Annotated in this window: 98 protein-coding genes, 1 tRNA gene, 1 pseudogene and 1 riboswitch (1 of these 101 running past the window's edge); of the genes and pseudogenes, 41 read left to right on the top strand and 59 right to left on the bottom strand. The window is 57.9% G+C overall.

Going from position 1 to position 115,343, the window contains the following annotated elements; all coding sequences use genetic code 11:
• Both VEG30_03020 and VEG30_03015 read left to right on the top strand, forming a co-directional pair.
• Positions 1–751, top strand: the 3' portion of a protein-coding gene (locus tag VEG30_03020) for a thioredoxin domain-containing protein (GenBank protein HXZ78872.1). 200 nt of this gene lie to the left of the window's left edge; the window shows 751 of its 951 coding nt (coding positions 201–951); its start codon lies beyond the left edge, outside the window; the stop codon is at positions 749–751.
• A gap of 62 nt (positions 752–813) precedes the next feature.
• Positions 814–1,887: a SurA N-terminal domain-containing protein gene (locus tag VEG30_03015; GenBank protein ID HXZ78871.1), complete on the top strand. Its 1,074-nt coding sequence runs from the start codon at positions 814–816 to the stop codon at positions 1,885–1,887.
• A 573-nt stretch (positions 1,888–2,460) separates the two neighbouring features.
• On the opposite strand, the pseudogene VEG30_03010 reads toward VEG30_03015, so the two are convergent.
• Positions 2,461–2,745, bottom strand: a pseudogene (locus VEG30_03010) (HU family DNA-binding protein).
• Positions 2,746–3,140: 395 nt separating this feature from the next.
• Between VEG30_03010 and VEG30_03005 the strand changes: the two are divergent.
• Both VEG30_03005 and VEG30_03000 read left to right on the top strand, forming a co-directional pair.
• Positions 3,141–3,962 carry an ATP-binding protein gene (locus VEG30_03005; GenBank protein HXZ78870.1) on the top strand — a complete coding sequence of 274 codons (822 nt, stop codon included), beginning with the start codon at positions 3,141–3,143 and terminating at the stop codon, positions 3,960–3,962.
• 122 nt (positions 3,963–4,084) lie between these two features.
• The gene (locus VEG30_03000) at positions 4,085–5,278 is read left to right on the top strand and encodes a hypothetical protein (GenBank protein HXZ78869.1); all 1,194 of its coding nucleotides are present in this window, start codon (positions 4,085–4,087) and stop codon (positions 5,276–5,278) included.
• A gap of 34 nt (positions 5,279–5,312) precedes the next feature.
• Here VEG30_03000 and VEG30_02995 read toward each other — a convergent pair whose 3' ends face one another.
• The 12 genes from VEG30_02995 to VEG30_02940 form a co-directional block, all read right to left on the bottom strand.
• On the bottom strand, positions 5,313–5,837 hold the full coding sequence (locus tag VEG30_02995; GenBank protein HXZ78868.1) for an inorganic diphosphatase: 525 nt from the start codon (positions 5,835–5,837) through the stop codon (positions 5,313–5,315).
• A gap of 172 nt (positions 5,838–6,009) precedes the next feature.
• Positions 6,010–7,539 carry a hypothetical protein gene (locus VEG30_02990; GenBank protein HXZ78867.1) on the bottom strand — a complete coding sequence of 510 codons (1,530 nt, stop codon included), beginning with the start codon at positions 7,537–7,539 and terminating at the stop codon, positions 6,010–6,012.
• A gap of 79 nt (positions 7,540–7,618) precedes the next feature.
• Positions 7,619–9,658 carry a M13 family metallopeptidase gene (locus tag VEG30_02985; protein HXZ78866.1) on the bottom strand — a complete coding sequence of 680 codons (2,040 nt, stop codon included), beginning with the start codon at positions 9,656–9,658 and terminating at the stop codon, positions 7,619–7,621.
• A 192-nt stretch (positions 9,659–9,850) separates the two neighbouring features.
• Positions 9,851–10,924 carry an MlaD family protein gene (locus VEG30_02980; GenBank protein ID HXZ78865.1) on the bottom strand — a complete coding sequence of 358 codons (1,074 nt, stop codon included), beginning with the start codon at positions 10,922–10,924 and terminating at the stop codon, positions 9,851–9,853.
• Positions 10,925–11,077: 153 nt separating this feature from the next.
• A complete protein-coding gene (locus tag VEG30_02975) occupies positions 11,078–13,495 on the bottom strand; it encodes a hypothetical protein (GenBank protein ID HXZ78864.1) in 2,418 nt (805 codons plus the stop codon).
• 27 nt (positions 13,496–13,522) lie between these two features.
• Positions 13,523–13,900 (bottom strand): holo-[acyl-carrier-protein] synthase, encoded by a 378-nt coding sequence (locus VEG30_02970; GenBank protein ID HXZ78863.1) that lies wholly within the window; start codon positions 13,898–13,900, stop codon positions 13,523–13,525.
• Positions 13,901–14,104: 204 nt separating this feature from the next.
• Positions 14,105–14,644 (bottom strand): DinB family protein, encoded by a 540-nt coding sequence (locus VEG30_02965; GenBank protein HXZ78862.1) that lies wholly within the window; start codon positions 14,642–14,644, stop codon positions 14,105–14,107.
• A gap of 56 nt (positions 14,645–14,700) precedes the next feature.
• Positions 14,701–15,075 (bottom strand): PPOX class F420-dependent oxidoreductase, encoded by a 375-nt coding sequence (locus tag VEG30_02960; protein HXZ78861.1) that lies wholly within the window; start codon positions 15,073–15,075, stop codon positions 14,701–14,703.
• A gap of 18 nt (positions 15,076–15,093) precedes the next feature.
• Positions 15,094–15,447: a phage holin family protein gene (locus VEG30_02955; protein ID HXZ78860.1), complete on the bottom strand. Its 354-nt coding sequence runs from the start codon at positions 15,445–15,447 to the stop codon at positions 15,094–15,096.
• Positions 15,448–15,528: 81 nt separating this feature from the next.
• Entirely contained in the window at positions 15,529–15,903 is a 375-nt protein-coding gene (locus tag VEG30_02950; GenBank protein HXZ78859.1) for a carboxypeptidase-like regulatory domain-containing protein, read from the bottom strand.
• Between the two features lie 76 nt (positions 15,904–15,979).
• Positions 15,980–16,279 carry a carboxypeptidase-like regulatory domain-containing protein gene (locus tag VEG30_02945; GenBank protein ID HXZ78858.1) on the bottom strand — a complete coding sequence of 100 codons (300 nt, stop codon included), beginning with the start codon at positions 16,277–16,279 and terminating at the stop codon, positions 15,980–15,982.
• 127 nt (positions 16,280–16,406) lie between these two features.
• The gene (locus tag VEG30_02940) at positions 16,407–16,604 is read right to left on the bottom strand and encodes a hypothetical protein (GenBank protein HXZ78857.1); all 198 of its coding nucleotides are present in this window, start codon (positions 16,602–16,604) and stop codon (positions 16,407–16,409) included.
• 160 nt (positions 16,605–16,764) lie between these two features.
• On the opposite strand from VEG30_02940, the gene VEG30_02935 reads away from it, so the two are divergent.
• Positions 16,765–18,186, top strand: a complete 1,422-nt coding sequence (locus VEG30_02935) for a M20/M25/M40 family metallo-hydrolase (GenBank protein ID HXZ78856.1) — start codon at positions 16,765–16,767, stop codon at positions 18,184–18,186.
• A gap of 21 nt (positions 18,187–18,207) precedes the next feature.
• Positions 18,208–19,053, top strand: a complete 846-nt coding sequence (locus tag VEG30_02930) for a rhomboid family intramembrane serine protease (GenBank protein HXZ78855.1) — start codon at positions 18,208–18,210, stop codon at positions 19,051–19,053.
• Between the two features lie 45 nt (positions 19,054–19,098).
• On the opposite strand, the gene VEG30_02925 is transcribed toward VEG30_02930, so the two are convergent.
• From VEG30_02925 to rpsL, 19 genes are all read right to left on the bottom strand, one after another.
• The gene (locus VEG30_02925; protein ID HXZ78854.1) at positions 19,099–19,398 is read right to left on the bottom strand and encodes a hypothetical protein; all 300 of its coding nucleotides are present in this window, start codon (positions 19,396–19,398) and stop codon (positions 19,099–19,101) included.
• A gap of 16 nt (positions 19,399–19,414) precedes the next feature.
• Entirely contained in the window at positions 19,415–20,974 is a 1,560-nt protein-coding gene (gene pyk, locus VEG30_02920) for a pyruvate kinase (GenBank protein HXZ78853.1), read from the bottom strand.
• Positions 20,975–21,048: 74 nt separating this feature from the next.
• On the bottom strand, positions 21,049–21,951 hold the full coding sequence (locus tag VEG30_02915) for a YihY/virulence factor BrkB family protein (GenBank protein HXZ78852.1): 903 nt from the start codon (positions 21,949–21,951) through the stop codon (positions 21,049–21,051).
• A 160-nt stretch (positions 21,952–22,111) separates the two neighbouring features.
• Positions 22,112–26,308, bottom strand: coding sequence for a DNA-directed RNA polymerase subunit beta' (rpoC, locus tag VEG30_02910; protein ID HXZ78851.1), 4,197 nt, complete (start codon positions 26,306–26,308; stop codon positions 22,112–22,114).
• 160 nt (positions 26,309–26,468) lie between these two features.
• Positions 26,469–30,941: a DNA-directed RNA polymerase subunit beta gene (gene rpoB, locus VEG30_02905; GenBank protein HXZ78850.1), complete on the bottom strand. Its 4,473-nt coding sequence runs from the start codon at positions 30,939–30,941 to the stop codon at positions 26,469–26,471.
• A 474-nt stretch (positions 30,942–31,415) separates the two neighbouring features.
• The gene (gene rplL, locus VEG30_02900; protein HXZ78849.1) at positions 31,416–31,805 is read right to left on the bottom strand and encodes a 50S ribosomal protein L7/L12; all 390 of its coding nucleotides are present in this window, start codon (positions 31,803–31,805) and stop codon (positions 31,416–31,418) included.
• 170 nt (positions 31,806–31,975) lie between these two features.
• Positions 31,976–32,575: a 50S ribosomal protein L10 gene (rplJ, locus tag VEG30_02895; GenBank protein ID HXZ78848.1), complete on the bottom strand. Its 600-nt coding sequence runs from the start codon at positions 32,573–32,575 to the stop codon at positions 31,976–31,978.
• Between the two features lie 23 nt (positions 32,576–32,598).
• On the bottom strand, positions 32,599–33,309 hold the full coding sequence (gene rplA, locus VEG30_02890; protein ID HXZ78847.1) for a 50S ribosomal protein L1: 711 nt from the start codon (positions 33,307–33,309) through the stop codon (positions 32,599–32,601).
• A gap of 110 nt (positions 33,310–33,419) precedes the next feature.
• Entirely contained in the window at positions 33,420–33,848 is a 429-nt protein-coding gene (gene rplK / locus VEG30_02885; protein HXZ78846.1) for a 50S ribosomal protein L11, read from the bottom strand.
• A gap of 58 nt (positions 33,849–33,906) precedes the next feature.
• A complete protein-coding gene (nusG, locus tag VEG30_02880; protein HXZ78845.1) occupies positions 33,907–34,551 on the bottom strand; it encodes a transcription termination/antitermination protein NusG in 645 nt (214 codons plus the stop codon).
• A gap of 11 nt (positions 34,552–34,562) precedes the next feature.
• The gene (secE, locus tag VEG30_02875) at positions 34,563–34,823 is read right to left on the bottom strand and encodes a preprotein translocase subunit SecE (protein ID HXZ78844.1); all 261 of its coding nucleotides are present in this window, start codon (positions 34,821–34,823) and stop codon (positions 34,563–34,565) included.
• Positions 34,824–34,922: 99 nt separating this feature from the next.
• A tRNA-Trp gene (locus VEG30_02870) sits at positions 34,923–34,998 on the bottom strand.
• Positions 34,999–35,188: 190 nt separating this feature from the next.
• Positions 35,189–35,341, bottom strand: coding sequence for a 50S ribosomal protein L33 (gene rpmG, locus VEG30_02865; GenBank protein ID HXZ78843.1), 153 nt, complete (start codon positions 35,339–35,341; stop codon positions 35,189–35,191).
• Between the two features lie 10 nt (positions 35,342–35,351).
• Complete coding sequence (gene tuf / locus VEG30_02860; GenBank protein ID HXZ78842.1) at positions 35,352–36,539, bottom strand: elongation factor Tu; 1,188 nt, start codon at positions 36,537–36,539, stop codon at positions 35,352–35,354.
• A gap of 36 nt (positions 36,540–36,575) precedes the next feature.
• The gene (locus tag VEG30_02855; protein ID HXZ78841.1) at positions 36,576–36,857 is read right to left on the bottom strand and encodes a hypothetical protein; all 282 of its coding nucleotides are present in this window, start codon (positions 36,855–36,857) and stop codon (positions 36,576–36,578) included.
• Positions 36,857–37,267, bottom strand: coding sequence for a hypothetical protein (locus tag VEG30_02850; protein HXZ78840.1), 411 nt, complete (start codon positions 37,265–37,267; stop codon positions 36,857–36,859). The genes VEG30_02855 and VEG30_02850 overlap by 1 nt, the downstream gene beginning before the upstream one ends.
• Entirely contained in the window at positions 37,264–39,354 is a 2,091-nt protein-coding gene (gene fusA / locus VEG30_02845; protein HXZ78839.1) for an elongation factor G, read from the bottom strand. Before fusA ends, VEG30_02850 begins: the two co-directional genes overlap by 4 nt.
• Before the next feature lie 160 nt (positions 39,355–39,514).
• Entirely contained in the window at positions 39,515–39,985 is a 471-nt protein-coding gene (gene rpsG, locus VEG30_02840) for a 30S ribosomal protein S7 (protein HXZ78838.1), read from the bottom strand.
• A gap of 20 nt (positions 39,986–40,005) precedes the next feature.
• Positions 40,006–40,380, bottom strand: a complete 375-nt coding sequence (gene rpsL / locus VEG30_02835) for a 30S ribosomal protein S12 (protein ID HXZ78837.1) — start codon at positions 40,378–40,380, stop codon at positions 40,006–40,008.
• 867 nt (positions 40,381–41,247) lie between these two features.
• On the opposite strand from rpsL, the gene VEG30_02830 reads away from it, so the two are divergent.
• The 5 genes from VEG30_02830 (at position 41,248) to VEG30_02810 (ending at position 49,647) form a co-directional block, all read left to right on the top strand.
• Positions 41,248–43,056: a hypothetical protein gene (locus tag VEG30_02830; GenBank protein ID HXZ78836.1), complete on the top strand. Its 1,809-nt coding sequence runs from the start codon at positions 41,248–41,250 to the stop codon at positions 43,054–43,056.
• Positions 43,057–43,080: 24 nt separating this feature from the next.
• Positions 43,081–44,865 carry a hypothetical protein gene (locus tag VEG30_02825; GenBank protein ID HXZ78835.1) on the top strand — a complete coding sequence of 595 codons (1,785 nt, stop codon included), beginning with the start codon at positions 43,081–43,083 and terminating at the stop codon, positions 44,863–44,865.
• A gap of 224 nt (positions 44,866–45,089) precedes the next feature.
• Entirely contained in the window at positions 45,090–47,549 is a 2,460-nt protein-coding gene (locus VEG30_02820) for a UvrD-helicase domain-containing protein (protein ID HXZ78834.1), read from the top strand.
• Positions 47,550–47,670: 121 nt separating this feature from the next.
• Complete coding sequence (locus VEG30_02815; GenBank protein HXZ78833.1) at positions 47,671–47,832, top strand: hypothetical protein; 162 nt, start codon at positions 47,671–47,673, stop codon at positions 47,830–47,832.
• Positions 47,833–48,084: 252 nt separating this feature from the next.
• A complete protein-coding gene (locus VEG30_02810; GenBank protein ID HXZ78832.1) occupies positions 48,085–49,647 on the top strand; it encodes an amino acid permease in 1,563 nt (520 codons plus the stop codon).
• A gap of 249 nt (positions 49,648–49,896) precedes the next feature.
• On the opposite strand, the gene VEG30_02805 is transcribed toward VEG30_02810, so the two are convergent.
• Positions 49,897–51,342, bottom strand: a complete 1,446-nt coding sequence (locus VEG30_02805) for an amidohydrolase family protein (protein HXZ78831.1) — start codon at positions 51,340–51,342, stop codon at positions 49,897–49,899.
• A gap of 50 nt (positions 51,343–51,392) precedes the next feature.
• Between VEG30_02805 and VEG30_02800 the strand changes: the two genes are divergently transcribed.
• The 3 genes from VEG30_02800 (at position 51,393) to VEG30_02790 (ending at position 54,171) form a co-directional block, all read left to right on the top strand.
• Positions 51,393–52,076, top strand: coding sequence for an ATP-binding cassette domain-containing protein (locus VEG30_02800; protein ID HXZ78830.1), 684 nt, complete (start codon positions 51,393–51,395; stop codon positions 52,074–52,076).
• The gene (locus VEG30_02795; GenBank protein HXZ78829.1) at positions 52,069–52,866 is read left to right on the top strand and encodes an ABC transporter permease; all 798 of its coding nucleotides are present in this window, start codon (positions 52,069–52,071) and stop codon (positions 52,864–52,866) included. Before VEG30_02800 ends, VEG30_02795 begins: the two co-directional genes overlap by 8 nt.
• A gap of 159 nt (positions 52,867–53,025) precedes the next feature.
• Positions 53,026–54,171: a patatin-like phospholipase family protein gene (locus tag VEG30_02790; GenBank protein ID HXZ78828.1), complete on the top strand. Its 1,146-nt coding sequence runs from the start codon at positions 53,026–53,028 to the stop codon at positions 54,169–54,171.
• 308 nt (positions 54,172–54,479) lie between these two features.
• Here VEG30_02790 and VEG30_02785 read toward each other — a convergent pair whose 3' ends face one another.
• On the bottom strand, positions 54,480–55,076 hold the full coding sequence (locus tag VEG30_02785; protein HXZ78827.1) for a hypothetical protein: 597 nt from the start codon (positions 55,074–55,076) through the stop codon (positions 54,480–54,482).
• Positions 55,077–55,387: 311 nt separating this feature from the next.
• On the opposite strand from VEG30_02785, the gene VEG30_02780 reads away from it, so the two are divergent.
• Positions 55,388–55,555, top strand: a complete 168-nt coding sequence (locus VEG30_02780) for a hypothetical protein (GenBank protein HXZ78826.1) — start codon at positions 55,388–55,390, stop codon at positions 55,553–55,555.
• Positions 55,556–55,918: an antibiotic biosynthesis monooxygenase gene (locus tag VEG30_02775; GenBank protein ID HXZ78825.1), complete on the top strand. Its 363-nt coding sequence runs from the start codon at positions 55,556–55,558 to the stop codon at positions 55,916–55,918. It abuts the gene before it with no gap.
• 205 nt (positions 55,919–56,123) lie between these two features.
• Here the strand turns inward: VEG30_02775 and VEG30_02770 are convergent, their stop codons facing one another.
• On the bottom strand, positions 56,124–56,561 hold the full coding sequence (locus tag VEG30_02770; protein ID HXZ78824.1) for a hypothetical protein: 438 nt from the start codon (positions 56,559–56,561) through the stop codon (positions 56,124–56,126).
• 476 nt (positions 56,562–57,037) lie between these two features.
• Positions 57,038–57,250, top strand: a riboswitch (cobalamin riboswitch).
• 27 nt (positions 57,251–57,277) lie between these two features.
• Between VEG30_02770 and VEG30_02765 the strand changes: the two genes are divergently transcribed.
• The 6 genes from VEG30_02765 to mnmE all read left to right on the top strand — a co-directional run bounded on the left by VEG30_02765 (position 57,278) and on the right by mnmE (position 64,852).
• A complete protein-coding gene (locus VEG30_02765; GenBank protein ID HXZ78823.1) occupies positions 57,278–59,476 on the top strand; it encodes a TonB-dependent receptor in 2,199 nt (732 codons plus the stop codon).
• A 224-nt stretch (positions 59,477–59,700) separates the two neighbouring features.
• Positions 59,701–60,591, top strand: a complete 891-nt coding sequence (locus tag VEG30_02760) for a 2-dehydropantoate 2-reductase (GenBank protein ID HXZ78822.1) — start codon at positions 59,701–59,703, stop codon at positions 60,589–60,591.
• A gap of 87 nt (positions 60,592–60,678) precedes the next feature.
• A complete protein-coding gene (locus VEG30_02755; protein HXZ78821.1) occupies positions 60,679–61,218 on the top strand; it encodes a R3H domain-containing nucleic acid-binding protein in 540 nt (179 codons plus the stop codon).
• Positions 61,219–61,709: 491 nt separating this feature from the next.
• Positions 61,710–62,633 (top strand): trypsin-like peptidase domain-containing protein, encoded by a 924-nt coding sequence (locus tag VEG30_02750; GenBank protein ID HXZ78820.1) that lies wholly within the window; start codon positions 61,710–61,712, stop codon positions 62,631–62,633.
• A gap of 7 nt (positions 62,634–62,640) precedes the next feature.
• Positions 62,641–63,354, top strand: coding sequence for a response regulator transcription factor (locus VEG30_02745; GenBank protein ID HXZ78819.1), 714 nt, complete (start codon positions 62,641–62,643; stop codon positions 63,352–63,354).
• A gap of 130 nt (positions 63,355–63,484) precedes the next feature.
• Positions 63,485–64,852: a tRNA uridine-5-carboxymethylaminomethyl(34) synthesis GTPase MnmE gene (mnmE, locus tag VEG30_02740; protein HXZ78818.1), complete on the top strand. Its 1,368-nt coding sequence runs from the start codon at positions 63,485–63,487 to the stop codon at positions 64,850–64,852.
• 16 nt (positions 64,853–64,868) lie between these two features.
• On the opposite strand, the gene VEG30_02735 is transcribed toward mnmE, so the two are convergent.
• Complete coding sequence (locus VEG30_02735) at positions 64,869–67,049, bottom strand: winged helix-turn-helix domain-containing protein (GenBank protein HXZ78817.1); 2,181 nt, start codon at positions 67,047–67,049, stop codon at positions 64,869–64,871.
• Positions 67,050–67,262: 213 nt separating this feature from the next.
• Between VEG30_02735 and VEG30_02730 the strand changes: the two genes are divergently transcribed.
• Positions 67,263–67,664, top strand: a complete 402-nt coding sequence (locus VEG30_02730; GenBank protein HXZ78816.1) for a hypothetical protein — start codon at positions 67,263–67,265, stop codon at positions 67,662–67,664.
• 59 nt (positions 67,665–67,723) lie between these two features.
• On the opposite strand, the gene VEG30_02725 is transcribed toward VEG30_02730, so the two are convergent.
• The 3 genes from VEG30_02725 to VEG30_02715 all read right to left on the bottom strand — a co-directional run bounded on the left by VEG30_02725 (position 67,724) and on the right by VEG30_02715 (position 72,191).
• Positions 67,724–70,777, bottom strand: coding sequence for a sialidase family protein (locus VEG30_02725; protein HXZ78815.1), 3,054 nt, complete (start codon positions 70,775–70,777; stop codon positions 67,724–67,726).
• 375 nt (positions 70,778–71,152) lie between these two features.
• Positions 71,153–71,431 carry a DUF4242 domain-containing protein gene (locus tag VEG30_02720; protein ID HXZ78814.1) on the bottom strand — a complete coding sequence of 93 codons (279 nt, stop codon included), beginning with the start codon at positions 71,429–71,431 and terminating at the stop codon, positions 71,153–71,155.
• A gap of 55 nt (positions 71,432–71,486) precedes the next feature.
• Complete coding sequence (locus tag VEG30_02715) at positions 71,487–72,191, bottom strand: hypothetical protein (GenBank protein HXZ78813.1); 705 nt, start codon at positions 72,189–72,191, stop codon at positions 71,487–71,489.
• A gap of 96 nt (positions 72,192–72,287) precedes the next feature.
• Here VEG30_02715 and VEG30_02710 point away from each other — a divergent pair, with 96 nt between their 5' ends.
• Positions 72,288–72,644, top strand: a complete 357-nt coding sequence (locus tag VEG30_02710) for a cupin domain-containing protein (protein HXZ78812.1) — start codon at positions 72,288–72,290, stop codon at positions 72,642–72,644.
• Between the two features lie 226 nt (positions 72,645–72,870).
• Positions 72,871–73,416 (top strand): response regulator, encoded by a 546-nt coding sequence (locus tag VEG30_02705; GenBank protein HXZ78811.1) that lies wholly within the window; start codon positions 72,871–72,873, stop codon positions 73,414–73,416.
• 31 nt (positions 73,417–73,447) lie between these two features.
• Here VEG30_02705 and VEG30_02700 read toward each other — a convergent pair whose 3' ends face one another.
• On the bottom strand, positions 73,448–75,271 hold the full coding sequence (locus VEG30_02700; protein ID HXZ78810.1) for a mechanosensitive ion channel domain-containing protein: 1,824 nt from the start codon (positions 75,269–75,271) through the stop codon (positions 73,448–73,450).
• A 30-nt stretch (positions 75,272–75,301) separates the two neighbouring features.
• The gene (locus VEG30_02695; protein HXZ78809.1) at positions 75,302–78,049 is read right to left on the bottom strand and encodes a glucosidase; all 2,748 of its coding nucleotides are present in this window, start codon (positions 78,047–78,049) and stop codon (positions 75,302–75,304) included.
• Between the two features lie 343 nt (positions 78,050–78,392).
• Between VEG30_02695 and aqpZ the strand changes: the two genes are divergently transcribed.
• Positions 78,393–79,085, top strand: coding sequence for an aquaporin Z (gene aqpZ, locus VEG30_02690; protein HXZ78808.1), 693 nt, complete (start codon positions 78,393–78,395; stop codon positions 79,083–79,085).
• A gap of 83 nt (positions 79,086–79,168) precedes the next feature.
• Positions 79,169–79,945 (top strand): hypothetical protein, encoded by a 777-nt coding sequence (locus tag VEG30_02685; GenBank protein HXZ78807.1) that lies wholly within the window; start codon positions 79,169–79,171, stop codon positions 79,943–79,945.
• Between the two features lie 56 nt (positions 79,946–80,001).
• Here VEG30_02685 and VEG30_02680 read toward each other — a convergent pair whose 3' ends face one another.
• Complete coding sequence (locus VEG30_02680) at positions 80,002–81,474, bottom strand: CHAD domain-containing protein (GenBank protein HXZ78806.1); 1,473 nt, start codon at positions 81,472–81,474, stop codon at positions 80,002–80,004.
• Positions 81,475–81,673: 199 nt separating this feature from the next.
• Here VEG30_02680 and VEG30_02675 point away from each other — a divergent pair, with 199 nt between their 5' ends.
• On the top strand, positions 81,674–82,588 hold the full coding sequence (locus VEG30_02675; GenBank protein HXZ78805.1) for a LysR family transcriptional regulator: 915 nt from the start codon (positions 81,674–81,676) through the stop codon (positions 82,586–82,588).
• A 386-nt stretch (positions 82,589–82,974) separates the two neighbouring features.
• Here the strand turns inward: VEG30_02675 and VEG30_02670 are convergent, their stop codons facing one another.
• The 3 genes from VEG30_02670 to VEG30_02660 all read right to left on the bottom strand — a co-directional run bounded on the left by VEG30_02670 (position 82,975) and on the right by VEG30_02660 (position 86,929).
• Entirely contained in the window at positions 82,975–84,396 is a 1,422-nt protein-coding gene (locus VEG30_02670) for an NAD(P)/FAD-dependent oxidoreductase (GenBank protein HXZ78804.1), read from the bottom strand.
• Between the two features lie 92 nt (positions 84,397–84,488).
• Positions 84,489–84,980, bottom strand: a complete 492-nt coding sequence (locus VEG30_02665; GenBank protein ID HXZ78803.1) for a hypothetical protein — start codon at positions 84,978–84,980, stop codon at positions 84,489–84,491.
• Positions 84,981–85,054: 74 nt separating this feature from the next.
• Entirely contained in the window at positions 85,055–86,929 is a 1,875-nt protein-coding gene (locus tag VEG30_02660) for a 30S ribosomal protein S1 (GenBank protein HXZ78802.1), read from the bottom strand.
• 327 nt (positions 86,930–87,256) lie between these two features.
• Here VEG30_02660 and VEG30_02655 point away from each other — a divergent pair, with 327 nt between their 5' ends.
• Positions 87,257–87,745 carry an HIT domain-containing protein gene (locus VEG30_02655; GenBank protein HXZ78801.1) on the top strand — a complete coding sequence of 163 codons (489 nt, stop codon included), beginning with the start codon at positions 87,257–87,259 and terminating at the stop codon, positions 87,743–87,745.
• 160 nt (positions 87,746–87,905) lie between these two features.
• Here the strand turns inward: VEG30_02655 and VEG30_02650 are convergent, their stop codons facing one another.
• Positions 87,906–88,880: a cation diffusion facilitator family transporter gene (locus VEG30_02650; GenBank protein ID HXZ78800.1), complete on the bottom strand. Its 975-nt coding sequence runs from the start codon at positions 88,878–88,880 to the stop codon at positions 87,906–87,908.
• A 140-nt stretch (positions 88,881–89,020) separates the two neighbouring features.
• Here VEG30_02650 and VEG30_02645 point away from each other — a divergent pair, with 140 nt between their 5' ends.
• Positions 89,021–90,013, top strand: coding sequence for an MBL fold metallo-hydrolase (locus VEG30_02645; GenBank protein ID HXZ78799.1), 993 nt, complete (start codon positions 89,021–89,023; stop codon positions 90,011–90,013).
• A 20-nt stretch (positions 90,014–90,033) separates the two neighbouring features.
• Here VEG30_02645 and VEG30_02640 read toward each other — a convergent pair whose 3' ends face one another.
• The 3 genes from VEG30_02640 to VEG30_02630 all read right to left on the bottom strand — a co-directional run bounded on the left by VEG30_02640 (position 90,034) and on the right by VEG30_02630 (position 92,657).
• Positions 90,034–90,606 carry a DNA-3-methyladenine glycosylase I gene (locus VEG30_02640; GenBank protein ID HXZ78798.1) on the bottom strand — a complete coding sequence of 191 codons (573 nt, stop codon included), beginning with the start codon at positions 90,604–90,606 and terminating at the stop codon, positions 90,034–90,036.
• 138 nt (positions 90,607–90,744) lie between these two features.
• Entirely contained in the window at positions 90,745–91,323 is a 579-nt protein-coding gene (locus VEG30_02635; protein HXZ78797.1) for a methylated-DNA--[protein]-cysteine S-methyltransferase, read from the bottom strand.
• 320 nt (positions 91,324–91,643) lie between these two features.
• Positions 91,644–92,657 carry an OmpA family protein gene (locus tag VEG30_02630; GenBank protein ID HXZ78796.1) on the bottom strand — a complete coding sequence of 338 codons (1,014 nt, stop codon included), beginning with the start codon at positions 92,655–92,657 and terminating at the stop codon, positions 91,644–91,646.
• A gap of 467 nt (positions 92,658–93,124) precedes the next feature.
• Here VEG30_02630 and VEG30_02625 point away from each other — a divergent pair, with 467 nt between their 5' ends.
• Both VEG30_02625 and VEG30_02620 read left to right on the top strand, forming a co-directional pair.
• Positions 93,125–94,429, top strand: a complete 1,305-nt coding sequence (locus tag VEG30_02625) for a M20/M25/M40 family metallo-hydrolase (GenBank protein ID HXZ78795.1) — start codon at positions 93,125–93,127, stop codon at positions 94,427–94,429.
• Positions 94,430–94,629: 200 nt separating this feature from the next.
• Positions 94,630–95,187, top strand: a complete 558-nt coding sequence (locus VEG30_02620; protein ID HXZ78794.1) for a DUF308 domain-containing protein — start codon at positions 94,630–94,632, stop codon at positions 95,185–95,187.
• Between the two features lie 65 nt (positions 95,188–95,252).
• Here the strand turns inward: VEG30_02620 and VEG30_02615 are convergent, their stop codons facing one another.
• On the bottom strand, positions 95,253–95,717 hold the full coding sequence (locus VEG30_02615) for a hypothetical protein (protein ID HXZ78793.1): 465 nt from the start codon (positions 95,715–95,717) through the stop codon (positions 95,253–95,255).
• Positions 95,718–96,020: 303 nt separating this feature from the next.
• Between VEG30_02615 and VEG30_02610 the strand changes: the two genes are divergently transcribed.
• The 4 genes from VEG30_02610 to moeB all read left to right on the top strand — a co-directional run bounded on the left by VEG30_02610 (position 96,021) and on the right by moeB (position 99,255).
• Positions 96,021–97,040: a cysteine synthase family protein gene (locus VEG30_02610; protein ID HXZ78792.1), complete on the top strand. Its 1,020-nt coding sequence runs from the start codon at positions 96,021–96,023 to the stop codon at positions 97,038–97,040.
• Positions 97,041–97,526: a M67 family metallopeptidase gene (locus VEG30_02605; protein HXZ78791.1), complete on the top strand. Its 486-nt coding sequence runs from the start codon at positions 97,041–97,043 to the stop codon at positions 97,524–97,526.
• Between the two features lie 199 nt (positions 97,527–97,725).
• On the top strand, positions 97,726–98,043 hold the full coding sequence (locus tag VEG30_02600; GenBank protein ID HXZ78790.1) for a ubiquitin-like small modifier protein 1: 318 nt from the start codon (positions 97,726–97,728) through the stop codon (positions 98,041–98,043).
• 45 nt (positions 98,044–98,088) lie between these two features.
• On the top strand, positions 98,089–99,255 hold the full coding sequence (gene moeB, locus VEG30_02595) for a molybdopterin-synthase adenylyltransferase MoeB (GenBank protein HXZ78789.1): 1,167 nt from the start codon (positions 98,089–98,091) through the stop codon (positions 99,253–99,255).
• Positions 99,256–99,546: 291 nt separating this feature from the next.
• Here moeB and VEG30_02590 read toward each other — a convergent pair whose 3' ends face one another.
• The 6 genes from VEG30_02590 to VEG30_02565 form a co-directional block, all read right to left on the bottom strand.
• The gene (locus VEG30_02590) at positions 99,547–99,912 is read right to left on the bottom strand and encodes a hypothetical protein (protein HXZ78788.1); all 366 of its coding nucleotides are present in this window, start codon (positions 99,910–99,912) and stop codon (positions 99,547–99,549) included.
• Between the two features lie 799 nt (positions 99,913–100,711).
• Positions 100,712–101,290, bottom strand: coding sequence for a hypothetical protein (locus VEG30_02585; protein ID HXZ78787.1), 579 nt, complete (start codon positions 101,288–101,290; stop codon positions 100,712–100,714).
• Positions 101,291–101,558: 268 nt separating this feature from the next.
• Positions 101,559–102,638 (bottom strand): hypothetical protein, encoded by a 1,080-nt coding sequence (locus VEG30_02580; GenBank protein ID HXZ78786.1) that lies wholly within the window; start codon positions 102,636–102,638, stop codon positions 101,559–101,561.
• Positions 102,639–102,642: 4 nt separating this feature from the next.
• A complete protein-coding gene (locus VEG30_02575; GenBank protein HXZ78785.1) occupies positions 102,643–103,266 on the bottom strand; it encodes a sigma-70 family RNA polymerase sigma factor in 624 nt (207 codons plus the stop codon).
• A gap of 19 nt (positions 103,267–103,285) precedes the next feature.
• Positions 103,286–103,486: a hypothetical protein gene (locus tag VEG30_02570; protein HXZ78784.1), complete on the bottom strand. Its 201-nt coding sequence runs from the start codon at positions 103,484–103,486 to the stop codon at positions 103,286–103,288.
• Positions 103,487–103,801: 315 nt separating this feature from the next.
• Positions 103,802–106,429, bottom strand: a complete 2,628-nt coding sequence (locus VEG30_02565; GenBank protein HXZ78783.1) for a PAS domain S-box protein — start codon at positions 106,427–106,429, stop codon at positions 103,802–103,804.
• Positions 106,430–106,788: 359 nt separating this feature from the next.
• On the opposite strand from VEG30_02565, the gene VEG30_02560 reads away from it, so the two are divergent.
• A complete protein-coding gene (locus VEG30_02560; GenBank protein ID HXZ78782.1) occupies positions 106,789–107,199 on the top strand; it encodes a hypothetical protein in 411 nt (136 codons plus the stop codon).
• A 23-nt stretch (positions 107,200–107,222) separates the two neighbouring features.
• Complete coding sequence (locus VEG30_02555) at positions 107,223–107,699, top strand: OsmC family protein (GenBank protein ID HXZ78781.1); 477 nt, start codon at positions 107,223–107,225, stop codon at positions 107,697–107,699.
• Between the two features lie 103 nt (positions 107,700–107,802).
• Here VEG30_02555 and VEG30_02550 read toward each other — a convergent pair whose 3' ends face one another.
• On the bottom strand, positions 107,803–108,207 hold the full coding sequence (locus VEG30_02550) for a DUF1801 domain-containing protein (protein ID HXZ78780.1): 405 nt from the start codon (positions 108,205–108,207) through the stop codon (positions 107,803–107,805).
• 95 nt (positions 108,208–108,302) lie between these two features.
• Positions 108,303–109,280 (bottom strand): NADPH:quinone oxidoreductase family protein, encoded by a 978-nt coding sequence (locus VEG30_02545; protein ID HXZ78779.1) that lies wholly within the window; start codon positions 109,278–109,280, stop codon positions 108,303–108,305.
• A gap of 796 nt (positions 109,281–110,076) precedes the next feature.
• On the opposite strand from VEG30_02545, the gene VEG30_02540 reads away from it, so the two are divergent.
• From VEG30_02540 to VEG30_02530, 3 genes are all read left to right on the top strand, one after another.
• On the top strand, positions 110,077–111,171 hold the full coding sequence (locus VEG30_02540) for a PIN domain-containing protein (protein ID HXZ78778.1): 1,095 nt from the start codon (positions 110,077–110,079) through the stop codon (positions 111,169–111,171).
• Positions 111,172–111,297: 126 nt separating this feature from the next.
• Positions 111,298–112,572 carry an ABC transporter permease gene (locus tag VEG30_02535; protein HXZ78777.1) on the top strand — a complete coding sequence of 425 codons (1,275 nt, stop codon included), beginning with the start codon at positions 111,298–111,300 and terminating at the stop codon, positions 112,570–112,572.
• Between the two features lie 492 nt (positions 112,573–113,064).
• Positions 113,065–114,027, top strand: coding sequence for a hypothetical protein (locus VEG30_02530; protein HXZ78776.1), 963 nt, complete (start codon positions 113,065–113,067; stop codon positions 114,025–114,027).
• Between the two features lie 223 nt (positions 114,028–114,250).
• Here VEG30_02530 and VEG30_02525 read toward each other — a convergent pair whose 3' ends face one another.
• Entirely contained in the window at positions 114,251–114,874 is a 624-nt protein-coding gene (locus VEG30_02525; protein HXZ78775.1) for a hypothetical protein, read from the bottom strand.
• Positions 114,875–115,343: the final 469 nt, after the last annotated feature.

Here is a 115,343-nt window from a genome sequence, read left to right as displayed (position 1 = left end):
CGTCGTGGTCACCTTCGACGCGGGGCAACACAAGCAGGACCGTGAATTCCTGCTTTCCAAGGATGGCCGGACACTGATACGGATGACGACATTCGATTTGAGCAAAGATCCGTACGCCAAGAATATGGAGAAGATTGACGTGTCGGGACGGCCGGTTCGCGGCAACAAGGCTGCGTCGGTCACCATCGTCAACTACGACGATTTTCAGTGCCCCTATTGCGCCCGCATGCACGAAACCCTGACCAATGACATCCTGAAGACCTATGGCGATCGCGTGAAGATTGTCTATAAGGATTTTCCGCTATCGGAAATCCACCAGTGGGCTGAGCATGCTGCCAATGACGCGAACTGTCTGGCGGCGCAGAGCAACGATGCCTATTGGGGCTTTGCCGACTTCGTGCACGCCAATCAAAAGACAATCACGGAACCTCGATCCCTTGAAGTGCAGCGTCAGCTTCTGGATCGAATTACGCTGGAACAGGGGAAGAAATTCAATCTGCAGTCTGCGCCTCTGGAGGCCTGCATCAAGGAACAATCGGGCAAGGCGCTGCGCGCTTCGGTATTGGAAGCTTCGTCGCTTGGCGTTGACGCTACCCCCACGCTATTTGTGAACGGCTTTAAGGTGGACGGCATACTGCCGTCGGCCGAGTTGCACGCCATTATTGATCAGGCGCTTCACGATGCCGGCCAGAACGTGGGGCTGGTTGGCGGAGCCGATCTGAATTCCAAATCCGCGGCGGCCGCGCACTGATGCAGCAGATCTCCAACTTGATCCGGGGCTCGCGTTCGTTACGAGATATCCGGGAGGAAAAATTGAACTTCACCAAACTCCGGCCTTCTCCGGCCGTTTTCGCGCCTGCAATCATGGCGCTCATCCTCTGCTGGACGATAGGGTGCAACCGCACCCAGGCCAGTGGAGACGTCATGGCGAAGGTCAATGGCCGCAAGATTCTGGGCTCGGAAGTTGAAAAATACTTTCGCAATCAGACGGCCGGTTCTCCCCAGCCGCCCGCCGGCGAACAGGCGAAAAGCCTGCGCCTCAGCATCCTCAAGGAACTTATCGATAACGAGATTCTCATGCAACGGGCGGAGAAACTGGGTCTCCTGGCCACCGATGAAGAAGTAGAAAGCAAACTGAACGAGATTAAGGCTCCCTATACCCCGGAAGACTTCAACAAACGCCTGCTGGAGCGAAAAATCACCCTGGATGATTTCAAACGCGATCTTCGCCGCAGCATCACTGTGGAGAAGGTCCTGAACAAGGAACTTACTTCCAAGATCAACGTGACTGATGCTGACGTACAAGCCTATTACAACGCCCACCGGTCTGAGTTCAACCTGATCGAGCCGCAGTACCACCTGGCGCAAATTTTTGTCAGTCCCCAACCTAATCCGCAGGTTCGCAACCTGAAAAACGACAAAGCGCAGAACGATCCAGACGCGCGAAAGAAGATTCAGGAGATTCTGAACCGGCTGGACAGCGGCGAGGATTTTGCCACCGTCGCCATGAATTACTCTGAGGATCCGGATTCGGCGGGTAACGGTGGGGACCTGGGTTTCACTCCGCAATCGGGGTTGCAGCGCACCGATGCTGGAACGCGCGACATTGTAGCCAAGCTCAAGCCAGGGCAGTACAGCGGCATCATCGCAGTGATCAATCCGCAAACCAAGCAACTGTTCGGCTACCGCATCGTCAAGCTAATTGCAAAAGAACCCGCGGGGCAACGTGAACTGTCCGATCCCAGGGTTCAGCAAGCGGTGCGCGATCAACTGCGCGAACGACGCGAACAGTTGCTCAAGGCGGCTTACTACGACGTCATCCGAGACCAGGCTAAAGTGGAGAATTACTTCGCTGAGCAGATTTTGAAGGAGACGGGAAGCAAGTAGCGGGCTCTTGCAGTCTCTGGAACGAATTGTGTCCTGCCTGACGGCACTTACGATCCCGTTTCACTTTTTCCCGGGCTGACGAGCACCAGAGCGCAAGCCAAAGCCGGGCGTGCTGGGGGCACCTGACCTCCCCGAGCCATGCTGTGCCGACCCTGCGGGGCTCTATCAGGAACCAAGAAGAACTCAGCCCTGGGCAGTGACCACGCGGACACGTCCCGAAGGCCGATCATTCTTGTGGAAAAATCTGTGGATTATAGTGATGGCCTGCCACGCAAGCGCGCGGAATTCGCATTAGTCCCAGTATTGGCCACTCAGTTGTAGTTCCTGCAACGTTAGCTGGGCAAAAGATTTACGTAGCGCATCTGACCGAGGCCGTCCTCCTTCCTTACAGTCCGGTTACAGCCCCAGTTTCAAAGGGATTTTCACATTTTCAGGGATTGGAGGGGGTTCCAGTTCCTGCTCCCAGTGCACATAAATCGGTGCTTTCAGGGAGGTCAGAAATTGGTCGGAAATTCAACAAATCAGGGGCGTGAAACACGTTCGCACGCCCCGGCAAGAAGATGTACGGGGAGTTCACTTGCTCTTGTTCACCGCCTTCTTGAGATCGACGCCTGGGGTGAATTTCGCAACCCGGCGTGATGCGATTTTGATGACCGAGCCGGTCTGCGGATTTCTCCCGCTGCGGGCCTTGCGCTGATAGGTAGAGAAGGTTCCGAATCCTGAGAGCGTTACTCGGTCACCCTTCTTAAGAGCCCCGGTCACGGAGTCGATGAACGTCTCTACCGTCGTGGCAGCCTGCGTCTTGCTGATCGTGGCAGCCGATGCGAGTCTTTCGACAAGATGCCCCTTGTTCATTTTCGCCTCCCGGAGAGGTGACGGATTCTGGCCGGGACATTTAGCTCCTGTCGACTTGGCTTGTCAAGTTATACGGCGGCCGAACAGGGGCAAACCCGCCGCCAGGCTGGGTTTTCTGACCACTGCGAGGGTTGCCAGCCTTGCGCCTCCGGCGATGGCAGGTTTTTTCTTTTACGTTTGTTGTCCGTTAGTCTTTCTGTTGCTTAGTGAACCTCGCGCCATTTGTGGTATTCGGTTTTTTTTATGCCGAGGCTAGAGTCTCCTGCAGCCATTTTTCCTCTGCTCTCCACAAAGAAATAGCGAAGTTCACAGTGGCAGTGACTTCTGAGATCACCTCGGGCTTGCGCACCCGCTCGAGATAGTGCAACTTGGAACCAGAGTGAGTGGGTGAAGGGCCCGTGGTCAAAATTGCTTCCGATGTGACGAGCTGTCTGCTATGCGGGGATACTGGCTGGAAGCCGCTGGGCAACGGCCGCGAACGGCGCGTCACCCGCTGTGATTGCCGTCTGCAGGCTCGCAGCGGCAGTCTGCTGGAAAGCGCACGCATACCCAAGCGCTATGAAAGTTGCGAGCTATCCAATTTCATCACCGAGTTTCCCGATCTTCCTGCTGGCGACCAGCATGACACCTCGCTGGTCAAGGCGCGCTTTCTCGCCGGCCGGTTCGTGGAGGAGTACACTCCCGGCTGCCGGGGACTGATTTTCCTGGGCGGCAACGGGACCGGCAAGACCCATCTCGCTGTGGGCATTGTTCATGAACTCATGCGTAGCAAAGGGGTGCCCTGCCTCTTCGTGGATTTCCGCGAACTGCTGCGCGAGATTCGCCATTCCTACGACCCTTCCACTCAAACCACGGAGTTCGATGTCCTGAGCCCGGTGTTTGAAATTCCGGTTCTGCTCCTGGACGACCTGGGGGCATTCACCACGACAGCGTGGGAACGCGATACTATCTCCTACATTTTCAACAAGCGCTATAGCGATGAGCGCACGACTATCGTGACTACCTATCTTTCGGACAAGCCAAGCCCCATCGGCGAAACCTCCGATTCGCCAACCCCCTTTTCCAGGAGCGGCCGTACGCTTGATGAAGCGCGGGCCGCGCTCCGCGAACGGACTCTGGGTGAACGCATCGGCGACCAGATGCGAGCCCGCTTGCATGAAATGTGCCGGAGGATCGAAATCCAGGCGGGAGACTATCGGGAAAGACCGCGGGGGCGCTGATCAGAAGGGCTTAGCTTTCATCGCCGCCGTGAACATCATCAATCAGTGAAGACCTTTACTGTTGCATCACGAGGCCGCCGCAGGCGGCCGAGGGATCTGCTTTTCGCGGATACAATGGTCAAGTGCTTCCGCATCGCCTCGAGTTCTGTGCTGATCACGACTCGGAATTTTTCGCTGCCATTCCGGCGAAGCCGGCGGTATTTTTGCTTCAGGGAGATACCGGCAGCCAGCCTTATGTGTCGAAAACCAGCAACCTGCGCCGACGCCTGACCCGGTTACTGAGCGAGCCGGAGCAGCACACCCGGCGTCTTAACCTGCGTAGCCAGGTGCGAACCGTCGAATACGGGCTCACAGGTTCTGACTTCGAATCCACTCTGCTGCTGTATCAGGTCCTGCGCGCCAGCTTCCCCAAGAATTATCTCGACCGTCTGAAGCTCCGGTTTGCTCCGTTGGTGCGGCTGCACCTCGACAATCCCTACCCTCGGGCTTCGGTCACCGTGCGTATCAGCCGATTGAAAGGGGACGCGGTGTACTACGGCCCGTTTCCCTCGCGGGTGGCGGCTGAGAAGTTTGCCAATGATTCGCTGGACTTCTTCAAGATGCGGCGCTGCGTTGATGATCTCAATCCCGATCCCGCCTTCCCCGGCTGTATTTACTCGGAAATGAAGATGTGCCTGGCACCCTGCTTCAAAGGCTGCAGGGACGAGGAATACGCCGCGGAGGTGGCTGAAGTGCGAGCCTACTTCGATAGCAGAGGCCAGTCTTTGCTGCGGCAGCTGGGCGCCGCGCGCGACCGCGCCTCAGCCGAGCTGGACTTTGAGAACGCGGCCGCCATTCACGCCCGCATGGAAAAGCTCACTCCTGTGCTGGGGCAACTGCCGGAAATTGTCCACCGCATCGATCAACTGTCGGCGTTGATGATCCAGCCCTCGGCGGAGCCAGAGTCGGTCACCCTGTTTCGCATCGATGCCGGCAGATTTTCCGCGCCCATTCCATTCGGCCTGAGACAGGAGAGCGGGCAACCACATTCTATGGAAGGACGCCTTCAGCAGATCCTCAGCGGGGTATCCTCGCCTCCAGCGGCCACCGCGCTAGAGATCATGGAACAGCTGGCGATTCTCCGACGTTGGTACTACCGTACAAACAAGACCGGAGAGATCTTTTTCGCCGACGATCGTGGGGAGTTTCCCTGGCGCCGAATCGTGCGCGCTGTGTCACGAGTATTTCGTGGGGAGAAGCCCGCACCTGACCTGAGTGAATCCGCACGAGATTACTGGATCAATCGAGGGCGCGAGGCTGATCGAGCAGAGCCATAAGAAACCCCACAACAGGCTGGCGGCGGCAGCGAAATTATTGCCTTCCGGATTTCACCAACTTGCGCACCCGATCCGGACCTTTCAGGCCGAGCACTCGATATTGCTTACCTGAGAGCTTGTGATAATTCACAAAGAATTCTTCCAGTTCCTCCGTAAATTTCTTGCCTAAATCCTCGACCGTTCTTATGTCCGCCCAACTGTGGGCATCCTTTTGTACGGCCACAATGCGATCATTACGTTCTTTGTTCTTCTTATCCCCTTCTTCGCCTTCGATCACCCCAATGGGCCGGCACATAAGTACACATCCGGGAAACGCAGGCTCATCCATCAGCACCAGAACATCTATCGGATCGCCATCATCGGCTTCCGTGGATGGCACAAATCCGAAATCGTAAGGAAATTCCATTCCCGCGGGCAAAACCTTCTTGAGTTCGAAGACCTCCATCTTGGGATTGAACGCGAACTTGTTGCGGCTTCCCTTCGGCGTTTCGATCACCACCCGGAGCAAGCCCTTATTGCCCGAATCAAAGGGTTTGAGGCGGGTGGTCTGCGAGTCCATTTTTCTTTGCCATTTCAGCGCCCTATCTGCTTCAACGTGGATGCAGCCATCCAGAGAAGGGTTTGTTGTGGCAATCACGGGATGGCGTTCCTCGAAAGGACCTTCCGCGGCCGAGGGCTTTAGGGGTAAATGCGGAGGCTCCCGGTTTAGTGGGGATATCCCCGGAACAGAACTAGCGCCTGCGTTTACGAAATACCACCTTCAGCCCTTCTCTCCAGCGTTCATCAATCGCAACCAACTCCCAGCTGATTTCCGGGGACACGTACCGCAGCAGGATGTCGGTTGCCGGGTGGATGCGCAGGGCGGGTGCAATCAGCAGGAGCAGGGGTGATTCCCGCTGTAATTCGATCCCGGGAAAGTATCCGAATTTCTGAAACTCGTCTCGTTCCTGATGCCAGCACACGCGGGCCCAGTAATCGAGCCCCTGGAGCGGCAGGTGTATATCCTCATCGGCTTTCAATTCCAACACGGCCAGACGGTGCTCTCGTGTAACCGTAAGAACATCGATCATGGCCCGATCCGCGGCCGAGAATGCCGGCACCTGGGAATAGACAAATTGACGGTCCAGCCGGTGGTCGACGGCCCGAACATCGCACACCACCAGGGACTCCAGCCAGCGCTCTGGAGCCAGTCGCCAAAGTACTTCATCACCGGGCGGCCGTTTCGGTTGACGGGCATCCACCAGGCGCTGGACGATTTCCGCAAACAATGGCTCGGTCTGATCGCTCAGAACCGTCTCTGAGGGGCCGAGGCCGAACACGATCTCCTGACCGTGGCGCAAGGATGCCGGTTCCGCCGACAGGCGGGCTCGCGCAAATTCAAGCCCGTGCATGCGAAAAGAAATTTCCGCAGCGGAAAATACGCTGTTGTGAAATTCTTTGATGAATTTTCGAATCCTGGCAATCGAAGGCTCGAATCGCCTCTGGGCCTCCTCCAAATTGGGACAAAAGATCAGGCGGGTGGCGATGTTGCCGCGATCGCTGGCATCCTGCTGCTCCAACTCCAGGGTGCGCTCATCCAGCTCAAGAACCGTAAAGGCCGCTGCCTCGCGGTTGAGACAAGCCACTCTTTCCCTCACAATCGCCGACTTGCCCTGAGGCACCACTAACCGTAGCCCGGCGACGAGCAGACGGCCCGCCTCCCGTTCGCGCAGGTGATCCAGCCATAGAATGCCGAAGGTGAGGGAAGCGTCGATCGACGCCTGCATCTCTTCAGAGTTCACCCCCAGGACCGCAAAGGCGGTATTCCCTTTGCGCATCCAACCGCGGGCGTAGATAGGACTGAAAGAGCGCTCCAGGTCGATGGTCGAACTCAGCGCCTCCATCATGAAGTCGGGAGATCGATGCTCGAAAGCCCGCCGCAGGCGATGAAGGTAGCTGGATCGTTGCGCCCGTTTGGCCGAGGGAGTCCGCTGATCGCGCTCCCGGCAGATCTCGAGCTGGGTTGGCCTGGATTTTCCGAAGCGCTGTACCGAAAGCGCAAGAATATCTTTGCGGACCTCCGCATCGAGAACGCGGCGCACGGCATTGCGTTCCGGAGACCAGAAATGCAGCACGCACTTATCGTGCTCGGTGGCGAGCGAGTACCTGGCTTCGCTCAAGTCGAAGATCACCGAACCTTCTTCCACCACAACTGCACCGCGCGATGCGGCAACGAATTCCTGGATGGTTCGGGCTAGCGATTCCGCGGCGATGGCCGGCATTGACTCTCCGCAGTGAAGACCCGCAGCAAGCGGGTTCCGGCGTCGAGTGTGCGGTAATTTGCTTCTCGACCGCTGTGATCTACCACACGCGGCAGGCGTTTTGGCGGACCATAGGTTGTCCCACTTTGCAGCCGAATGCCTTTTGGAATTCCGGCATATTCGAGATCACGCCGTTCACGCGGTACTGGCCCGGCGAATGGGGATCGGTGTAGACACGCACGCGGGCCGCTTCGGGCGTGATGTTCTGGCACCAGATCCGAGCGTACCCCAGGAAGAATCGTTGCTGCGGCGTGAATCCGTCCATCTTTGGCACATCTTTGTCTTTGAGCTGATCTTCGAGTGCGAGATAAGCAATACGAAGCCCGCCGTTATCGGCGGTGTTCTCGCCCAGGGTGAGTTTGCCCCGCAGGTGCAGATCGCCGACCGTAAATCCTTCATATTCTTTTACGATACAGTCAGTGCGGTTCTCGAACTCCTTGCGATCCTCGGGCGTCCACCAGGATTTGAAATTACCCTGCGCATCGAATTGACTCCCCTGGTCGTCGAAACCATGGGTCAACTCGTGACCGATTACCGCCCCAATGCCGCCGTAGTTCATCGCGTCATCGAGTTTCGCATCGTAGAAGGGGGGTTGCAGGATCCCGGCGGGAAAGGTGATGTCGTTGAACGCCGACCGATAGTATGCGTTCACCGTCGGTGGCGACATGTTCCAGTCCGTGCGGTCAACCGCTCTGCCGATCTTGTCCAGTTGCCGGTTAAACTCGAAGTGATTGGCGCGTAATGTGTCTTCCGCAAACTCACCGCGGACAATCTTCAGGTTGCTGTAGTCGCGCCATTTGTCCGGATATCCGATGTTGTTGCGAATTGCATCCAGCTTGATCTGCGCTTGCTTCTTCGTGGTATCGCTCATCCAGGACAGGCTCTTAATATCCCCAGCCAGCGCGGTCTCAATCATCTGGACCATCTGCAGCGTGCGCTCTTTGTTTTGCGGGCCGAAATACTCATCTACGTAAGGGCGGCCGAGCAGCTGACCAACCTGGCGGTCGGTGCGCTCCACGCATTGTTTCCATCGCAGCTGCATTTCTTTCTGTCCCTGGAGATACTGGCGTTCAAAGCGAAAATCCTCTTCCACAAAGCGCTTGGACAGCAGCGGTGCGGCTGTTCGTGCCACATGCCAGCGAAGGTAGGCTTTCCACTGCTCGAGCGGGACGGAGTCGATGAGGGGACTTATGGTTCGGAAAAAATCCGGATTAACGACATTGAGAGAGGAAAACTCCGGGGCAGCGGTGTCCTGAAAGTAAGTGAGCAACTCAAAATTGGGCGCTGCCGAGCTGATCTCCTCCACTTTCATCCAGTGATCGCGCTTTTCCGGGTCGCGCCGCTCAGCACGGTCCATGGAAGCGTTGGCCAGGCTGGTTTCAATTTCCATCACCGTCTTGGAATTGGCCGAAGCAGCTTGCGGTGTCTCTCCGAGGAGCTCAAACATCTTTTGCATGTGCTCCAGGTAGCGTTGTCTGGTTTCGACGGACTTGGCGTCGTTATTTCGGTAGTAGTCGCGGTCGGGAAGCCCCAGACCACCCTGATCGAGGTTGGCAACGCTGCGGGTAGCATCGTGCAAATCAGGTGCCTGAGCGAAAACGAACAGGGCTGCGACACCATTGGTGTGGAGCAGCGCCACCGTGCGCAGCAGATCTTTTTTGTTGCTGATCTTGTCCACCGCCTTCAGCAGAGGCTCGATCGGCTTGGTGCCCTGGCTTTCGATACGAGCTTCATCCATGCAGGAGGCGTAGTAGTCGCCCAGCTTCTGCGTGGTCTCGCTGCGTGCAGGGTCGGGAGCCGAGGCCTGCTCCAGAATTCCCCGCAGCGCTTTGAAGTTGTTCTCCTGCAGTTCATTAAACCGGCCCCATCGCGACTGATCGGGAGGAATGGGATTGCGTGACATCCAACCGCCGCAGGCGTACCGGTAAAAATCCACGCAGGGATCGACGCTCGGATCCATGTCGCTGAGTTCAAGCGCGCGAGGCGTGCCGGCCGGGGCGAGGTTGCCGGCGGCTTGCGACCAAACCAGATTGCTCAGATTGCAGACCAGAATCAGCCATCCCAACCCCTGCCAGCGCATAACCCTCCTTTTCGTTCAACAAATTCGTTCAACAAAAGCTCATAGTCTAAACCAAGGAGAGAGCGTTGACGCATAGGTGCACTTCAGCCGCCGCTTGGGATCGTGACCAGTAGTGGGTCAGCAGGGATAGACGGGCCCGCTCACAAACATTCGCGAGAAGGGAGTCTTGGCGCAGCCGGCTTTGACAGGTTTCTAAAAGACTTTGAAGTGAATGGTCAGGTACTTCTTGGGGTTTTCACGGATGGCCTGCACCAGGCCCCTTGTCTCGATCAGCATTTGATCGGCATTTACGAACAGCGAGGGATCTCTCAGCAGCTTGCCGGCGGTTCCTTCTCCTGCTTCCAGGCGGTCCATGATGGTAGATAGCTTGGTGACGGTATTATCCAGCTTGTTGGCAAAAGCCTGGTCACGGGTAAATTTGCCGAGAGCACCTTTGCCTTCGTTCACGTCCGCCATTACTTTGTTGACCTTGTCGATAGTCGAGTTGGCATTGTTGTAGAGACTGGGATCCTTCAGCAGCTTGCCTACCGTGCCCTGGCCCTGATTGACCTCATCGATGATCTGGTTAAGGTGATCCACAGCCAGGTTGGCCTTGTCGTAGAGCTCATCTGTGGCAATCAACTTTCCGATGCTTCCCTTGCCGGAGCTGATTTCGGTGACCATGCTCTGCACTTGCGTCAGAGCGGTATTCAGGCGATTGTAGAGTTCCTGATCGTAAATCAGCTTGCCGATAGAGCCCTGGCCGCTCTCGATGAAACCTACGATGCGGTCAATGCGGCGAACCAGTACATCGATGTTCTGCAGACTGGTCTGACTGGCGCGGATCATATCCTGCAGGTCAGGATGATCGCGGATGGGCAGCACGTCGCCGTCGTGCACTTGGCGTCCTTTTGCCTGTGTGCTGTCGATATCCACGAAAGATTCGCCTAATACCCCGACCGTGCTCATGGAAGCCAGGGAGTCAATGTGCAAGTCCGGCTGAAATCCTTTGTTGATCTTCATCACCACTTCCACGGGAGTCAAACCGTGGCTGGGAACCACCTGGATCGCCTTCACATTGCCAATGTCGACTCCTTGCAGACGGACCGGGGCGCCTATGCGTAGCCCCCCAGCATTGTCGAAGTAGGATTTAAGTATGATTTTGCGCGCGAGAAATCCACCCGTTCCGCTCATCAGGAAGATGAGCACAGCGAGGGTGACAGCCGCAAACAAAACTGTCACACCCACCCGCAGTTGCGCCCACTTGACCTGACGTTGACTCGGCAAATCTCCCCCGCCCCAGGCGTGAAGTCAACAGAATAGCAGTTAAACAAGAAGTGGCATGATAACAAAAGCGCCAGCAAGAGTCAGCAAAGGGCAGATTTTGCTATGTGCAGTGAAAGGCACGAGTAGATGCCGGGGTTGGCAGAAGCAGGCGGGCTAAGCGCCAGATGGCTGAAATCGGCGACAGAGGCTGGCAGCGATCAAGTACGCCATCGCCCCACATAACAGTGTGACGCCGAATCCGAATTCGATGGCTACAGCCATAGCCAATACGGAACCCAAAACGCTGGAGGCGGCGTTCATCGCCCAGGCCCATTCGACGATGCTCGGCGACCCTGGTCCCTTCTCAAGCATCCGCAGTCCCGTGGGGAATGGCATCCCCATAGCGAACCCGAGAGGTACCAGCAGGACGGCGCTTATCAATAGCTTCGACAGAAAAGGCAATCCAACCATGGTTCGCAGCACGATCGGCAGCAGCCATAAATACAGCATCAGGACTATGGCCACGAGGACCAGTGCAACCCACACCCGCTTTGGATCGGCCAGCCACTGCCTGGAAAACACACTGCCTGCGCCGCTAGACAGCAGCATAAGGAAAACCACCACGGTCATGGCGTATATGGGATGCCCGAGAAACAGGACCAGGCGCTGGATCATGGTCACCTCCACCACGATGTAGCCGAGCCCGATGGCGACGAAATACATCAGAGCAAGAGCGCGCCGCGGTTGCGGTTTCTCGCCGTTCTCGAGCCTTAGCATCAGTGGCAGGAGCAGAAAGGCTGCGACTGCCAGCATGGAGATCAGGAGCAGCATCAGCAGCACAACCGCGCCCATATTCACCTTCCAGTCGATGGCGGTCTGGGTTCCGGACTGAACCAGGAGTTGAGTCGGCTTCAGGGTAAAGAAAAAAAAGGGAGCACCGTCGTAGACCGGCGCGACGTTGTAGGGATAAGCCTGGGCGAACTCGGCGGGCTTCCCGCTAAGGATCAGATCACGAAATGCGCCAGGGCCAAAGCGCGAATCGAGAGTGGCTGGTCCTGACCCGTCGATATTGGAGGGCAGATACAAGGGCACAAGATTTGCATGATCCGCCACATGCTTCCGCACTGCCGTTTCTTCTTCTGAGGTGAAGGGCGTCTTTTTGGCCAGAACGGTTACGGGTCGGCCATCTTCGTTCAACTCCCCGTCGGAGATCACGATGAAGTTGCGCCGCAAATCGGTTCCACCCAGAGCTTCGATCGCCTGCGAGACTACGCGCAACGCCTCACGCGGGTGGTGGAATTCCCAGCGCGTAATCGCGAGAAAACCGTCAGGTCGCAAATGATCGAAGTACTCACGAAAAGCTTCGACGGTGTAGAGGTTGTTTTCGCTGAGGGCGAAAGCGCCGGCAGCGGTGGAGGCCCAAGTGTCAACCAGGGTCATCTGCAGCACATCGAATCTGTCGCGACTGTTGCGCAGCCATGAACGTCCGTCGTTCACCTCGATTCGCACTTCCGGCTGCCGGTAAAGCTGATACGACCATTCAGCATAGCGCCCACGCATGACATCGTTGGCGATGATGGGGTTGATCTCGATTCCGGTCACGCTGGGGCTGCCGTTTGCCAAGGCGCGCAGCACGTCCACCCCTCCTCCCGGGCCGATAATTGCAAGCTTGCCGTTGGGACGGAGAATGTTGGCTATAGAGGGCGCAGCCGACATCAGATTGCGCTGGTAGTCGCTGCCCTGCCATTTCTGCTTCGGATCCCGCGCCATGATGTAGGTAGAGGCGTCGGCATCGATCACGATCACCTTGGCATCAGCCTGCCTGTCCACTTCCACGCGCGAAATTGCGTTCCATTTGGCGAATTCCACCCATGGCCGATCGCGGCGCATGCCTTTGGCGTACACAATGTCAATCAGCCTGCCCGAATAATTGAGAACGATGAGGCAGGCAAAGACGACCGTCAATCCGATGCCGACGCTCTTGTAGCGCGGTTCGAGAGCTAACACCCAGGCTGCTGCCGCCATCGTCCCCCCGGCGAACAACACCGTGTTCGGGCCACCGACGAGGTTAAGTAAGCCAACAACCCCCAAGCAGGCCAGCGCGCCGCCCACCAGATCGGCGGCGTAGAGCTGCGCGACATGGTGGGTTCGCCTGGCAAAAAGTACGGAGAAAAACAGCCCGGTGAAAAAGAACGGCAGTGCGGAGATCAAGTAGATCGTGGAGAGGCGCAGAAAATTTCCCCAACTGAGGTTCAGGAACACCGGCACGTGCAGATCGATCTCGAGCACAAGGAGCATCAATCCGGCGTTAATGGCGCAAGCGATACATCCGATGGCTTCGATCGGCCAGCGCATGAGTCGTGCCTTGGCCAAATAGGCAAATACTCCTCCTGCACCCAGTCCCAGCAGGGCAACAGAGATCGCCAGGAAGGCGAAGTGATAGAAGAGGATTACGGAAAACAGGCGAGTGAGGGCGAGTTCCAGCAGCATGCTGGCAAAACTGGTCAGAATGACGCCGATCAGGAGCCTTGTGCCGCTTATCTCTTCCGCTGACTCGCGGGCAATTCCTGGCGCCAGGAGTGTCTCTGACATGCGCTCTCTTCAAAATCTCCCTGGGATTCAGTTTTCGAGAATTACTTGCGCCACCGCATGCTCCTCGGTGTGAGACATCGATAGCGAGACCCGCTTTACTCCCAGCTTGGATGCAAATTCTGCGGCCATGCCCGCAAAAACGATGGAAGGCCGGCCACCGGGTTCGCGACACACCTCCACATCGGTCCAGGCCACGCCCCGCTTCCAACCTGTGCCGATGGCTTTCAGGGCTGCCTCTTTCGCGGCAAAACGCGCTGCATATCGTTCCATGCGGTTGGCCTTGGAGTCGCAATAGCGAATTTCCGCGGCAGTGAAAACGCGCCTCAGGAAACGCTCCCCAAAGCGCTCAATGGCTGCAGCCATGCGCGGAACTTCGACGATATCAATGCCGGTGCCCACAATCATAAGCTGGGGTTAGCGGACCCCGCCGCGGGACAAAACGCATTAAGGTAACACAGGGAATGTACGCATCGCGGGTGGGGAGTGGAAGGAGTGCAAAAAAGAATGTCGCGCGTCTGGAAGCAGCCTCAGCTTCCAGCATTCGCGCCTGCTCTTCGGCGCGCAGGTGCATGTCCCGCGATTCGAAAGCCACACCGTTGGGCTCTTATCTCAGGCCGCCGAGGCGGCAAGATATTTCTCTTGCAGAATTTTGCGGTGGTGCAGTTCGTGACCGGCAAGAATGTAGGCGATGGCGCGTACGCTCACCTCGTTCTTGTTGGCCACACCTCTCCGCGTCCAGGCCTGGGGATCCAGGTTACGGAACAGGTCCAGGGTGGAGTGACGGATATGTTCGAATTCAGATACCAGGTCAGCAAGACGGCACTGTTGGAAGGGACCGTAGAGCACGTAATCGTCCTGCTCGAATCCTTCGATGGGAGTGGAATCGTTGCGCGAGATGCGCAGCGCGCGGTACGCGAAAACACGTTCTGTATCCGCTAGATGTCCTATCACCTGCTTGATACTCCATTTGTCAGGGGCATAGCGGTATCCTCCCCGATCCTCTCCGACATTGCGCAGCAATTTCACAGTTTCCGGCAGCTGTCGCTCCAGCGTCAGCAGTATGTCTTGCTGCGGAACCAGCGAAATGTAGCGGCTGTAGTATTCGTTATATTCATTGGCTTGAGGGCGGTCGATCGCGGCCTGGCTCACCGAAGTTCTCCTGCGGACAGAAAGTTGAAAAAGCAATTGTAAATCCCTGCGCCGATTCAGATGCGTATGGTGATCATTACCTGCTTATGTCCCAGCAAACGGCTGAAGACATCTCCAATACGCTTCCAAAAATACTTGTGATTCAACAGCTGCTGACCCTTTTCGGCTTCGTTGCCCTCCACCAATTTTGCCTGGGCATCTACCCAGGAGCCCTTTGGCCGGCCACGCATGTCACAGGGCACAATCTTGACGTGAGGATTGTTGCGGATGCGCTTGACTTTCCACGCATCGTCGGTTGTGTACACATAGAACGTACCTGATGGATCTGTGGCAAACCAAACCGGGGTGCGCACCCCCGTACCGTTTTTGCGATAGCTTTCCAGGGAAAGGTACTTTTGATTACCAAACTGACCGATGGCCGCGTTATCCATGACTCTCTCGTCCCATTGCTAATACCGCCGCTCCGGCTTGGGCACCAGGGAGCGCAGGATCAGGTTAATCACACTCAACACAATGGCGCCAAGAAATGCCGCCAGGAAGGTGTTGATGTGAAACCCGGGCACGAGCGCAGAGGCTAGTTTCAGCATCAGCGCATTGATGACAATCCAGAAGATTCCCAGCGTGAGGACGGTTAGCGGAAATGTCACCACCTTCAAAACCAGTCCCAAGGTGGCATTGATCAGGCCAATCACAACCGCTGCCAGCAGCGCGGCACCAATGCCACTGATCTGAAATCCGGGCACGATGTAGGCCACCAGCAGCAGGCTGATTGCGCTCAGTAGCCAGTTGATCAGGAGTCGCATCTTAACCTCCCCGTTCACATAGATGTGAAAAAGGCCGCCTGGTTGCGGCGGCCCTGAGCCCTGGCAAAACTTTACTCTTGGCTAACGCTTCACGTCGATCTTCAAATTCAGCACTACGGTCTTGCGCGTGTCAAAAGAGCTCACCGTCTTGATTTCGCTCTTACTGCCGTGGTGTTCAGCGTAAACCTGGTAGTCGATATTGAGAGAAAGAGCCGTAAAGCGGTAGTTACCATCTTTATCGGCGATGAAGGTTCGCACTCCCAGGGTCTTGGTATTCTTCAGGTAAACCACAGCATCCGGAATGCCGGCGTCAGCGGCGTCCAGCACCTGCCCTTGCAGAGTGCGCGTGGTTGACAGTTTGTCCTCGGGCTTATCTTTGGCAACCGTCGCGAAAGCCCATACGCAAGCCGCGACAGCCGTCAGCAAGATCGCTGTACCTAGTACGTTTCTCTTCATGGCGACCCCGTCATTACGACTGTCAGCGCGCCCGCTGTTTGCGAGTACTGCTTGCGGGTAGTGTATCTGAAATCTGTCACTTTAGATGCAGGCTGATGTCCACTCGCTCATTACTCTCGATGTGTACTTTGGTCTCCGGTCTGGGTTCGCCCTTTGGAAGCTTTATGTCCGCCCAGACTATGTAATCGGCCTGTCCTGTGGGGAGTCGCTGGGCAAACTCGCCCATCGAGTTTGATATCAGCTCCCATTTCGCCTTCTTCTGATCAGCCCGCCGAATCTTCACCGGAACACCCGGAACCAGGTGACCGCTGGAATCAAATACGGTTCCAATAATGAGTGCGTAATCCTTGCGTGGATCTTTCTTGCTATCGGCCAAGAGTGGTGCCGGGGTCAGAAGCGAGCCTGATCCAGCCAACAGAAGCGCACACACTAACACACTGCCAATCGAATTTAAGTGTTGGCGCAGACCGAGGCAGGCGGATAAGAGAGAGGTGGCCATGGGATTAGGAGTAGTCTCCGTCTTCGCTCTCTTCTTCGTCTTCTTCCTCCTCTTCTTCCTCTTCGATCTTGCTCAATTCCAATGGCTCGACGGTAATCACCTCGAAATCGGTTCCACACTCAGGGCAGGAGACGACTTCACCCTCTTCGACCTCGTCTTCTGCCAGATCGATATCGCTCTCACACTCGGGACAAACGACCATGATTGCGGCCTCCTATCGCGGTGGTCCTGACATTAACTGCCGGGTTGCCGCTGATATATTTAGAGTCTCTGGCGCACAGCGTCAAAGAAAATCTTATACTCGGCCAGCAATGTCCAAGACAAGATCGCGAATCCGAATCTATGTGACCAGTTTCTTATTGATGTTGACCCCATCCCTGATGGTTGCACAAACTGCAAGGCCCTCCCATGGTCCGGAAGAGGCGCCGGCGCGGACTCATGATCCACTGTTTTTGCCCCAGAGCCCACGTCCATCGCCATCGCGTCCCAAGGTGTTGCCGGACCCGGCGATCGCGGCCGCGCTGCGAGAGGTTTCTGCCGCCCGTATCCGAGCCAGTATCGAGAGACTGGTGAGCTTCGGCACGCGTCTCACCATCTCGTCCTCGGATCCGCAAGCAGTGGCTTCCGGCCGTGGCATCGGCGCCGCCCGCGAATGGATCAAAGCGGAATTTGAGCGCTATTCGCAGGATTGCGGTGGCTGCCTTGAGGTAAAGACCGACACCTTCATGCAGGAGCCTGCGCGCCGCGTCCCAAAACCTACGGAAATCGTGAATGTGTACGCCGTCTTGCGGGGAACCGATCCCGTGGCCGCCAAACGTATTTTCCTGGTGACGGGTCATTACGATTCCCGCCCCTCCAATGATCAGGACACCACTGCCTTAGCTCCTGGCGCGAATGATGACGGCAGCGGCACCGCTGTCTCGCTAGAGTGCGCGCGGGTGCTCAGCAAGCATCGCTTTCCGGCTACGATCATTTTTCTCACCGTGGCCGGCGAGGAGCAGGGACTCTACGGCAGCCGCCACTTCGCCAAAATGGCCCGCGAGCAAGGCTGGAACCTGGAAGCGGTGCTGAACAACGATATCGTCGGAGGAGACCGCAGTAGCGGTCAGGACGCAAGCGTCGTCAGGGTCTTTTCGGAAGGAATTCCCGCCAATGCTACGGAAACTGAGGTCAAGACCATTCGTGGCCTTGGAGGCGAAAGCGATTCGCCCTCCCGGGAACTGGCGCGCTATATCCGCGAAACCGGACGTACCTATCTGCCCGCTACATTTAGTGCAAAGCTGATCTTTCGGCCGGACCGCTATCTGCGCGGAGGCGACCACACCTCCTTCAATGAGGAGGGTTTTGCTGCCGTTCGCATGACCGAATATCGCGAGAACTTCAATCACCAGCATCAGGACGTTCGCACCGAAAACGGCATCGAATATGGCGACTTGCCGAAGTTCGTGGACTACGAATACGTCGCTAACGTGGCTCGACTCAACGCGGCTACGCTGGCATCTTTGGCCTCGGCGCCTCCACTCCCCTCGAACCTTCGCCTGGAAACGCGTAAACTGGAGAATGATTCCACGCTGATCTGGGATCCGCTGCCCGAGGGTTCGGCTGTAGTCTATGAAGTCCTGTGGCGGCCCACGACGGCTGCAGAGTGGGAGAATGTTCAGGCGGCCGGGAAGGGACCGCAAGCGACGATCGATCGCTCGAAGGACAACGTGGTGTTCGCCGTCCGGGCGGTCGACGGAAAGGGACATCGCAGCCTGCCGGCGCTGCCGAAACCAGAACGCTAAACAGGAACTGAGTACGAACCTATGAATCGACGCATGTTTACTGGCCGGGAGATGACACTCAGTCTTCCGCCCTTTACCCGCGCAGTGGTGTGGCTGCTGGGCATCAATACGGGAATATTTCTGTTGCTGGCGTTGCTGTCGCGAGTGATTCCGGATACGGTGATCGAAGTGATCCGCTGGTTCGGGCTGTCGCCGGCCTCGGTGGTCCACGGCCTTGTCTGGCAGGTAGTAACTTACTCCTTCCTCCACCTTGCCTTCATGCACTGGTTCGGAAATATGTTGGGCCTCTGGATGTTCGGTTCGTCGTTCGAAAGCTCCTGGGGAACGCGGCGGTTTCTGGAGTTGTATTTCGCGGGAGTGCTTGGGGGGGCTCTGTTCAGCATAGCGCTGGCGTACACAGGAGTGCTGGGCTCACCGCAATCGGTCACGATTGGGGCTTCAGGCGGCGTTTATGCAATCTTGATGGCCTTCGGCATCGTCTTTGCCGAGAACGAGATCATGCTGATCCCGTTCCCTTTTCGTATTAAGGCAAAATACTTCGTCGCTATTTTGATTGTGATCACCGTATTCTTCTCGCTTGATGAGCGCGGCGGTACCAACTACCTTGCCCATCTCGGAGGACTGCTCTTTGGGTATCTTTACGTGAAATTTGGCCGCCGCGGCGTGACTCGGGGAGTCGGCGAGAGCTATTTCAATCTTCGAAATTCTTATTACCGCTGGAAGCGGCGGCGTGCCGCACGGAAATTTGAGGTCTACATGCGGAAACACGATCGCACGGTCAGCTTCGACGATCAGGGACACTACCTGGAACCGGAAGATCCGAAAAAGAAAGGCAATGGTGAGAGCCAGCCACCCTGGGTGAACTAGAAAGATCAGCCACTGATTTCACAGATAATCGTCGAAGATGAATCTTTACTCGCCCCGCCCCACCGCCACCATCTCGTACACTTTTTCCACCACGCACAGATTTCCCAGCTGGCTCCAGCACTTGTGAACATCGGGATCTTCCTGTGCCTCGCGGCGGCTGCTTTCTGAGCTCCAGTAGCGCAGATTGAAGTAGCAGCCCGGCTCAGTAGTGTCCTGGTACAGGAGATCACGGCTATAGCCCTTACGCTTCATCACCTGGTAGAGCTCATGCAGAACCTGGAGGGTCTGCTGCTCCATTCCCTCGTTGGGTCGCACGATGGCAATGGCCAGGATCTCGTGTTCCATCTAATCTCCCAGGAACCTACTTACGGCGTCCGTTTCGCGACGCTGCGACTCGAGATTTGCGGCGAACGTCTGAGCCGACTTGCGCAGCAGGACGATCACTTCCCACCACATGCAAGCGCATCAAGTTGGTGGAACCCGAAGCGCCGATCTTTCCGGAGATCACCCCCACGATGTCGCCGGACTTGACGACGCCCAGTTCACACAATCGTGCTTCCCCGGCGCGCACCATGGCCTCGGCGGAAGGCTCGTAGTCAATGGTGAAAGGATGGACTCCCCACAGCAAGTTGAGCCGGTTGGCTACGTGTTCATCATGGGCGAAAGCAAACACCGGGCAGACCGGGCGATACTTGGATACGAGACGAGCGGTTGTCCCAGTCTGGGTGAAGACGGCAATCGCTTTCATGTCCAGAACTTGTGCGGCATGCGCCACCGATTCGCAAATGGTTTCCGAGATCGAGAGGGAATGTTCAGCGCGCCGGCGATAAGGCCAGGCGTCTTCCATATGCGCTTCTGCCTCGACCACGATTCTCGCCATCATGTTGACCGCCTCGCGGGGATAGCGGCCGGTGGCGGTCTCCCCTGACAGCATGACCGCGTCGCTGCCGTCGAAGATCGCGTTGGCCACGTCGCTGGCCTCGGCGCGCGTAGGGCGAGGATTCTCGATCATAGACTCCAGCATTTGCGTAGCCGTGATCACCGGCTTCCGCCATGCCGCCGCCCGACGAATCACATGTTTCTGGATGACCGGTACCTGCTCCGGCGCGACTTCTACCCCGAGATCCCCTCGCGCCACCATCACGCCCTCGGCCGCCTCCAGAATGGCCTCCAAATTGTCGATTGCCTGCGGCTTTTCCAGCTTGGCGATGAGCGGCACCGAACCACCTTGCTGGCGAATGATGTCCTTGGCTTGCTGCACATCTTTCGCAGTGCGCACAAAGGAGAGCGCTACCACATCTACCCCGTGCTGTAATCCAAAATGCAGGTCCCTACGATCCTTTTCGGTGAGCGACGGCAGGCTGACGTGCGTTCCCGGAAGATTGATGCCCTTATGCTCTCCGAGTAACCCCCCGTTGACCACTGAGCAGAGCACGTCTTCTGCCTGTTTGGAGCGCACCCGCAATTCAATAAGGCCGTCGGACAGCAGGATGCGCGAGCCCACTTTAACCTCGCGAGCAATGGGAAACTCGGTGGAAATCAGAGTCGCGGTCCCCGGTACCTTCCGCGAGGTGATGGTCACCAGCGAACCTGCCTTGAGCAGGACCGGAGTGTGGCCGGCCAGTTCATTGGTTCGTAATTTTGGTCCTTGCAGATCCTGCAAAATGCAGATGCTTCGGCCCTCGCTGGCGGCCACTTTGCGAAGAAGCCCAATCAGCCGCTTATGATCTTCATGGGTTCCGTGGGAGAAATTGAGCCGTGCGACATCCATCCCTGCGCGCACCAGGTCGCGCACAACCGGCTCAGAATTGCTTGCCGGACCAAGCGTGCAAACGATCCTGGCGCGTCGTGCAGCGAGGGGCGGCAGTTCTCGCAGATCGCTGCGGCGCTTCGCAACGGATTTCAGCTCGAGTGCCGGCATGCAGTGTGGTGTTGAGCGATTCTAACAAATGAAGGGGATTGGACAGGCGAGATCGCCTGTCCTAGACAAACTGGCTACGGCCCTAGCGTCCCCACGGGCTGATTGGCTGCGGGAACCTGCTTGCCGGTGCCAATTCCCGCTCTCGGAAAGAGAAGAGCATTGAATTCGGCCCCGACGAGAACAATCACTGAGATGATATACATCCACACCAGCAGCACGATTGCGGTTGCCAGAGATCCGTAAAAGAGGCTGTACTGGGCGAAATGCCTTACGTAGGCCCCGAACACGGCAGTAGCGGGAAACCACAACGCAGTCGCAAGGGCTGAACCGGGCAGAACGCTATGCCAGCGCTGCGTACGCGGAACGGCATGGTGGTAGATCAACGACATCACAGCCACGCCGGTCAGACCGGCGATCAGCCAGCGGATCACTGTCCAGAGGATCAGGATATAAGGCTCGATCTCGTGTCCCAACTCCTGGGTAATGCGTCCAGCCATGCGAGTTTCTATTTGGGTACCAAATGCCACCAGCACGGTAGCAAAAGTCAGCGGAACACCAGCCAGAATTACGAGTCCGAATGCAATCATTCGCTCTTTCACTACTCCCCAAGCTTTGGGGAAGCGATAGGCATTACGGAAGCCCTCCATCCAAGAAATCATTACTCCGGAAGCCGTCCACAGAGTAATGAGGGAAGCTGCGACCAAGACTTGCACCGGCTGATCGGTTGCAGATTTGAAATACGACGTTGTCGTCGCGGATGAGCCGGGAGGGAGTATTTTGGCCACCAGGGCAGCGATCTCCTGGATAGTGTTGGTCTGAGAAAAGGAGGCGAGAATGGCGGCGGCCAGCATCAGAGCGGGAAACATCGTCAGAATGGCGGAGTAGGCTGCGCCCTTGGCGACGCCAAAGGCGTCGTGTTCGAAGGCCCGCCAGAAAGCGAGCCGGAACAAATGGAAAAAGCGGTCAGCTACTCGCATAGATGATTACCGGAAATGTCCTCGACGAGGCTCATCTCATAGATTCCCCGAGCCTCGCGGAAGTTTCCCGCAGACCTCGCAAAACAAAAGGGGCGACGACGGCATCGCCCCTTGCCTTTATTAGTCATTGTCTTCCACTGACAAACTCCAGCGGAAAGATTTACTCGGCTGCCAGTTCCTCGGCTTCGCCTTCCTGGCGCATCATTTCCAGAGCACGTTCTGCCTCTTCATAAGCAGCCGTGACCTCCTCCTGCACCTTGGCGGCTTGTTCCTCGAGCTCTGGCGACAGGCGGATATTGCGGTAGTACTCCATTCCGGTTCCCGCGGGAATCAGACGGCCGACAATCACGTTCTCCTTCAAGCCGCGCAGATGATCCACAGCTCCCTGGATGGCAGCTTCCGTGAGCACACGGGTGGTTTCCTGGAATGACGCGGCGGAGATGAAGGAATCCGTCGACAGCGATGCCTTGGTGATTCCCAGGAGCAACGGGCGGCTGGTAGCCGGACGTCCACCTTGAGCAATCGCCCGCTCGTTTTCCTCCAGGAAGCGGAACTTGTCCACCTGCTGATCGAGCAGGAACTGGGTGTCACCGACGTCCTCCACCTTGCGCCAACGCATCATCTGGCGAACGATCACCTCGATGTGCTTGTCGCTGATGTTGACGCCTTGCAAGCGATACACCTCCTGGATTTCGTTCACCAGGTAAGCCTGCAGTTCCTTTTCTCCCAGAACCGCCAGAATGTCATGCGGGTTCAGCGGCCCATCCATCAGCGGCTCGCCCGCTCTGACGCGCTCGCCTTCCTGCACGTTGATGTGCGCCCCGCGAGGCACGAGGTATTCCTTTTCCGTGCCATTATCCGCGGTGACATACACCTTGCGCTGACCCTTGGCGATCTCTCCGAACTTCACGGTGCCGTCGATCTCGCTGATGACCGCGGTTTCATGCGGCTTACGAGCCTCGAACAGCTCCACCACGCGCGGCAGACCACCGGTGATGTCCTTGGTCTTGGTGGTTTCGCGCGGGATCTTGGCCAGCACGTCGCCAGGCGAGACCTCATCGCCATCCGCCACCATCAGGTGAGCGCGCGACGGCAACAGGTAGCGCTTGGTCCCGGCTTTGCTCGTCCCCTTGATCACAATCGCCGGCTGATGCTTCTCGTCCGGCGATTCTGTGACCACGTGGCGCGAGAGGCCCGTGACCTCGTCCACTTCTTCGTGCAGCGTCAGGCCTTCATGCAGGTCCTTGAACTGCACCGTGCCGCCAATTTCAGTCAGGATGGCGAAGGTGTATGGATCCCATTCCACCATGACCTGCCCCAGTTGAACCGGGCTGCCGTCCTCGATCTTGAGTTTGGCGCCGTATACGACGGAGTAGCGCTCCTTCTCGCGGCCCTTCTCGTCCAGAACAGCGATAGAGCCGTTGCGGTTCATCACCACCAGGTCGCCGGCCTTCGAACGGACAGTCTGGAGGTTAATGAACTTCACGACGCCGTTATTCTTGGCGTCGAGGCGCGACTGCTCAGAAACACGCGAGGCCGTGCCACCGATGTGGAAGGTGCGCATGGTCAGCTGAGTTCCAGGCTCGCCGATTGATTGCGCGGCAATCACGCCGACCGCTTCGCCCAGCTCCACAAGACGTCCCGAAGCCAGGTTGCGGCCGTAGCACATTACGCAAACACCGCGCTTGGCTTCGCAGGTCAGCACCGAGCGGATCTTCACTTTCTCAATGCCGGCGGCTTGAATCGCCCCAGCCAGATCTTCGGTGATCTCCTGGTTTACATCCACGATCACGTTGCCTTCGTAGTCCTTGATTTTCTCCAGGGACACGCGGCCAACGACGCGATCGCGCAGCGGCTCGATGATGTCGCCGGCTTCTACGATCGATCCCACGTAGATGCCGTCCACGGTTCCGCAATCGTATTCGCTGATGATCACGTCCTGAGCAACGTCCACCAGGCGGCGAGTCAGATAGCCTGAGTCCGCCGTTTTCAAAGCGGTATCAGCCAAGCCTTTGCGTGCGCCGTGGGTAGAGATGAAGTACTGCAGCACCGTCAATCCCTCGCGGAAGTTAGCGGTGATGGGCGACTCGATGATCTCGCCCGAAGGCTTGGCCATCAGACCGCGCATACCGGACAGCTGGCGAATCTGCTGTTTGGATCCGCGGGCGCCGGAGTCGGCCATGACGTAAATCGGGTTGATGGAACCCTCTTTGTCCGCCTTCTGCATGACGCTGAACATCTCGTCGGCGACTTTCTCCGTAATGGCCGACCAGATTTCGATCACCTTGTTGTAGCGTTCACCGTTGGTGATGGCGCCATCCAGGTATTGCTGGGTGACTGAGATCACCTGTTTCTCGGCTTCCTTCACCACCGTCTTCTTGCTCTCTGGGATCACCATGTCGTCGATGCCGATGGACAGGCCTGCACGGGTGGCATAGCGGAACCCGAGTTCCTTGATCTGGTCCAGCATTTGAACCGTGGTCTCCAGACCAAACTTCAGGTAGCCGTAGTTCACCAGCGCGCCGATCCCCTTTTTCTTGAGCAGCCCGTTGATATAGGGCATGCCTTTGGGAAGGTTGTCGTTCAGAATGGCGCGACCCACGGTAGTGTTGATGAAGCTCCGTTCATAACGGACCGGCTCGGTGTGGACCACGTCCTGGTCGTCATACGCAGTAGTGAGATCGATGACCTCACCCGTGTGGCGCAGGCGGATAGGTGTGAGCGTCTCCACTTCACCTGCCTCCAGCGCCAGCAGAACCTCGTCAATATTGGCAAAGGGACGTCCTTCGCCCCTGGCTCCCGGCTTCGCCTTGGTCAGGTAATAGAGCCCCAACACCATGTCCTGAGTAGGCACGGTAATGGGATGGCCCGACGCCGGCGACAGAATGTTGTGCGAAGACAGCATCAGCACGCTGGCTTCAACCTGCGCTTCCGGTGACAGCGGAATGTGCACCGCCATCTGGTCGCCGTCAAAGTCAGCGTTGAACGCCGTGCAGACCAGTGGATGAATGCGAATCGCCTTGCCTTCCACCAGCACCGGCTCAAACGCCTGGATGCCCAAGCGGTGCAGGGTGGGAGCGCGGTTCAGCAAAACCGGGTGATCTTTGATCACCTCTTCCAGGATGTCCCACACGATGGGGTCCTGGGCTTCCACCATTTCCTTGGCCTGCTTGATGGTGGTGCAGTGACCGGTCTGCTCCAGCCGGTGATAGATAAAAGGCTTGAACAGCTCCAGCGCCATCTTCTTGGGCAGACCGCACTGGTGCAGCTTCAGTTCCGGACCGACTACGATGACGGAACGTCCGGAGTAATCCACGCGCTTGCCCAGCAGGTTCTGGCGGAAACGCCCCTGCTTGCCCTTCAGCGTGTCGGAGAGCGATTTCAGAGGGCGGTTGTTGGCGCCGCGCAGCACGCGTCCGCGACGGCCGTTGTCAAACAGCGCATCCACTGCTTCCTGCAGCATGCGTTTTTCGTTGCGCACGATTACTTCTGGCGCATGCAGGTCCATCAGCTTCTTTAAGCGGTTGTTGCGGTTGATCACGCGCCGGTACAGATCGTTCAAATCGGAGGTGGCGAACCGGCCGCCATCCAGTGGAACCAGAGGCCGCAACTCCGGCGGGATTACCGGAATCACATCCAGAATCATCCAGTTCGGCTTGTTGCCGCTCTTGCGGAAAGCTTCGACTACCTTCAGCCGCTTGGCGTATTTCAGCCGCTTTTGCAGCGAGGCTTCGTGCTTCATTTTGTCGCGCAGTTCGACGGCAAGTTCTTCGACATTGACGCGCTTCAGCAATTCCTTGATGGCTTCCGCGCCCATCATGGCTTTGAAACCGGCGGGACGGTATTGCTGATCCAGTTCGCGGAACTTGGTTTCTTCCTTGATGATCTCCCGTTCTTTGACAGGAGCGTCGCCGGGATCAACCACAACGTAGGCTTCGAAATAAAGAACCGACTCCAAGTCGCGCAGCGAGATGTCCAGCAGATGGCCAATGCGGCTGGGCAGACCCTTAAAGAACCAGACGTGCGAGCAGGGCGAGGCCAGTTCGATGTGCCCCAGCCGCTCGCGACGAACCTTCGACAAAGTGACTTCCACGCCGCACTTGTCGCAGATCACTCCGCGGTGCTTCATGCGCTTGTACTTGCCGCAGAGGCACTCCCAGTCGGTGACCGGACCAAAAATGCGGGCGCAGAACAGGCCGTCGCGCTCCGGCTTGAAGGTGCGATAGTTGATGGTCTCCGGCTTCGTCACCTCGCCGTGCGACCAGCTCCGAATTTTTTCGGGGGAGGCCAGGCTGATGCGAATGGCATCGAAGTCGGCGATATTGCTTGCCATATCAAACGGGCTTGAACGGTACAAAGTTGCCTCCGAGTTCGCTCTCGAAAAAGTGGCCAAAGGACCAGTTATTCGACCCTGCCCAGGCTCGGGAGCAGTACCTGCGGGTCTTGCTTCTTTAGAACCTTCTCTGCGAATCAACCTGCGGCGAGCGATTGCGAGCGCTCACCCCATCCAAGCTTCGCTAGTCTGCGGCCGCGGCGACCGGCTGCTTGCGCATCTCCGCCACTTTGATCAACTCCACATCCAGGCAGAGCGATTGCAATTCGCGAATCAGCACGTTGAACGACTCCGGCACACCCGGCTCGATGGCCGCTTCGCCCTTGACGATGGCCTCGTAGATCTTGGTGCGGCCATAAACATCGTCGGACTTGGCCGTAAGCAGCTCTTGCAGGATGTAAGCAGCGCCGTAAGCTTCCAGCGCCCAGACTTCCATTTCTCCGAAGCGCTGCCCGCCGAACTGCGCCTTGCCGCCCAAAGGCTGCTGTGTAATGAGCGAGTAGGGCCCGATGGAGCGAGCGTGAATCTTGTCGTCCACCAGGTGCGAAAGTTTCAGCATGTAGATGTAGCCGACGGTCACAGGCTGTTCGAACTTATCGCCGGTTATGCCGTCGTAGAGGGCGGTTTTCCCCGACGTCGGCAGGCCCGATTTCTCCAGCAGTGACTTGATTTCGTTTTCCCGCGCACCATCGAACACCGGCGAGGAAATGTACACGCCCTTGGTCAGCGAATGAGCCACTGCCTCCAGAGTCTCCTCGTCCAGGTCATCGAAGGTGTCGACGAAAGCCACATCTTTGAACAAGGCCTTCAATTCGCGGCGGAGCATCTCGGCGCGCGAGTTGTTCTGGAGCAACTCGGCTACCTTCTTGCCCAGCTCCTTGCCCGCCCATCCCAGATGCGTCTCCAGAATCTGACCCACGTTCATACGGCTCGGCACACCCAGCGGATTGAGCACGATCTCTACTGGCGTGCCCTCTTCCGTGTACGGCATGTCTTCTTCGGGAAGAATGCGAGCAATCACGCCCTTGTTGCCGTGGCGTCCGGCCATCTTGTCGCCCACACTGAGCTTGCGCTTCATGGCGATATAGACCTTCACCAGCTTGATCACGCCGGGAGGCAGTTCGTCGCCCTTCTGCAGCTTCTCTTCCTTCTCCTTGACGATCTTGCGCAGCACGTCGATCTGGCGCGAGGTCATCTCTTCGATCTCGTCGATCTGCTCGTTGACCCGCGGATCCTTGTCCGGGAACTTGATGCGCTTCAGATTGCGCGTTGAAATACGCTCGATCGTGTCGCGATCAAGAATCGTGCCCTTGGTCAGGAGGCGCTTGTTGGTACGTTCGTCATGCAAGTCAGCCGTGACTTCCTTGCCGCCAAGCAAACCTTCCAGGCGCTTCAACCGTTCGTCAGTCAGGATTCGGATTTCATCCGACAAGTTGGCGTGCAGCTTGGCGATCTGCGATGCCTCGATGGACTTCGCCCGTTCGTCCTTTTCCTGGCCTTTGCGGGAGAAGATCTTCACGTCAACCACCGTGCCCTCAATTCCCGGAGGGCAGGTCAGCGATGCGTCGCGAACGTCACCGGCCTTCTCACCGAAGATCGCACGCAGCAGTTTCTCTTCCGGCGTGAGCTGGGTTTCACCCTTGGGCGTTACCTTGCCGACCAGGATGTCGCCCGGTTTGACCTTGGCGCCGATGCGGATAATGCCGCTCTCGTCCAGATCGCGCAGCGCCGATTCGCTGACGTTGGGAATGTCGCGCGTGACTTCTTCCGGTCCCAGCTTCGTGTCGCGCGCTTCGATCTCGAATTCTTCGATGTGGACCGAGGTGTAGTAGTCGTCCTTAACCAGCTTCTCGGAAACCAGAATGGCGTCTTCGAAGTTGTATCCGCGCCAGGGCATGAAGGCCACCAGCACGTTCCGTCCCAGAGCGAGTTCGCCCTGATCGGTGCAGGGACCATCGGCGATCACCTGGGCCTTGGTTACGCGCTGGCCTTTCTTCACCACCGGCTTCTGGTTGATGCAGGTGTTCTGGTTCGAGCGCTTGAACTTCGTGAGCTGATAGATGTCGCTGCCCACCTCGCGCGAAAGCTGCGTGGGATGATGTTCACCCTCCACGCGCACGATGATGCGCTCAGAATCAACAGAATCCACGATGCCGCTGCGGCGAGCCAGCACCACCGCTCCGGAATCGCGGGCAGTCACGCCCTCCATACCGGTTCCGACCAGGGGAGCTTCCGCACGAAGCAACGGCACGGATTGACGCTGCATATTGGCGCCCATCAGCGCGCGGTTGGCGTCGTCGTGCTCCAGGAAGGGCACCAGCGAGGCCGCTACTGAAACCAGCTGTTTGGGGCTAACGTCGATATAGTCCACTTCCTCCTGGTTCACCAGAACGAAGTTCCCGGCCTTGCGGGCGTTCACCAGATCGCCCACGATGCGGCCTTTGTCGTCCAGCTCGATGTTGGCCTGCGCAATCACGTGCCGATCTTCCTCCCAGGCGGAGAGGTAGAAAGAATGCGGCTCATTTTCGATCTGCTTCTTTCGGCGCTCCTTCAGATCGGCGTTGAGTTTCTCGACCTCCGACTTTTCGACGTGATCGCCGACGCGATGCTCGCTATCGCCGGCATTGACCACCGTGACGTAGTCAATCACGCGTCCATTCTTCACGCGCCGGTATGGGGACTCGATAAAGCCGTAGTCGTTGATCCGCGCATAGCAGCTCAGTGAAGAGATCAGGCCAATGTTCGGGCCTTCCGGTGTCTCGATCGGGCAGATGCGGCCGTAGTGCGTGGGATGTACGTCGCGGACTTCAAATCCCGCGCGCTCGCGCGACAATCCTCCCGGGCCCAGCGCCGACAAACGCCGCTTGTGGGTGATTTCCGACAGCGGATTCGTCTGGTCCATGAACTGCGAAAGCTGTGATGAACCGAAGAATTCGCGGATGGCGGCCATCACCGGCTTGGCATTGACCAGGTCATGCGGCATAGCCGTTGACATCTCCTGGTAGACGCTCATCTTTTCCTTGATGGCGCGTTCCATGCGCACCAGGCCGATGCGGAACTGGTTTTCGAGCAGTTCGCCCACCGCGCGGACGCGGCGGTTGCCCAGGTGATCGATGTCGTCCACCGTGCCGAGATTCTTGCGCAGCTTCAGCAGGTAACGAATGGTGGCGTAGAAGTCCTCAGGCTCCAGCGTACGGCTGTCGAGATTGGTGGCGTCCTGCTTCTCATAGAGCTTGATGTTGAACTTCAGCCGGCCCACGCGCGAGAAGTCATACTTGCGTGGATCGAAGAACATGCCCTGGAATAGGGCGGTCGCGGTATCGAGCGTCGGCGGATCGCCGGGACGCAGCTTGCGGTAGATCTCGATCAGGGCCTCTTGCGGCGTCTTCACCGAATCGCGCTTCAGGGTTTGGCTGATGACTGTGCCTACATCGTCGCGCTCGGGGAAGAACAGATGCACTTCGCCGACACCCGCGTCCATGATCTTCGCCAGCATGTCGCTGGTGACTTCCGCATTCGCTTCCAGCAGTACCTCACCGGAGTTGGTATCTACGATATCGGCTGCAGTAAAGGCGCCTTCCAGGTCGCCCGCTTCTATTTCGATTTCGGAAATGCGGGCTTTATGGATCTCTCGCAGGATCGCGGGGCTGACTTTCCGGCCGGCGTGCGCGATTTCCTCTCCGCTGCGGTTGGTGACGCGGTGCGAGAGCTTCATGCCTTGCAGCATGGTGGGCCGTTCTACGCCCGGCTCCAGTGTCCAGAAGAGCTTGCCATCTCGCAGCGCGACTTTATCAACGGTGTAGAACGTCCGCAGGATGTCCTCGTTTGCCCTCAGGCCCAGAGCTCGCAGGAAAATCGTTCCCAGGAACTTGCGCTTGCGGTCGATGCGGACATAGAGAACGTTCTTCTGGTCGTACTCGAATTCCACCCACGATCCGCGATAGGGAATGATCTTGCCGAGGAAATAATTGTTGGCCGGAATCTTCTCAAAGAACACGCCTGGGGAGCGGTGCAACTGGCTGACGATCACGCGCTCGGTGCCGTTGATGATGAAGGTGCCGTTCTCCGTCATCAGGGGAACATCGCCAAAGAAAACTTCCTGTTCCTTGATGTCCCGAATCGAGCGGTTGCCGGTTTCCGCGTCCTTCTCATAAATCGTGAGCCGCATGGTGACCTTCAGCGGAGCGGAGTAGGTCATGCCACGCTCTTCGCACTCGCTTACGTCATATTTCAGCTGCAGTCCCACCGGATCGCCGCACTTGTTGCAGAAGTCGGGCGTATTTGCGTTATAGGTGCCGCACTTCTGGCAGAGCACATCGCCGGGATGGAAGGGATCGGTAATCACGGTGGCGCCGCAATTACGGCAGGTGGTGCGCAGGTGGTGCAGACCCTTCAGGTGGCTGCACTTGCACTCCCAGTTGCCGATGGCGTAATCCACGAACTCCAGCTGCGAGACGTTGCGGAAATCGGTGATGGGAAATACGGATTGAAACACCGCCTGCAAACCGCTGTCGTCGCGCTCGCTGGGCAAACGATCCATTTGCAGGAAACGGTCATAGGAGCGCTTCTGCACCTCGATCAGGTTGGGAATCTGGATGGTTGCCGGAATTTTTGCGAAATCGAAACGTTTACGGGAGGCGTTATTTTTAATAGACATCAAAGACTCCTGATCTTGACTTGCCAGCCGCCGCACCTACAATCGGCTTTCCCGGGATGCTTCGCCGGGTTCTAGCAACGCGCAAGCGTCACGCTGCGGGCAGGCGTGAATAAAAGCAGCGCACGCCGGAATGCCGTTGCTTTGTCCTAGCGCGCCTGCTGCCAATAGCGATTGCGCCCGCGAGGACGAGATTCCCCGTGGGCGCCGAATTCAGCGCGCGCACTGTCTGAATTGTGATTTCCGCCGCCAGTTTCCAGGTCTGATCTCTGCTCGCCGCCCGCGCTTAGCGCGCGGGAGGAGCCGCCATTTCAATTCTTTTGCGGGAGTAGATCGGCAATAACTTTGATGCCGATCCAACCCCGCACGATTCAAAGCCAGGCTTCGCACCGAAAAAATGCGTTGCCGAGATATCACGCCGCCAGCAGCCTCTTTCCAGAGACGGGCGGGCGGTCCAGGCGCCCATTCGAGGTCCTGTTACTTGACCTCGACAGTGGCTCCTGCGTCGACAAACTTCTTCTTGATGTTCTCGGCCTCTTCCTTGGAGACGCCCTCCTTAACCGGTTTGGGGGCGCCGTCGACCAGGTCCTTCGCTTCCTTCAGGCCCAGGTTGGTGACTTCGCGCACCGCTTTGATTACATTGATCTTATTCGCACCGACCTCCTTCAAAACCACCGTGAATTCGGTCTTTTCCTCAGCCGGAGCCGCGCCTGCAGCCGCTCCAGCACCAGCTCCACCAGCCACCACCACCGGGGCGGCTGCTGCCGCGGAAACACCCAAACGGGTTTCCAGTTTCTTGACCAGTTCGGCCGCTTCCAGCAGCGACAGGCCAACTATCTGTTCTTCTAAAGTTTGCAGATCCGCCATATCAATCTCCGTTTAGTTATCAGTTTTGGTGATCTGTTATCTGTCGCCAAGGTTTCCAGTGCGCCCAGCCGACCGGACCACGCGCCAGACAACGCGTGCGCTATCGCCCAACGCAACACCTGACCACTGATAACGAACTTCCTGGACTGGCTTCCGCCAGCCCAAAACTCTTATGCGCCGCTGGCAGCTGTTTCCGCCGCCGCCGGTTCACTGGGTGCCGGCTCGCTCGCTGCGGCAGGCTCCCCCTTGAACTTCTTTTCCTGAACTCCCTGGTTCACTACGACGGCCAGGTTCCGGCCGACCGCATTCATCGCGGTAACCAGGCGCTGCGCAGGAGCGTTGATCAGGAAGAGAAGTTTCGCCATGATCTCTTCCTTGGCCGGCATGGTGGCCAGCGCCTCGATCTCCTTCAGCGAGATAACGCGGCCTTCGACCAATCCCGCCTTGAAGCTGAACTCCGGCACATCTTTGGCGTACTTGGAGAGAGCCTTGGCCAGCGCTATTGGGTCCGTCCGGGTGTAAGCGATCGAGGTCACACCTTCCAGATTCTTCAGGACCTCTTCCACCTTGGTGCCTTTGCCGGCGCGCTCCGCCAGCGTATTCTTCACCACCTGATACCTGGCGCCGGCGCCGCGTACGGCTTTCCGCAGTTCGAAATCCTGCGCCACGGTCAGCTTGCTGAAGGTCCCTACGATCACGCTGCTGACGCCGTTCAGCTCTTTGCTGAGCTCTTCAACCTGCTCGATCTTCTTTGCTTTCGTGACAGCCATCTCTAATCCTTTTTCTTGAGAACTTACGCTTTAGCTGCTGCTTCCACCGGGGCCGCGTCGATCGGGATCCCCGGACCCATGGTTGAGCTCAGCGTCACACCCTTCAGATATTTGCCTTTAGCGGCAGACGGCTTGGCCTTGATGACGCTGGTGATGACGACGGTGGCGTTCTCCACCAGCTTCTCAGGCGTAAATGAAATCTTGCCCACCGGGACGTGCACCAATGCGGTCTTGTCGGTGCGGAATTCCACCTTGCCTGCCTTCACTTCCTGCACCGCCTTGGCAACATCGAACGTTACCGTGCCGGTCTTGGGATTCGGCATGAGCCCGCGCGGTCCCAGTACCTTGCCCAGCCGGCCCACGGACTTCATCATGTCGGGAGTAGCGACCACGGCGTCATAGTCGATCCAGTTTTCTTTCTGGATCTTCTCAACCATATCCTCACCGCCAACGAAATCGGCGCCCGCCTGCTCGGCTTCCCGCACTTTCTCGCCGCTGGCGATCACCAGAACCTTCTTTGATTTGCCCAGCCCATGCGGCAACACTACCGTGCCCCGAACCATCTGGTCAGCGTGCTTGGGATCGACTCCCAAGCGCATCGTCAGGTCCACCGTCTCATCAAACTTGGCGTATTTGACCTTCTGCAGCAAGGGCACCGCTTCCTGCAGCGTGTACCGCCGGTTCTCCACCGCAGCCTTGGCTTTGGTGATGTTCTTTCCTTCTTTGTGACTCATTTCACTCCTTGTCTCCCACGGCGTTCCTTGTTCCGGAAGCTGTGGTGTTACCGACCTGCAGCGTCCACGCTGCCTGGTTCTAAAGTTCTCAACGCGCTAACTTCGCCGATCTAACTTATTTCGATTCCCATTGAGCGCGCCGTACCCTTCACGCTTTTAATGGCCGCGTCCAGCGATGCCGCATTCAGATCCGGCATCTTCTGTTTGGCGATCTCTTCCACCTGCTTTTCGGTGACTTTGCCGACCTTATCTTTGTTGGGTGCGCCTGAGCCCTTGGCGATGCCAGCGGCGCGCTTCAGCAACACTGAAGCCGGGGGCGTCTTGGTCACAAACGTAAAAGAGCGATCGTTGTAGACCGTGATCACCACGGGGATGATCAATCCATCCAGTTCCTTCTGGCTGGTGCGTGCATTGAACTGTTTGCAGAATTCCATGATGTTGATCTGCGCCTGTCCGAGCGCCGGACCTACCGGGGGCGCCGGCGTCGCCTTGCCCGCGGGAATCTGCAGCTTTACAAATCCTGTTGCCTTCTTTGCCATTTCTCGCCTTCGGCTGACAGCCTTTTTCTCAGGTGGCCGTCAGCACTCAAAAATCTTGCTACGCTACTTTTTCAACCTGCGCGAAACCGAGCTCAACCGGCGTCGAACGCCCGAAAATCGTCACCATGACTTTCAGGGTCTCGCGGTCTTCGTTGACTTCGTCCACCACGCCAGTAAAGCTGGAGAACGGTCCCTCGGTGATCCGCACCGATTCATTCTTCTCGAATTTCACCCGCAGCCGCGGTTTCTCCCTACCCTCGGCCACGCGATACACAATCTGGTTCACCTCTTCCGCCGACAAGGGCGTGGGCTGCTGTCCGGTGCCGACGAATCCGGTCACCCGCGGAGTGGACTTGACCACGTGCCAGACGTGGTCATCCATATCCATTTCCACGAGGACGTAGCCGGGATAAAACATCCGTTCGACGGTATATTTCTTACCGCCGCGGACTTCCGTCACCGGCTCGGTGGGGATGAGCACGCGCCCGATTTTGTCCTGCAGGCCAAAAGCCTGCACCCGGGACTCGAGCGATTCCTTCACCTTGCGCTCAAAACCCGAGTAGCTGTGGATGATGTACCACTTCATCCGCGGGTTCTCAGATTGCGTTACCGAGGGCTGGGCTTCTGCCGGAGGAGCTACATTTTCTGCTCCGCCTTCCGCCGCCGCGTTCTTGTTCGCTTCTTCCTGCATTACTGTTTTCATCCGTCGAATCGCTAACGCGCTACGAGATACCGGAGCAATTGATCCATGGTTTTGCCGATGGCGGTATCCACGATCCAGAAATAAAGTCCGAAGAGAAACACGGCGATGATCACGACTGTGGTCGTCGCCTGTACCTCTTTGCGAGTGGGTGTGGTGACCTTCTTCATCTCCGTGCGGACGTCGTTGTAGAACGACTTGATCCGCTGCGGCCACGCCTTGATTGCGTTAAAACCGCCTTCCCGGATTGCTGGGACTGTTGCTGCTTTCGCCATGCTACCCTTCTTTAACTTCGGAGCCTTTACTTCCACAAACTCTCAGTTCACTGTCCCACGTCTTTCCGCCTAACGTCCCGCCGCAACACCCGCTGGAACTGGCAGGGGCGGAGGGATTCGAACCCCCAAGTCCGGTTTTGGAGACCGGCAGTTTAACCGTTGAGCTTACGCCCCTGTTTTTCCTGAAGAGCCGCTCACGACTGAGGCCCTTCGACTGCGTTTCGCTCCGCTCAGGGTGACCGCCCGCGGCTCAAACGCCGCGGAAATCGCGGTCATTTAACCGTTGAGCTTACGCCCCTGTTTTTCCGCCATCCTTCGCTGCGCTCAGGATGACGCCTGCAGGCTCAGACGCCTGCCAAACGGCGTCACTTCACTTCCTTGTGCGGCGTGTGCTTGCGGCAACGGCGGCAGAATTTTTTGAACTCCAGCCGCTCGGTCGTCGTCTTCCGGTTCTTTGTCGTCGAATAGTTCTTTTCCTTGCAGTCACTGCATTGCAAGGTCACAATTTCTCGCGGCATTGCTCACTCCCTACGCCAAAATCTCCGAGATCGTGCCTGCGCCCACCGTGCGTCCGCCTTCGCGGATGGCGAAGCGCAAGCCCTTCTCCATGGCCACCGGCGTGATCAGCTCGATCTCCAGCTGCACGTTATCGCCCGGCATCACCATCTCCGTTCCCGCCGGCAAGTGCGCCACTCCCGTCACGTCCGTGGTGCGGAAGTAGAACTGCGGCCGATAGCCGTTGAAAAACGGCGTGTGCCGTCCGCCTTCTTCCTTCGACAGCACGTACACCTCGCCCTTGAACTTGGTGTGCGGCGTGATCGATCCCGGCTTCGCCAAGACCATCCCGCGCTCCACCTCCTCCTTGCCGATTCCGCGCAGCAAGAGCCCGGCGTTGTCGCCCGCCATGCCTTCATCCAGCTGCTTCTTGAACATCTCCACGCCCGTCACCACCGTCTTGCGCGTCTCGCGGAAGCCCACAATCTCCACTTCCTCGCTCACCTTCACCTTGCCGCGCTCGATTCGTCCCGTCACCACCGTGCCGCGTCCGGAAATCGAGAAGATATCTTCGATCGGCATCAGGAACGCCTTCTCTACATCGCGCTGCGGCAGCGGTACGTACTTGTCCACCGCCTCCATCAGGGCGTCGATCTGCTTCTCCCACTTCTCCTCGCCATTCAGCGCTCCCAGAGCCGACAACCGGATCACCGGCACATCGTCACCCGGGAACTGATAGCCCTTCAGCAGCTCGCGCACTTCCAGCTCCACCAGATCGAGCAGTTCCGGATCATCCACCGCATCGCACTTGTTGAGCGCCACCACGATGTAGGGCACTCCTACCTGGCGCGCCAGCAGCACGTGTTCCCGCGTCTGCGGCATCGGACCATCGGTCGCCGCTACCACCAGGATCGCGCCATCCATCTGCGCCGCCCCGGTGATCATGTTCTTGATGTAGTCGGCGTGACCCGGGCAATCGACGTGCGCATAGTGCCGGTTCTGCGTCTCGTATTCCACGTGCGCGGTGGCGATCGTGATCCCGCGCTCGCGCTCTTCCGGCGCGTTGTCGATCGAATCAAACGAGCGGAACACGATCTTGGGATTGTGCTTCTGCAACACTTTGGTGATCGCCGCCGTGAGCGTGGTCTTGCCATGATCGATGTGCCCGATCGTCCCCACGTTCACGTGCGGCTTGCTGCGATCAAATTTCTCTTTCGCCATGAGTGCGTGTGCTCCTCAATATTCTGACTAGTCAGCTTACGGTCGAAATCCGGGCTGTGGTCGCTCGGCGGATTGGCGTGTTTCGTACGTGGTGAGCGCCGTACAGAAGTGCTCCCATTTCAAGAGCATCACTGCAGGCAAACCGTGCCACAGTTGCATATCCTCCGTTTCCACCGAAACCCAAACTCCCAATCGACCTTCGTCAACGACCAAAGCTTCCACTGAATTGTCGGTTGCATTGCCGGTATTGAGTGGTTCAGGCAATTCCGCCCTGCCTGCCACGGAAAGCCAGAAGCGAACCCTCTTGCCAGCCAGCATCACGCGTTCCGCTTGAAAATCAAGTCTTGCCTGCCGGCTCCGAATAACACCAGATTCTTCAACCGTTCCGTGTCATCCATTCCCTCGGATTCGACAACGCCGTCAGCGACCTCCGCAGGAATTGGGATCTCGGAGACCCCTCGTGGACTCTGGATCCTTACCAACCAACGCGCCCTGAAGCCTTCCCAGATCACAGCCAAAAGCCGGTACTGATCCCCGAGCCCCAAGAGAATCTCCTGTACCTTCTCCCCTAGAGTTCGGCCCCTTGCGCGCAGCCTCTCTTCCGCCTGGGTTCCAGGATCAGTAGCCTTGCCAGAAGCCTCGGCCGCGAGTGCCTGTTTCCACTCCTGTTCGGAGCCAACTGCTCCCTTAACTGCTACGACAAAATCCTGCCCGCCAGTGCTGCTCACTTGCTCACCGTCTTTCCTTGCACGCGTGCGATGATCTCCTCCGCCACCGATCGCGGAGCCTCTTCATACCGCGCGAAGTGCATGGAGAATGTCGCGCGCCCCTGAGTAGCCGACCGCATCTGGGTGGCATATCCGAACATCTCCGACAGCGGCACAAATGAGCGGATCACCTGCGAACCCGCGCGGTGCTCCATGCCTTCAATGCGGCCGCGCCGCGAGTTCAGATCGCCAATGATGGCGCTCATGAAATCCTCCGGCACCACCACCTCGACTGACATCACCGGCTCAAGAAGCACCGGGCTGGCTCTCCGCGCGGCTTCTTTAAACGCCATCGAGCCCGCGATCTTGAAAGCCATTTCGCTGGAATCAACTTCGTGGTAGCTGCCGTCATAGAGAGTGGCCTTTACATCCACCATCTCGTATCCGGCAAGCACGCCACCTTCTAGCGCTTCGCGAATGCCTGATTCGACCGGCTTGATGTACTCCTTCGGTACCACGCCGCCCACGATTTCGTTCTCGAACTCGAAGCCCTTGCCTGCATTCGGCTCCAGACGGATCTTGACGTGACCATACTGCCCGCGGCCTCCCGTCTGGCGGATAAACTTGCCTTCTGCCTCCGACGGCTTGCGAATGGTCTCGCGGTACGCGACCTGCGGCTTGCCGACGTTAGCCTCCACCTTGTACTCGCGCATCATGCGGTCAACGATGATCTCGAGGTGCAGCTCACCCATGCCCGCGATAATCGTCTGCCCGCTGTCCGGATCTGTAGAAACCCGGAACGTGGGGTCTTCCTGCGCCAGCCGTGACAGCGCCAGCCCCATCTTCTCCTGATCGCCCTTCGTCTTCGGTTCCACAGCAACTGCAATCACCGGTGCCGGAAACTCGATCGACTCCAGCAGAATCGGTTTGTCCTCATCGCAGATGGTGTCGCCGGTGGTGACGTTCCTCAACCCCACGCACGCGCAGATGTCGCCGGCGTAAATCTCGCTGATCTCCTCGCGCTTGTTGGCGTGCATCTTTAAGAGCCGCCCGATGCGCTCGGTCTTGCGCTTGCCTGTGATGTACACGCTGTCGCCGGTCTTCAGCTGCCCGGAATACACACGAATGAACACCAGCTGCCCGACGAATGGATCGCTCATGATCTTGAACGCCAGCGCCGCGAACGGCTCCTTGTCGTCCGCCTTGCGTTCCACTTCCTTGTCGGTTTCGGGATCGATCCCTTTCACCGGTGGAATGTCGTTTGGCGAAGGCAGAAAATCGACCACCGCATCCAGCAGCGGCTGCACGCCTTTGTTCTTGAAAGCACTTCCGCAGATCACCGGGAAAACCTTGAGCGCGACTGTGCTCTTGCGCAGCGATGCTTTCAGCTCATCCGGAGAAATCGCCTCCCCTTCCATGTACTTGTGCAGCAGGTCGTCATCATTTTCGACAATCGTCTCGACCATCTGATTATGGAAAGCATTGGCTTTCTTCTTCAGTTCTTCCGGAATCTCTTCGACTTCATACTCCGCGCCCATGGTCTCGTCCTTGTAGACCACGGCCTTCATCTCGAAAAGATCAATCGCGCCCTTGAAGTTGGCTTCCTGCCCAACCGGCAGCTGAATCGCCACCGGACGCGCATTCAGCCGCTTGCGAATCGTGTCCATGGCGTGTTCGAAATCCGCGCCTGTCTTGTCCATCTTGTTGATGAAACAAATTCGCGGAACACCATACTTGTCCGCCTGGCGCCACACTGTCTCGGATTGCGGCTCGACGCCATGCACCGCGTCGAATACTGCCACCGCGCCGTCGAGCACGCGCAGCGAGCGCTCCACTTCGGCGGTGAAATCCACGTGGCCGGGCGTATCGATGATGTTGATGCGCACGTCGCGCCAGTTGCAGGTGGTGGCGGCGCTGGTGATGGTGATGCCACGCTCCTGCTCCTGCTCCATCCAGTCCATCGTGGCGGTGCCTTCATGGACCTCACCCAGGCGGTGCGTGCGACCGGTATAGAACAGGATCCGCTCCGTGGTGGTGGTCTTGCCGGCATCGATGTGCGCCATGATGCCGATATTCCTGCAACGCGCTAATGGAACTTGTCTGGCCAATGCCTTTTCCTTTTCTTCAACCCGCGTCGTCTTAAAGCGAGGGCGACGCGAAAACCTCAGGGGGAAATCCCCAGCTTCTTGCAGCGATCGGATACAACGTTCAACTCCGCCTCGCTAACCCGTTCTTCCCATTCCCGCCAGCTCTGCGGCCGGCTGGGCTTTACCAGCGATAGTGCGCAAAAGCCTTGTTGGCTTCTGCCATGCGGTGAACGTCTTCGCGCTTCTTCACCGCGCCGCCGCGATTATTGGCGGCGTCCAGCAACTCATTAGTGAGCTTGTCCACCATGCCCTTTTCGGCCCGAGTGCGCGCATACGTGATCAGCCAGCGAATCGCCAGCGACGTGCGGCGGTCGGCGTTCACTTCCACCGGAACCTGATAGTTCGCGCCGCCTACGCGCCGGGTCTTCACTTCCAGCAGGGGCTTGCAGTTCTCCACCGCCTTCTTGAAGATCTTGATCGCCTCATCGCCGCCCTTTTCCTGCACCTTATTCATGGCGCCGTAGAACACGCCCTCGGCGGTGCTCTTCTTGCCTTCCCACATCAGGGAGTTCACAAACTTGGTGACCAGCTCGGAGTTGTAGACCGGATCCGCCGTCACCTGGCGCTTTGCTATGTATCCTTTTCTCGGCATAGTTAAGTCAGCGTCCTCGCTTACGCCTTCGGCCGTTTGGCCCCATACTTTGACCGGCCCTGTTTGCGGTTGGCCACTCCTATCGCATCCAGCGTTCCTCGGATCACGTGATACCGCACCCCTGGCAGATCCTTCACGCGGCCGCCGCGAATCAGCACGATCGAGTGCTCCTGCAGGTTGTGGCCAATGCCGGGGATGTAGGTGGTCACTTCGATGCCATTGGTCAGCCGAACCCGAGCCACTTTGCGCAGCGCGGAGTTAGGCTTTTTTGGCGTCTGCGTGTATACGCGCGTGCAAACGCCCCGCTTCTGCGGAGACGACTGCAACGCCGGGCTCGCCGTTTTGTACTTGGGCCGTTCCCGCCCAATTCGCACCAACTGATTAAACGTAGGCACTCGTTTGCCGCTCCTTCACGCGCAAATCCCCCGTCGGCTTCGCAGCCGAATCGGAGGTCGTCGACTCACCGTGACCCGTGCCGGGCTGGCCGCTGTTCTCTCGGCCATACTCTCCCAGCTCATTACTGATCGGGAGGCTCTTTAGGTTTTCGAGATTGGATTACGACGGTGACGCCCGGTCCACATCATTCCCCTGATGTCGGGGGCGTTCCGTTTCGCTTTCCGGACCCTGCATACCCTCCAGACCAGACGCTCAATCTCAGTCACGCCTGATCCTTAAATGTCGGAGGCAGCGCAGGTTTTCAGCGAGAGCGTCTGCCAACACTCCCTCAACAGACGCATACCCTACAACAGCTCAGTCGCTACTACGCAGACTAAACCAACTCGCGGAACCTTTTTAATATAGCAACCGCTTCCAGAACCGTCAATAAAAACACTCTCCTGCCGCGACTGCCGCTCACCCGCAAGCTGTTATGCCCTCATATACAGCACGCAAACCGCAATTACTGCAAAATTCTTCGCGGCCACCTCACAAAATCACCTGCCGCTGGCATCTAAGTTCGCATCCGCATCCGTTCGGACTGGCTGGACTCGCGCCTACCCGCGACTCGTCTTGCCGAAAAACCTACCAGCCTCTACACTGAGGAATTTTGAGGTGTGACTTAATTGCTTCCGCCCGAAGCACTTATCGGGCGGGGAGGTTAAATGCGGCGGTTTCGTTCTCTGATTGGGCTCCCGGCGCTCCTTCTCCTTATTCCTGCACTCACCAATTGTGGCGGCTCCAAAGCCCCGGTCCCATCTCAAATCTCGATCACCCCCATCGGCGCATCTTTAAACTCAGGACAGGTTGTCAGCTTGCTGGCAACGGTGTCTGACCAATCTGGCAATACCATCAGCGGACAAACAGTAACCTTCTCTTCCAGCAATCCGGGCGTGGTCACGTTGTCCTCCCCTACCAGTCCCAACACGACGCAAACCCTGGTTAACGCCTGCGGCGGAATCTGGGACTCCGCCTTCGTCGATTGCCAAACAGGCCAGAGCGGATCGGCAACTATCACTGCTTCCACCAGCTCGATCACCGCTACCGTCACTATTTTCGTTCACCCCAAAGTGGACACGGTGAAGATCACTCCCACCTCGGTGGATTGCGTGTCCAACGGCAGCACCACCCAGTTCACTGTTCAGGCTCTGAGCGGCGGAACCGATGTGACCTCACTGGTGGGCTCGATTACTTGGCAGGTAGGCGACGCAAATGTCGCTTCCATCGATACCAACGGCGTAACTACCGCGAAAAATCCTGGCAAGACTCAGGTTTTCGCCAGCGTGGGTAACATCACCAGCGCGGGCGCGGGTTTTGTCACCTGCGCCGTTCAAAGCATTCACGTTCACGTCTCAAACGCCGCCGATACCACCTTCAGCCTCAGCTCTGGCACTACTGTCTCCTTGACCGCAGACATGGTGGACAGCAAAGGCGTGACTGTGACCGGAGTGATCCCCACCTGGAATTCTACCCAGCCGGCGGTAGCGACGGTGTCGGGTGGAACCGTGAGCGCAGTCGGGGCTGGCGTCACCGGAATTGGCGCTTCGTGCTCGCCCCCATCGTGTAATTCCGGGTTTAAGGCGATTTTCAGTAATCTCGCCATCGGCACTGTCAGCGGAACCACTAGCACCACAGTTTACGCAACCGGCACCAGCACCACCTCCCTGGTTCCTATTGACGCCACTGCGAACACTGCGGGCACCGCGATCACCCTGCCCAACACTCCGAATTCCTTTGTCTTTAACAAATCTGGCACCAAGGCTTACCTCGGAAGCGCCAATGGCCTGATGTCATTTGATACTTCCACGAACACCGTCACCACTCTGATCAGCACACCCGGAACAGTGATCGGAGTTTCTCCCGACGGCAATAAGGTCCTCTATTCCAATTCCAGCAGTGGCGCTGTCTTTGTATATGACGTAGGCAGCAACACCATCCCTAACACCATCGTCATCTCTGGCAATCCCGTCGCCGACTATCTTCTCGATAGCTCCAAAGCCTTTATTGTCTCGGGAACTGCTCTGGATGTTTTCTCTCCCTCCACTGCGCTCCAGACCATTACTCTCGGCGCTGCCGCCAATTCGGTCGCGGCGCTCACTCAGGGTTCCTTCTTCTATCTCGCTGGGGGCGTAACGTCGTCCATCACCGCTCGGGCCAGCTGCGACGGCTCCCAAGCGGATGCCATTGCTACCGCTGCCACTCCATCCCTGATCGGCGCCTTACCGAATGGCACCGCCGTCCTGGCTCTCGATCCACCCAAGCTGGAAGTAGTCGCGGCTACCACCGATGGAGCCGGTTGTCCTCCTACGCTTTCCGACGTGCTGAGTTCCTTCGATACTGGCCAGGGCTCGTTCACCCCGCGGCAGATCATCTTTCTGCCTGACAGTTCCAAGGCTTACATCGTCACCGATCAATCCAATCTGATCGTCTACAACACGTCGGCGGGGACGACCTCGACCATACCTCTGGCTAACGGCGCAGTGGCGTTCAGCGGCGGGGTCAAGCTCGATGGATCCGCGGTTTACGTCGGCGGGAGCGACAACACCGTCCATCGCATCGACACCAGCGCCGGTACCGATGCGCAACAGATCTCGGTATCGTTTACTCCCGACCTGGTTGCGGTGAGGCCAAAGTAGCTTTCGGAATTACCTGTGAAGCTTATGCTGAAGATTCTCCTCGCAATATTCGTTCTGTTTGCTTTCGTGCTGGCCAGTGCTCAAAGCAAGCCCGAAAGCGCTCCTCCCAACCTCGGCCAGCTCAATATCATGATCGCGCGCTTCGCTCCCACGCAGATCCGGGTGGACACCAGCCACCTGATTAATGGTGACCAGCAGGCGCTGGCCAAGCTGATTCAGGCCGCGCGCATTCTGAATCCACTGTTCATGCGCCAGCTCTGGAGCCAGAATCTCGCAACCTACGATAAGGTGAAGTTGGACCGAACGCCTCTGGGCGAAGCTCGCGCACACTACTACTGGATCAACAAAAATCCCTGGTCGGAGCTGGATGAACACAGAGCCTTCCTCCCCGGGGTTCCTCCCCAAAAGCTTCCCGGCGCGAACTTCTATCCCGAAAACATGACCAAGTCTGAATTCGAAGACTGGCTCAAGACCCTCTCTAAGGACGAGCAAGATCTGGCCACCGGCTTTTTTACCGTGATTCGCCGCGATACCGCTGGCAAGCTGCGAGTTGTCCCCTACAACCAGGAATATCAGGCGGATCTGGAGAAGGCCGCCGCGCTGCTGAGAGAGGCTGCAGCGCTTACTCCAAATGCATCGCTCAAGAAATTTCTCAATTCGCGCGCTGCCGCCTTCCTGTCCAACGATTATTACCAGAGCGACATCGACTGGATGGATCTGGACGCCCCCATCGACATCACCATCGGCCCCTACGAGACCTACAACGACGAACTCTTCGGCTACAAAGCGGCTTTTGAGGCCTACGTCAATCTGCGCGACGACGCCGAAACCAACAAGCTTGCGGCTTTCGCAAAACATTTGCAGGAGATCGAGGACAATCTGCCCGAGGATCCCCAATACCGCACTCCCAAGCTCGGCGCCGCCGCTCCCATTCGTGTGGTAAATGAGGTCTTCAGCTCCGGCGATGGCGAAAAGGGAGTGCAATCAGCCGCCTATAACCTGCCCAATGATGACCGCGTGGTGCAGCTCAAGGGCAGCAAGCGCGTCATGCTGAGGAATATTCAGGAAGCCAAATTCCGCAGCGTGCTGATTCCCATCGCGCGCCGCGCACTGGCGCCACAGCAGCAGGCCGACGTCAGCTTCGAACCGTTCTTCACCCATATCCTCGCTCACGAACTGATGCATGGCCTGGGACCCCACCAGATCATCATCGCCGGCCGCGAAACCAATCCGCGCCTGGAATTGAAAGAGGTCTACAGCGCCATTGAAGAAGCCAAAGCCGACGTCACCGGCCTTTTTGCGCTGCAGTACATGATGGATCACGCGAAGGAGATGGACCTCACCGGCATCCTCCCCGCTGATGAAGCCGCCGAACGCCAGCTCTACACCACGTTTCTTGCTTCGGCTTTCCGCAGTCTGCGGTTTGGCTTGAACGAAGCCCACGGCAAGGGCATGGCGCTGCAGTTCAACTACCTGATGGCCAGAGGCGCATTCGTCGCCCGCCCCGACGGAACTTTCGGCGTCGATTTCCAGAAAATCAAACCCGCGGTCCGCGACCTGACGCACGAGCTGCTGACACTGGAAGCCACCGGCGATCACGATGGCGCGAAGCAGATGCTGGACAACCTCGCCGTGCTTCGTCCCGCGGTGAAGGCCGTGCTCGATAAGCTGCAGGGCGTGCCTGTCGATATCGAGCCGCAGTTCGTGACGGCAAACGAGATCGCTCCCGATCCGAATGCCCCAGCCCCGTCCGCGCCTGCTCCACCTCCCAAGCGCAAGGCGGGAAAGCAACGCGCCGTACACGGATAGATCCAACGGCGGAATGCTTTCAGGATCCGAGAAGGTGTCCTCCTGAGCGACGCGCCTGTTTTTGTCTTATCGACCCGCGTTCCCTCCGAGTCGCCGGCCGGGAGTCGAAGGATCTGGCGTTTGCACCCACATTGAACACTCTCTCACCAGCACACCTGCGAACGACGCAGGCAATATCGGTCTCACGCACTGCTCCTTCATTTATATTGTTACCAGGGCATCCATTGCATCTCCTCGATCAACTCAATCCCCAGCAACGCGAAGCTGTGGTCACGACCGAAGGCCCGCTGCTGATCCTGGCTGGAGCCGGAAGCGGCAAGACTCGCGTCATCACCTATCGGATCGCCTACCTGCTGGAGGAGAAAGGAGTGCGGCCGGAATCGGTTCTCGCAGTCACATTCACCAACAAAGCCGCGCAGGAGATGGCCGAGCGAGTCGAGAAGCTGGTTGGCGGCTTCAGCGTTACCCGCCCGCTGGTCTCAACGTTTCACTCGCTGTGTGTTCGAATTCTGCGGCGCGACATCGAAGCGCTGCGCGTCGGTGAGGTGGGCTACCGCAAAGACTTTGCCATTTACGACGAAACCGACCAGCTCTCGGTGGTGAAGGCCGCCATCCGTCGTCTCGGGCTCGACGACAAGCAGCTCACGCCGCGTTCCGCGCAGGCGCGTATTTCCTGGGCCAAAAATCACATGCTCGATCCGCAGGAGGTGTACCTGCACTCCGGCGATCCCAAGACCGAGCAGATCGCCCATGTCTACGAGATCTACCGCCAGGAATTGCGCAAGGCCAACGCGCTCGATTTCGACGACCTGCTGCTGGAAACCGTCCGCCTGCTGAAGTCTTCCGAAGAGGTCCGCCACTACTACACCCGCCGCTTCCAGTATGTCCTCATCGACGAATACCAGGACACGAACCGCCCGCAATACGAGCTTATGCGGTTGCTCGCCGGCGAGCATCACAACGTCTGCGCCGTCGGCGATGAAGACCAGTCCATCTACTCCTGGCGCGGAGCCGACATTCGCAATATCCTCGAATTCGAGCGCGACTTCCCCAACGCCCGCATCGTACGCCTGGAGCAGAACTACCGCTCCACGCACCCGATCCTGCAGGCTGCCTCATCGGTCGTCGCCAACAACATTCACCGCAAGGGCAAGAATCTCTGGACATCGCGCGAGGGCGGCTCACATATCGGTTACTACGAGGCTCCCGACGGCGAGAATGAAGCGCTGTTCGCTGCCGACTACGTGAACCGCTACATTCAGCAGGCCCGCCAAAAAGGGCTAGAGAGCCCGCGCGCCGCCGTGCTCTACCGCACCAACGCGCAGTCGCGGCTGTTTGAAGAGGCGATGCGGCGCTACCAGCTCAAGTATCACGTCGTGGGCGGTTTTTCATTTTACGAGCGCGCCGAGATCAAGGACATGATCGCCTACCTCAAGCTCATCCAGAATCCAGATGACTCCATCGCCTTTCTGCGCGTCGTAAATACTCCCGCGCGCGGCATCGGCAAAGGCACGACGGATGTCCTCGATAAGCTGGCCATCGAAACCGGGTCTTCCCTATGGCGCGCTACCGGCCAGGCAATTGCCAACATGCTGGTCCCGGCGCGTGCTGTCGCTGCGCTCAAGACATTTCGCGACATCATCGAGGGCGGCCGCGCCATGCTGGAAGGTACTTACCCGCAGTGGCTCGGGTTCGCCGAAGACAGAAGCGACTCCGATGCCGCTGATCGTTCCGAACCCGAGCAGCAGCCTCGTCCGGCAACCACGGCTGAGCTTTTGAAATATCTCCTCGACCGCACCGGCTACATCAAATCACTCGAAGAGGAAGACACGCCCGAGTCGCTGGCGCGAATCGAGAATCTTCGAGAACTTGTAAACGCCGCCATGGATTCTCGCGACCGCGGCGAAAACATCCAGGAATTCCTCGACCACGCTGCTCTTGTCAGCGACGCCGATCAGTACGATGCGCGTGCCCAGATCACGCTCATGACCCTGCACGCCGCCAAGGGCCTGGAATTTCCGCTGGTCGTTCTGGCAGGCCTGGAGGAGGGCCTCTTCCCGCATTCGCGCACATTCCTCCATCCCGATGACATTGAAGAAGAGCGCCGCCTCGCCTATGTAGGAATGACGCGGGCAATGGATCACCTGGTTCTCAGTTGGGCGCGCTATCGCCGCCGTTACGGCACAGACATGCCGGAAGCCAGCGTGCCTTCTCGTTTCCTCGAAGAAGTTCCCGCGACGCTTCTCGAAGACCTGGGTTCCCCCGGAAAGCGTCACATTGCAGCGCTGCCGGATCGCGAGGAACGCTACAGTCCGGGTGACGATCACGATTTCGGCACTCCTCACTATGCCTACGAAGATGAGGACCAAAGCCGAATTTCCCGCTCACGAGCGCAACCGGCGCGCCGGTCTTCATACGCCGGCCCGACGTATAACTCCATCGAGAACATCGCTGAGTTCTTTGCGTCGCGAGGCAAAAAATTCTCACGCCCGAAAATGGAGGTCGAACCCACGAAGGGAAAGAAGGGCTTTCGTCCCGGGCAGCGCGTCCGCCACCCCAAATACGGTGAGGGCACCGTTTTCAAACGCGAGGGCGATGGGGACGACGCCAAGATTACGGTACAATTTCCACGCTTCGGCGTGAAAAAGCTGGTAGAAAAATACGCTCAGTTGGAAAGCTGCTGAGGAAACTGTAATCGGGTTATGTGAAATCCTGTGATTTTAGAGGGTGTCCCATCCTGGCCGTCTTTTAGCTAGGGTGGGAGGTCGAGGCGATGCCTCGCCGGAGAGGATACTGATCGAACTCATGAATACCAAGACCATCACTAATCGCCTCGAACGCAAGAAAGCCAAGCGCACAGCGCGCAAGAAGGCGCAAGCTAAAAAGCCACTGGGCAAGCGCACTGCTCCTCGGGGCTCGATGAAACGCAAGATGAAGAAGATGGTGCGAGGGCAGTCGAAACGTTAGCCGAGGCCTGGTCTTCACTGATTCAGCACTCAGCCGTCAGTTTTCGCTGGCGGCTGAGTCTTTCTTTTGTCATGCTGAAATGCAATTCGTCCAATGGAATGGGCCAGGTCTAAGGTGCCTTCAGATGGCATGTACGCTGGGGTCATGCTGAGCGAAGCGAAGCATCTAAGTATTTAGTAGCCAGGCTTACTATTCAGCTCGGTCAGTATCCTGGCCGCAGCAATGAAGCTGTCTCAAGTTAAGGAATCACTTTTGGCACGCGGAACTGCAATTAACAACCTCCCACGAACTGGCTCCCAGCTCCTGGCCCGCAAATCCATCGACAAGCTGATTGCCGAATCACAGCAGGAGGGACATCGGCTTAAGAAGAGCCTCGGCCCCTGGAGCCTGACCGCACTCGGGATCGGCGCCATTATCGGTTCCGGCATCTTTGTCCTGACGGGAACTGCGGCCGCCGGCGAGCACTTCGAGATCCCCTCCATTCTCCACGCACAGGTTCTCGATCTCATCGTCAATCTGTTCCAGCACGGCAGCTCTGCCGGCGTGTTGATGCACGGCCGCCCGCCTGCTGGTCCCGCGATCGCTCTCTCCTTCGTGCTGGTGGCGATTGCCTGCAGCTTCGCCGGTCTCTGCTACGCCGAACTGGCCTCGATGATCCCCATCGCGGGCAGCGCCTACACGTATTCGTACGCCACGCTGGGCGAGATCTTTGCCTGGATCATCGGCTGGGACCTGATTCTCGAATATGCAGTAAGCAACGTTGCTGTCGCAGTCGGCTTCAGCGGATATCTCAAGGCGCAACTCGCCGCTTTCGGTTGGGTGCTGCCCGACAAGTGGTCCAGCGCGGTCTGGGCATCGGGCCATTGGACCGGCGCTTACTTCAATCTTCCTGCGTTCCTCATTGTAATGATCCTCACCGTGCTGTTAATCCGCGGGGTGCGCGAATCCGCCGAGACCAACAACGTGATGGTCACCATCAAAATCCTGGCCATCTTTGTATTTTTGATCATCGGTGGAATGCTGGTCCGCCCCGCCAACTGGCATCCCTTCGCGCCTTCCGGTTTTGCCGGTATCGTCACCGGCGGCGCCATCATTTTTTTCACTTACATTGGCTTCGATTCCGTTTCCACTGCCGCTGAAGAAGCGCGCAACCCGCAAAAAGACATCCCCTTCGGCATCATCGCCTCGCTTGTGGTCTGCACTATTCTTTATGTGGGCGTGGCCGTGGTCTTACTTGGAATGATGAAGTACACCACGTTCGCCGAGGGCGCCGCCGCTGAAGCCCCGGTGGCTTATGCCCTGAAGCAGCTTGGTGCACGTCCGATTTTTCAAACCGCTATCATCATCGGTGCCCTCATGGGCATGTTGTCTTCGCTGCTCTGCTTTCAGTACGGCCAAACCCGCATCTGGTTCGCCATGTCTCGCGATGGTCTGTTGCCTGGCATCTTCTCCACGGTGCACGCGCGTTTCAAAACCCCGCACTGGTCTACCTGGATCGCTGGATTCGCCGTCGGCCTGCCGGCGGCATTCGTCGATATAGGCGACGCCGCCGATCTCTCGAACATCGGCACTTTGTTTGCCTTCGTGCTGGTCTCTATGGGAGTGATCTTCCTCCGCCGGACGCAGCCCGACCGCCCGCGGGGATTTCGTGTGCCGCTGGTCCCGCTGTTCCCTCTGATTTCAGTCGTCCTCTGCGGAGGACTGATGACTGGCCTGACCGTCATCACCTGGGTGCGCTTCTTCGTCTGGCTCGGTCTGGGATTGTTGGTGTACTTCCTCTATAGCCGACGACATAGCGAGTTCAGCAAAAACTAGCGCGAGTCTCCGCCTGGAATCGAGAAATCTTAATGAGTGTCATCCTGAGGGCGGGCCGACTCCGGGTCCCCAGCCGTTTTTGGTTTGCCGGGGTGGCTGGAGGCGCGGGTCGAAGGACCTTGCGGTTGGTAGCGATAAGCGTCCTACTCATTCCGCAGCCAGGTCTCCGCCATGTCGAATGTTTCGAAAGGTCGCGGCCTGGCCTCGACTCCCTTCTCACTTCACCCGATCTCCCGAGCTTACTTTCCCTCACTGCATCCCCACCGACCCGCGCACAGACTCGATGAGTTTTCCCGGGTCGTATCCGATTCCATCTTTGAACACCATCTCGATATGCTCGATATCGTGAATATCACGCGAAGGGTCGCCCTTGATCAGCAGAAGATCCGCCTGCTTACCCGGGGCAATGCTACCGATTTGGTCTGACGCCCCGAGAAACTGCGCGCCGTTATACGTTGCGATCTTGATCGCCTCCAACGGAGTAAATCCCGCTTCCACCAGCAGCTCCAACTGCCGCTGGTCTCCAAAGCCGGCAATTACCCCACCGTAGCCCGTTGGATCCTCGCCGGAAAGCAGCAGCCCCCCAGCCTTCGCGAATTCGCGTTCGAATTGCATTTCCTTCGGGAAGAGCACCGGCCAGGGTGAATCTTTGCTCTGCCCGATGATTGCACGCCGCGCCAGATAGTCCACCCGCGCATCCGGGCACAGCGCGTCAAGCACACGCTGATCCAGCGGCGGACGATTCGGAACAAACGTCTCGAAGATGGATAGCGTCGAGGTGACCGCAACCTTGTGTGCCACCAGTTCACGAATGGTCTGCTGGATTTCCGGCCCGCTCACATCCAGTTTCGCCAGAGTTTCGCGGACCGGCTTCTGGTCGGGACACACATCACGCTGCTTGCCGGGAGTGAATTCCGTATCGACTGCCAGCCCATGCTCGAGATCGTCGATCCCCAAGGCCGCAGCTTCGCGAAAACCAACCGAGCACAGGTGACCAGTAATCTTCAGACCGCGCTTGTGCGCCTCTTCGATGGCCGCAGCCAATTCGTCATGCGTGATGTGCATGTAGGCTTTGAAAGAAGTCGCGCCTTTTTCCGCCCAGAAAGCGACTGTGCGGCGCGCGTCGTCGGCATCCTTGAGCTCCCCCATGTTCACCGTGTAAGCGCCGGCTCCTTCGAGGTATGGAGCGGTGACGTACATTTTGGGACCGGGAACCTTGCCGGCATCAATCTGCTGCTTGAGAGAGAGATCGGACACGCCAGACACGGACCCAGTGGTGCGTATGGTCGTAACTCCGCCCGCCAGATACAGCCTCGGAAAGCTGAACAACTGGGGATTGTAGGTGGGCATGCGGCGTCCCGCGGGATAGAACAGGTGGTCATGCATGCCGACGAGGCCGGGCATGACGGTGTAACCGCTGCGATCGACGACGCGCGCGCCATCCGGAATGTCGGTACTCTTCGTTGGTCCGACGGTCTGAATCTTTCCGCCGCTGAGAATCACCGTCTGATCCTCGCGTGCAGCAGCGCCCGTGCCATCCACAACACGGACGCCGGTGAAAACAATAACGGACGCGTCGAGCGAAACAAAGGCGCGCACTTCCGGTGAGAGGCTGGTTTGAGCAAAGAGCGGCAGGGTGAGGACTAACGACGCAAGCAAGGCTTTCATGGCGACGAATAGAGTAACCCATCCCAAACTACAAGACCTCCTGATAAGCTGATCCGCAAAAACCTGGAAGCATCCCTATGCAAGCCGCGGATCCCATCCTTCGCGCCGAACATTTGACCCGGCGCGTTGGCGAACTCGTTATCGTCAATGATGTCAGCCTGGAACTCCGGCGCAGTGAAGTTCTGGCAGTAGTGGGACCCAGTGGTTCCGGTAAAACTTCGCTGCTGCGCCTGATTAATCGCCTCGATGAACCCACGTCAGGGACCGTTTTTGTCGAGGCCAAAGACTATCGGGAGATCCCGCCGCGCGAATTGCGCCGCCAAGTCGGGATGGTGACGCAGCGCGCATTTCTCTTTCCCGGCACTGTCACTGACAACGTGCAGTACGGGCCCGAGCAAAAGGGCGAGGAACTTCCGGCGGCTGAGGTCACAATGCTGCTGGAAAAAGTTGGCCTCCCCGGATACGCACAACGCGACGTCACACACTTGTCCGGAGGCGAGATGCAGCGCGTCTCGCTCGCTCGCGCGCTTGCCAACCGCCCCTGCGTGCTATTGCTGGATGAGCCCACTTCGGCTCTGGACGAGAAAGCCAAGCAAGAAGTCGAGACGCTGTTCCGGGATGTGGTCCGGCAGAACGGTCTGGCCGCGATCCTGGTTACCCACGACCAGGCGCAAGCCGCAAGGCTGGGCAGCAGGATCGGAGTGATCGAAAAAGGACGGCTGGTAAAGATTGGGACCCCACAGGAGGTACTCAGTGCTTAAGAGTGTCTTCCACAGTCAACTGGCTCTGGGCCTGGCACAGGCTGCAGTATCCGCAGCGCTCGTGATGTTCGTAATGCTGATAGCGCGCAGGCGGCAAATCCGGATGCAGGGCCATACCGCGCTGGCGCTCTTGCGCGGGCTCATACAGATCATGGCGGTGGGCTCCATCCTGGTGCTGCTGATGCGTGGTCCACGCTGGACCAGCATCTTCCTGCTGGCCGCAATGATTGCCGCCGCCGGTGCAACTTCCGCCGGTCGCGCCAAGAACATCCCCGGCGCATTTCAGGTCTCGACCTATGCCATCGCCTGCGGGGCGGGGTCAGTGATCGCCTTGATGACCTGGGCCGGCGCTATCGACACCGCGATCACATCCCTGATCCCGGTCGGCAGCATGCTGATCGCTAATGCGATGAACACGAATGGCCTGGCCCTGAATCGCTTCCGCGCGGAAGTGCTCTCGCACGTAGGCGAGATCGAAACCGGGCTGGCGCTCGGCGCAGGTCCACAGGAAGTCTCGCTGCCCTATGCGCAGGCGTCCTATCAGGCCAGCCTGATTCCAGCCATCGACAACATGCGCTCGCTGGGCATCGTTTGGGTACCCGGACTGATGGCCGGCATGGTGCTCTCCGGCGCCCATCCGCTCTACGCAGCGGTCTATCAGTTCGTGGTGCTCGCCATGATCCTGGCAGCTTCTGGACTGACTTCGCTGATCAGCACGACGCTGATCCGCGCCCACGCTTTTTCGCCCGCGGAGCAGTTGATTCTGCAGCCCGGACCGGCGGAGAAATGAGGGACCTGCTTTTTCCTCATCGCCGCCAGGAACTTCAGTGGGGTATTTTCTTCGCGAGCGCTCAATCGCTACGCTGCGCGGATCACCACCTCCATTTGAATCCCTTCTTGCCAACACGATGGGCTTCGTGCCAAATGTGTCTCCGGCTGGAGGACTCCATTGGACACACAAACTCCTCCCACAAAAACCCGCAAGCGGCTGCTGTCCATTGATGGCGGAGGCCTGGCAGGCCTGATCCCGGCTGAGTCCCTCATCCTCATCGAGAAGCAGCTCGACGACCTGACGGAAAGTCCGCAGCCGCTTTGCGATCGCTTCGATCTGATCGGCGGCACCAGCACCGGCGCCATCCTCGCTGCCGGGCTGGCTCTCGGCCTGTCTGCGAAAGAGCTGCGCGACTTCTATCTCAATCACGGCCGGGAAATCTTCACCAGGTCTCTCTTGCCGGTACAGCTCTGGCACAAATATCCCAGCGGGCCGCTGGAGAAGAAATTGAAGGAAGTCCTTGGGCAGGACACCACCCTGGGCAGCGATCGGCTGCGCACCACGATCCTGATCGTCACCAAGAACGCTACAGCCGGCAGCACTTGGTTCTTCACCAACAACCGCAACGGAAGATTCTTTCAGCGCGATACCGCGCTGCCGCTGTGGCAGGTCGTTCGCGCAAGCACAGCGGCGCCCACCTATTTCCCTCCGCAAAAAATTGCCATTCCCGACGACACCGGCCAAAAACAGACTTACGAATTCATCGACGGAGGCGTCAGCAGTTACAACAACGCCTCCTTCCAGGTTTTTCTCGAAGCGACCACTCCGCAGTACGGTTTCGGTTGGCCCACTGGCACAACCAACCTGCTGCTGTTGTCACTGGGCACGGGCTATAACCCGATCACCATTGCCGAGGGAAAAGCTGCGGATTACAACCTTCTCTGCTGGGCCAGATACCTGGTCAAAGAGTTGATGGCCGACGCAAATCTGCAGCAGAACATGCTGATGCACCTGATCGGCGAGCGGCCTCCCAAAGCGCAGCTTGCCGCAGCAATGAATCTATCCAGTGTTCAGGCGGGCACGCCCAGCGAAGATGCACTGAACCGGGTGGCCGCGGGATTGGGCACGAACAAGCTGCTCACCTACCAGCGCATTACCATCAGCCTGACACGCGAGCGGCTCGAGACGCTCGGTCTGGGCGATATCGATCCGGTCAAGGTCCGTGAGCTGGATGCCGCGGATCAGATCGAAAATCTTCGCCGAATCGGCGAGAAGGTCGCGCAGGAACAAGTGGACATGAAAACGCTCATGCATTTCTTCTAATTCGGAGATATGCCTGTCATCCCGACCAAGCGATGGGATCGGCTCAGGCGATCCCATCGCGCGCGGAGGGACCTGCTTTTCCCTCATCACATCCAAGAACTTCGGGTACCCACTCAAGCCCTCTTGTGGCCTGTGTGGAAACAAAAAACCTCGTGGGAACGGACGTCCCGTCCGTTCAGGTCGAGGCCTGGCCTCGACTCATTCCGTGAGCCGCAAAGCGGCGGCACTGCGTGTCCGCCCCTGAAAGCCCAGGGCCACCCTGGCGAGTGGCCCCGGAGCAGGAGACAGCCACAGAACGGAGGCGGGGTTTAGGAGCAGGAACAGGTTCCCCGGCCGCTGCCCAGGTACTGCACGAATGAGCACGCCAAGCCAAGGAATTGCAGCTCGTCCTGCTGCAGAGCGGCAAACTGGAATTCGCTTTCCGTCGCCACCAGGCGGCTGCCGTCAGGAGCCTGCAGGTGGGTGGTCCAGGCGCGCAGATCGACCGTCGGCACCGGGCTGGTCGGATCGCAATTGGAGCCGTTGTCGGACACCAGCTTGATCACGCCATCGCTCGGCGGCGGAAAGCCCGTCAACGGATTTCCGGTGAGCTCCCAGTTCACCGAAAGGGTCAGCAGGCCGTTCGCGGTGATCGGACAGGAGCAGCACTCGATCATTTCCTGGCCAGCGTCGAATACGTAGATGTCCGCGCAGACCGTGCCCTCGCTCTTGGCCAGCGGAGTCCCTTGCTCCCCTGGGTTGATAATGCGCACCGTCTGGTCGAGATAGTTGTTGCCGGTGGTTCCGGAATAACGATTGGAAAAGTAGCTGACCTGATAAACGTCGCTGATGCCCTGGGCCGTAGCCAGCGACGCGAAAGAAAACAACAGCAGCAGCAGAAGTGCGAAGGCAGCGAAGATTCGCATGAGGGTCCTCCTCGAACACAGTCGGATGGGCAGGTTTTGGGGAGGACTCTCAACTTAAGCTTCCCCCAGCCTCATGCCCGGAAGCAATCCTCCGGGTGGCCTAAGCCAAAGGAAGTGCCTAAGAATGCGTAGCCTAATTTACTAACCTAAATGTATTAGCCAATATGATTAACTGCGACGAATTGCGCCCTGTAAAACCCAGATAGCCAGGCTACCCTGCGTGTAATATCCGCCTTGAGGCTCACCATGAAGAGACACTACGTTGGACCCCTGCTTGCGCTGCTCATTGTCCTGTGTGCGACGTTGAGCGCATGGAAGACCAAAGACACCTTCCCTACGGAAAGGATTACGATTCCGTCCGCATGCCGCCCGAGGATCTGCGTGCCATGAACGATCTGGAGGAGGCGCTGCGTAAGTGGGGACGTTACATCGTGACCCTCCGGCCCGAGGGTGCAGATTTAGCACATGGAGGCTGTTAAATGAGCTCGAACCGCATACGCTTGATGGTGGGCCTCGACATTCATGATGGCAAATTCCTCGAATTTCAAAAGATCGTGGAGCAGATGATCACCGCGACAGATACAGAACCTGGCACGCTGGGCTATATCTTTTTCCTTAGCGCTGATCAGAAGCACTGCCGCTTAATGGAAACCTACAAGGATGTGCCTGCGATCACAGCGCACTTCAAAGGGACCGCAGTACAGCAATTCGTGCCACAGTTGCTGAAGGTAGCAAGCCCATCAGTCGTGGAATTCTATGGAGATCCTGGACCGGAACTGACTGCCATGGCCGCCCAGCTCAAACCCGCAGTCTTTAGGACCTGGCAGGGGATCGACCGGTGATATCGCTTGTGGGGGATGAAAAAGTCACTGAGATCGGCGGGTGAGATTTAGCCTGGTGCCGAGCTTCGCGCCGTGTTTCTCGGCGCCAAACCAGCGCACCAGTGCCAATCGCTAACCACCAAGTGCTAACTGCTGGATTTAAATGCAGGCCGCCAGGGAAGCGGCCTGCCCTGTGGTGTGAGTTGCGCAGGAAACCCGGTTGCACTCACTTCCCACTAGCCTGATCGCCCCCAACCCGCACCACCCGAAGCTGCGGGCTTGCCGATTGCGCCAGCTGCTTCTCTTCCCCAGAGGTTTCCAGTTGATAGGCTGAGTCGGCTGTCTCTGTAACTACCTGGGTTAGAAAATAGCTCTCCCCGTAGCGGTGGAAGATCAGGGCCGCTTGCCCGTCGAGCGACTTCTCTGGACGGCTGCTTCCAGTTCTCTGAACCACCGCGCTGCGCTGGTCCAGGTTTCGCAAAACCAGAATCGAGGGCCTCAGTTCCGAAATCTCATATTCCCCTGCCTGCATCGCCGTATTGTCGGCAACGAACTTGAACGGGACATTGACCCGCAATCTCAGATTGCTTTGCGCCTGGGCTACGCTGGCTAATGAACTTATCGTGATCAATGCCACTACCATCACCATCCACTTGCGATTCATATTTCCTCCTCAGCTAGGTTTCGCTCGGGAGGATTCCGCCCCACAGCGGCCCTCACCCCTGCGATGGCCCGCAAGTTCGCATTTGCGGATCGGCTATTCAATGCATGCGGGGTACATTCTTGGTCGCACCCGTGTCACCAGATAACTTATTGAAAGCACGTCCATTAGAGGTTGTCGCTAAGCACGAGATCGGCAGGAATCAACGGTCGGATGCCCCTTTTGACTTGATTGTGACCTTGTCCTGAGGTCAAGTCAGCATCAATCCCAGCATAAGGAAGGCGATCTCGGGAGGGCTCGGCCGTGGATGGGGTGGGGGACAGGAAGCGCGCTGGCAATTCAACAGGAATGCCTCGGCCCCAACCCTCATTTGACACCGTCTGGTGCCGCGATTACAGTCGTAGGCCTCTGCGGCTGTCGCCGCATCGTTCTTTTCCATTTTCGGTTCGTGCGCTCTTTCATGCCGGCGTTTTCCGCCGGCACGAAGCTTCACCGCTCGTAACCAGAGACGGTGAACTTCAAAGAGCTGGGAAGCGGGTGAGAATCCCGCGCTGCCGCGCAACTGTAAGCGACCGGACTCGCAACACGAGTTCCGACTGCGATCGGCCACTGTCCCGCCAAGCGGGATGGGAAGGCCGATCGAATTTCCTTTGTCGCAAGCCAGGAGACCGGCGCGAATCGTCTTCATTCAACCCCTTTCGCGTGCAAAGGAGGATGATATGTTCAGACTTCGCGTCGTTGCCGTTCTCTTTTTCCTTTCCCCTTCTCTATTCGCAGCCGATCTGAAAATCCGCGTCGTCGATCCGCATGGCGCCGTAATCCACGGCGCGCGCGTGATCGCGTATCGCGGGGAAAACTCCGCGCCTGCAGGCGTGCAGTCCACCTCGGCCGAGGGCCTCACCATCTTTCACGGTTTGAACACCGGCGAATACCGCATAGAAGCTCTGGCGGCCGGTTTTGCGCCTGCGTCTGTCGCCGCGTCGCTTCCGCAGTCTGAGACGGTCACGATCTCATTAACCGTGGCCGCGCAATCAGAAAGCGTTGTGGTCAGCGCGACGCGCACGCCTATCCCCGTCAGCGAGAGCGGAGCGCAGACGGAATCGTTGGACAGCCCGCAGATCGAGACCATCAATCCCGTGGACGCAGGCGACGCCCTGCGCTTCCTCCCAGGTGTGGTGATTGGCCAAAACGGCCGGCGCGGCAGCCTGACTTCCCTGTTCGTCCGCGGCGGAGACTCCCGCTACAACAAGGTGATCGTGGACGACGTCACCATCAACGATCCCGGCGGCACCTTTGACTTCGGAGTTGTGCCCACGCAGGAATTCGACCGCCTGGAATTCGTGCGCGGCGCGGAGAGCTCGCTCTACGGATCGGATGCCATGACCAGCGTGGTCCAGTTCTGGACGCGCAACGGCACCACCGTTACTCCCGAGCTGGACTTCGGCGCTGACGGCGGCAATTACGGCACGGCGCATGGATACGCAGCGCTCTCCGGCGCTCGCGGCCGCTTCGACTACAACCTGTTCGCCGATCAGTTCAACACGTCCGGCCAGGGACTGAACGACGACTACTCCAATTCCTCCCAGGGCGCGAACCTGGGGGTGCTGATCACGCCGCGAGTGTTCTTCCGCCTGCGCACGCGCCATTCGAACAGCCGCACCGGAGTGCAGTCGTTCTGGAACTTCAACGGGCAGGAACTGGTGCCGCCGGACAGCGATCAGTGGGCGCGACAGAACAATTTTCTGGCCAGCGCGGCGCTGAGCATCGCCGGGCCCTCGCGTCTGCAGCATCGCCTGGTGGGATTCGAGTATCACCACCGCCGCAATAATGTGGATACGTTCATGGATCCGGGGCGGGTGTCGCCGCTCTTCGGCAGTTTCGATTTTGCCTTCTCGGATTTCGCCAACATCAACCGCGCCGGGCTGGAATACCAGGGCGATTACCTGGCGCGCAATTGGGCGCGCACCACGTTCGGTTATCGCTTTGAGGACGAGAACGGATTCGTCGGCGACCTTACGCTGCCTCCGCTCAGCCACGCCGTGCGATTAAATCATGCAGTGTTCGCGCAGGAAGTGCTCACCTTCAGCCGCTTCTCGCTGGTGGCGGGGATTCGGGAAGAACACAACGGCAGCTTTGGAGACAAAGCTGTGCCACGAGTCGCGGCGAGCGCCCTGGTCTTCCGCGGCGGCCAATTCTTTTCCGGCACGCGCCTGCGCTTCTCATACGGCCAGGGAATCAAAGAGCCGAGGTTGGAGGAGAGTTTCGGTATCGGGGCATTCGGCATCATTCCCAATCCCAACCTGAAGCCGGAGGAGACGCGGGCCTTTGAAACCGGAATCACGCAGAGCTTCCGTGGCGGAAAATATTCGCTGAACGCCACCTACTTCAATAACCTGTTCACCAACATGATCGGTTTCAATTTCGATCCTGTAACCTTCACCAGCCAGTATGTAAATATCAATGAAGCGCTGGCGCATGGTGCGGAACTGGAGTTCCAGGCGCGTCCCACTACTCGGCTCGCCGTGACCGCGGCGTACATCTACGATTCCACGCAGGTGTTGAAGGCGCCCAACGCCACCGATCCGTTGCTGTTGCCGGGCGCCCCGTTGCTGCGCCGTCCCAAGCACGCGGGCAGTGTGCTGGTGACTTATTTGCGTTCGCGATGGGGAGCGAACCTGGGCGTGGTGGCGATGAGCCGCCGTCCGGATTCCGATTTTGAGGGATTCCAGCCTCCCGTGACCTATTCGGCGGGATACGGACGCGTCGACATGGGCGGCTGGTACACGCTCACCCACCGGGTCACGCTCTACGCGAATCTCGAAAATGCATTCGATCGCCACTACGAAGAGGCTGCCGGATATCCGGCGCTGGGCGTAAATGTGCGTGCGGGAATGCGCTTTCGGATCGGAGGAGAGTGAAAGGATCGGGGTGATCAGATGAAGTGTGGAGGGGAAAAAGAAAGTTGCCCCACCCTTCCGCCGTTTTGGCGGAGGGTGAGAGTCGTGAAAGGGCGCGACTCTAAGTCTCGCCAAGATACTCCCCCAACATTGTCATCACGATCCGACCAAGTCGGCGGGGGATCTGTTTTTCTTGACCTCTCTCAGGGGTTGCGCGGAGCGCGCCCAAGGTTTAGAAAACATCCATGAAACATGCAATCCTTGGTGCAGGTGGCGTGGGTGGAACCATCGGGGCGGTCTTAGGGAAGGACGGCGACGATATCCTGTTGCTGTTGCGGCCCGCAAGTCTGGCCCGCCATCCTGACTATTTAAAGCTGCTTTCTCCCTATGGCAGTTTCACCTCGAGAATACGCCGTGCGGCGAGTCTCATCGAACCGGTGGACATATTGTGGATCACGGTGAAGGCGCTGCACCTGGAGGCCGCGTTCGAAGAAATCCCCGGTGATGGCTCGAACATCGGCGCGGTCGTGCCGCTCCTGAACGGTCTGGATCACCTGCCAGTGCTGCGCCAGCGCTACGGATACGACCGCGTGGTGCCTGCAACCATCGCGGGAGAATTCGAGCGGATTGCGCCCGGTGAAATCGTGCATCGCTCCCCCTTTGCCCGCTTGAACATCCTGGCCAATGGTCGCGAACGGCTGGCAGGAGTGCTGGAGCGGTTGCGCAAGATTGGATTTGCCTGCGACATCTTCGACGACGAGCCTACACTGATGTGGAGCAAGCTGATTTTCCTGGGACCGTTCGCACTCGCCACCAGCGCCGCCAATCGCGATGCCGGCGGAATTCTCAAAGACAGCATGTGGCGCGAGAAACTGGAAAGCTGCGTACGCGAAGCGGTGGCGGTGGCCCAGGCCAGCGGAGCCAAAGTGGATGCCGACAAAACCCTGGCGATGTTCAAAAAGATGCCCGACGCCATGCGCAGCTCGATGTCAAAAGATGTCAGTGCTGGACGCAAGCCGGAATTGGATGCCATCGGAGGGCCAATCGTCCGCGCCGGGAAGGCTCGCGGGATTCCCACTCCTGTGACTCGGGAGTTGATGGAGATGGTAGAGACTCGCATGAAGCAAGCGGCGTGATTCACACCCTGCCGGTGATGGAGGCGGCCTTTGCGATGGTCGCCTCATTTCTGATACAAGAGAAGGTTTCGGACACGTCTCTAAGCCATGCCTATCCCGGATAAGTTAGCTGCGGCCAAGCAAATTGAAACCCTGCTGCGCAAGATCATTCAATATGGCGATTTCCGCTTGCGTTACCGCATCACTATCGATCCCCCTATGCCGGAAGACCGCGATTGGGAGCGGCCGGAAATCCTGGTAGAGCTCTCGGGGCCCGACAGCGACCTGCTCCTGGCGCGCGGAGCAGAGCTGCTGCGATCGTTTGAATTACTGGCGCTGGAGAGCCTGGAAATCGACCGCGGCGAGCACGACAAGGTGATCTTCGATTGCATGAATCACCGGGCTATGCGCCTGGAAGAGCTGCGGCTGGCCGCCAACGTCGCCGCCGAGCGGGTGCGCAAGAGCGGGCGCCCCTACGAGTTCGGCCCGATGTCGTCGCGCGAGCGGCGCATCCTGCATCTGTCGCTCCGCGAGTTCGAAGATCTGCGGACCGAGAGTGAAGGCGCAGGCGCCGACCGCCATGTAGTGCTGTTTCCCAAGGACTACAAACCTCGACCAGCGCCGCCCAGCTTCTCACGGCGGCGGTGAGAAACAGCAGTCAGCGATCAGCAATGCACTCACTAATTATTGCTGTCATCCTTAGCGACGCGCCCGTCTCCCTTTTAGACCCGCGCTTTCTGCGGGTCGCGGGCGCGGAGTCGAAGTTGAGCCGGTTAGCAGATAGCCAAGCATCGGCTTTTTCCTGAACCCATCTAAGATCCAAGCACCCAAGCTCGCGTGGGAACGGACGTCCCGTCCGTTCAGGTCGAGGCGAAAGCCTCGACAGCAGCTGTCCCACTTCGTACTTCTGACTTCACCCGCTCACCGGATCTAACTTGTTTTATTGTCATCACGAGCCGACCAAGTCGGCGAGGGATCTGCAGTTGCTTCCCCCCTCAAACCCACACTTCTGATTGAATCCACCACCTGGTCGAATTGCCTATTCGCTCCCTAGCCAATCTTCCGATGCGGGCTTTCCTCTGCTCCTTCAGACTGAGCAAATAGCACGGTTGCGACCTGCGGCCGTAGGAGGAATCTAAATGGCATTGTCGGGAAGTAAGTATTGGGCAGCTCTGTCGAACGAGACAGCGGAGTTGGTCGAGTATGTGGCAGGCAGCGTCGTAGCAGTCCACGGTGGCCGCTGGCTGGCGGCCAGCGGCGTTCATTGGCGACCGGGAGTAGTTGTGACCGCGAACCACCTGCTGCGGCGCGACGAAGATCTAAAAGTCACGCTGCCTGACGGCAGCTCGGTGCCGGGCATCCTTGCGGGCCGCGACCCCAGCACCGACATCGCGGCGGTGAAGATCGAGGGCGCTAAGCTGCCGGTCGTGGAAAGAGCCGGGCTCGAAGGATTGAAGGTTGGTCATTTTGTGCTGGCTGTCGGCAGATCTACACGAGGTGAAGTAGCGGCAAGCGCCGGGATCGTGGCACGTTTAGGTGGCCCATGGAAGACCTGGCGCGGCGGACAGATCGATCACTTGCTGCGCCCAGATGTGAGGCTGTACCTGGGCCAGGCAGGCAGCGCGCTGGTAAATGGCGATGGCAAGGTGCTGGGAATCAATACTCCAGCACTGGCACGCAGAGCGACCATTACTGTACCGGCAGCAACCGTCGATCGTGTGCTCGATGAGTTGCTGAAGCGCGGTTACATTGCCCGCCCGTACCTGGGCGTGGCGATGCAGCCGGTGCCACTTCCGGAGGATGTGTGGACCAAACTGAAGCTCGACTCGCATACCGGTCTGCTGGTCATGCATGCGGAAGCCGATAGTCCGGCAAGCAAAGCAAGGCTGATGCTGGGCGACGTGATCGTGGCCTTGCAGGGCAAGCCGGTAGGGGACGTTGGCGAAATGCTCGAGCGATTGGGCGAGTTGCACAGCGGCGAGTCTGCGAAGGTGAGTATTGTTCGTGGTGGAGAAAAGGTCGAAGTTTCCGTCACCGTTGGCGAACGGCCGCGCCGGAGATAGCCGCGGAATGCGGAAGCAGAGGCGGCAATCCCGTAAGCCCAGGATTCGCCCCGCCAAGGGAAAGCCCTCGGCAGCGCCAGAGCAACTGCGCGTGCTGATCGCGTCGGCATCGCCGCTCAGTGCTGAAGGTTTGGCGGCGATGCTGCGATCGGCTCCGGAATTTGATGTGCTGCCGCCGGTGACACTCGTCAATCTGCGGCAGCGGGCCGAGGATTCCGCAGCAGATGTCCTGATCTTCGACGCCAGCCTTTCCAACGGCGGGTTGGGGAGCCGGCTGCATGGCACAGCCGAGCTTGTGCCGACCATTGTAATTCTGGATCAGCCGAACACTGCGTTTGCCTCCCGCGCACTAGTAGCGAGAGCCCGAGCTGTGCTGACGCTTGGCTTCCGCGGCGAAGAGTTAGCAGCCGCGGTGCATGCAGTGCATGCCGGATTACTGGTGGTTAGCGCCGATCTGAGTGAGGCACTCTCGCTTGCTGATCCCGAACTGAGTCCAGACGATCAATTGCCTGATCTCGAAATCGAGGCGCTTACACCGCGGGAGCGGGAAGTGCTCGCGTTGATTGCTGAGGGTTTGTTGAACAAGGAGATTGCCGATCGTCTGAAACTCTCCGAACACACCGTGAAATTTCATGTCAGTGCGATCATGGCGAAATTGGGCGCCGGAAGCCGCACCGAAGCAGCGATGGCGGGAATACGAAGAGGCCTGGTTATCGTGTAGTCCTGTGTTGAAAGCTCAAACCAACAGGTCTTTCGACTCGGGCCCGCGCCGGTGAGCTTGGGCCTCGCTCAAAATGACAGCTGCGCGATGATCGACCCTGCTCTCGCTTGCAACCCGCTACAATCACCCTGTGAATCTCGACGACACCATCGTCGCTATCTCCACGCCTTCTGGACGGAGTGGGATCGGTGTAGTGCGCCTGTCGGGACCTGAAGCCGTAAAGATCGCGATCCCGTTGCTGCGATTGCGACGCGACTTGCAGCCCGCACATGCAATTTTTGGCGAGCTGATCGAGCCCGCCAGTGGCGAGCGCATCGACGAAGTGGTGGTCACGTACTTTCAGAAGCCGCATTCTTATACGACTGACGAGCTGGTGGAAATCTCCGCGCACGGTTCCCCCGTAGTCCTTCGCCATATCGTGGAGCTGGCAATGTCAGCAGGCGCGCGACTAGCAGAGCCTGGCGAATTCACCATGCGTGCCTTCCTGAATGGGCGCATTGATCTCACGCAGGCGGAAGCAGTGCGCGATCTCATCGACTCGCAGACTCTCTACCAGGCAAGAGTGGCAGCTCAGCAACTGGAAGGTGCGGTGTCACGGCGGCTGCAACCAGTGAAGCAAGAACTGGTAGAGCTGATCACGCTCATGGAAGCCGGAATCGATTTCGCCGACGACGATGTTCCGGTGCTGGCCTCCAACATCATCCTTAGCCGAATCGCGGAAGTACGCGAGCAGCTGGCGGCAATGCTGAAGTCATTTGCCTACGGGAAGCTGGTGCATGAGGGACTGATGCTGGCGATCGTGGGTCGCCCCAATGTCGGAAAATCAAGTCTGTTCAACCGACTGGTAGAGCGCGAGCGCGCCATCGTTACCGCCACGCCCGGCACCACCCGCGATCTGGTGAGCGAAACCGTGGCGATCGGCGGAATTCCGGTGAAGCTGGTGGATACTGCCGGCATTCGCAACGCCCTGGACGAAGCCGAAGCCATTGGCGTTCGCAAGTCGATGGAAGTGCTCGCCGACGCAGATATGGTGCTGGTGGTGGTAGATGCATCCCAGCCCCATGAGCAGGCGGAAGATCGCGAGCTGTTGCAACAAATCACAGAACGCCGCGCAATTTTGGTGGAGAACAAGGCAGACCTTGCCCTTGCGTCCGCCGATCCAACCATCGCCATGAATGGAATCAAGCACGTGCGGACGTCAGCGCTGACGGGAGTGGGCATCGCCGAGTTGCGGGAAGAAATCTTGCGCGAGATTGGGGGCGAGAATGGCGCGCAGACAGAAACCGCCTTTCTTACCAACCTGCGTCAAGCATCGCTGGTCGAAGGCGCAGTCAAAGCACTGGATGCGGCGAAAGTTTCTACCGAGAACCTCGTGCCTCACGAAATGATTCTCCTGGATCTGCATAACGCATTGCAGAGCCTCGATGAAATCACGGGAGCGACAACTGCGGATGACATCCTGAACTTGATATTCGGGACCTTCTGCATTGGAAAATAGGTTTCGGATCAGTCCGCTAGAAATTTTCCAGCAGCCAGACGTTGTTCGTGCCGACCAGCTCATTCACGGCAAGATAGCGGCCGTCCGGAGAAGGAATAGCCCACTCTATCTGGCCCTCCAGCAATTCCCGGGCGTTACCCTCGGTGTCGATTTCCAGCAGAGCGGATGTGTCCCTGGATTTGGAAGCGGCAACAATCATGGTCTTACCATCTGGCGACCAATCGAGGCTCTTGAATCCGCTCCAGCCGTTCACCGGAACATCGCGCCATTCATTGGTCGGCGGAGAGAAAAGTCGAATCCGGTCCTCTTTTCCGTTGAATTCGACGAACGCAATTTGTGAGCCGTCGGGAGACAGGCCCCAACCGTCTGCTAAAGGGGCGTGAAATTCCTTCCCCCTGCCCGTGGCTGGATCGAAGGGGTAATAGAACGTCTCTCCTGACCTAATCGCGAGAGCGAGACACAAGCGCGACGGGGCCCGAGCGCATTGAAGGTCGACGATACCGGGCTCCTTAAACAGCAACCGAGATGGCCCCCCACCCACAGGCATGCGCATCGCCATCACCGGCGAGTTAGAGTCGGTTCCGGATGCTACCAGGTAGAAAATCTCCGATCCATCGGGACTCAGTCTTGGACCGAAGTGCTGGTCTCGTCCGCCGGCGAACAATTCTGCCGTGGGCTGATTAATCGCCTGCTTGAAGATGCTCTGCATACCGTTGCGGGTGGAAAGAAAAAACACTGCCTTGCTGTCGGGCGTCCAGGCGAAGGGACAATTCACGCTGTCGTCAAGAGTGAGCCGGCGAGGCACCTTCAAACGCCTGGTGCCTGCTTCGTACTCCGCAACAAAAACTTGGGGCAACGTGTTGTTTCTCAGAACGGCAAGGCGCTTCCCGTCGGCCGTGATGCTCAACTTTGAAATCCAGCCGGCTTGTCTAGCGATTCGCACAGGCTCGCTCTTAGCTTTCCCGCTAACCGGATCCACCACAACCGACCATATAACGGAGTCCTCAGCGTTGGGTGCTTCCTCCTTCGCAGTGGAATACAAAATGCGGCCATCTGGGGACCAGGAGAGACCTTCCCTCATGAGTGAGCTAGAGAGGAGAACTCGAGGGTGGCCATCAGCTACCGCAACCGTTTCTATGGAACTCTGAGCTGAATAGCCCGGACCCTCCCGTACTCTCAGATACGCAACGTACTGCCCGTCCGGAGACCAGACGATGGGGCCGAACCAATCATCCCCTGCAGCCTGGACAATTCTGCGTGCATCAGTTCCAGCCGATTGCATGATCCAGATCTCTCTACGTCGGCTATCTTTCTTCTCTGCATCATCCATCACGAAAGCAATAGCCGTTCCGTCTGGTGAGACGACCGCGCTCTGCCCGCCATCGATAAGCCATTTGAGGCCCCCATTCATGCTGGACATTTGCCAGAGGCTCGGCTTGGCTCCTGGCACTGCTACGCCTGTAATGGCCAGGTGACTGTTGTCGGGGAACCAGCTGACCGAACCGAGATCGAATCCCGCAGGCAGCGGCAAGGATCGAATCTCGCCAGTGTCGGCGTGCCGCAAATACATTCCGGTCGCGTCCGCATAAGCCAGCAGCTTGCCGTCGGGCGAAATCGCGGCAGCTTTCAGGGCGGCCTCGCCCGAGTTTGCCGTCAACCGGCGTTCTCGGAGTTCCGGAGACCGGGAAATGTATTTCCAAATTGCCAACGTGCCGCCCGCCCCCACTACAGCCCCGATCAATGCCACCGCAAGCCAGCGGAAATGAGAACGAGGCGGCGGAGATGCCGGCTCAATCGCAGCCGTCGTATCTGTTGACAGCGGGACCGAACTGGCAGCCGCAATGATGGGTGTCGAGCCATTGACCGGGGATACAGGAGCTATGAACCGATACCCGCGCTTAGCCACCGTCTCGATGTAGCGGGGACGGTCGGCGTCGTCGTCCAGCGTCTGGCGAATCTTGCGGATGGCGGTGTTTAGGCCCACATCGAAGTCAACGAAGGTATCGGCCGGCCACAGCTTCCGTTGCAGCTCTTCCCGGGTGACGATTCTGCCGGCATTCGCCAGAAGTTCTGCCAGCACCTGAAACGGTTGCTGCTGCAATCTGAGGCGGACTCCGTTCTTGCGCAGCTCACCCGCTTGCGCGTCCAGCTCGAACTGTCCGAAGCGGATGACGCGGGATTGACTAACCTCCGGCATCCTCACCCCTGTCTGCTTGCACGGTAGCGTGAGTCTAGCACCTAATTCGCCCATCCGGCATCGTATAACCCGTACCTGCGGGCCGGATAACCAGGGGGGAAATGTTGGTGACGAGATGAGTGGTGTCTTACCAGCTTGTTAGGTGTAGTCGACTACGTACGGGCAGCGACGCAAGGAATTACGCTGGACTCGTTCTAATCAAGGAGTCTCAGAATGTTTCCAAAGAAGGGCTGTGTCTGGGCTTTGATTGTACTTACAATTTTCTCCGCCCGGCTCTCTGGCGCGTGCGGACCCGGTGATCAGACCGGTAAGGTCATAAAGATCATCGACGAAGATCTTTCTTCTCAAGGGGCAGGCGCCACCTCCAGGCCCCAGCCGCCGGGACAATCAGCCAAACCCAACCCAGCTACACTCTCGCGCTCGATTATCTTTGCCATCGGCAATCAGAGATACGGACTGCGAATCCCTCCGGGTTCGCCATCGCAGAGTCTCAACCTCAGTTCCGGTGAGGAGATCTGTATTCGTACCGAAGAAACGAAGATGCATGTGCTGACGAAGGATGGGGAACCGATTCCGGGCACCGCTCGCCCGATTCCAAGCTTGCATCGCCAATAAACAAAAAATCAGCCGGGCCTTTGCGACCCGGCTGATGCTATTCCGTGTTTTCTTGCCACTCACTGCAGCTTCGTCGATCTGGAGTTCGAGGGTCCGGTCGCGGTTATCACCACGTTGCCGATCGCCCCCGATTTCACAGTGACCGTAAAGTGCGGTGAAACTTGCGATCCCGCAGGAATCACAAGGTTTGTCTGCGAGAATGTAACGTTCGGCGAGTTGCTGGACAGGCTGACAGGGATTCCGCCCGCTCCCGCGATGGGCTGAGCGATCACGTTGCCATCCCACGTCCGCGGCCCCGATCGCTGCAGCACCACAAGGGATAACTCATCCGACTTGGTCACCACACTCTGCACAACAATGTTATCCACCTGAACTCCGCAGACAGGGCCGCCGCCTACATCGAGGCAAGTGCCCCCGCCGTCCTGGGTGTATTCGAATCTCAGTTGTGCGTTAGTGGCTGCCATGCCCGGCAGTTTCATGTGGACATGAAGCGGTACCGGAGGATTGTGCAGGAATCCGCCGAAATTATTGTCGAAATGGCGCCCCCCCGAACTGCCCGACCAGGCAGAGATGTCCTGGAAGTAGTTGCCATTGCCGCTGCGCGGGAAATGCTTGGGGAAGAAGTTGAAGCTGTCGGTGGTAAAGGCTTCCTCATATGCCTCGGGGAATACCGAACGCAGTACGTGACCTGGAGTTTGATCGGTGATGCGAAGCGTAAATCCGTCGTAGGCGAGGATGCTCTCCAGGGGATCGTCTTCCGTGTCGTAGCAGACGTCCATATCGAGGGTGACGTACTGCGAATTGGCCGGCACGGCGAAGATGGGACTGAAGAGGCGCTCGAAGCGGGTTGGGTTAGAAGTCGGAGTGGGACCGTCGATTTTATCCTGATGGAATGCGGCATTGGAGGTGGTGCCGCAGAAGGTCTTGTTGGTGGTCCACGGAACGACATTTACACCGCCGCCATGTGCCGTTGCCCAACCAGCAGGAATGGCTCCGGGAGCCACCTCGTCAAAGTTTTCCGACAACAGGGTTGTAGGCACAGGAGTTCCAGTCGGCTGTGAGTACAGCAGCCTGGTCGAGCCTTGCACGCTGAAAATGTCCAGAGCGAACTCAATCGGCGTTCCGGGCACGAACGTAGGCATAACGTAAACCAGATAGTTTTGCAGGTTCGACCGAGTGTCTCCAGGCTTCACGGTCCCATAGGGCGAGGTGGGCCCGAAGACAAAGACTCCGGGGGTAGAAGTAGAGAGCTTTCCGAACACTCCGGTGTAGTTGCCCGGCGAGGTCGCCGGATTCGTGACGTAGTTCGTAATCGGGAAGGTGTAAGCCACTACGTCCCCCGCATCAACCAGACCATTCCCGCCGCTTTCCGCAAAGCTGACCTGGCCGAGATGCAGGGAAGCCACGGGATGCGCGGTCTTCACGAAACCAGGCGCCGCTGCGGTCCCCCCCGGTACCGTGTTTCCAAGAACACTGGGATACGGGAAGCTGGCGCTGCCGGGTTCGCCGTCGGTAAAGAAAGCATGATTGGGCGCCGTGGTGAACACCGTGTAGAGCCAGCCATCCTGGGAAACCGAAGCGTTGTAGTCACCCAGATTGGGTTGTCCGGTGTCGTTTCCATAACCCGCGTGGAACGGGCGTGGCGTGATCGGCGAGGGCTTGGACCAGCTATTCCCACCATCGTCTGAATGCAGCCAGGTCATTTCCATCAGGTCGCCGTCAACTGCGACGCCCTGGTCGTCATAGACCACATTCACTCGCCCGGTGAGGTTGTCCACAGAAACCGTGGGGAACCACTGCGCGCGATCGTTGCCCGGACGTGAGCTCAACACTGTCGGCTCACTCCAGGTAACTCCACCGTCGGTGCTGCGATGAACCACCACATCGGCTCCATCGAGGTCGGCGTTCGTCGCATACACCACATAAACGTTCCCGCTATGCGGGCCCCAGGAATTGTCCACGGCAATCGATGGGAACTGATGCACGCGATCGTTACCGAGAATAAAGTCGATAAAGAAAGTGGGAATCAGCAAGGGACTTTGATCCAGCAGAACCGGAGCGCCAAAAGTGACTCCGTTGTCGTTGGACACGGCCACCTTGGTTTGCGCGGTGTAGAACGTCGATTGACCGGACCAGGCTACATAAACTTTGTTGGATCCATTGCCGGCAAATCGTGGCTCGGAACCGGTGTCGAAGTCCGGCGACCCGCTGTTCAATACAACCCCTGCCGACCAGGTTGGGGGAGTAGCGGTCATGATGTTATCGGAATAGGTGAAGCGAATCTCCACTCCTCCTGCGCCGCCATTTACAAAATTCGACCAGCTCATACCTACACGGCCGGTATCAGGATCAACCGCAATGAATTCTTTGTCCGCCGCATCACCAGGGGTGTCAGGTGTAGTCGCAGCCGTCACCTCAAACGGCCCTGCCCAGCTGTGGCCGCAGTCGGTGGAGCGGTGGATGCTCATGGTCTCCTGTCCCGCCGGATTTATGAAAATCGATGAGTAAATGAACTGGCAGCCGTTGCCACCGGGAACATACTTGACGTCGGGATCGCCAAAGACCTGGCCATGGGTAGTCGTACCAGTTGTAGGCAGCTGCTGTCCGTCGGTGAAAGTGGCGCCGCCATCGTCGGAATAAGCGAATCCCGAGACCGATAGTGGGTTCAGGCTGAAACCACGAAAATCGTTGAAGCCGATTACTACGTGCTGTCCCGTCTTATCTAGAGCGATGCTCAGCTCGGATTGCGTTGCTCCCGGGCCATCCGAAAAGCCGGTATCGCTGCAGTCCTCGTCTCCGCCAAAGCAGAGGTCGGGCTTGCCGCCGGCAGTTCCGTTAGCCAGAATGGGGATTACGCTGCCATTGGCAGTCACGCGAAAGCTCATACCCGCGCCGCCATTGGGCTGATTCTGTCTGGCTTGTTGCACTAGGTGGGCGAGCCTGCCCATGGAGCTCATCTGAACCGACTTGTCGCTAGATGCCAATTGCATCTTTGCCAATACGTGATCCGCCGCCGTCTTTCCCGGACCAGATGCGAATACAGGTGAGGAAAACAACAAGGCGCCTACGATCAGCGCCACAGTGAACCGCGTGTTCAGCGAAGCAGCGTGCATAATCATCTCCTTGGATTTTGCAGCACAGGATCTTGCAGCGCACAACCACAGAAGGGACCGTTCGTTTGCAGTTGTTAAGTGCATGGTGTCAGGCGTTGGCTAGCTTCAGAGGAAACGACGATTGCATAGGCAGCGGCAAAGCTAGGGTCGCTGCATTCCCGCAATTTGGCACGGGAGCCTACCCCTTTTTGCGAACGAGATTCAAGATGTGTTTTTTTGCAGTTATTAGGCAAAACATTGCATTGGCGAACGGGCTACTGACCGGGGCGTAGCCCGATCTTCCCCTCACGCGGGGGGCTCCCGAGGCTGCGCTCGGCCGGCGGCAGAAGGAGTTTCGGACTTGCCATTCCGCTTCTGGCCGATCTCGGACGCTGTTCAGCGCGGTTCGGCAGTGGTGGGATCGATGACGTTGCGGATTTCCGAGATACGGTTTGCCGGAAATCCTCCCTGGCTGGCGTGCTCGCGAATCAGTTGTTCGCTGGGCGCGATGTAAACGCAGTAAATCTTGTTGTCCGTTACATAGCTGTGAAGCCATTGAATTTGAGGCCCAAGGTTGCGCAACACGGTGCAGGACTTCTGGGAAATTGCTTCCAACTCCGGACCGGAAAGAGAACCCGCTCCCGGCAATTCGCGTTCGATCAGAAATTTCGGCATCCAGCCTCCGTGCAACAAGATTTCGTGGATTCAGTGATGAATCGCCGTTAGCTTCTTACTTCAGGCCAAACCACAGCAGGTAGACTGCCTCCAGAACCGCTGCCGATACCAGCAATCCCTGGCGAAGGCGCGAGCGCAGGAGCGACCGCCTCAGTTTCTTCTCTTCGGCGGAAATGGTTCCTAGCACCCCCGCAGGGACCGGATGTGTTATCGGCACATTCGTCTGCGAGACGGTGTATGTAGGTTTGGGTTTGTCGGGGAGGAAGATCTTCGGCGCACTGATCAGCGACGACCAGCGCGGCAGCAACAGCATGCCCGACGTGATCCCCGGATTTACCGGCGTGGATGTCAGGTGCAAGGGCGGAGTTCGTTCAGGCGCGACCGTATCGGCAAGATTACGCAGCAGCGATGACCACCACCCGTGACTCAATTGATCGGCAATCAGCTCTCCCACATCAATGGGCTTCGACTGCAATTCCATCGGAGCTGCAGTCTCAGGGCTGATCACATCGCCGAGATTGGTGAACACCGTACGATACCAGGGCAAGGCCAGATAGTCGCCGAGCAGCATGCCAATATCGGCAGGGTGAGAGGTCAGTTCGATCGGGGACAGTTTCTCCGGGAAAAATCGGTCGCGCGCATTCACCAGCAAGGAGCGCCAGAGAGGCTGCGATAGGCTTTCCGGCGGCGACAGATCGAGTTCCCGGTCGCTGTTCAAAGCCATGTCTCCCTGTTCCCACGACGGTTGCGCATTTTGCATCGGATCGCGCCCCAGTATCGTCCTATCGTATCAAGATTGCTGGCTCATACAAAGCCTGACTATCGACGCCCTCACAACGCTCGCAGAGGTGTTCCTATGCTTGATGTAATCCTGAAGCGATTCGAAATGCCCGATGAGACCATCACCTTCGAGAAAGGCCGCTTTGATGTGGTTCGGCTGGGTGGGATGACACTCGGCCGTGCTCGCTACGACCCCGGTTGGAAGTGGTCGGAGCACATCGCTCCGCAGATCGGTACCAGGAGCTGCCAGGTCGAGCATGTCGGCATGGTTATCTCCGGCCGCGGAGTGGTCGCTATGGACGATGGACGCATTATTGAGATGGGTCCAGGCGACGTCTTCCACATCGCACCCGGCCACGATAGCTGGGTGGTCGGCGATGAGCCTTATGTTTCGCTGCACTTTTTAGGTGCGGACGCTTACGGGAAGAAATAGACCAGTATCAGCACTCAGCGATCAGCACTCAGCCGGCACGAGCTGGTGAGATCGCGCCGTCGCCAGGTCGTCATGCAGGCCGACTCGTACTCTCTTTTCTGCGCTTGTCCGTCCAGTTCCATCTTGATAGGATTATCACCCGAGAGTAGTAACTACTTTCGACCCAGGTCGTCGAGGCTCCTCGCGCGCTTTCCGTCTGGTTCCCCAGCCACAAGCCTTAACTGTTATGCCTGCGCGCATTCTGATTGCCGACGATAGCTTGACCATGCGGCAGCAGTTGCGGAAATTTCTCGAATCCAATCGTGAATGGCAAGTCTGTGGCGAAGCTGTAGATGGCAGAGATGCAGTTGAGAAGGCCCAACTGCTCAAGCCTGACGTTATTCTTCTCGATCTGGCTATGCCGCAGATGGACGGACTCACTACTGCAAAACAAATCTTGCGGCACCTTTCGGCAGTTCCCGTAATTCTGTATACGCTCCATTCCAGTCCCCAGCTTGAATTGGAAGCCGGCAAGGCAGGAATTCAGTCGGTGGTCGCCAAGCAGGATGGGATTAATGCCCTTTCCGCAGCGATCAAATCAGCGTTGCGAACGAAGCAACCTCAGCAGCGACCATCAGCTACTCCCGCAATTCTGAACGCAGCCACTCCGGTCACAAGCGGGGTCGACCCTGACGCACCCAGCGCTTCAAACGCCGAGCCAGCGCAGAAGGAAGCGGCTGGCGGCGCCGCCGCCGTGCCAATCAAGACCGACAAGCCTTTCGACAAGGCCTAAGCGGAATTCGCGATCAGTTGTGCGCACCCGGCTAGCTACGCCGCACTCCGCCATCTCTGATCGCGGGAGCTGTCTTGGGCGGGGGAGATGTGGCAGAGCCTTTCGGGGGATACTCCAGTGTATTCCGCATGGCGCGAATCTCCTCGGGCGGAAAATCCGGGAACGGCAATTGGTTGGTCTCGCGCCATTCCTCGACCGTATGCTCTGCGGCTTCTGAACGCTGCCGGTCCAGCCCCGCGTCCTTCGACAAGTACAGGGTCTGCGACGGATAGGCGAATCCGCTTCCTGCGCCCTGCACAATATCCATGACGCGCAGCAAAAGGTCTTCGCGAATCGCGAGGTACTCGGCGAAATCGACGGTCACGATGTAGCAGAACAGTTCCAGCAACAGTGAACTCTGACTCAATTCGATGAAGCGGACCCGTGCAGAGTCGGTTTCCACCCGCGGATGCTGATACAACATCTGTCGGATTCCCACCAGCACGCAACGGAGCTGATCAGGTGTGGTTTCATGGCGCAGTGCAAAATTGGTTTTGAACAGAATCTTGTCACGCCGGCTCAAATTCTCAACGTTCATGGTGGCCAACGCTCCATTGGGTATGGAGAGTTCAGTGCGTTCCACCGTACGGATACGAGTTGAGCGCAGGCTTACATCTTCCACGCTGCCCGTGCGATCGCCGAACTGGCAAACATCGCCCACCTTGATCACTTTGTCGGCCAGCACTGAAATTCCTCCGAAGACGTTCTCCAGCGTTTTCTGAGCGCCCAACCCCAAGGCGATTCCGCCAATACCGAGGCCCGCCAGGGCGGCAGTCGTATCCACTCCCAGGGAAGAGAGAGCAGCTACAAATCCCGCGGTCACCACCAGCACCTTCAGCACACGCTGAGCGAGCAGAATTAGTGAACTCGCTCCCGGCCGGCCGCGTGCGGCTCGTTCATGCATCTTCAAGCTGAACCAATTAATCGCCCGCGATGCCAGCCAGGTAAAGCCAAAGACGAAGGCTAGCTTGAATAAGTAAGAATAGTAATGCCGTCCCAGCAGGGAAAAGCCGATCGCACGCACGCAGATCGCGTTGATAACCGTGGCAATCAATAGCACGAATGGCTGAACGAAAATGGTGCCGAAATGCTGATCAGGTTCCCGCTTCCGTAGGCGTATCGCAAATCGCCGCGATAGTTGAAAGAGCTGGACAGTTCCCCAAGCCAGCGCAACCGAAAATGCCAGGGAGATAAGGAACGCAATCCATCGCCACAGCGGCATGGTAAAAACGCGGTTCTCTACCAGGCTCTTCGGCAGCTTGCTTTCCAGACTGCTCTCCTGGATATCCCCATAAAGGGCGGGCACCTTCTGCAGAATTTCCCTGGAGAAGAGCCAGATCATCCCTGCCTGCGGATCTTGTACCCGAACCAGGCGCACCTCATGTTGTTCGCCATTGACTTCGAACGTCCCGATCCGTTCTTGGTCGGAAGGGATGCCGGCTTGGACTGAGCCTTCCGGCTGCTCGCTGATTTTGCCCACATTACCGACGAAATCGCGGTCCATCAGCTTGTGCAATTGTTCTGCCAGTTGTTCGCCATCCGTGGCGCGGCTGCTCTTGGTCATTTGCAGGTAGTCAGCCGCTCCCTTGTAATTTCCTACTTGTGCACTCTGCAAGAATCCGAGGACGGTGCCTCGAGGAGTTCGACGGCCGAGTGGGTCACTCGGCTCGGGCGCTGGCGAGGGCGCCGGCGGCGAGGAAGAGGTTGGGGCTGCCCCCTGTTTTGTTTGGGCGCCGCCCAGCAACGGTATCGCCTGCGTGGACACAACCGTTCCCGCGCAGATCAACACTAAGACAATTGCCCTGAACAGCTTCATGATTCGTCTCTAAACGAGGGCCTGAAATCGCTAGCTGGCAACCGCCAAACTCCCCCCGGCGTAAATTCGGGTCGCGACCGCCTTGCCCTTGTCTTCCAGAAAATCCTGGCGCGTGGCGGCGCCCAACATCTGGATTAGCCGCGCTACAGCGCCTGTCCAACCCGTCTGATGGCTCGCTCCCAGCCCTGCGCCGTTATCGCCGTGGAAATATTCATAAAACAGAATGTGGTCACGCCAGTGTGGATCGTTTTGGAATTTCTCGCTCCCTCCGTAAACCGCGCGCTTACCAGCGCGATCGCGAAGAAAAATCTTCGCCAACCTGCCACCAAGTTCGAAGGCAATATCGCCAAGTGTCATCAATTGACCAGAGCCGGTCGGGCATTCCACCCGGAAATCATCGCCGTAATACTGGTAGTAAACCAGCAAGGCTCGCAGAATCAGTAGATTGATCGGGAACCAGATCGGCCCTCGCCAATTGGAGTTCCCCCCGAACATGCCATTGTTGGATTCCGCTGGCATGTACTGCACGCTGTACTCCTCCTCATGCACCTTCAGCACGTAAGGATGGTCCAGGTGCCAGCGGGAGAGTGAACGAATCCCATAGTCGCCTAGAAAACGTTCTTCGTCGAGCATCCGGCCAAGGACCCGCCGCAACTTCTTCTCATCCATGATGGCCAGTAATCTGCGCCCTGCCTGGCCCGGTTTATCGACGGGATGTATGTTGGCAACCAGATCTGGTCTCTTATCCAGAAACTTCTTCACCCTCGTGGCGATACTCGGAAACTTGTCCAGGGCTGCCTTATGCACCAGAGTCACAGCACAGAAAGGAAGTAAGCCGACCAGGGAGCGCACTTTGATGCGTGCCGCCTCGCCATCCGGGAGTCTCAAAAGGTCGTAGAAGAAGCCATCTTCCTCATCCCACATCTCGTCAACATTGATTCCCACCCGGTCCATAGCGCCTGCGATCCAGAAGAAGTGCTCGATGAACTTCAGAACCATCGGTTCATAAGCGTCATCCAGGGTAGCCAGTTCGAAAGCAATTTCGCACATCGTCTGGCAGAAGAACGCCATCCATGCCGTGCCATCTGCCTGCTCCAGGTAACCTCCCGTCGGTAGCGCAGAGCTCCGGTCGAATACGCCAATGTTGTCCAGCCCCAGGAAGCCCCCCTCAAAGACATTTCTCCCCTCACAGTCCTTCCGATTGACCCACCAGGTGAAATTCAGCAGCAACTTTTGAAAGGCGTGTTTCAAGAATTCCACGTCACCTTGCCCGCGCATTTCACGTTCCAGTTGGTAAAGATAGTAGGTCGCCCAGGCGTGCACCGGAGGATTTACATCGCCAAAATTCCATTCATAGGCCGGAATCTGGCCGTTCGGATGCAGATACACCTCGCGCAACATCAGGTCGAGCTGCTGCTTGGCAAAATCAAGATCAACCATTGACAACGCCACCGTGTGAAACGCCAGATCCCATGCTGCGTACCAGGGATACTCCCATTTGTCCGGCATAGAGATCACGTCGTCATTGATCATATGAAACCACTGCGTGTTGCGTGTGCGGGCGCCTTTGCCGGACACCGCATCCACACCATGCTCATCCAGCCAGCGCTCCAGATCGAAATAGTAGTACTGCTTTGTCCAGAGCATTCCCGCCAACGCCTGCCGCATCACGGATTTCTGATCGTCGTTCAGTGCTGGGGGAGTGATGGAGGCGTAAAAATCGTCCGCCTCCTGCAGACGCTTGGCGAAAATCGTATCGAAGTGCTTTCCAAGCGGATCACCGCCGGGATAGGACTGAGAAAGCAAGGCCGGAGCAAGGCTAGTCAAGCGTAAACACACATCCCGGCTGCCGTTTGCAGGAACTTCGATCTGATAATGCGCTGCTGCTTTGGTGCCGGTCTTTTGCGGATTTACCGCCTTGATATCTCCTTCAACGATGAAATTGTTGATCCCGTCTTTCACGTACGGACTGGTATTCGGAGTATGGAAGAGCCGTTCATTATTGGTTTCATTCTCCGTAAACAGCAAAGGAACGGCGGCATCGCAGTACAAGAACCGTTCACCCAGGGTTGGGTGTACCACCCGAATTCCCGAAGACTTCCGCCCCTCCAGTTGCTCCAGCTGGGGCTTACTCTCTCCTGCCCATGACCAGGTATTACGGAACCACAGCGTGGGCAAGATATGCAGTGTCGCCGCATCCGGACCGCGGTTGCATGCCGTAATCCGAATCAGAATATCGTGAGCCGACTCTTTCGCATATTCCACAAACACGTCGAAGTAACGATCATCGTCAAACACTCCGGTATCCAGCAGCTCGTACTCCATCTCTGTTCGAGCTCGTTTGGTGTTCGTCTTTACCAGGTCGTCATATGGATAGGGATGTTGTGGATACTTGTACAAATACTTCATGTAGGAGTGCGTGGGAGTCGAGTCCAGGTAGAAGTAGTATTCCTTGACGTCCTCGCCGTGATTGCCCTCGGCATTGGTTAGCCCGAACAGGCGTTCCTTCAGGATAGGATCCTCTCCATTCCATAGAGCCAGGGCAAAACACAGTCGTTGCTTTTCGTCGCAGAACCCGGCTATCCCATCTTCGCCCCAGCGATAGGCACGAGAACGTGCTTGGTCGTGGGTAAAGTAGCTCCAGGCATCACCATTGGCACTGTAGTCTTCGCGCACCGTGCCCCACTGCCGCTCACTCAGATACGGACCCCAAAACCGCCATGCGGCCTCAAGTTCCCGCATATCGTCCAGTCGTTTTTGCTCCGACGTTGTGGCCATACTGTCCCCCTTGTTTTGCTTAGATAGTGTGAGCTGGAAGCTATCGGCCAACGCTGAGGGGAGCTGCTGACTAAATTCCGCCTCAGACAAATTCACTAACTGTTCGACGAGAGTGTTATACAGCTTCGCGATACCTGCAAGCCGTGCCTTTGCGTAAAACGAAAATCTCACAGATTGTTTTGCACACTGAGCAAACAGATTTGAGCCCTGGGCCAATCCCAATGTCCGGGCAAAGCGCCGCTGGTTTAAAGTTCAGCCTCCGCGCCTATACGTCCAGGCCTAAACGCGAACTGCATTTCCCACTAACAACAGAGCCAGATGCTCTCTACACTCGAGGTGAGAAATGAGTCTCTCTAAGCGCACAGCAGCGGAATTCTTCGGAACCTTTTGGTTGGTCTTTGCAGGATGCGGCAGTGCCGTGCTGGCCGCCGCTTTTCCGCAATTGGGCATCGGTTTTCTCGGCGTTGCCTTCGCCTTCGGGCTGACCCTGCTTACCATGGCCTTCACCATCGGTCACATCTCCGGGTGTCATATCAATCCGGCAGTTTCCGTCGGCCTGGTGGCGGGAAAGCGCTTCCCTGCGGGTGAGCTGATTCCCTACGTGATTGCCCAGGTTGCCGGCGCCATCGCTGCCGCGGGTGTGCTTTACGTCATCGCCAGCGGCAAGGAGGGTTTCACGACGGCGGCCGGCTTCGCTTCCAATGGGTATGCGGCACACTCCCCGGGCGGCTACAGTCTCTTATCCTGCTTTGTAGCCGAGGTGGTGTTGACTTTCTTCTTCCTGATGATCATCCTTGGTGCGACTGATAAGCGGGCTCCCCAGGGTTTTGCCCCTATCGCCATCGGACTGGGCCTTACTCTGATCCACCTCGTCGATATACCGGTGACGAATGCTTCAGTCAACCCGGCTCGCAGCACTGGTCCCGCCATCTTTGTCGGAGGTTGGGCCCTGGCTCAGCTGTGGTTATTCTGGGTGGCCCCCATCCTGGGAGCTGCAATTGGAGGCTTCGTCTACAGCCAACTCTTCGGAGAATAGCTGTGCGATCCTGTACCAGGCCCGCTTGTCCTTGACTCTGTCGCGCCGGAATTAAATTTCTTGCTTTCACTTGGGGGGATTCCATGAAGAATCGTTGCCCGATCACTTTGCTGGTTCTACTGGCGCTTCTATCGATCACGGCATGCAATAAACAGCCAGCTTCCAGCGACAACACACAACAACAGCAACAGCAACAAGCTGCTTCTGGCCAGCAGTCTGCTTCGCAAACAGGCCAGCCGCCAGCTTCAGCGGGAGGTGGAATGGACCAGACTGCCCCTCCTCAGACTCCACCCGCAGCTTCCGAAGCCGCCAAGCCGCCTGCTGAAGCGGAAAAAGCCCCACCACCTCCGCTGGTGGTTCCAGCAGGCACCGTCCTTAAGGTGCGGCTGGATTCGGCGGTGGGATCGAAGACCAGTCAGGCGGGACAGCCCTTCAGCGGAAGTTTGATGTCTCCAGTATCTGTCGGAGGAGCAACCGCCATACCGTCCGGGTCCGCGGTTGAAGGCGAAGTCGTGGAAGCCAAAGCTGCCGGCAAGTTCAAAGGGGCTGCCACTCTCAGCTTGAGGCTGACTGGAGTAACTGCACGCGGGCATCATTACAATATCGATACCGCAACTGTAAGCCAAACGACCACCGGTAAAGGCAAGCGCACAGCTGCCATGATTGGAGGCGGTGGTGCCGGTGGCGCACTCATCGGGGGCTTGGCTGGTGGCGGTAAGGGAGCGGCCATCGGAGCGCTGGTCGGAGCTGGCGCAGGTACTGCCGGATCGGCACTGACGGGTAATTCCCGTGACATTTCTCTGCCCGCGGAGACCGCCCTGAGTTTTAAATTGGCTGCACCGCTTACCATCAAACGCTAGTCAGCTTGTCCTGGAGTTGATTGCATCTTCGGCGCGGGGTAATTCCTGCGCCCTTTCTATTTGGCTTGTGGCGTGGCTCTCACTGCGGGGCGCGCCTTACGGATGAGGATGGGGACACCGCAGCTCGTCTCCAGCAGGTGCCTCGCCGCTGCCAGTTTTTCCGCGCGACGGCTATCTGCCCGGTATCCCGGCGCTCGCACAAGGACACAATTGCTAAGCTTCTCGAGTTTCACATCGTGAGCCAGGCCATTGTGGGGATTATCGAAAGCGTCCGCCAGCCGCAGCACCCCGGCGAGGGACTTGACCATCCGTTTGTGTTCCGGCGTAAGCTCCTGAAAAAGCCTGTGATCCGTATGCGGTAATGCGCCGCGATGATAGCGGGCAATCAGGGCTGCCATTTGCAGCTGCTCGCGCGACCAGCCTGGCGGTAGGTCCAACTCCGCGATCAACCTCTGCGATCGCTTGTGATGACCTTGCGCGCTTTTCGCGCGCCCCACTTCGTGTCCCCATACTGCTGTCTTCAGCAGATCTCGGCACGGTATGCCGTCGCTGGCTTCGGGCAACAGACCGAATCGGCGCAGGCCATCATGCAACTGCAGGCTGATCCGTAACACCCGTTGCGTGTGCAACGGATCAGGATCGAGAAATGCCGCCCAGATCCGCAATTTGCGTTCAATAGCCTTCTTCAGCCGTTCTCCCGTTGGAAGCCCTGCTCGCCAGACAATCCATAGCGAGCTGCGGCCAACCATCTTCTCGCGATATCTCTTCAGTCGTAAGTCCCGTTCCTCGCGGATGCGCTTTCGCCAGCGAGCGCGGCCCTTGGAGCTGGCATAGGCTCCAATCTGTTGGGCCGTATCTTCCAGCACATCCAGATCGTGCACTTCACCCAGCAGGTCCTGGAGTTCTTTCAAGTCCTTGCCCCACGCCTGGTGGGGCGCAGGCAGGAAGTTCTCCACCATGTAGCGGAATTTCTTTAACCCGATGCGCACGGCATGATAGGCCGTCTTGCTGCGGTTACGCATGGCTACCCGATGCAGTTGGTAGGCTTCCTGCAATCTCTCGAGCGCAACCACCTGGAATAAGTCGCCGCCGGGACGGAAACGGCGCGCACGCTGCTCCAACTCCACCGCCCACTCCGACCATTGCTTGCGATCGAAGCTGTGCAAGGCAGCGGCCGCATGGTGTTTCAACTCGCGTTCCCGGCGGACGCAGTGGTCGATCAGCCGCTGCGTCACCAGATCATCTTCGCTGCCCAGTTTCTGAACCCATTCGTGCATGACCTGGACATCGCGCAGTTCTCCCAGGCTGCTGAAAACCGCCTTGCCGGCTTTCTTCATTTTCCGCCATGCCGGCGCCGGATCGAGCGCGCGAAAACCGTCTGCCATCGAGCGGCATCGGCGAATCGCTACCCGCAAATCATGCACCGGATCGGCTGAAAAATCGGTTGCGGCCTTATCAGCCTCCTTCAACACCTCTGCCATCCAGTAGCCGATACCGTTGTTCTTCTTGTTTTTCGTGTTGGCTGTCATGCCGACATTCCCTGCCTGGCGCATTGACCCGGCACTCTAACCGTCCGGTTAGCGTCGTCCAGAGAATTTTACCGCGCTGCCGGCTGCAGCTTCACTCGCCGAAAAACCGCATGGACCAAAACAGTCGCTCGTTTCGAATTTGAAGCAACCTTAATCTGTTCCGCCGGGCAACTTTCTATATAATCCAGCGCATTCCATCATGGACTTCGATCAGCTCACAACCTTTGTCGAGGTTGCCAAGCTCGGTAGTTTTTCGCGCGCGGGCCAGAAAGTCTTCCGCTCGCAGTCGGCGGTGAGCGCGCAGATCCGCCAACTGGAGGAGGAGTACGGCGAAAAGCTTCTCGACCGCGCCGGCAAAACCGTGCGTCTGACCCCCGCAGGTGAAGTCTTCTTCGAGTATGCCCAGCGCCTGCTGAATCTGCGGCGCGAATCCTTGCGCGCGGTCGCCGACCAGGGGAATGCCCCGCGCGGCGTCCTCGCCATCGGCGCCAACGAGGCGACCTGCCTCTACGTCCTGCCCGATGTCTTTGCCGAATATTCGCGCCTCTACCCCGACGTGCAGATCAGCATCTACCGCAACTTTAGCAGGAAAATTCTGGAGCGCATTGACGATGGCTCCATCGACGTGGGCATCGCCACCTTGCCGGTTAAGGCGCCCAGCCTGCACATCCATCCTATTTTCCGCGACCGTCTCATGCTGATGGTCGATGCCAAAAATCCGCTGGCTAAGCGCTCTGCAGTTCCGGTGAGCGTGGTCGCCGACCAACCTCTGATTTTTCCCAAGACCGGCTTCACTCGCCAGATCCTTGATCGTCTGTTCCGGCCGTTTCAGTCGCAATTGCAGATACGTATGGAACTGCCCAGCGTGGGCATGATCAAGGGATTTGTCGCTGCCGGGCTGGGAGTCTCCATCATCAGCGCCAGCTTTGCGCGCGACGAGGTTCGTTCCGGACAGGTGAAGTTGATTCCGCTGGAGGATTGCGATCTGTGGCGCGAATTGGGTGTCATCTACCGCAAGGACCGCAGCCTCCCCCGCTCCGCCACCGCATTCATTGAGCTCATCATGCAAACTACCGCCAAGAAATTCGGCACCAGCCGCGCTGCAGATAGTTAATTCGATTCACTTTCCAACTTTCGATTTTTCGATTCGCAACATCACAATTTTGCGTTTCTCTTTTGCAGGCCTACGCATTTCTAATGACACTGGTTGATTTTGTGCAGCTGCCGAAGCTGGTTTATGGAGAGACGCTATGATTTGTCCATACTGCCACGTTGAGTACACGGCCACACGGCCGTGTTTCTGCCAACCGCGGGCTGATGCTGCAAAAGCGGAGAGCGCAGAAGCCAAGCCGGATTCCGTGGCCGTGGATCTGCCTCCGGCAGGTCTTGATAATCCTTTCTGGAACTGATTGCACACCTCCTTCGCTAACTTCCTCCCTTTGGAAACGGCCGCCGTAAAAGGCGGCCGTGATTTTTGGGGGAAACAATCAGCTCAGGGTCTTAGCACAATCTCCGCAGCGCCAGTTTCGCGGCGAAATATCCGCACATGCCATGCACGCCCGGGCCTGGCGGCGTAGACGACGAGCACAGATACAGCCCCTTTGCCGGCGTCATGTAGAGTCGAGCCGTCGGCCGAAAAATCATCTGCTTCAAATTCTGTGCCCCTCCACCAATGTCTCCGCCAATCAGGTTCTGATTGCTCTGCTCGAGCGCTGCCGGGGTCATTACCGAACGACCCATGATCCGTTTTCGAAATCCAGCAGCGAAGCGCTCGATCTGCGCCTCGATACGTTCGCACATATCAAACCTCGATCCATTCGGAACATGACAGTAGGCCCACGCAGTGTGACGCCCAGCAGACGTCCTCGTGGAGTCAAACAGAGTAGGTTGCGCCAGGATCACGAACGGCTTCTCAGGATGGCCTCCTCGATTCACTATCTCTTCTGATTGGATGATCTCCTCCAGGCTGCCACCGATATGAACGGTCGCAGCGCGCAGGCATCCCCGATTGCTCCACGGAATCGGCGCCTCCAGCGCCCAATCGACCTTGAAAGCTCCCGGCCCATAAACCCACCGCAAGAGCTTGGCATGAAAGCCAGCCGGCAGACGGTCGCTGGCAATCTCAGCCAACTGCCGCGGAGTCAGGTCGCAGAGGATCACCCGAGCAGGAGGAAGTTGTGCCAGAGATTCCACTCGCGTGTTCGTCAAAACCGTGCCTCCTAATGAACGAAAATAGCCGGCCAGCGCATCGGAAATCTTCTGTGCCCCTCCCTTAGGAATTGGCCAGCCGCCGGTGTGTGCCATCGCATGGAGAACCAGGCCGATCAGCGATGAGCCAGCATCTTCCAACGGCAGCGTCGAATGCGCCGCTGACCCAGCCAATAGCGCACGCGCTTCTTCCGTTTTGAACTGCCGCGCGATTCCTGCCGCCGACCGCAATCCCTCCAATCCGAAGCGCGCGAGGTTCCATGGCCGTCGCGGCAGCTTCCCTGAAGCCATCGCCAGCGTCTGCTGCCATGCATCAATGCAGGGCCGCATCAGCCGGCGATAGCGCTCTCCGTCAATAGCCAGATTTTCAGCCGTCGCTTCGAGCGAGCGTTCCGCAACGGCGGCGCGCCCGTTGCCCAGAGGGTGAGCGAAGGGTGCGGGAGGCTGGATCCACTCCAGGCCGTACTGGTTCAGCGGCAGACTCAGAAAAAATGGCGACACCACCGCCAGCGGATGTACCGCAGACGCCGGGTCATGCACAAATCCGGGAAGGGTTAGTTCAGCGGATCGGGCCCCGCCTCCAAGGATCGCTTGCGCTTCCAGCACTGTGACCTTCAGCCCAGCCTGCGCCAGCGCAATGGCCGCTGACAACCCGTTCGGACCCGATCCTATTACGATCCCATCTGACGGCGGAATGTCCAGTTTCGTCATCATCTCAACTCGCTCGCGCTCAAAACCCGGCACGAGCCTGTTGACGCAAGATCCACGAACTCTCATGCCCAAAGGGATGGCGGTGTTCGACACTCTTAGCTTCTGGCTGAAGTCCTGCGCATCAGCAGAGAGATAGTCAATCCAATGCAGAACATCAGCGCCAAAATGCCATTCACGCGGGACGCGATCGTGACTGGTCGCGGGGAGTGGGGAACTCCAGAGAGCGGCAGCACGATCAGATTCATGATCAAGTACACCACCACGCCATAAAGCAGGCCGCTGATCACCGGACGGCGGGTGAGGATCGCAAGCTTGCGGCTGGCCACATAGAAAATGGCGGTCCAAATCAGCGCGATCAGGTAATGCAGCACCAGGCCGAGCGCGACTGATGCCAATCCGGCGCGGAACGACCTCATGCCGATCAGACCGCTGGCGATGTATTGAAATACCCTCGTCGGGCCGAAGCCGCGGAAATAACTGAAGATGAGGGCATCGGCGATGTCGAGCGTACCGGCAATCAAGCCGACCCACAGAATTGTAAAGAAGGGCTTCGATGGTGAGGAATTGATAGTGAGGGCTGAATTCAAACTATCCGACCAAGTCTCATTCAAACATAAAAGCCGCCATTTTCTGGCGGCCTCATGTTCATTCTCGTTGGCTTTTAGTTCTGGTCGTTGCTCGCCCGCTTCCAGGACATCAGCTCTTCAATGGTTGATGTCGCACTCGATGCCGGGTGCTTATACGCCTCCACATCGGCGCGGGTGGCTTCTTCGCCTACCGCACGGATGCTCAGTCCGACCTTCTTCTCCGCCGGGTTCATCTTGATGACCTTGAAGTCGTACTCGTGACCGGCTTCCAGCTTCAACGGCGCTCCGTGTTCATCCACCGCTTCCGAGTTATGACAGAGACCCTCTACGCCCTCGGAAATTTCGACAAACGCACCGAAGCTTGCCAGCCGCAGCACCTTGCCGTGAATCACGTCGCCCACCCGGTGTTGCTGGAAGAACGTCTCCCACACATCGGGCTGTAACTGCTTCACACCGAGAGAGAGCCGCCGGTTCTCCGGCTCGATGCCCAGCACGATCGCCTTCACACGGTCGCCCTTCTTCAGCACTTCCGAAGGATGCTTTACGCGCTTGGTCCAGCTGAGATTGCTTACGTGGACCAGGCCGTCAATACCATCTTCAATCTCGATGAATGCGCCGAAATCCGTAAGGTTCCGAACCCGGCCTTCGACCGTGCCGCCAACCGGATACTTCTGGTGCAGGGTCTCCCACGGATTTGACAATAGCTGCTTCAGGCCGAGGGAAATCCGCCGCTCCGGTCCGTTCACGTTGAGTACCACGGTTTCGACTTCGTCACCCACGTTCACGATCTTCGAGGGGTGCTTCATGCGCTTGGACCAGGTCATCTCGCTTACGTGCACCAGCCCCTCAATCCCCTGCTCCAGTTCAACGAAAGCGCCGTAGTCGGTCACGCTGATCACGCGTCCCTTGACGTGTGCGCCTACCGGATAGCGCTCCGCTGCGTCCAGCCAGGGATCGGGCGTCAGCTGCTTGAACCCGAGGGATACGCGCTGCTTATCCTTGTCGAACTTCAGGACCTTGACCTGGATCTGATCGCCGACATTAACCAGGTCGCGCGGATGCGTCAGGCGTCCCCAGGACATGTCAGTGATATGCAGCAGGCCGTCGATTCCGCCCAGATCCACGAAGGCGCCGTAATCGGTCAGGTTCTTCACCGTTCCGGTCAGCACCGCGCCTTCCTGCAGATGTTCGAGTGTCTTGTCTCGCTTGGCCGATATTTCCTCGTCGATCAATTGCTTGCGCGAAACCACGATGTTGCCGCGCTTCTTGTTCAGCTTGATGATGCGAACATCAACGTTCTGGCCCTTCATGCCATCCAGGTTGCGCACCGGGCGCGCATCCACCTGCGATCCCGGCAAGAAGGCGTTCGCGCCGAGGATATCCACCGTAAGTCCGCCCTTGATGCGGTCCACCACCCGCGCCTTGATCGCGGTCTTCTCGTTGTACGCCTTCTCGATCTCATCCCAGGCGCGCAGCCGCTGCGCCTTGCGGTGAGAGAGGTTGACGTAACCCTCCTCGGTCTCGCCCTTCTCGACCATCACGTCGATCTCTTCCCCGGGCTTGACCGTTACGTTGCCCTCGTGGTCCTGCACCTCGGCGATGGGTACCATGCCCTCCGACTTGGTGCCGATATCCACTACTGCGTGGGTAGGAGTGATCTTGAGGACCAGGCCCTTCAGCAGTCGATCGTCAGAGAGTGCCGGCTCGGGTTCGGCGTTGAAGGTTTCCAGCGCGGTGGCGAAGTCTTCCATCATTTCTCTTTCGTTCCGGGAAGCGCCGGCGCCAGAGCGTTGAGCCGTGGCAGTTTCGGCTTCGCCAGAACGCGACTCCACATTCCTGGATTCCTGGGTCGCGCTCGCTGGCTCGGATGCACGTTCCTCGACAGAAGCCTGCGTGTTGGACTGAGATTCTTCGCTGTGAACTACGGTTTCGTCGTTAAACAAAGCCATGATTGGTGCACCTGATGCACATGGATGATACGGGGACTTCAGCGCTTTGCGGACTGCTGGCGTGGTGCTGCGGGTGTAAGCCCTGTTCCAGGCTGAGACGGTCCAGCGGCCGGATCTTGCAGAAGCTTGCTGCTCCTCAAGACCTCTCGACTATAGCAACCGCTTGTTGCGAGTGTCAAACAACTCCGGCGCTTTTTTCCTGATGTAAACAATAAATTTTCCGCAATTTAATGTAACGACTCCGTAACAAATTTCATCACGCCACGAACGCTGTTTTTTTCCTCCAGCCTGGCCTGATTTTGCGCCTCTGCTACCCTCTTCCCACCTATGGATTACCTGTGGACACCCTGGCGCTATGCCTATGTCACCCACGCCGACCAGATGCCCGCCTGCGTATTTTGTGCCATGGCCGCCGAGCAGGACGACCGCAAATCGCTCATCGTGCATCGTGGCCCGTCGTGCTTCGTGGTCCTGAATGCGTTTCCCTACACTTCGGGGCACTGCATGGTCGTACCCTACCAGCACCTCGACCAGCTGCAGTCGCTTCCGACCCCTGCTGCCGATGAGATGATGCGCACTACACAGCGGTTGGAGACGATCCTGCGCCGTCTTTACCACCCTGACGGCATCAACCTGGGTATGAATATCGGGAAAGCCGCAGGCGCAGGCGTGGCAGGACATATCCATATGCACGTGCTGCCGCGCTGGGTCGCCGACTCCAATTTCATGACCACCGTAGGGGAAACCCGCGTTCTGCCTGAGGACCTGCAGACTACCTACGACCGCATGAAAAAAGAGTTCACCGCCACGGATTAGTGCGGATTTCCACGGATTTCTCTTATTTCTTGGCTCTTAAATAGCGAAATTGACCGCGGCTGACTACAAATGCGGCCGGCTCGATGTGTCATGCAGCCCGGGAATACGGGTACCGCAACCATGCAAGCAGGAAGGAGCCCATCTCTGTCCGTCTTATGATCTAACGCTCTAATCCCTCTGATCCGTGAAATCCGTGGCTGGTTTCATCGCGCCTGCTGTGCTCAGTCGGAATCAAGCAGCCATGGGCTACGTCGCATACCACGTGCTCGAACTGGATGGTGGTGTGGCGAATCTGGAATTCCACCGCCAGCTTCTCCTGCACCTGCCGCAGGATCATCTCGCTCTCCGAGGGGGGAATGTCGGCGATGCTGACGTGACAAGACAGCGCGTGAGTCTGGCTCCCGATGCTCCAGATATGCAGGTCATGAACGTCGTTTACGCCTTTAATGCCGCTAATGCAGTCGGCTACCCGCTCCAACTCCATCCCGCGCGGAATGCCCTCTAGCAGTATATTCAGCGTTTCGCGCACGATCCCGAACGAGGACCACAGGATCAGGGCTCCAATGCCAAAGGAGAGCGCAGAATCGATCCACTGCTGGCCAGTCAGCAGAATAGCGACCGCGCCTACGATCACCGCCGCCGTCGAGACGGTGTCGCCGAACATATGCAGGAAGGCGCTGCGTATATTCAGATCGCCGCGGCTCTCGCGAAACAGCATGATGGCGATCACTCCGTTGATCAGCATGCCGACGACGCCTACCCAGACCATGGTCCCGGCGTGCACTCCCAGGGGCATGTATAGGCGCTTGATCGCCGCTACCAGAATGTAGAACGCTACCGCGACCAGCGTCAGCGCGTTCAGGAACGCCGCGACGACGCCGGCTCGATGGTAGCCGAAAGTCTTGGTGGCGGTTGGTGGACGCCTGTGCAGATAAACCGCGGCCAACGACAAGGCGAGCGCCAGCAGATCAGAGACGTTATGCCCGGCCTCGGAAAGCAGCGCAAGACTGTGGGCGCGTATCCCGGTAATCACCAGCAGGACGATGTACCCGGCCGTCAGGAAAAGGGACAGCCGCAGCACGTTAAAAGAATCGCCACCGTGGGGATGTCCAGCGCTGTGCTGGTGTGCGGCCATGCTTAAAGTCTAATACACGCTTGGAGCAGTTTGAGGCACTGGTGGGCTGGGCCTTTGGGGTATAAATGTTGCAAGCTGCCGTCCAAGCCATCAAGTCCGAGGACGAACGTCACCCGCGTATGCCTTCACCAGAGAATCGTATGAAAATCCTTCGTTTCATTTTCCATTCTGCTGTGCTGCTGGCGCTGCTTTCGGCCGCGTCTCAACAACTGGCTAGCCAGGTAAGAAGCGAACGCGCGGCCCGGACCAGGGTCGTGCTCCTCGGAACAGGCACCCCGATACCCGATCCTGAGCATTCCGGTCCTGCGACAGCGATCGTGGTTGGCGATAGCGTTTATCTTGTCGATTTCGGACCTGGTATTGTGCGTCGCGCCCAGGCTGCTGTTCTTGATAGGGGTATAACGGCACTCGAACCCGGCAATCTGAAGGTAGCCTTTGTGACACACCTCCACTCCGATCACACCGCCGGATATTCGGATCTGATCTTCACGGGATGGACCTCAGGCAGGAGTACGCCACTCGAAGTGTATGGTCCCACCGGATTGAACTCAATGACCGAGCATATCCTTGAGGCTTATCGCATCGACATCGAGACCCGCACCAACCCAGAGGGAAACCAACGTGCAATAGCTGATGGCTGGAAAGTCAACTCACACGAAATCAGCCCGGGTGTCGTCTATAAGGACGCCAACGTAACCGTCACTGCCTTTCCGACCAAACACGCCATGCTGAGTTACGGATACAGGTTCGATACACCCGACCGCAGCATCGTGATCTCAGGCGATACCAGCCCGACCGAGGAGACGATCAAGGCTTGCAATGGCTGTGATGTTCTGGTTCACGAGGCGCAGCTGCTGGACTTGTACGCGAAAATGCCGGAACGCATGCACTCATTCGTAACCAAATACCACACAACCACCGAACAACTCGCGGCCCTTGCGACCAAATCCAGACCGAAATTGTTGGTTGTGTATCACACCATAGCTTTCCGGCCAGGAATCGCACCGCCGAAATTTCTCTCCTCTATGGCCGGCGCTGGCTCATTTCGCTCTACTCCGGAAGTGCTGCAGGAAGAGATTGGCTCGCGGTACAAGGGAGAGTTCGTCATCGGGCGGGACTTGGACGTGTACTAGCTCCGAGTTAGGTTCGGGCCCTATACCTGCTCTCTCCGGAAGCATCCCACCACGTGATCGTTCACCATCCCGACCGCCTGCATGAATGCATAGCAGATCGTCGAGCCCACGAAATTGAAACCTCGCTTGCGTAGGTGCTTGCTCATCGCGTCTGACTGGGATGTTTTAGCAGGAACGTCGCTCAACTTGCGAAATGAGTTCCGCAGCGGCTCCCCGCCGACAAATTTCCAGATGTACTTGTCGAAGCTGCCAAATTCGCCCTTCACCTGCAGCAGCGCCTTTGCGTTCTGCACCGCCGATTCAATCTTCATGCGGTTGCGCACGATTCCCGGATTCTTCAGCAGCCGTTCGACTTGCGGCTTCAGGTACCTTGCGACCTGCTCGGGATCGAATCCCTCGAACGCCTCGCGGTAGGCCTCACGCTTGCGCAGGATCGTATCCCAACTCAGGCCGGCCTGCGCCCCTTCCAGCACCAGGAACTCGTACAGGATGCGGTCGTCGTGCTGGGGCACACCCCATTCCTCGTCGTGATACTGGATCGCCAGATCGTTCTTAGCCCAGCTGCAGCGCACTAAGTTGTTGTTAGCCTGCATTTCTCCGTCTGAAGCCTGCCCTGTTGAGTGAGGATAGCGTAACCAATCCAGAGTTGAAAAATCCTGCGTTCTTTGGCGGGCAGAACCTAAACACCAGATCCTTCGACTCGGACGCGGATCGATATGCCGCGTCCTCGCTCAGGATGACAGGCGGGACTGGTGAGCGGCCTCTCTGGCTGAGGACTTCGTCTTCGGACTGCGATGCCGATGAGTGCTGCCAAAAAGCTCCGCCTGGCCATTCCAAGCGCCTTCAAGTTTCAGCAGCTTCTCCTTGACATCCAGGCCGCCGCCATATCCGCCCAACTTGCCGTCCGAGGTGATCACGCGATGGCAGGGCACCACAATGGCAACCGGGTTATCGTGATTTGCCATACCCACCGCGCGGAAGCCTCGCGGACTGCCAACCGCGCGCGCTATCTCGGCATAAGAGCGCGTCTTGCCATAAGGAATCCTCAGCAACGCGTTCCAGCAGCGCTTCTGAAACTCGGTGCCCTCCAGGTCGAGCGGTATATCAAACTCTTTCAACTCGCCACGGAAGTAGCCATCCAGTTGTTCGCGGTAAGGCGCCGTCTTCTCCTCAGACTCCACCCAGCCTGGACGTTTCTTCGCTGTGTTCCCTCGCCGGGCAAACTCCAAATACGCCAGCCCGCGATCCGACACTCCCAGCAACAGCAGGCCGATGGGAGAGGCATACGTCGAGTAGTAGATCGTCCGCATAATATTTTCCTTGGACGATGCTAACACCAGAAGCAATCAGCATTCAGAAGCTATCTCATAAATCGGTTTGGCTTCGCCGCGCCCTCCAGAGCCGCATAAATCCTGGGCTTTAGCCCCTTGGGGAAACGGACTTTTACCCCGCTGATTGCTATCTCAAACCCTCTGGTTTGCCTGATTGCTGATTATTGACTGCTGATTGCTTCTTCAAAGCGCAGGGCCCGCCACTCTCGTGACGGGCCCTGCCGGGGGGATTGTATCCCCTGATGAACCTCCGTAGCCTCACCCGCATTTATGAATGGGGGAGGACTGGCATGGTGAGCCTACTTCTGGTTCATCGAGACTACAGCCTTGTCGGACGTCGGGTTCGCCTGGCTCGTAGTACTGGGAGCCGAACCACCCGCGTTCAACTGATCCAGGCTGGCGTTCTTGAGCACGCTGACTTCAACGCGAGGTCCACGGTACGGCTTCGCTGAAGTCTGCGCTTGCGCGCTCTGGCCTTCGGTCGATGCCGCGGCCGGAGTCCGTTTCGCATTGCCCATGCCCAGCGTGTAAATGCGGTAGACCGGAATCTCGTGATTGACCACCAGATAACGGACCACCGATTCAGCCATTCTCTGCGACGCGTTGACTGCGGACGGACCGGTACCAGGAGCGAAGCCTTGCACCTCCACGATATAGCCCTTCTGCTCCTTCAAGGTTTCCGCAATCTGATCGAGAGCTTCCTTGGCCTTTGAGCTGAGAGCCGTCTGCCCGGAACGGAAACGGATTTCCGTGTCATTGATCGACTTGTACTGGTCGAGATTGGTTACAACCTGTTCCACCGTCTGCAGACGGGTGCTGGCCTGTTGCGCGGTCTGATTGGCCTGGTTAGCGCGATTGCCGGCATCGATAGCGTGCTGATCAGCCTCATTGGCCTTGGCTGACGCCATCTGGATTCCCTGTGTCGCCCGCGCGTCCACATCCTTAATTGACTTTGAGTTGGCCGCCGTCAGCTCATCGAGTTCGTTCACCCGGTCACGAACCGGGGCCATCTGCCGCTGCACATACTTTTTGCGGGCGAAGGGATTGAGGTGTCCCCAGAAACCTTCGCGCGTATCCGGTTGCAAGGGCTGGTGGGCGCTCATGTTCTGATCGCTCTTAGCCTGCTGTTCGCTAATGCCCGAGGTCTGATCGGTGGACTGATCTGCCGCCTTCGAAGTGGACTCCCCTGCGGGAGCCGAGGTTGCCGGCGTCGAAGCCGATGGCTTGGTCGCCGTCGTATCCTGCTGCGCTACGAGTGCAGGCGCCATCAGCGCGGTGGCCAGCGATAGCGCCAATAAACTACGAATCTTCATTGCATTTCCTCCAAATTTCTGGGAGCGTCGGCAGTTCCTGAGAGGGCCCTGCCTCTGTTCTCTCAATGGCTCCTGCGTCCATCGAGGCGCAACCCGGTTGCGCTCCGCTTCTCCTTATATCAAGTGAAGTGCCAAACTTGGACGCCCCAAATCGCTCCTAACCCACGTCTTTTCAACGAGGTCAGACGCATTCCCCGGCGGCTCCTGCGTAGGAAACGCCTGCCGGCAGGTAATTTCTATAGTCGCATGGAATCTGTAAGCCTGCGTATGGATACTTGCGTGCTGAGCCTTCCTGATTAACCCTCACCCTGCGTCCGCTGTTCTAATCTCGAATTCGCCGGAGGCCCGGTTTGCGCCAATTCCTTCTCCTCACTCTTGGTTTGCTTTCAGCTTGCTGCTGTCTCTGCCAAAGTCAGGAGCTTGCTTCTTCCCATCTTTCACCAGATCACCAGACAGAATACGAGGAGTTGGCGGTTCGTTGGCTGCAGCAATATCTGCGCATCGACACCTCCAATCCTCCCGGAAACGAACTTGAGGCAGCGAAATTCTTCCACGCCATCTTCGACGCCGAGGGCATCGAGAACCAGGTCTTCGAATACCAGCCCAATCGCGGCAATATTTGGGCAAGGATTCCTGCAACACTCAAGCCAGCCCAGCGCCCTCTCATCATGCTGAACCACATCGATGTGGTCACGGCTGAGCCAGGCCATTGGAAGGTGCCGCCGTTCAGCGGCGAAATCATTAACGGCGTCCTCTACGGACGCGGCGCGCAGGACATGAAATCCGAAGGCCTGGCTCAGCTCATAGTAATGGTGATGCTCAAGCGCGAGCACATCCCGTTGCCCCGGGACATCATCTTCCTCGCCACTGCTGACGAAGAAGTTGATGACAGCGGAACCGACTGGATGATTGCGCATCACCCTGAACTGCTCGAGAACGCTGAATTCCTGATCACCGAAGGCGGCGAGAATCCCCGCGAGCGCGGCAGGGTCCAATACGTGGGCATCGATGTTGCCGAGAAGTCACCGCTGTGGCTCCGTGTCACTGCGACCGGTCGCGCCGGTCATGCTTCGCGCCCCATCAACGATTCCGCTCCCAACCGTCTCGTTCGCGCTCTCAATCGTCTGCTCGACTATCGTCCCGACTACAAAGTATTGCCGGTAGTGGCCGAATCCCTTCGTGAGTCGGCTCCTTTTCAGTCGCCGGACCGCGCCGCATACTTCCGCGACCTTGACCAGGCGCTGCACGATCGCAACTTCCGCCGCATGGTCGAGCAGGACAACTCGCTGAATTTCATGTTCCGCAACACCATCACTTTGACGATGCTCGGCGGCTCACGCCAGACCAACGTTATTCCCACCGAAGCCTGGGCCAACCTCGATGTGCGACTGCTGCCCGGTGAGGACCCCAAGCAGTTCCTCACGCAGATTCGGCGAGTGATTGCCGATCCCGCAGTGACCGTTGAGCCATTCAAGCCATTCGTCGCCGCCAATTCTTCTCCGACTGATACCGCCCTCTTTGACTCCATCACTCGCGTTTCACAGCGCTACTTTTCGGGCGCACCGGTAATTCCGCGCCTCAACAGCGGCTACACCGAAAATCAGCGCTTTCGTGAGCTCGAGATGGTGAGCTATGGGTTCAGCCCATTCGCAGCCACGCCGGAAGAAGCCGCTACCGAACATGGCGACGACGAACGCATTCGGGTGGACGAGGTCAAGCGCGGCCCCCGTATGCTTTACGATGTGGTGGTCGATCTTGCAACCGCCAAGTAGCGCTTTGCGTTTGCACCCACGGACACCGATTCTGTCCAGAATCTGCGGGAAGCGTTAGAATATTCCCGTCGCATTGCGGGGAGCCGGCAAGGCAATCCCCACTTACCTCTCGTTTCGCGAATCGTTATTACCAGGCTCGCTGTTTCCAGTCGCGCGAGCCTGAAGGCCTCTTCAGTCCGAAATCTCTCACGGAGGACACTATGAGTTCGAGCCCGGTAGGTCTCGTTAAACGAGCAACGGGTTGGTCGATTGCGTGGTCTGTTCTGCTGATTATCGCGGGCATTCTTTCGATCGCCCTGCCGCTCGAGTCTGCAATCGCCGTGAATATCATTCTTGCATGGCTGATCATCGTCGGAGGCGTCGCCCATCTGATCTACGCCTTCCACTCCAAGGGAGCCGGCGCGTTCATCTGGAAGCTGCTGGTGGGCCTGCTATACATCGTGGGCGGCGCGTATCTGCTCACGCATCCGCTCATCGGGATCCTGTCGCTGACGCTGGTGCTGGCCGCAATCTTCTTTGTCGAGGGCATCTTCGAAGTGGTGGGATATTTCAACCTGCGCGGCGTGGCTGGCTCAGGCTGGATGCTCTTCGACGGCATCGTGACCATCATTCTGGCTTGCCTGATCTGGGCCCACTGGCCCTCCACCTCCGCTTGGGTAATCGGTACGCTGGTGGGGATTAGCTTGATCGTCAGCGGTGTAACCCGCTTGATGGTTTCCACGGCGGTTCGCGGGGCTGTCACCCGCATGGCGGCCTGAAAGCCAGCGGCTCAAACAAAAAGGGCACAACCTAGTTGTGCCCTTTTCCTGATTCTCCTCGCCGCTTATGCCATCTTCTTGGCTTCGACCCCGGCGGGCACTTCCCAGGGGCGCTTCTTGGCTTTGCCCTCACGGCCATCCAGCCGGTCATAGTGATAGCTGTCGCTTACCGTTCCCAACGATTCGTTGTACAGGTCGATTCCACCGATCGCTTCCTTCAGTTCCTCTGAGAACTCATGCAGCGCCCTCAAATGATCTTCCGTCGCCGCTATCTCAGTCTTGGTCGTCTTCAGGACCTGCTGATATCCCTTGTTCACCAGCTTCGATATCTCTCCCCCGATCAGGTATCCGGGATGGGCGAAGACCTTCACCCCATCGTCCGGAGCCTTTTCAATCGCCGCCGAAACATTATTCTTCTTCAGAAACACCCGGTTCTGCGTTCCCGGAGCCTCCAGGATCTCGAATCCATGATCGCGGAACCAATTCACAGCTTCTTCATAAGTACGACGATTCTGTTTCGCTTTCGCCATTTCCCCGCTTATCCCTTTGTGCCTGATTTTGCCTTTCACCTTATCATGGCGGTTACCATACCATGCCCGCGCATGCCGCCAGCAACTCTCCACAGTTCCTAAGCCTTCCGATTGCTGCGGCCTGGCATTGGATGCTTCCTCGCCTGCGTTCGGCTCATCAATAACTTACGCGCCTGGATCACGCCGGGGCGAACCAGGTTTGCACCTTCCAGGACCTGCTTTCCAAGCACGATGGCACCGGTCGTTGCCTGGCCGGAATGCTTCTGCTAATGTAGCCACACCCTCCTCACGTGGAAATCCCAGGTGGCAACTGGACCTGAGTACGTAATGCGGGTTGTTCGCAACAACTCGGAAATCGCTGTCTTTCCGCGCAGATTCGGCGAGTCCATTCTCGACCGCATCGGAAATACGCCATTGCTGCGCCTGGACCGTATTGCCGCCGACCTGCCCGGCATTCAGTTGCTGGGCAAAGCGGAGTGGTTCAATCCTGGAGGTTCGGTCAAGGACCGGGCTGCCGCCAATATCATTCGCACTGCCCTCGAAGCTGGACATCTCACCCCTGACAAAACTCTTCTGGACTCCACCAGTGGCAACACCGGAATTGCCTATGCCATGATCTGCGCCGCCCTGGGTATCCCGGTGACTTTGTGCATGCCCTCCAGCGTTTCCTCCGAGCGAAAACGCATTCTCACCACCTATGGAGTAAACATCATTTATACCGAGGCTGGAGAAGGCTCGGATGGCGCAATCCGCAAGGTGCGCGAGATGTATGCCGCCGATCCTGAAAAATATTTTTATGCGGACCAGTATTCCAATCCTGCCAATTGGCGCGCTCACTACCAGGGTACAGCGGAAGAAATCTGGCGGCAGACAGAAGGTCACATCACTCACTTCTTAGCGGTGCTCGGGACCAGTGGTACTTTTGTCGGCAGCAGCCGCCGTCTCAAGGAATTGAATCCCAATATCCAGTGCATCTCCCTCCAGCCTGATTCGCCTTTTCACGGAATTGAGGGCGCCAAGCACATGCCTACGGCGATTGTCCCCAGGATTTATGATCCCGCGATCGCCGACGAGGATTGGGGCGTTTCCACGGAAGATGCCTACCGCATGGCCAAGCGCTTGGCGCGAGAAGAAGGATTGCTGGTGGGAGTCTCCTCGGCTGCGGCGGTGGTGGGAGCCCTGAAATTGGCGAGAAGACTGGTGCTGCACAGGCAGCAGGGGACCATCCTCACCGTCCTCGCCGACAGTGCCGACAAGTATCTCAGTCAGCGCTTCTGGGACGAAGTCGAGGAGAAACCGGAAGGCGAGACCGCGGGGCATTAAGTGCGCGACACCATGCTGGAAATAAGACTAACGGATTACCAAGAGATTCGCCGTCATGGCGAGCAGACCTATCCGCATGAGTGCTGCGGCGTGATGCTGGGGACCGTGGAAGGTGAAATCCGCCGCGTCAAAGCGACCGTCCGCTGTGGCAACACCCGCGATGACTCCCCCCACAATCGCTATAACATTGACCCCCGCGAGTTGGTGCGCATCCAACGCCAGGGCCGTGAACATGGATACGACATCGTAGGCTTCTACCACTCGCATCCCGACCACCCGGCCCAGTGGTCCAGGACAGATTTCGCCGAGGCTCATTGGATCGGCTGCTCATACGTAATTACCAGCGTGCAAAACGGCAAAGCGGCGATTACCAATTCCTTTGCCTTAACAGGCACAAGTGAGGAAGACAAGCAGTTCATGGATGAGGCCATACGTCTGCTGCCGGCGGAAGCCGGACAGCCGGTAGAGAATCGCGCCATCGGATAAATGACGACTCTGACAGGCAACAAAAATTGGCTGTGATAGAGCACCGCTTCAGCCGTGCCGGCTACGCCAGGAAAAGTGCGGGCTTTAGCCCCTGAGTCCTCGCGCATACGCCTGAGCCCAGAGGAGGCGCCTCCGGTCAACGGATGGGCTTGAATCGAACTCGGTGCAGCCCTCATCATTGAAGTAAACGGAGACAAGAATGAAAGTGCTGATTCCCACTCCCCTGCGGCAGTATGCCGACAAGAAAGATGCAGTCGAGGTTTCCGGCGCGACCGTCAGCGAGGCGCTGAAGAATCTCACCTCGACTTATCCGGATTTGCGCAAGCATCTGTACACCGACGATGGCAAGCTTCGCGCCTTCGTGAATGTATACCTCAATGATGAGGATATTCGTTACCTGCAGAAGGAAGGCACACCCGTGAAGTCCGGCGACACGCTTGCCATCGTGCCCTCCATCGCAGGAGGAAAAGAAGAGCTGTGCAAACTGATTAACAAGAACGCACTCTTTGATTCTTAGCTTACCGTTCGCAACTTACCAGTTTTACAGTTAAGGATTTACTCGATGGCGACAACAACTACCACACAACCCGTCACGCTTTCCAACGAGGAAGTGCTTCGCTACTCGCGCCACCTGATCATGCCCGAGGTGGGCATGGAGGGACAGCTCAAGCTGAAGGCCGCCAGGGTCCTTTGCATCGGCACTGGTGGCCTGGGATCACCTCTGGCACTGTACTTAGCTGCGGCTGGTGTGGGAACCATCGGCCTGGTGGATTTCGACGTCGTTGACTTTACTAATCTGCAGCGTCAGATCATTCACAGCACAGCCGACGTCGGCCGCAAGAAACTGGATTCCGCCGCCGACAAGCTGCAGGCCATCAATCCCCATGTCGAGCTCGTTCGCTTCGAGACGCGGCTCACCAGCGCCAACGCGCTCGAAATCTTCCGCGACTTCGACATCATCGTTGATGGCACCGACAACTTCCCCACTCGTTATCTGGTGAATGACGCCTGCGTGTTGACCGGCAAACCCAACGTATATGGTTCCATCTTCCGCTTCGAGGGCCAGGTCAGCATTTTCGGTACAAAAGAAGGCCCGTGCTACCGCTGCCTCTACCCCGAGCCGCCCCCTCCGGGACTGGTGCCATCCTGCGCGGAAGGCGGGGTGCTGGGGATTCTTCCGGGCCTCGTCGGTGTGATGCAGGCCACCGAAGCCATCAAGCTAATTCTGGGTTCGGGCGATCCCCTCATCGGGCGCCTGCTCCTGGTCGATGCGCTGGCCATGAAGTTTCGCGAGCTCAAGCTGCGCAAGAATCCTGACTGCCCGGCTTGCGGAACCCATCCCACGGTTACCGAGCTTATCGACTACAACCAATTCTGCGGTATCCGTGGAGAAGAAAAACCGGTCGAATCCCAAGTGCCTGCCATCTCGGTGGAAGAGCTGAAGCAAAAACTCGACGCCGGTGACGACATCTTCGTGCTTGACGTTCGTGAGCCGCACGAATATCAGATCTGCAATCTCCAGGGCTATCTGATTCCGCTGGGCGATCTGCCAAAGCGCGTCAACGAACTCGACTCCAGCCGCGAAATCGTGGCTCATTGCCGCTCCGGGGTGCGCAGCGCCAAAGCAGTGGACTTCCTCCGTCAGGCCGGCTTCACCAAGGTGAAGAACCTCAGCGGAGGCATCCTCGCTTGGGCCGACAAAGTCGATCCCACCATGCCCAAGTACTGAACGCTCGTTGCCAAAACGGGATTCAAAATCAGCAAGAATCCACAGATATAGAGGACTGCGCGTCCTCTCTATTTCTTTTGCGAGGTACGATGAATTTGCTGCGTTGCGCGGCAGTCGCATGGTCAATGATCAAAGCCGTTCGTCCTTTAACCAACCAACCTGATGGCTGCGGGAGCGAGATAGTCCGAACCAGGAGTAATCCAACATACTTCCGCAGCCATTCAGTAAACAATTTCGGGGAGCCTGTTAGCTCCCCGATGAAATGTGGATCAGATTCGGTCGAATCCTGCCTTACTTTCCCTTGTCCATCGACTCGGTGCCGAAGCGGATCGCCGACTTTTTGCCTGCAAACTGAAATTCCTGGATGGTGCGCGAACCATCGTCATTCACATGTGTGACGATAGCATCGTCCGCCGCCGTGCGCTCCAGGTTCACCATCTCGCCCGTGGCGGTGGCTACCGTGTTCTTGCCCTTAAGAATTTTTACCTCGGTGCTGGTACCGTTAGTTGTGTAATTCAGTTTGTAGTCTCCCGGCTGCAGAGTTGTACCGTTGAGAATGACAGGATTGTTCAGGGTGATGGTTTTGTCAGCGGCCGCCGCACTCAACGCTACTCCCAGAATCAGGACCGCTGTCACTGCCAAGGTTACCGCCTTCATGTTTCCTCCATTGGGTTCTGACACGTACGTTCCGTTGCGCTCTTTCATTCCAATTTGAATGGAAAGCTTTCGCCCCCACCGTGGGATGCACGTGAATCTGTGCTTCCCATGCACTCACATTGGACGAAGGTCACAAGGTGCAGTTAGCAAAAAGCTGCGGCGTAGGTGCTGTCTAACAGCGAGAGAGGGTCCAGTTGTTTGTCTGTGGGTATGAGTCGGGAATAGCAGGCAGTAATCAGCATTCAAAAGCTATCTTCTAAATCCGTTTTGCAAAAGCGCGGCTTTCAGTTGAAATGCGAAATTGCCAGATCGGTCAAGTCGTAATCGCTATTCCTGTTCCCGTCGACCGCCGGTAAGACCGCGACACGTCCCATGAGCTGGGAAGCTGATCCACCGGGGACCGATCACTTGAGCCTCCTGGTAGGCGGGGTCGACCACGCCTGGGGAACTAAACTCAATAACCTTCCCACGGTCCAGCTGCGGAACCCACTTGATCGGCTTTCGAAAATTTTTCGGAATGTAAAACTCGATTATCTTCGCCATGACCATCTCCTTAATTTTAGGACCCTGTGTGCACTTCGCCTTCAAGTTCTCATCTCTCTACCAGGTCCATCCACACTGACAACGCACTGAATCGCACAATCGCAGCTTTCTCAAGAGAGCTCCACAAACCGCGCATGATCTCATCCACATATCCTTCTCCGTTCCTTCAATCCGCGTCTTTCCAGATCTTCTGTTGAGATCGCCAGCTATACGCAAGGTGGGATGTGCTATCCATCCCACCTCACGGTCAGGCTTTCTAGTAGTCCTTGTCGTTGTCTTCCGCGAGCTTCTGGATGCCGGCCGCAAACCAGACTCCCTGCCCCGGCGTAGCTCCGCTCCGAATCAGCAGTACCGGAGAGTCGCACTGTGTCGGCGGAACTGGCGACAAGAAGGTGTCGATTCGGAAGTCGCCGTCGGCGTCCAGCGCCACTCCGGCTTCATCAAAAGCCGTTGCTGTGGCGGCAGGTCCGCAGAAGAGAGTGGCGTGAACGCTCGCTCCCGCGTTGGTGCCGATGCCATTGCCGTTCGCTAGCAGCAGACCGCGTCCCACAACCTTGATGTGTCCATCGGATTTGATCGTGGCAGTGAGGTCCGCGATACGCCACGGCGCGGCCGGGCTCACGTTCCGCACCACGTTGAGTTTGAGGGTTAGGTCGGGGTTTTGACCGACAACATTGATGACCCCGATGCCGCCTTTGAACCTGAGTGCGTCGTCCCGGTCTTGTGCGGCGACGACGCCGGTAATCGTCAGAGCTAACAGCGCGACCAGCAGCCCGCGGCCCAGGTTACCGGCCACTCCACCAGTCCAGACTTTGTCCATGCAAAATTTCTTCACTTCGTTCTCCTTGTGTTTTGAATGTTCGTATGAATCTGCCTGATACTTGTTCGGTCCTATCTGACAGAACGAGAGCTGCGGCGAATTTGCTTTTCGGGGGAAGATTCGTCTTCGGCACAGAAGACAGCCGGAGAAAATCGCGATCCGCTCTCAGAATGACGGGACTCGGAAATTGATCGTGAGCTGGACTTCCTCGCCGGCATGCGGATCTTCGGCGAAGACGCGAACGATGGGTTGGCGGATCGGGTGATCTAGACTGAGCCGCTGCTTATTGCAGTATGGGTTCGACACGTAAAGGAGCCGGCGTTTGACTCAGGTCGCGATCCCTCATCGCGGAATGGCAAACCATGCAGGATCGCTGCATGCCATCACCTTCCTGGGATACCAGAGCGTAAGTCTGTCCGTGCAACGACCAGGTAACCACTCGGTAGCCCTCGTCCCAGCGGTAGTGGAAGCTCACCTTCTTAAAATCGACTTCCACTCCACCTGAAGCTACGGCCGCCGAATCGGGCGTCACTACCAGGCTGGCGGGACCCGCTCCCCCCAGATACGAGACAAAGACAGCCGGCTTGCCGCCGGCCTGCACTAGCCGCGCGCCCTCGAGACGATAAGGGAAATCCTCGCCGGAGGCTGCCGGAGACGCCGGCAGAGTTAGGGAAAACGGCAACTTCGCCCTAAACCACTCGTTGAGCCTCTGCTGCGAGTCCGTGCGATATTCAAGCCCGAGGTTTGCCTGCGCATGCTGCCTGTGCATGCTGACGGCGAACTCGGCAAATTTTGTCCCCGAGAGTGGGGCCGATGATCTGGAGGACCATCTCACAGTCGCTGCCACAATCACTATCAATGCCACCGCCGGAACCAACCACCTCAAGGATAGAAAACGTGGGAGCGAGAACCGCGCGGCTCGAGGTACCGGAACAGGCCGCGAAGACGTCTTCAATGCGGCCAGCTGTTTTTCTTCCTGAAGAGTCGGATCGGCATCCACTGACATGGCTGCCCGAAGCAGGGGTCCGCAGTGGTCACAGAGTGCCGCATGCGCGATCAACTGCTTTGCCTGGAACTCCGGCAACAGTCCGGCGGCCACTTTATGCCACTCGACATCTTCACCTTTAGGACAATCCGGTCCCGGCGACGTGGCTTCCGAGATCACCACATTCGAGAAGCGATTCACCAGCTGTCGGTATCTCGCCACCTTCCTCTTGCAATCGCCGCACAATTCCACGTGGCGCGCGGCCTCGCGAACGGCCTCCGAAGAAAGCTCCTGCGGCACTTGCCAGCTATCGGAGGACCAGGGCACGAGCGCCTTGAGCTCTTGACCGTCAATGTGCCTGTCGAATGGCCGTCGCATGCTCTTAATCCCCATACAAACCAATTACGAGTTCCTCAGGCAATTTACTTTTGGCGTTATCCTCGTCATCGTTGCCATCGGCAGGGATTCCAATGATCTGTTCACGAATGCATTGCTTCAGCCGTTCGATCACACTACCGACTCCCTTGGCGCTGAGTCCGATGGTTGGCAGAGAAGCGATTTCCCTTGTGCTCATCCCCTGCCGGAAATAGAGCCAGAAAATTGTGCGGTCGCGCTCCTGGTCGGGTCCGGTTAAGTTGCCCTTCAGGTACTCATCGATCTCATTCACAAAGACCCCGAAAGCGATTTTCTCTTGGCTGCCATGAACCTCTTGTCCCGCTTCCGGGTCCACATCGCTAGTGGACACATGTGCTTTGTCGCCCCCGTATGATTGACTCTGGCAATGCTTGAAATAGTCGTGCGTGGCATTCGCGGCAATCTTCTTCACGTATCCCAAAATGGCTTCGGGATGTTGCCTGGCAAAATCGCGCAACCGTCGGCAGCCGTCTTCCCAGAGTTTGAGATAGGTTCCTTGAACCAGGTCCTCCACTATCGATCGCGATGAGCTGCCCCATAAGTAAGCGGTCCGCATGACGGTGAAACTGATCGACTTTCCGATCCGCGACACGAACTCCTCCCACGCCTCTTCATCCGCAGTCCCAGCGCACAGACACACCACGTCTTGCAGAGACAAAGACGAATATCGCGTCGGTCTGGGCGTTCTTGACATCGTTGTTTCCGGTCAGAGCGTGCTCGGCCAAGGCCACATTGGTAGCCAGCCTCAAGTCGCACTTCTGCGCACCTATCGGATGATCGCGAGTGCTCTTTGCTTGTAAAAGCTTTGTCACTATCACGCCCTCAATCGAAACATCGTCAAAAATTAACCCCCGCCGTCCACACCACGTCCACGCTGCATCTTGGGCGCCTGATCGTTCTTCCTGAAATCCCGTGCTGCAGCGGCCCCGAATGCCAACCAACGCGCTTCCTTCGAAGCGAAGCAGTGTGCGCACACCTTACCCATGCCGCGCGCGCCGATCCGCGAACCAATCTCGTAGCAGCCAGGTGCTCTGCGGAAAGTCGCTTATATGGGAATGGGTTCCAGGCAATCCGGAACTAATCACGATTGCCGGACCGGATAAGTACCGCATGGCAGGTGATGAGCTTTATGCAGGAATCTTGAGCGGTGAATCAGAGTCAGGGCGAGCAGATTCGCTGTGCAGAATCGAGTGCACTTTTTTGAGCAGGGAACGATTGCTAAAGGGCTTCTCGATCAACTCCGTCGGCTGCCGAACCCCACCGTGTCTGGCAATCAACTCTGGTGCGTAGCCAGACATGAACAGCGTTTTTAACCCCGGTCTCAGTTCGTGCATGCACGCGGAAAGTTCGCCGCCGCTCGTTACCGGCATGATCATGTCGGCAAGAAGCAGATCGATCGGCAAATTGTAATCTTGGCCAAACCTGATCGCGACCTCTCTGTTTTCCGCCTCCAAGACACGATAGCCGGCACCGGAAAGAATCGCCACGATGAGCTTTCGAAGAGACTCGTCATCTTCTACAACCAGTATGTTTTCTCCGTTTCCGGTGACCTCGGAGTTGTCCGGAACATTGTGCAAACGCGCGACATTTTCTGCTAGCTGCGAGGTCCGTCGAAAAAGGATCTTGAAGGTGGTTCCTTTGCCTGGTTCACTGTGTACGTATATCTGTCCTTCCGTTTGCTTGACGATGCCGTACACCGTCGAAAGCCCCAGTCCTGTACCCTTTCCAGGCTCCTTGGTGGTGTAGAAAGGCTCAAAAATGTGGGCCATGGTCTCTCGGTCCATCCCACAACCGGTGTCGCTGAATAACAGCGTCACGTAACGCCCCGGCTCTGGGGCCGTGGTATCGTGCGAATAACTGCCATCCAGTTCCGAATGGGCGGTCTCCATGAATATCGAGCCGCCTTTTGGCATGGCGTCACGAGCGTTTACGGCCAGATTCATGAGAATCTGTTCAATCTGAACCTCGTCCGCCCATACCACGTCAAGAGGTTCGGTCGGCTTGAACGCAATGGATATATCCTCTCCGACGATTCGCCTCAGCATCTGATTCGCGTCGTTCACGACCGTGTTTAGATCCAGCGGCCTGGGGAAAAGAACTTGTTGTCGGCTGAAGGCCAACAATTGTTGCGTGAGAGCGGCGGATCGGCCAGCTGCTTTCTTTATGTAATCCAGGTTGCTCGCCAGCCGTTCATTCGTTGCGAACTGCTGGAGTGAAAGATCGGTGTAACCCATGATCACCGAGAGCATATTGTTGAAATCATGCGCTACCCCTCCGGCGAGCCGCCCCACCGCTTCCATCTTCTGTGCCTGCAGAAGCTGCGCCTCGAGCTGCAGAGCATCCGTCACATCATCAGTGATGGCGAGTACACAGACCTCTTTGTCCAGCTCAATCCGTTCTGCCGATACATCTCCTTCTCGGATTTGTCCATTTGCCGTCCGGAATTTGACCCGCAGACGTGAGACTCGCACACCACCCTCCTCCAGTTGCCGGATCATCGCGTTTCGCAGGTCGGGCTCCACCCAAAAACCGAGATCGGTCGTGGTACGGCCTATGACGTCGATCCGCTTGTGCCCCGTCATTTCTAGGAACGCATCATTCACATCTAAATAGCGCCCATCCAGGAGAGTGGTGATGGTGATTGCAACCGGGCTTGACCGGAATGCTTTACTGAACCTTTCTTCGGACTTGCGCAATGCCTCTTCTGCCAGCAGCCGCTCGGTGACGTCGTGTCTTGCAGACACAAAGCCCGTAATTCTTCCCTCGTCGAAAATCGGCGAGATGGTTCCCTCCGCCTCATATAAGGAGCCATCTTTCCTTCGATTGGTGAGGCTCCCAGCCCAAGCCCCACCATTTAAGATCGTGTTCCACAGGACCCGATAGAACTCGGCATCGTGCTTTCCAGATTTCAGGAACCCCAGGTTTCGCCCAATGACTTCGCTTCGCGAATACCCCGTGCAACGCTCAAAAGAAGGATTGCAGTACTGCAGGGTCCCCTCGATGTCCGTAATCACAATCTCCTCGGCCGTCTGCTCGATTGCAGCGTCCAGGCTGGCGCGCTCCTGTTCAGCCCGTCTTCGGTCTGCGGATCCACGGATCTTCTCGCGCTCAGCGGCTACGCTTGCGGTCCAGAATTCCCGCCAGTTGCCTCGGGCTTGCGCCAGCAAGAACCCCAGGTAGATTGCCGTCACAAAGGCAAATCCCGCATACCGGGTATCTCGGCCCAAGGCAAAAGCAGAGATGATCGTAGGGCTGATCAATACCGTCAAACAGCAGGAAGCCAAGCGGATGCTTGGGGCCAGAGATGAAGTAGTACCACCGGCTAAAGCAGCGGTAGTCAGCAAGAGAAACGTGGCCGGCCATTGTCCCCTGTAAAGATGGAGGGTCCAGCCGCAGAATGCTCCCCAAAGCACAAAGGTGGTCCATACAGCGCAGAAAAAGACCAGCCTCGTACCGTCTCGACCATCGGCCGAAGGCCTCAACAAGCGCCACGCAGCGATCATCCGAACCGCACCGGCCAGAAAAGTGAAACTGCCAACCAGCACCAGAAGGACGGGATGTTCGGCGTAATAGGGTGTGGATATCGCCAGTACGATCACTACCACGAAGTACACTAAGGCCCCGGACATTGACCGTTTCGCCAGTTCCCGGTCGATTCGGGCCGCTAGCGCAGTGCGGACTTCCGGCTCCAGATTCGACCAGGCCCACCAGTCCGCTGGATTCCTTCTGAACCCGAAATTGAAGATCTTGGACATCGACAGATGTCGGCTGACGGGGAGGGCCCTGCAATGTCAGCTTAACCGGAATCAGCCACCGGATCTATTCCCGGGACTCTCTGAGCTGCCCTGCGCGAGACCTCGCGCTTTTCGGCTGACAAGACTCATGGCCTCGAAAATGCCCATCAGCCCTCAGATCAAATGCTAGCAACCTTCCTGCGTGGGAACACAAATTCCTTATATTGTTCCAAAAACCGAACAAGTCCGCGACAAGCGCACTGATACTTCAACGTATGTTTGAACATAGATAAGCTCATGAACGCTATCTTGAGCGTTGCGCGGAGACCGCTGCGGAGGCAGAGGTTAGATTCCATGCATTCAAACGGAAAGGGGATGAGATGAAGGACCTGACGATTACACTCGAAAATCGCCCCGGCGCTTTAGCCGCGATGGGAGACGCCTTGGGGAATGCGGGGGTTAGCATCGAAGGTGGAGGCGCCTGCATCGTCAACGGCCAAGGCGTAGCGCACTTCCTGGTGAAGGATGCGGCCAAGGCACGCCAGGCCCTGACAACAGCGGGCATTCCGGTTCTTGATGTGCGCGATGTGCTTGTCCAGAGGTTGAACCAGGCTGAACCCGGTCAACTGGGTAAAATTTCGCGCAAGATGGCCGACGCTGGCGTCAACATCGAGGTCCTGTATAGCGACCACGATCACCAGTTAATCCTGGTTGTCGATGACATTGCCAAGGCACGCACGGTATCGGAGGCGTGGACACGAGAAGCGGCCGGCGTGCCGCTTCATCCGTGAATCGCCGTTAGTCGGGAGCTGGCATGAAGCAGCACAGATATGAACTTCGAGTGAACTGGACTGGCAATGATGGCCAAGGTACCCGAAGCTACCGGGCTTATCGCCGCGATCACACCCTGTCCGCAGCCGGCAAGCCGGAGATCCCTGGGTCGAGTGACCCGAACTTTCGCGGCGACCGATCTCGCTACAATCCCGAAGAACTGCTGGTCGCCAGTCTATCCGCTTGCCACATGCTTTGGTATTTGCATCTGTGTTCTGTCAACAACGTGAGCGTTCTGGAATATCACGATGCAGCTACAGGCATCATGAATGAACAGGACGACGGCTCAGGAGAGTTCGTGCGAGTATGCTTGCAGCCCACCGTCCTGATACGCACGGGGGACGATCTGGACAAAGCGCAGAAACTTCATGCTGAGGCCCATCGTCTCTGTTTCATTGCCAGATCTGTGAAGTTTCCGGTGGACATCGCTCCCCAAGTCCGGGAAACAGTTTCCCCATAGTCGGGGGTCTGGGAGAAATCTGCAGCGTCCGCTTTGCCCGTTCAGGAACTTGGAAAAACTGTCGGCTGGGAGCTTCATCGTCTGAAATCAACGCCGTCGGTGACTAGCCGTTTTCGACGCGATCCTTTACATCTGAGTACGCAGCCTCGATAAGCCGGCTTAACGCTGCGGCGTTTGTGGCTGTTCCCGGTCTCAGCTTCACATGACGCATGAACTTGCCGGCGCCTTGCAACAAGCGGGCCGGATCCGGCAGCGCTGCGCCGTGAAAGAACCCCACGTTTACGTGCGCAGTGAATACATTGACGTAGCCGAACGGTGCATCTCCCAAACATGCAACCGGGCAACCGTCATGTAAAAGCTCCCGGACTTCGTCCCCGCACTTTCGCATCACCTCAAACCACTGCTGCGCGATGGCTCCCAATTCACCGGCATGCTCTTTCATCCACGCATCGATGGCGGGATCCCGCTCGACTGCGCCGTTGAATCGCAGCCCTTCCGTTCTCATCATGCCTACACTCTTCGGCTTTCGTAAACGGGCGTCACTTGGCAGTCTTATTTTCCCGAAGCAACCGCTTCGCCGCGACTTTGGAATCAGCGGCTGCTTCACACCTTCAGCACAATCTTCCCGTAGTTTTTTCGCTCCAGCATCAGGCGGAATGCATCTCCGGCTTTCTCCAGCGGCAGTACGTGTCCCACCTGCGGCTTCAGATGGCCGTGCTCAATCCATTGCGACAATTCTGTCCACGCATCGCCCATGATGTCGAAATGCGTCGACAACGGGCCAAGCCACAGACCGTGAACGGACGTATTTTTCGCGTAAAGCGAGCGGGTATCGAACTGATGTGCGGCTCCGGTGGCGGTTCCGTATGCGATCAAACGCCCGCGAAAAGCGAGGCAGCGCATGCTCTTGGCGGTGTGCTCCCCACCCAGCATCTCGAAGACCGCATCGACTCCCTTGCCGTTCGTCATTTCGCGGATCGCCTTCTCGTAATCCAACTGCCGGTAGTTGATGCCGTGATCCAGGCCGAGAGCTTTCGCCTTGGCTAGCTTTTCATCCGAGGACGAGGTCCCATACATCTCCACCCCGAGAATTTTGCCAATCTCAATGGCCGCGGTTCCAACTCCTCCAGCAACCGCGTGAATCAGCACGCCCGGGCGTTGCGTTTGCGACTGCGAACGATCCTCGCCGGACTTCGGCAGCAATCCCGCCCACGCATAGGCGAAGTAAGCGGTGAAGTAGTTCACGGGAAAAGCTGCCGATTCCACGGAACTCCATCCCTCGGGCTGCCGCCATGTGAACTCGCGACGCACAGCGATGCGCTCGGCGAAAGCACTGCCTTGTGTGTACCCCATGACGCGCTCCCCCGTCGCCAGAATCGTTCCCGCGAATTCGCGCCCCGCGATAAACGGTGGTGAGGGGCCGCCATGGTAAGTTCCCATGACCATTAGAACGTCCGCGAAATTCACTCCTGCGGCTTCGACATTCACCAGCACTTCATTCTCTTTTGGCCCCGGGCCGGGCACATTACGAACTTCCAGGACCTCCGGGCCACCTATACGTGTCGCTACCATCGCTCGCATTGGCTCAGCTCAAACCCGGGGATTGTAACAAGAAGATCTAAAGAGCCCTAAGACAGTGCGCTTGCTGAGAATCACAAAGGAACGGACTCCCCGCCCGTTCAGGCCGCGATTGCAAAATTTCCTTTGGAAATGGTTCCTGCTGATTGCTGGATTGCTGACTGCCGGTCTAACTGATTTCTGACTCCTGAGTGCTAATAGAAAACCGGCGCCAGTTCTCCCCCGAGACGTGCGCCGGTTTCTTAGGTTCCTTTCCCGGATCGACTGATCCCTGCTGTAGGCCGGGAGTCGGTTCCTAGACTACATTTCAGTTGCTTAGCCTGGTAGCTCGTTGATGAGTACGCGGGCCGGACCCAAGTTCGGATGTCCCTTCCGCCCCCGCGCAGGTGGGGCCCGTTTGTGTCCCTGGAATCAAAATGCTCGACCCTTGGCTTAGCGTCAATTGGAATTAGGGTTCTCCCTATTGCCATTTCAGATAACCTGCGCTATCCGGCGATCCGGACACACAGGGCATACCCTCATCGACGTCTCTGCTACAGCTGGGGAGTAGGTGGCCGATACCGCTGTCTGCACCACAAGTTAATGCCAACAGTTGCGGCAGGGCTGCGAGCCACCAGCTTGCGATACACCGGCGGCTAGTCCTTTTTTGCACGTGCCAACCACCCCACCCGGTGATATAAATGCCAGCATTAATAATTTGGTTATCCCCGTTAGTAGGGGCGGCGGAGCGATCCCCGTTTAGAGGGTCGGGTGCGCTCCGCAACCGGTTGCAATCCACCGCAGCCGGGGGGAGGACCCTTTGGACTTATTCATAGTTCGTGCCATCTTCGTCATCGTCCTGGCCGTTGCCTGCTTCCTGCTGCACCCGTTCGGGCTGTCGCCGGTTACCGACTTTGTGGTGGGCCTGGTCATGGGCGTGGTCGTCATCCTGTTCGAGACTCGCCTCCGGCTCGTCAGTCTGAAGCGGCTGATTGGGGCAGCCATCGGCAGCATCCTGGGTATCATCGGCGCCTACCTGTTCAGCCTGGTCATCCGCAACAGCATCCCTCCTGGAACTACCCAGAGCTTCCTGATGCTGGGAGTGATGTTGTTCATGGCTTATGTGGGCTTGATCGTCGGGGCCAACAAGGGTGACCTGCTGAACCTGTCGGCTCTAGGCGGAATCTTTGGCGGCGAAAAGCAGGCGAAGCGTGCGCAGAAGATTCTCGACACCAGCGTGATTATCGATGGCCGCATCGCCGACATCGCCGAGACCGGCTTTCTCGACGGCGTCCTGGTGATCCCGCAGTTCGTTCTCCGCGAGTTGCAACTCGTAGCCGATTCCGCCGATCCTCTCAAGCGCAACCGTGGCCGCAGGGGATTGGATATCTTGCAGCGCATTCAGAAGATCGCTTCGCTTCAGGTGCAGATCGTGGAAGACGACTTCCCCTCCATCCGCGAAGTGGACATGAAGCTCATCGAGCTGGCCAAAGAGTTCGAAGCCAAGATCATTACCAATGATTTCAACCTTAATAAGGTCGCCCAGCTGCAGGGCGTTGAAGTGTTGAACATCAACGAACTGGCGAACGCGCTCAAACCCATCGTGCTGCCCGGCGAGGCCATGCGGGTTTTCATCCTGAAGGAAGGCAAGGAATATAACCAGGGAGTCGCCTACCTCGACGATGGCACCATGGTCGTGGTGGACAATGCTCGCAAGATGATCGGCAAGACCATCGACATTGCCGTCACCTCGGTCCTGCAAACCACCGCCGGCAAGATGATCTTCGGCAAGTTCGATGAGCGCGGCCCCGTGCAGCAACCGGTCAGACCTGCCGAGTCCGCCAAGAAGCCTGTAATTCAGACTTCGACCACCCCGGCCGCACCCGCAGTTGCCGGCGAACGCCCGCCGGAGTAGCGACAGCTTTGCCAGCCTCAAAAGGTGCACCCACAGCCCCGCCGGAGTAGCGGCAGCTTTGCCAGCGTCAAATCGTGCCACTGCAGCTTCCCGGCGATTACAATTGAACCGGACGCAGGCAGTCCGATGGCTACCACCACCGCTCCCAGTCACGTCACCACCCCACCGGCAATACGGCCACCCGTCAAGCCCAATCTCGTCTTCGAAGAGATCATGCGGTTTGCGTACGACACCTTCTGCACCAATAAGATTCGTTTTGTGCTGACCGCGCTGGGCATGGTGATCGGCACCGCTTCTCTGATCCTGGTTGTAACCATTGGCTTGACCGGAAAGCAGTACATCCTGGGACAGATTCAGGGCATCGGCGCCAACATGATTGTGGTGGATTATTCCGGTGCCAGCAGCGCATCCACCTCCACCGCTCCCCAGGACCTGCTCACCATGAATGACCTGCGGGCAGTGCGCGAGCAAGTGCCCGGTGTGCGCGCGGCTTCTCCCATGGTCGAGATCCACGATCGCATTCCCATCGCCGGGGGCAAGGAACGCGACGTCCTGATCCTGGGCGTTTCGGTTGAGTACGCAGAAGTGCGCAATCTGGTGATCCTCTCCGGGCGATTTTTCGACGAAGACGACACCGCGGCGCGCAACAAAGTCGCCGTCATCACCTACAAGCTGGCCAATAAACTCTATGGCAGCCCTCAGGCCGCCATCGGACACACGGTCAAGCTCAGCGGTCTGCCCTTCACCATCATTGGCGCCATTCGCGAACGGGTCGAGACCTTCGGCCAGTCTGAGATTGCCGACGACACATTTCTCATCCCCTACACTGTCGCCCGCTATTACACCGGTGATGACTATGCCAAGCAGCTGTTCTTTTCCATGGCTGATTCCTCCGATGTGCCCCGCGCCACCGAGCAGATTCGCCGCGTCGTGCAGTCGCGCCATCGCCCCGAGTCGGTCTACCGGGCGGAGAACCTGACCCAACTTCTGGACGTCGCCGGAAAAACCGCAAACGCGCTGACTGCGGTATTGCTGCTGATCTCGCTGGTCACGCTGATCGTCAGCGGCGTGGGGATCATGAACATCATGCTGGCCACGGTGAGCTCCCGCATTCGAGAGATCGGAGTCCGAAAAGCCGTGGGCGCCACCAATCGCGAGATCAAATATCAGTTCCTGGCGGAGGCGATGTTCATCTCGCTCTCCGGAGGCATGATTGGAATTCTGATCGGCCTCGCCCTGCCCTTTTCAGTTCGCTTCCTGACCAACTTCCGCATCCCAATTTCGGGTTTGTCGGCGATCATCGCAATCCTGGTGTCGACTGTGGTCGGCGTCCTGTTCGGAACCGTGCCCGCAACCCGCGCCGCGCAACTTGACCCGGTCGAGAGCCTGAGGTGGGAGTAGGGGTTGGGCCGCGACGGCTATTCTAGCCTCAACTTCTCTTTGAGCCCTGCCGGGGTGATGGGCCCACTCAAGCCCTCTTTTGGCATGAGTGGGGCAGTTCCATTGCTAAGCAGAGGTCTGCACGCCGCCCGTTCACGCTTTCTTGCCGTCTATTCAGACTCGAATACAACTCATCCTTCATAGGACGGTTGGCCCACCCTTTCCTCCACCCCCGAAACTGTGGGTGCCCCACCCTGAGCGCAGTGAAGGGTGGGATGGAATCACGCTCTCATGCCGTGAGCATTTGAAGCGGTATCCGCCCGCTGCCCCATGTTCGCGCTGTGGCCACTCGTCTGGGCAGGACGGTGGCCGAATGGCGTTGGTTTCATCGCGGCATTCAGCGTGCACAGCTGGCGTCTCGCCCGCGAAGTCTTGTGCACTCGTCACAGCCGGGTTGTTTCCCTTGGGTGGCAGCCTTAGAATTCCCTGCTCGAATCAGGCGGGGAGCGACGCTTGCCAATCCTCCTGTGCTGTTTCCAACCGTTCGCTGTTTCCGTACTTGCCGTGGCTTCCATGCCGTTTGGCATTCCGGCAACGGTATTCTGGATCTACGTTTGTGCGTCGCTGGTTCTCATCATCGGCCTCGCCAGAATTTCCAGGGAACTGCCGCAGGAACATGGCATCGACAAAATCATGCCGTTTGGCCGGTTGTTTTTTGCGATTCCGCTGGCTGTTTTTGGGTCCGAGCATTTCACCTCCACCGCGGCCATTGCTACCCTCGTTCCACGCTGGATTCCTTGGCATACGTTTTGGGTCTATCTGGTGGGCGCCGCTTTTCTTTGCGCGGCCCTCAGCCTCTCAGTTCTCGTCCGCGCACGGCTGGCAGCGGCTCTGGTAGGAATCACGCTGCTAATCTTCGTATTCGTAATGGACATCCCAGCCGTCGTTGCACACCCACGCAATAGATTTTTTTGGGCCCTGGCGCTCAGACAACTTGCCTTCAGTGGCGGCGCTTTCGCTTTCGCGATATCGGCGTGGCGCACTCGGCGGAAACAGGCGCCGCCCGCTCAGCCCTTCCCGGCATGGGCTGCCTTTCCGCGATTCTTCATAGGGATTCCGGCCCTTTTCTATGGAGTGCAGCATCTGCTGCATCCGGCATTCGTGCCCGGAGTTCCGCTGCAGAAGCTCACTCCCGACTGGATTCCCGGTCGAATCCTCCTGAGTTATTTTGTTGGCCTGATTCTGATTCTCGCAGGCGTCTGCTTGGTCGTGAATAAGAAAGCGCGCCTGGCAGCCACCTCTCTCGGGCTGACGATTCTGTTGACGATGTTCTGGGTTTACCTGCCGATGCTCCTCCGAGCGCCCAAAGACGTGGTTGCGCTGAACTATTTCTTCGACACCCTGCTCTTCTGCGGAGCCATCCTGCTGTTGGCGAACGCGTTGGCGCCATATTTGCCCGTAGAATCTGTGGGATGAAAACGTCGAAGGGGGAGCTCGCATGCATGCAGCCGTCCTGCACACGATTGGAGGCGTGCCTCGTTACGAAGAATTCCCAGAGCCGGTCATTGCTGACAAAGACGGTGAACTGCTTGTACATGTTCAGGCCGCATCGCTGAAGCCTGACCTGGATTTGCAGGACCAGGCAAAAGAAAAAAGCCGCCCTTGGGGGCGGCGTTGTTCTCAATTCGTTCTATCGGAATTACGCCGGTTCAAGCGATGCGCCACAAGTGCACCGGCCCTTGCCGCTGCCCAGGAATAGCACAAAGGAGCAGGCCTGACCCAGAAATGACAGTTCGTCCTGCTGCAGGGGCGCATTCAGGAACTCATCCTCAGTGGTCACCAGCGCCTCGACGCTCGGGGCCTGCAAGTGAGTCCCCCACGCGCGAATATCCGGCGTCGGCACCGGACTGGTAGCATCGCAGTTGGACCGGTTGTCGGAGATGATCTTAATCACCCCATTTGCTGGAGGCGGGAATCCGGTAAGCGGGTTGTGGGTTAAATCATTGTTCACGGAAAGAGTAAGCAATCCGTTGGCCGTAATCAGACACTCACAGCACTCTTCCATTTCCTGATCGTCGTTGAACACGTAGATGTCGGCGCAGACTGCGCCGTGACCGGCAGCGATCGGGCTTCCTTGCTCTCCCGGATTGATGATGCGGACAGTCTGATCCAGAATCACAGCGTCAGCCCGGACGACGGTCGTGGTGGGACGGTTGGAGTAGTAGTTGACCCAGTACACGTCACTGATGCCTTGCGCCCAGATCAAGGACGTACCGGCAAGCAGTGTAATGACCAGGAGGACGGCGAACATGGCCTTGGGCATAAGACCTCCTTATGCTTTCCAAACCATGCGTACGGTGGAAAGACTGATTAGCCGCGCAACCTACACTGAAGTGAGTAGCGCGGCAATTCCCCGGAGGATGTAGCCGCAACGACTACTCCTGGCAAGGTGTGTTTCTCTGAATGGGGAGACTGCGAGCGTTTTGGCCTGACTTGGATTTGCAGGACCTGGCGAAAGAAAAAAGCCGGATCGTTCCAGCCAAAATCTGAGGGAATGCAGTACAGATTGGAGCGCTCTGGATCCTGTACGACCAGGTCAAGGGATTCTCTTCGATCATGAAGATATTTGACCGCGACCTGAACACTGGGCATCGTCCACTTCCCAAGCACCACCTTCCCAGTGGGCTGACATCTGATCGGTGAATGGAGTCTGCACGCCATAGCGGCCGGTTTCATCGTAGGAGGCCGGAACCGCAATGACCTCGTCCGGGCCGGAATTTGTCAGCATCGAT

Source organism: Terriglobales bacterium, from assembly GCA_035624455.1.
In the GTDB taxonomy this organism is placed as follows: Bacteria; Acidobacteriota; Terriglobia; order Terriglobales; family Acidobacteriaceae; genus DASPRM01.
This window is presented reverse-complemented; position numbering and strand designations above follow the sequence as displayed.

What these genes read in the sequence shown, in the direction of transcription:
- VEG30_02640 (HXZ78798.1), bottom strand. Translation starts at nt 90,606, where the DNA reads ATGCAGGCTAACAACAACTTAGTGCGCTGCAGCTGGGCTAAGAACGAT.
- VEG30_02775 (HXZ78825.1), top strand. Translation starts at nt 55,556, where the DNA reads ATGAGCTCGAACCGCATACGCTTGATGGTGGGCCTCGACATTCATGAT.
- rplK (HXZ78846.1), bottom strand. Translation starts at nt 33,848, where the DNA reads ATGGCAAAGAAGGCAACAGGATTTGTAAAGCTGCAGATTCCCGCGGGC.
- VEG30_02960 (HXZ78861.1), bottom strand. Translation starts at nt 15,075, where the DNA reads ATGGATAACGCGGCCATCGGTCAGTTTGGTAATCAAAAGTACCTTTCC.
- VEG30_02600 (HXZ78790.1), top strand. Translation starts at nt 97,726, where the DNA reads ATGAAAGTGCTGATTCCCACTCCCCTGCGGCAGTATGCCGACAAGAAA.
- VEG30_02855 (HXZ78841.1), bottom strand. Translation starts at nt 36,857, where the DNA reads ATGCTGGCTGGCAAGAGGGTTCGCTTCTGGCTTTCCGTGGCAGGCAGG.
- VEG30_02560 (HXZ78782.1), top strand. Translation starts at nt 106,789, where the DNA reads ATGAAGGACCTGACGATTACACTCGAAAATCGCCCCGGCGCTTTAGCC.
- secE (HXZ78844.1), bottom strand. Translation starts at nt 34,823, where the DNA reads ATGGCGAAAGCAGCAACAGTCCCAGCAATCCGGGAAGGCGGTTTTAAC.
- VEG30_02950 (HXZ78859.1), bottom strand. Translation starts at nt 15,903, where the DNA reads ATGAAGAGAAACGTACTAGGTACAGCGATCTTGCTGACGGCTGTCGCG.
- VEG30_02750 (HXZ78820.1), top strand. Translation starts at nt 61,710, where the DNA reads ATGGCATTGTCGGGAAGTAAGTATTGGGCAGCTCTGTCGAACGAGACA.
- VEG30_02655 (HXZ78801.1), top strand. Translation starts at nt 87,257, where the DNA reads ATGGATTACCTGTGGACACCCTGGCGCTATGCCTATGTCACCCACGCC.
- VEG30_02735 (HXZ78817.1), bottom strand. Translation starts at nt 67,049, where the DNA reads ATGCCGGAGGTTAGTCAATCCCGCGTCATCCGCTTCGGACAGTTCGAG.
- VEG30_02715 (HXZ78813.1), bottom strand. Translation starts at nt 72,191, where the DNA reads ATGCAAAATGCGCAACCGTCGTGGGAACAGGGAGACATGGCTTTGAAC.
- rpoB (HXZ78850.1), bottom strand. Translation starts at nt 30,941, where the DNA reads ATGTCTATTAAAAATAACGCCTCCCGTAAACGTTTCGATTTCGCAAAA.
- VEG30_02590 (HXZ78788.1), bottom strand. Translation starts at nt 99,912, where the DNA reads ATGAAGGCGGTAACCTTGGCAGTGACAGCGGTCCTGATTCTGGGAGTA.
- VEG30_02525 (HXZ78775.1), bottom strand. Translation starts at nt 114,874, where the DNA reads ATGCCCAAGGCCATGTTCGCCGTCCTCCTGGTCATTACACTGCTTGCC.
- VEG30_02760 (HXZ78822.1), top strand. Translation starts at nt 59,701, where the DNA reads ATGAAACATGCAATCCTTGGTGCAGGTGGCGTGGGTGGAACCATCGGG.
- VEG30_02925 (HXZ78854.1), bottom strand. Translation starts at nt 19,398, where the DNA reads ATGGAACACGAGATCCTGGCCATTGCCATCGTGCGACCCAACGAGGGA.
- VEG30_02695 (HXZ78809.1), bottom strand. Translation starts at nt 78,049, where the DNA reads ATGGCCACAACGTCGGAGCAAAAACGACTGGACGATATGCGGGAACTT.
- VEG30_02800 (HXZ78830.1), top strand. Translation starts at nt 51,393, where the DNA reads ATGCAAGCCGCGGATCCCATCCTTCGCGCCGAACATTTGACCCGGCGC.
- VEG30_02975 (HXZ78864.1), bottom strand. Translation starts at nt 13,495, where the DNA reads ATGTCAGAGACACTCCTGGCGCCAGGAATTGCCCGCGAGTCAGCGGAA.
- pyk (HXZ78853.1), bottom strand. Translation starts at nt 20,974, where the DNA reads ATGCCGGCACTCGAGCTGAAATCCGTTGCGAAGCGCCGCAGCGATCTG.
- VEG30_02660 (HXZ78802.1), bottom strand. Translation starts at nt 86,929, where the DNA reads ATGGCTTTGTTTAACGACGAAACCGTAGTTCACAGCGAAGAATCTCAG.
- VEG30_02995 (HXZ78868.1), bottom strand. Translation starts at nt 5,837, where the DNA reads ATGGACTCGCAGACCACCCGCCTCAAACCCTTTGATTCGGGCAATAAG.
- VEG30_02705 (HXZ78811.1), top strand. Translation starts at nt 72,871, where the DNA reads ATGCCTGCGCGCATTCTGATTGCCGACGATAGCTTGACCATGCGGCAG.
- nusG (HXZ78845.1), bottom strand. Translation starts at nt 34,551, where the DNA reads ATGAAAACAGTAATGCAGGAAGAAGCGAACAAGAACGCGGCGGCGGAA.
- VEG30_02535 (HXZ78777.1), top strand. Translation starts at nt 111,298, where the DNA reads ATGGCTACCACCACCGCTCCCAGTCACGTCACCACCCCACCGGCAATA.
- VEG30_02670 (HXZ78804.1), bottom strand. Translation starts at nt 84,396, where the DNA reads ATGATGACGAAACTGGACATTCCGCCGTCAGATGGGATCGTAATAGGA.
- VEG30_02680 (HXZ78806.1), bottom strand. Translation starts at nt 81,474, where the DNA reads ATGACAGCCAACACGAAAAACAAGAAGAACAACGGTATCGGCTACTGG.
- VEG30_02955 (HXZ78860.1), bottom strand. Translation starts at nt 15,447, where the DNA reads ATGCGACTCCTGATCAACTGGCTACTGAGCGCAATCAGCCTGCTGCTG.
- VEG30_02675 (HXZ78805.1), top strand. Translation starts at nt 81,674, where the DNA reads ATGGACTTCGATCAGCTCACAACCTTTGTCGAGGTTGCCAAGCTCGGT.
- VEG30_02825 (HXZ78835.1), top strand. Translation starts at nt 43,081, where the DNA reads ATGCTGAAGATTCTCCTCGCAATATTCGTTCTGTTTGCTTTCGTGCTG.
- VEG30_02730 (HXZ78816.1), top strand. Translation starts at nt 67,263, where the DNA reads ATGTTTCCAAAGAAGGGCTGTGTCTGGGCTTTGATTGTACTTACAATT.
- VEG30_02815 (HXZ78833.1), top strand. Translation starts at nt 47,671, where the DNA reads ATGAATACCAAGACCATCACTAATCGCCTCGAACGCAAGAAAGCCAAG.
- VEG30_02700 (HXZ78810.1), bottom strand. Translation starts at nt 75,271, where the DNA reads ATGAAGCTGTTCAGGGCAATTGTCTTAGTGTTGATCTGCGCGGGAACG.
- VEG30_02650 (HXZ78800.1), bottom strand. Translation starts at nt 88,880, where the DNA reads ATGGCCGCACACCAGCACAGCGCTGGACATCCCCACGGTGGCGATTCT.
- VEG30_02990 (HXZ78867.1), bottom strand. Translation starts at nt 7,539, where the DNA reads ATGCCGGCCATCGCCGCGGAATCGCTAGCCCGAACCATCCAGGAATTC.
- VEG30_02615 (HXZ78793.1), bottom strand. Translation starts at nt 95,717, where the DNA reads ATGGCGAAAGCGAAACAGAATCGTCGTACTTATGAAGAAGCTGTGAAT.
- VEG30_02555 (HXZ78781.1), top strand. Translation starts at nt 107,223, where the DNA reads ATGAAGCAGCACAGATATGAACTTCGAGTGAACTGGACTGGCAATGAT.
- VEG30_02725 (HXZ78815.1), bottom strand. Translation starts at nt 70,777, where the DNA reads ATGCACGCTGCTTCGCTGAACACGCGGTTCACTGTGGCGCTGATCGTA.
- VEG30_02770 (HXZ78824.1), bottom strand. Translation starts at nt 56,561, where the DNA reads ATGAATCGCAAGTGGATGGTGATGGTAGTGGCATTGATCACGATAAGT.
- rplA (HXZ78847.1), bottom strand. Translation starts at nt 33,309, where the DNA reads ATGAGTCACAAAGAAGGAAAGAACATCACCAAAGCCAAGGCTGCGGTG.
- VEG30_02970 (HXZ78863.1), bottom strand. Translation starts at nt 13,900, where the DNA reads ATGATTGTGGGCACCGGCATTGATATCGTCGAAGTTCCGCGCATGGCT.
- VEG30_02545 (HXZ78779.1), bottom strand. Translation starts at nt 109,280, where the DNA reads ATGCGAGCGATGGTAGCGACACGTATAGGTGGCCCGGAGGTCCTGGAA.
- moeB (HXZ78789.1), top strand. Translation starts at nt 98,089, where the DNA reads ATGGCGACAACAACTACCACACAACCCGTCACGCTTTCCAACGAGGAA.
- VEG30_02630 (HXZ78796.1), bottom strand. Translation starts at nt 92,657, where the DNA reads ATGAAGATTCGTAGTTTATTGGCGCTATCGCTGGCCACCGCGCTGATG.
- VEG30_02620 (HXZ78794.1), top strand. Translation starts at nt 94,630, where the DNA reads ATGAGTTCGAGCCCGGTAGGTCTCGTTAAACGAGCAACGGGTTGGTCG.
- tuf (HXZ78842.1), bottom strand. Translation starts at nt 36,539, where the DNA reads ATGGCGAAAGAGAAATTTGATCGCAGCAAGCCGCACGTGAACGTGGGG.
- VEG30_02580 (HXZ78786.1), bottom strand. Translation starts at nt 102,638, where the DNA reads ATGCGACGGCCATTCGACAGGCACATTGACGGTCAAGAGCTCAAGGCG.
- rplJ (HXZ78848.1), bottom strand. Translation starts at nt 32,575, where the DNA reads ATGGCTGTCACGAAAGCAAAGAAGATCGAGCAGGTTGAAGAGCTCAGC.
- VEG30_02930 (HXZ78855.1), top strand. Translation starts at nt 18,208, where the DNA reads ATGAATCGACGCATGTTTACTGGCCGGGAGATGACACTCAGTCTTCCG.
- VEG30_02645 (HXZ78799.1), top strand. Translation starts at nt 89,021, where the DNA reads ATGAAAATCCTTCGTTTCATTTTCCATTCTGCTGTGCTGCTGGCGCTG.
- rpsG (HXZ78838.1), bottom strand. Translation starts at nt 39,985, where the DNA reads ATGCCGAGAAAAGGATACATAGCAAAGCGCCAGGTGACGGCGGATCCG.
- aqpZ (HXZ78808.1), top strand. Translation starts at nt 78,393, where the DNA reads ATGAGTCTCTCTAAGCGCACAGCAGCGGAATTCTTCGGAACCTTTTGG.
- VEG30_02785 (HXZ78827.1), bottom strand. Translation starts at nt 55,076, where the DNA reads ATGCGAATCTTCGCTGCCTTCGCACTTCTGCTGCTGCTGTTGTTTTCT.
- VEG30_02635 (HXZ78797.1), bottom strand. Translation starts at nt 91,323, where the DNA reads ATGCGGACGATCTACTACTCGACGTATGCCTCTCCCATCGGCCTGCTG.
- VEG30_02720 (HXZ78814.1), bottom strand. Translation starts at nt 71,431, where the DNA reads ATGCCGAAATTTCTGATCGAACGCGAATTGCCGGGAGCGGGTTCTCTT.
- VEG30_02565 (HXZ78783.1), bottom strand. Translation starts at nt 106,429, where the DNA reads ATGTCCAAGATCTTCAATTTCGGGTTCAGAAGGAATCCAGCGGACTGG.
- VEG30_02935 (HXZ78856.1), top strand. Translation starts at nt 16,765, where the DNA reads ATGTTGACCCCATCCCTGATGGTTGCACAAACTGCAAGGCCCTCCCAT.
- VEG30_02710 (HXZ78812.1), top strand. Translation starts at nt 72,288, where the DNA reads ATGCTTGATGTAATCCTGAAGCGATTCGAAATGCCCGATGAGACCATC.
- VEG30_02940 (HXZ78857.1), bottom strand. Translation starts at nt 16,604, where the DNA reads ATGGTCGTTTGTCCCGAGTGTGAGAGCGATATCGATCTGGCAGAAGAC.
- rpmG (HXZ78843.1), bottom strand. Translation starts at nt 35,341, where the DNA reads ATGCCGCGAGAAATTGTGACCTTGCAATGCAGTGACTGCAAGGAAAAG.
- VEG30_02915 (HXZ78852.1), bottom strand. Translation starts at nt 21,951, where the DNA reads ATGCGAGTAGCTGACCGCTTTTTCCATTTGTTCCGGCTCGCTTTCTGG.
- rplL (HXZ78849.1), bottom strand. Translation starts at nt 31,805, where the DNA reads ATGGCGGATCTGCAAACTTTAGAAGAACAGATAGTTGGCCTGTCGCTG.
- VEG30_02755 (HXZ78821.1), top strand. Translation starts at nt 60,679, where the DNA reads ATGCCTATCCCGGATAAGTTAGCTGCGGCCAAGCAAATTGAAACCCTG.
- VEG30_02550 (HXZ78780.1), bottom strand. Translation starts at nt 108,207, where the DNA reads ATGATGAGAACGGAAGGGCTGCGATTCAACGGCGCAGTCGAGCGGGAT.
- VEG30_02685 (HXZ78807.1), top strand. Translation starts at nt 79,169, where the DNA reads ATGAAGAATCGTTGCCCGATCACTTTGCTGGTTCTACTGGCGCTTCTA.
- VEG30_02780 (HXZ78826.1), top strand. Translation starts at nt 55,388, where the DNA reads ATGGAAGACCAAAGACACCTTCCCTACGGAAAGGATTACGATTCCGTC.
- VEG30_02985 (HXZ78866.1), bottom strand. Translation starts at nt 9,658, where the DNA reads ATGCGCTGGCAGGGGTTGGGATGGCTGATTCTGGTCTGCAATCTGAGC.
- VEG30_02765 (HXZ78823.1), top strand. Translation starts at nt 57,278, where the DNA reads ATGTTCAGACTTCGCGTCGTTGCCGTTCTCTTTTTCCTTTCCCCTTCT.
- VEG30_02745 (HXZ78819.1), top strand. Translation starts at nt 62,641, where the DNA reads ATGCGGAAGCAGAGGCGGCAATCCCGTAAGCCCAGGATTCGCCCCGCC.